Raw genomic sequence first — 109,630 nt, 5'->3', positions numbered from 1 at the left:
GGAGCGCTCGTTCGCCGACGGGAAGGAGCTCCACGGTCTCCGCTTCACGTTCTACCGGGGGAAAGAGGCGGTGGACCGCGCCAACCTGGTGGCAGCGACCGCACAAAATATGAAGAAACTGGCCAACCTGTTGGCCGAAAACGACCGTCTACATAGCATTTATTCAATTTTATGTCGGGCAGAGCGCCTCGAGCTCGTTGAACACAAAAAAAGACGAACCCATTCGCCAAAAGCGAATGGGTTCGTCAACAGCCTGAAGAGAGCTGACCAACGGGTCAGCTCTCTTCTGTTTCGAACGTGAACGGTGCCGCGACTTCATCAAGTGCCGCAATCACCTCGTCCATTTCTTCCCATTTATCGATTGTGGCCCCGGCTGCCATCGGATGACCGCCGCCCCGATAGCGCTTCGCCACATCATTAATGACCGGTCCTTTTGAACGGATCCGCACCCGAATCTCTTCTTTGTTCTCGACGAACATGACCCAGCATTTCAGTCCTTCGAGGCCTGAAAAACTGTTGACGAGCAAAGACGCTGCTTCCGGTGTCGCATGGAACGTACGCAAGACGTCCGCATCGATTTTGACATAGCCGACACCCGCCTCCGTCACGTTAACGTTTTGAAGTACGTAACCTTGGAGCTGCAACGTCGCCAAGTTCGTCTTGTACATTTGACGGTACAACCGATTCGTATCGATACCGTATTTAATCAACGCGGCAGCGATTTCAAACGTGCGCGGTGTCGCATTGCGGAACTGGAATCGTCCCGTGTCACCGACGATTCCGGCAAACAATAGGAAAGCGGACGCTTCGTCAAGAGCAAGGCCCCACATCCCCGCAAGTTCGGCGACCATCTCCGACGTTGAACTGACCGTCGTGTCGACGATTTGATGCGCCGCATATGCGTCTTCATCAGGATGGTGGTCGATCTTGACGACCGTCTTGCCCGACAAAGCATGCGGTCCATCAATCCGCTCATGGTTAGCCGTGTCGAGTACGATGACGAGCGCTTCTTTATACATGTCCGGTTCGACGTGCTCCATCTTACCTAAAAACTCTAAGTCACGGACGATACCGCCGACGACGTAAATCCGTTTCTCCGGATAGGCGACCTCTAACATCCGTTTTAATCCGAGCTGACTGCCTAGCGCATCCGGGTCGGGACGGACGTGTCGGTGAATCATAATCGTGTCCGCCGCTTCAATCAATTTCAATATCGTTGTTGCCTCTGGCCAATGTGCCATAGCCATTCCTCGCTTTCTTGAACACTATTCTATGGTATGATGATAACAGATTACACGTCTGAAAGGGGTTTCTTCACTTGGGTCAACTAATTATGATCGGACTCATTTTGTTTTCGTTGGGCGCCTACTTCGTTTCAAAACGACGCGCCTATTTGACGAAGACACCATACCGGAAAGCGCTCTTTAACACCCAAGCGCTCATCTGGCTGAGTTTGTTCCTCGCACTCTTCGCGATCAACCAAATGATTGGCGGACTCGGGCTCGGCTCGACAATCGGCTGGATTGTCAGTATCGCCATGCTCGTCCTAGGGCTCGGCAACGCTGTCGTCGGATTTATCCGGTACCGTAAAATCTATCCGCTCGCTAACGAAGAGCCAATCAAACAATCATAAGAACAGACAGAAACGAGCTGATGATGGCATCAGCTCGTTTTTTTGTTAGCGGTCAATCAATTGCGCCGTGACGAGCGCTTTGGCAACGAGTTGTGTGCCTTGCGTCATCTCGACGTCGACTTTTCCGAACTTCCGGCCGAGATCGAACACGTTGGCCGAAACGCGGATTTGACTCTCGATTTGAATGGGTTTCATGAAATAGACCGTGATATTTTCGACGACGAGGTCGCCTTTTTTCATATGACGCAGACTCCGTGTCGCCCCTTCGACGAGCAGTGTCGTCAAAACACCTGACGACGCCGTCCCCATATGGCTCGTCATTTGCGGCGCGACCTCGACGGTGAACGCCGTCCCGTTCGAGTTCGGGTCTTCTTTCAATTGATTCGTGATCATATTGTCGAACGTCTCACCGACTTGCGGTTGGCGGTTGGCGAGTTGGAGCGCCTTCAAGACGTCTTGACGGCTGATGATCCCGAGCAGGCGGCCATAGTTGTCGACAACCGGCAACATCTCGATGCCTTCCCAAACCATTTGGTGGGCCGCATTGGTGACGCTTGTCTGAACGCCTACGGTGATTGGACTTTTCGTCATCACTTTCTCGATTTCGGTGTCATGCGGACGATCGATCAAGTCTTTCGCCGTGATGACCCCGACGACTTTCATCTGCTCATCGATGACAGGATAGCGGTTATGTTTCGTCCGTTCGTTCAGTTCATGCCACCGTTTGACCGTATCATCTACTTTCAAATAAAACGTGTCATGAAGCGGGATGACGATGTCCGATACGAGCAAAATTTCTTTTTTGATCAGACGGTCATAGATGGCCCGGTTGATCATCGTCGCGACGGTAAAACTATCGTATGACGTCGAGATGACAGGCATATGATATTTATCCGCCATCCGTTTCACTTCATCGGTCGTGTCAAATCCCCCCGTGATCAACACGGCACCCCCGGACTGGAGCACGAGCTCATGCGCCTTCTCTCGGTTCCCGATGATGACGAGCGAGTCGACGTCGATGTAACGCATCATCGCTTCGAGCTTCATCGCCCCGATAACGAACTTCGAGAGCGTCTTATGGAGACCGTCTCGGCCGCCGAGTACTTGTCCGTCGACGATATTGACGACTTCGGCGAACGTCAATTTTTCGATATTCTCTTTATGCTTGCGTTTGATCCGGATGGTCCCGACCCGTTCGATCGTCGACACAAATCCTAAATTCTCCGCTTCTTTAATAGCCCGATATGCCGTTCCTTCTGATACCGCCAACTCTTTTGCGATTTGGCGGACCGAAATTTTGGACCCGACATCGAGCGACTCGATATGTGCTATGATCTGTTCATGTTTTGTTGTCATGTCACGAGTCCCTTTCCTTAATACATTTTCTGTCATCCTCAGTATACTGTATCAGTCGTACTTCTTCAAACTGTACTACTGAAATGGTGACATTTCCTTTCCGTTTTGGAAAACGTTATAATGAGATAGAACGCCACTGAACGAGAAGGAAGGGAAACGAGTTGAATCAACGAACCAACCATATTGCACAATCTTTGGCCACGAAAGGGTTAGACGCCGCTTTCGTCACATCAAAAGCATCGGTCTTTTACTTTTCAGGAGTGTATGCCGAAGCGCACGAACGGCTCATCGCAATCCTTGTCTTGAAGAACGGAACGACCGCGATCGTTTGTCCGGCACTTGAAAAAGGAATCGTCGAAGCGAGCGAGTGGAATGGCGACATCGTCACGTATATGGATCATGAAAATCCATGGGACAAAGTCGTCAAACTGTTCCTTGACCAACAGATCATCCCCGAGCGCATCGGGGTAGAAGGTGAGCATTTGACGTACAACCGCGTCGAACAGCTCCGCGCCGGGTTCGCCGGATTGTCAATCATCGATTTGACGGAAGAACTACAAGCACTTCGCATGATCAAGTCTCCAGACGAAGTCCGCTTGATGAAGCGCGCCGCCGAACTCGCTGATATGGCGATTGAAGCGGGGATTCGCGCATTGCGTGAAGGCGTGACCGAACTCGAGGTCATCGCAGAGATTGAATATGCGATGAAGAAACAAGGTGTCCGCGAAATGTCGTTCGACACGCTCGTCTTGTTCGGCGAGAATAGCGCCGACCCACACGGTGTCCCTGGGAACAACCGCTTGAAAAAAGGCGACTTCGCTTTGTTCGACCTCGGTGTCATTTGGCAAGGATATGCCTCGGACATCACCCGCACCGTCGTCTACGGTGAGGCGAGTACGAAACAACGGGAGATTTACGAAACCGTCCTCAAAGCCGAGGAAGCTGCGATCGAGATGGCGAACGTCGGGACAACGCTCGGCTCGATCGATATCGCGGCCCGTCAAGTCATCACGACGGCCGGGTACGGGGAATACTTCACGCACCGTGTCGGCCACGGCATCGGCATCGAAGTACACGAGTTCCCGTCGATGGCCGCCAATAACGATATGACAGCCCAAGTCGGGATGACGTTTACCGTCGAACCAGGAATTTATCTTCCTGGCGTCGGTGGTGTCCGCATCGAGGACGATATCGTCATGACCGAGAGCGGTCCGATTCTCTTGACGAGCTTCCCGAAAGACCTGCAAGAAGTCAATTGAACCCTATACAAAAGACCAGCCAAAAACGGCTGGTCTTTTGTCATCTCAATAAAACAGACGTAGCATGACGTCTCGTTGTGGCACGTCACGGCGTTCCATCGTTTCAAGGAACGAGCGTTTGTCGTACGACACGGCTTGTGGTTGAATCGTCATGCCCGCCTCCCCCCACTCGAGGATACCATAGCGGGCCAAATCGTCCCGGGCGACGCCGAGCGCTCCTGGATTAAAATAATGTTTCGTTTCATCCTGGAATATATGCGTTGGATGATGATGTCCGAAACAGATGACGTCCGTCTCATATGTCCCGTATAGCGCCTGCATGTTCGGGAGTGTCGCCTCTAGGATGTCGTGGAACGGTTCCTTGGTAATCGGCACGTTTCGCTTCTCGGTCGGGATATGATAATGGATGCCGTACACATGGGTCCCGTCGACAACACGTTCGATTGTGCGCGGCAACTTGAAGAGCGCCTCCGCATAGGCAGATGTCAACGTGCGCGCCACCCACTCGTGATGCGGTCGGGTATGCGCGTAGCTGTCCGGATGGCCCTTCCCAGCCAGGAGCGACAAAACGGCCTCATCATGATTGCCCGTGATCATGTGCACACCTCGGTCGAGGAGGCGCGCCATCACTTCGTTCGAGTCGGGTCCCATCGCAATCATGTCCCCCAAACTCCATATTTGGTCAATCCGTTGGCGGTCCAGTTCGGCAAGTACAGCGTCGAGTGCTTGGACGTTGCCGTGGATATCGGTCAATATGGCTAACTTCATGCAGCCCACTCCTTATTTCCGGTATTGATGAACGACGTTCACACCGCCGGTCACATCGATGACGGCGCCCGTGACCATATCGGAATCGCGCGCGAGCAAGAACAGAATCATCCGTGCGATATCCTCACCCGTCCCGTGACGGCCGACCGGCGTTTGATCATCCGGCTCGGCCGCTTCGATGCGCATCTCTTTTTGTGCGCCGACGATGTTGCCCGGATTGATCATATTGGCCGTGATCCCATGAGCAGCCTCCTCGAGCGCGACCGACTTCGTCAAACTGACAAGTCCCGTTTTCGCTGCCGCGAACGCCGATCGATGAATCCAGCCTGGGGCCGTCGCACTCTCTGGGAAACCGTACGTGATGATGCGGCCGAACTGTTTCGCCCGCATGTTCGGGATCGCCCGGCGCATCAGCCAAAATGAGGCCGACAAGTTACCCGTGATGACCTCGTCCCATTCTTCGTCGGACAAGTCGACGAGACATTTCCGCTCAAAGATATAGGGGCCCGCGTTCAAAATGAGTGCGTCTGGATCTCCGAACTTGGCCACCGCTTCATCATAGGCACTCAGGACGGCCTTGCGGTCCGTCAACGGCGCCTCGATCATATGTAACCGCTCGTGGTCCCAATCAATCGGCTTTCGTTGCAGCACACTGACGTGCCAGCCTTCTTCTAACAGTCGTTCTGTCACAATGCGGCCGATCCCTTTTGCACCAGCCGTGATGACTACGTGTTTCATCGTCATCCCTCCTCTGTATCATCTTACCCGTTCCGTCTGCTCATTTCCAAACTTCAACCTGTTGAATGAGAAAGTTGTGAAAAATTCACACGTTTCTGAAAGAACCGGGCGTGAATTCAAGCAGAAGTGGTATACTATACATGTAAGCCGCACGTACATTTCAAGCGAAAGGTTGGGATTTACATGGCAATTGTCTACAAACATATTCTATCTGCCGTCGACGGCTCGAAAGAGGCCGAGCGTGCATTTGAAACAGCAATCGACGTCGCCCTTCGAAACGATGGCAAGCTGTATATCGGTCACGTCATCGATACACGGACGTTCGCCACGGTCGAAGCGTATGACCGGACGATTACCGAGCGTGCTGAGACGTATGCGAAGGAGTTGCTCGAGGATTACGTCAACCGAGCGAAAGAACGTGGTGTCAAAGAAGTCGAGACGGTCATCGAGTATGGCTCTCCTAAAGTGACGATCGCTAAAAAAATCGCACCGAATCATGACATTGACCTCATCATCTGTGGAGCGACCGGTTTGAACGCCGTCGAACGCTTCTTCATCGGTAGCGTCTCTGAAAGCATCGTCCGCTATTCGAAGTGTGACGTCCTCATCGTCCGCCAATAACATGATTAACAAAAAGGGCCATCGCATGTGCGATGGCCCTTCTCGTATGCCCGATTATAAGACTTTGACGGTGACCGTCTTGCGGCCGAAGTTAATGGCCGCACTTTGTGAGTACATCAAAATGTCGATTTTGTTGCCTTTGATGGCGCCGCCTGTATCGGCCGCTGTGTATGTGCCCATCAACTTCCCGCCGACGTACACTTGTACTTTCTTACCGAGCGGGATGACGCGCGGATCGACCGCGATAACGTTACGTTTTTGAGCCCGGACGTTCCAGCCTAATGCCGTCACGCCTGAACAGCCTTTACAATATGGTGTGTAAGCCGAAGCGTTCATCTTGTATGTTTTCACACTAGCCTTCGTCACCGATGCTTTCACGGTACGTAAGTATTTAGTAGCGATCCAACCGGACTTGCCTTTGTAGTTGACGCGAGTCCAAGACCCTTTTGAGCCAGTGCGCTGAAGTTTTTGACCTTTGTTGATTTTGCCGATGACTTTTCCGTTCAGTGAAGCTGCCGAGCGGACATTCAATCCGTTGACCTGGCTTTGGGCGTAAACTTTTGAAGACGCCTCTACTTGTTGTTGTGGTAAGAGCATTGCGAGTGTCATGACCGTCAGTAGTAAGACCGTTCCAATTTTTTTGAGCATGTGGTTTGTCCTCTCCTAGTCGGTTTGTGAGTTGTATGTTCATGGTGTCGAATCTGTGGTGCCGTGTTCACTGTCACATATCGCATGTATGACTGAATGTTTCGTCCAGATAACTATATGACGAAACATGACAGTGTGCGTTTACAACTAAAATTCATTTGAGTGTCAGGAAAGTTACGGTTAGATTACAAAACCGCCATCTTTTAAAGGTAGATGACGGTTTTAACAAGAATCTTTCGTTTTTGTCATATTAACTTCCAATTAAAGGGATTCATATATCTAGTTTGTTACGGAAAGCACCTTTTTTTACGCCGAATGTTACAAACGAGATCAATTCATTCAGCCCATTGTCACACGATGATCTTGCTTTATGTGTCAAAAGCACTAAAAAAACATCCGTCCCACAAGAATGCGGGACGGATGTTTTACTAACTTAAACGTGTGACTCAACGAGGTTAGCGATGCGAACAGTATCGCGTGCGATGACCAACTCTTCGTTCGTCGGGATGATGATGACTTTGACCGGTGAGTGCGGGTAGTTGATGAACAACTCTTTGCCGCGCGCTCCGTTGTTGAGTGATGGATCCCAGTAGACACCCATGAACTCAAGGCCACGAAGGATACGCTCACGAATGACGTCCGAGTTTTCCCCGACACCAGCTGTGAAGATGATCGCATCGACACCGTTCATCTCTGCCGCATACTGACCGATATAGCCGTGGATACGGTTCGAGAAGATTTTGAGCGAGACTTCGGCACGGTGGTTGCCTTCAGCAGCAGCTTGCTCGATATCACGCAAGTCACTCGAGATACCCGAGAGACCGTAGACACCTGACTCTTTGTTCATGACGTTCAATACGTCTTCAGCCGACTTGCCTGTCTTCTGCATCAAGAACGGGATGAGGGCTGGGTCAAGTGATCCCGAGCGCGTTCCCATCGTGATTCCTTCAAGCGGTGTAAAGCCCATCGTCGTATCGATCGAACGACCGCCGGCAACCGCTGCGATTGACGCACCGCTACCAAGGTGGCACGAGATCAAGCGAAGGTCTTCAAGCGGACGACCGAGAAGTTCTGCCGCACGTTGTGTGACGTACTTGTGGCTCGTTCCGTGGAAACCGTACTTACGGACGCCATGCTCCGTGTAGTACTCGTACGGAAGGCTGTATAAGAAGTTTTCTTCCGGCATTGACTGGTGGAACGCCGTATCGAAGACAGCAACTTGTTGCACGTTCGGCAAAATCGCCTGGAACGCGCGAATCCCTGTCAAGTTCGGTGGGATGTGGAGTGGTCCGAGCTCAACGAACGATTCGATGTTCTTCATGACTTCATCATCGATGACGACCGAATCCGCATACAATTCTTTCCCGTGAAGAACACGGTGGCCGACTCCTGCGATTTCATCGAACGACTGGATGATATCCAAGTCAATCAATTTCTCGAGCGAGAGCTCGACCGCTTCTTTATGTGAATGAAGCGGTGTGACGATATGGAACTTTTGTCCTTCACCATATTTAATCGTGAAGATCGCATCTTCTTTTCCGACACGCTCGACGAGCCCGACGGCGAGCATTTTCTCAGATGGCATTTCGAGAAGTTGGAACTTTAATGACGAACTACCTGCATTGACTGCCATAATTTTTGTCATGTCATACACCTCTTACCTTTCGATTTAAACACGAGTCTTTATCTGTTCTCTTAAAAACCGATAACTGTATCATAATGAAGATACTTGATATGGCATATGTTTTTCAAGTCTTTTGCCCAATAAAAATTATGTTGTTTTAAACCAATCATCAATCTGTTTCACAATATTGGCAACTGCACGGACGTCCGTGAACGATGGCAACTCGACGAGGAGCGCTTGTTTCGGGCGTTTGACGCCTTCCCCGAGCTTTTGTAACATCAATAGGCTCTTCGCATATCGCTCATCTTTGAACATCGTCGTCGGTAGTTGCAGAACCCCTTTAACGACGGCCTCACGGTCCATCCACTGTTTTAATTTCCCTTCGTCATCCTGTTCAAACAAATTGTTCGGGATGACGAAAATACCATGCGCGCCCGGTTTCAAATGGCGCATCGCTTGTTCGATCAACAAGAAGTGGGAATACGAGTGACCCTCTTCTCGCTTCAAGGCATAGCCAGAAGCCACCTCATCGTTCGGGTAATATCCGATCGGCAAATCGACGAGCGCCAAGTCACTCGGTTCAACGAACAACGGCGCGAGCGCGTCTTGGTGGAAATACGACACCGGTTTTCCGAGCAAGTTGCTGATCGCGTAAGACAGACGAAGCATCGTCTCATCCACTTCGACAGCTTGAGCGGTAGCATCTTTCAATTGCGTCAACACGGCATGGACGAGTGTGCCCGTCCCGCTTCCGAGTTCGAGCACGCTTGCCCCGTCTTTGACGAGCTTCGTCGCCAAGTAGCCGATGAACAGGCTGACAGCGTCCGGTGTCGGTTGGTGGTTCGGCGGGAGCGTCGTCGTCTCCTCGAGGACGAGCAGACTGACCGCTTTACGGACGTCATCCGTCTTCTCTTGTTCCACATCGACCCGTTCAAACACTTCAATCAACGCCTCGAGCGGTAACAAGTCAAGGTCGGTCGTCAGCTTCTTCGCTTCTTTCTTCCAATCACGATACAATTGTTCAAATCGTTCCATCTTCGATCATCCTTTCCATACAAAACCGGCCCTCTGATGGAGAGCCGGTCGGTTCACTTCTATAAGTGTAAGCGATTCGTGGTCATTTCGCCAAGTGAATCAGTTTGCTTTGTCAAACGCTTCGAGCGCCGCATCGAAATCGACCTCATCTGTCATCTCATCCATGTACTCGACGTACTGGACCGTGCCTTCCGAGTCGATGACAAACACCGAGCGCGCGAGGAGACGGAGCTCTTCCATCAATACGCCATACGACTTCGCGAATGACTGGTCGCGGTGGTCCGACAACATGATGACGTTATCGAGTCCCGAGGCCGCACACCAGCGACGTTGGGCGAACGGCAAATCGTTCGACACGGTCAAGACGGTCCCGCCGAGCGTTGCCGCTTTTTCATTGAACGCACGCGTTTGTGCATCACAGACGCCTGTATCGATCGACGGGACGACACTAATCAATTTTTTCCCTGGGTATGACGCGAGCGTCACCTCTTCAAGTGCCGTCGTGAGTGCTGTAAAGTCTGGTGCGGCATCTCCGACTTTGACCGGATTCCCTTGCAGTGTAACGGTATTGCCTTTAAATGTTGGCATCGTTTCATCCCCTTTGGTTTGATTTATACTACTTTATCATATCGATGGTGCCGTCTCGATGACAAGCTTCCTGCCTCAGACGGCCTGATTGTGATTTTCCCTATATCGAGCGTCTAAAACGCTGTATAATGTAAGAGACTCAATTGACAAAGGGGATGACATGGATGAGAAACAACGTTTATTTGTACCATCGTAACGTCAACGACTTTACGAAAGAGGTAAAGAAACTAATCGAGATCGGTGAGAAACACGGCTTCAACGTCGTCAATCGTCCGGAAGACGCCAACATCATCGTCGCCATCGGGGGAGATGGCGCGTTCCTGCAGGCCGTCCGCTACACCGGCTTCCGTCAAGATGCCATCTACGTCGGGTTCGGGCGCGGCTTGAATGAGTTTTATTGCGACTTCGATATACATAAGCTCGACGAAGTCGATCGCTTGTTCTCGGACAACAGTGCTCGCATCGAAGCCGGCCTTGAAGTGCGGAAATATCCGCTTTTATCGGCGTCGATCAATGAATCGACACCGATGCTTTGTTTGAACGAAGCCTCAATCAAGTCGAGTATTATCAAATCACTCGCCATTGAGGTATATATCGATAACCTTCACTTCGAGACGTTCCGCGGTGACGGCATGGTCGTGTCGACGCCGACCGGATCGACGGCTTACAATAAGTCGCTCGACGGCGCAATCGTCGATCCGCTCATTCCGTGCATGCAAGTGAGCGAGATCGCGTCGGTAAACAACAACCGTTACCGGACACTCGGTTCCTCGTTCATCGTCCATGACTCTCGCAAACTGTCGCTTCGTATCGTCGAGGACGGGAACGACTATCCGATCATCGGGATGGATAACGAGGCGCTCAGCTTGAAGTATACGGATCGCATCGATATCGAGCTCTCTGACCAAGTCGTCAAAACGGTCAAGTTGAAAAACAACTCGTTCTGGCACAAAGTACAACGCTCGTTCTTCTAAACGACGAAAGGCTAGCCGTCCACATGGACGGCTAGCCTTTTTATTACGCGTTGACGACGTCGGCCTCGTATACCGGCGTGCCGTCGACGACTGTCATAACGAGTCGGTTATCGAGGATATCGCGTCCGTGAAGTTCGAAGAAATCTTCTTCCCACACCGTGAACGTCGCGTTATAGCTTTGAATCAATAGACCGTCGCGTCCGTGCGTGCCTGTGGCGACACGCGGTGCGTAGGTGAAGCTACGGAGTGCCTCATACATCGACAAGCGTTCCGATGGATTGAGCGCGCCCGCCCCCTCGAACGATTGCCGGGTCACGGCCCCATACAGGCCTTTCCGCACATCGACCGAAGAAATCGGGGCGTCACTGCCTCCGAGGACGAGCGCGCCCGTATCGAGCATCGATTTGAAGCGATAGGCGTTATCGACACGGTCGTTGCCGAGTCGGTCGAATAACAAGTTCATATCGTCCGATAAGAAGATCGGCTGCGCATCAATCAACACCGGCAGCGCCTGGATTCGCTTCAACAAAGCATCGTTCAAGAGCGAGGCATGGATGATTCGGTCCCGCGTCCCGCGCTTGGCTGGATACTTCTCGAGCAACCCAATAAATTGTTCGGCGGCGGCATCCCCAATGACGTGGGCTGCCACGTTCATGCCATACGAGCGCGCCTTTTTGACGAGCGCCTCAAGGTGGTCCGGACGATGGACCTCGATCCCGCGCTGACCCGGTTCATCCGTATACGGTTCCGATAAAAGTGCCGTCCGTCCCCCGAACGACCCATCGACGAACAGCTTCATCGCCCCAAAATCGAAACGCGGTCGTTTCGCGAGCGCGTCGTGACGAATCAATTGATCGACGACTTGTTCATGAACGAGCAGATGGGCATGGAACGGAAGATCTGCCAACACGTCCTCATACGCTTGAATCGTCTCAACCGGGTCACCATGGTAGAACAGGTCTTCCGTATGGGCGCCGACAATCCCGTGGGCGAACAACGAGTCGATGGCCCGGTGGAGCGAGGCGACATTTTTCTCGCGATTCCCGCCGAGTTCTTTATGGAGCAAATCGAGTGCCGCGTCATAGAGTACCCCGTTCAACTTCCCGTCCGCGTCACGTCCGAGCTTCCCGCCTTCGATGACGGTATGATGGATCAGCCCCAGCCGTTCTAACCCTTTCGAGTTAACGACCGCAACGTGGCGACAAACGCGTTTCAAGACGACAGGACGGTCCGGGATGACAGCGTCAATCATCTCACGCGTCGGCATCTCGCCGAGCAGACGATCATTGAACCCCTCCGCGACGAGCCAATCGTCACCTCTATCACTACCGTCCTTTTGCTTCATCGTTTCGAGTAACACATGCAAATCCGTCGTTTCGGTCGCATCGATGCGGTCGAGCGCTTCGCCGTAGCCGATCAAGTGGATGTGTGAGTCGGTGAACGCCGGATAGACGCTCTTCCCTTCAAGATTCACAATTTGCTTGATTCTTCCGGCGTATGTACGACGAAGGTGGCCTTCTTCCCCCAGTTTCAATATCCGGCCGTGCTCGACATACATGGCGCGAGCCTGTTCATGCTCTTTGTTCATCGTATAAATCTTTCCGTTAACCCATAGCGTTCCCATCACAAAATTCCTCCTCGATTCAAAAAAGATTGACGTACACGTTAATTCCCGTTTACGTCAATCTTCATGCATCATTATTTTCGTAATAGCTCTTGTTGCTCCAAACCTTTTTCAACACGTTGGCGAATCTCACGGGCCGCACCTTCATCGAAGCGTCCGAGGACGCGTTCGCCGATTTCGACGGCCGTGCCGTACTCACCGTGCAAGAATTTGTTCTCGGCGAGCGTCAAGGCAATATGGACCTCGTTGTCACGCCGGCGATAGCGATTCGCATATTGCAGGAGTTGCTCCGCATACGTGACCTGGCGCAATAACGCTTTGACACGATCGCGGAAGTTGTCCATCGTCTCTTCGACGTCATGACTGAGTCCGACGATATACGTCATATTGAACGGCGCCTTCTCGAACTGTTCGTCTAACGATTGAACGCCTTTTTGCAGTTGCCGCATATCGTTCGTCAAATCTGTCGGGACGACCGGCATGGCACTCTTCGTGAGCAATCGCCGATGAGCCGATAGTTCCTTCTTCCAAGACTCGAGTTTGTTGCGGACCTCGATTTCTTCTTTGCGAAGGGAGTTCGTATTCTCGATAAATCGTTCATGCATGGCGCTAAACTGATCGAGCGACCGTTTTGCCTCTTGTACTTTCGACTTGATCATACTGAATGGGATCATTTGAGCGACAAGCGCTTGTTCGATATCGAGCACGTTCGCGGTGAGCGTCGCCCGTTCGCGTTCGAGCTGTTCAAATTCTTCTCCGACCCTCGCGTTGATTTCATAGTTGCTGACGAGTCGCGTCATCTCTTGATGAAGACGCGCCATAACTTCGCTCGTCTGACGATCCCGGTCTTTCACGCTCGCAAATTCTTTCTTCACGTATTGGCGCGCGTCGACTTCTGTCCGGAACGCTTCAAACAACTGATCGATGTCCGAGCTGAGTTGCTGCATATCCATCTCAAAATGATCGAAGTCGAGCAGTTCGATGCGGCCCATAAGCGCGGCACGGCGATCTTCCGCTTGCTCAATCTCTTCTATTAAACCGAGCGGCTCAAGCGCGTATCCATCCATCTGCATCTCTTTATGACCCGATCGCAGCTGGTTGAGCTGTTGTTTCAAGTCGACTTGCACTGTGCGCACGAATTGCGGAATGACGCCGACGAGTTCACGAATCTTCGCCACTTTCTCAGATAAGACTTGTCCGGCGATATACGCCTCGGACACTTGGCCTTCTTGCTTCAGCGTGATCATCTCGGTCCGCTTCGCTTCCGCTGCCGCGATTTCGGACTCGACGAGCTCATACGTCGGACCAAACGCACTGTTCTGGGCGACGAGCGTCTTGCGGAATTGATACAGCTCTTTCTCGTCTTTTTTGACGATATCGAGGAGCGAGGAATGGTGTTGATTGAACTCATCCATCTCGTCGAGCATGGCGTGTACCATCGACTCGAGCTCTTCAATCAATTGTTCCGTCGCATTCAAATCCGATTTCACTTTAAGGAAGCGATATTTGTCCAAGTCTTCTTCCGCGTGATAAAGCGCCTCATCGATTTGCCCTGTATGTACGCTGACGAGTTCGTCCCACGACTGATGCCATCGTTCGAACTTTTCTTTCGTCTCGCCTTCCATCGGCCACTGTTTGAACTTCTGCAGTTCGGCCGGCACGCTGGCGCTGAGCACACTTTGTTTACGCATGTCTAAATCATCAATTTTCTGGTAAAAATTCCTTCGCACGAGCATGCTTCCAAGCATCGCCCCTAATGCGATGACAATGATTCCAATTAAAATCCCGTAGATTCCGTAATCCATTTCTGTCACAACCTCCAAGCCGCTTTCGTGGACTTATGTATCTGAATGAATAAATGAAGTATTTTATGAGTATAGATAATACTAATCATATTATAGAACCAATGATTTGCATAGGTTTTCCAACGGTTTAGGGAGAGAATGTTATTTTCCGCACGAATCTTTTAGGAAGACAAAACAAAAAAATGCGTGTACCATAATGCTAATCAATCTTGCTTTCATTCATTAGGAGGGAATCACATGTTCCAAACGACTACTTACACTGGCGACTTGGCCGCCGGTTATGACCTACTGAACAAACAACTCGCCGCACTGCTCGAAGGTGAGACGAACCGCGTCGCCAACCTTTCGAACGCGAGCGCATTGCTCAACCAATTCCTTGACCGCATCAACTGGGTCGGCTTCTATTTAACAGAAGGCGAAGACGCACTCATCCTCGGACCGTTTCAAGGCCTTCCGGCTTGCGTCCATATCGCATTCGGCAAAGGGGTATGCGGGACGGCCGCCTCGACACAAGAGACGCAACTGATCGCAGACGTGCACCAATTCCCAGGTCACATCGCTTGTGACGCGGCTTCAAACTCGGAGATCGTCGTCCCGCTCGTGCGTGACGGAAAGACCATCGGCGTCCTCGATATCGACAGCCCAGAGTTCGACCGTTTCTCAGACGTCGACCGTCAAGGGTTGGAGCAATTTTGCCAAACATTACTTCGCTTCATCTGATTGACAAGCGAATCGTTTCATCGTATACTGATTTTTGTGCATGAAATGACGATAGCAGTCATTGACAGACGTATCCACCTTTCGGGCCTCGACTGAGTCGGAGGAGCATCTCGTAGCTTCGCTATCAAGTGAAGGTGCTTGAACCTATGAAAGGGGCGTCACCCGTCTTTGACACCGTTGTTCTTTTGTGCAAAATACATGAACAACAAGGAGGAGTCCAAACATGGCTCGTTACACAGGTCCAGCTTGGAAACTCTCGCGTCGCTTAGGCATCTCGCTTAGCGAAACGGGTAAAGAATTAGCAAAACGTCCTTACGCACCAGGTCAACACGGAAATGGTCGTCGTAAAATCTCTGAATACGGTCTTCAGCTTCAAGCGAAGCAAGCACTCCGTCACATGTACGGAATCAACGAGAAGCAATTCCGTCGCATCTTCAACGATGCAGGGAAAATGCAAGGAATCCACGGTGAGAACTTCATGTTCTTGCTCGAGTCACGCCTTGACAACCTCGTTTACCGTATGGGTCTCGCTCGCACACGTCGTGGAGCGCGCCAACTCGTCAACCACGGTCACATCCAAGTTGACGGTTCACGTGTAGACATCGCGTCTTACCGTGTAAAACCAGGTCAAGTCATCTCAGTTCGCGAGAAGTCTAAAAACTTCAAAGCGATCGCTGAAGCTCTCGAAGTAGCACCAGCTACGAAAGACTACGTAACATTCGACGCTGAGAAGCTCGAAGGTACATTCGTACGTCTTCCTGAGCGTGCTGAATTGAACGACCAAATCAAAGAGCAACTCATCGTTGAGTACTACTCACGTTAATGCTTTTATCCCCTTCCCTGTCTCGGCAGGAAAGGGGATTTTTTATTTCTTCAAAATTTGTTCGCGGATGCGGCCCATCTGTGTATCGAGCGCATCTGCCATATTCGCCGCCTCGGTCAACTCATGCCGTGACATCTCGGGAACTTGATGCTGGTATTTATATTGAAGCTTATGCTCCGTCGCTGCCCAAAAGTCCATGGCGAGCGTACGGATTTGAATCTCAGCCGGTACCCAGATGACGCGTTCCGCCAAGTAGACTTTCGTCCGGACGATAAGGTGCAGGCTCCGGTAGCCGCTCGGTTTCGGATGTTCGATATAATCTTTGATCTCATCAATCTGTAAATCGTCCCGTTTCTTCAAATGGTCGAGGATGGCGTAGATATCATCACGAAAACTCGTGACGATTCGGACCCCGGCGACGTCATAAATATTGTCCCAGAGCGCTTCCACTTCGAGGGGAAGCCCTTTTTGATTCATTTTTCGTACGATTGACGGCAGCGTCTTCATCCTCGTCTTCACATGTTCAATCGGGGAATAGCCGAGCCGCGTCTGCCAATCGAGGTCGATGATGCCGAGATCACTCTCGAGTTCGGTGATCGCCATCTCATAGTAGCGGAACCGCTCCCGCCATTGGTGGAACTGTTCGCCAAAAAACTCTTCGATATCCATAACAAAGCCTCCTTGTCGTCTATACTTGCCATCGTAGCAGACCAAATCCAGTTTGCGACAATAAAAAAACGTCCATGCTCGCAATTTTTGCGGACATGGACGGATAAATCAGACGTGACGAATCACGAAGTACTTTTTCTTACCACGACGGATGACCGTGAACTCACCGAGCGTATCGGCGCGTGTCACCGTCTTATCGAGCGCCTGTTCCCGCTCACCGTTCAAGTAAATCGCTCCGTTTTGAACATCTTCACGGGCTTGACGTTTCGATGGTGCAATATTCGCTTCGACGAGAAGATCGACGAGGTTACGTTCGCCGTCAAGTTCGAACTGTGGCATGCCTTTGAAAGCAGCATCCATGTCTTCTGGCTTGAGTGTCTTCAAGTCGCCGCTAAAGAAGGCAGTCGTGATGCGTTGCGCTTGATCGAGACCCGCTTCGCCGTGGACGAGTTTCGTCATCTCTTCAGCGAGACGACGTTGAGCGACACGTTTTTCAGGAGCAGATGCCACTTCACTTTCAAGTCCCAAGATGTCGTCATGCGACATGAACGTGAAGTATTTGATGAACTTGATCACGTCAGCGTCGTCGACGTTAATCCAGAACTGGTAGAACTCGTAAGGTGTCGTCTTATCCGCGTCGAGCCAGACCGCGCCGCCGGCTGTCTTTCCAAATTTCTGTCCGTCCGATTTTGTCACGAGTGGCACCGTCAACCCGAACGCCTTCTCCGAGTGACCGAAGCGGCGGATGAGTTCGAGACCGGCCGTGATATTGCCCCATTGATCGCTACCCCCGACCTGAAGTCGGCAGTTTTCATTCTCGTATAACTTCAAGAAGTCGAACGATTGCAAGAGCATGTATGAGAATTCCGTGTACGAGATCCCATTCTCCAAACGCGAGTCGACAGAATCCTTGGCGAGCATGTAACTGATTGGGAAGTGCTTCCCGATGTCGCGCAAGAAGTCGATAATCGACAACTCTTCCGTCCACTCGTAGTTGTTGCGAATTGAAATCGGGTTCTCTCCTTCGAGCGGGAGGAAGCGGCTCAATTGGCCTTTAATCCGATCCGAGAATTCCTTGACCGTGTCGAGCGTATTGAGCGAACGCTCGTCCGAACGACCTGACGGGTCACCGATCATGCCAGTCGCTCCACCGACGAGGGCGATGACGTGGTGTCCCGCCTCTTGGAAACGTTTGAGCGTTAAAATCGGGAGCAAGTGCCCGATGTGGAGCGAGTCCGCCGTCGGGTCGAACCCGGTGTAAAGCGTCGTCGGTTTGTTCAACTGTTCTTTCAATCCTGCTTCGTCCGTCATTTGGTTAACGAGACCTCTAAATTCTAAATCCTTCAATAATTCCATCTGTTCCACTCCTTCGATTGACATAAAAAAACGTCCCTTCTCATATGAGAAGGGACGGAGATTCCGCGGTACCACCCTAATTGCCACAGCTGTGGCCACTTGAAGCGAGAGATAACGGTCTCGACCCGGCCGAACGGCACGCTCCAAAAGTGTAATTCATCGGTTGACATTGGCTAGTTCACAGCACCCACTAGCTTTCTGGACAAGCGGTCAATCGACTACTTCGCTTTCTTCATCGCGTCTTTATTTATGGACTATGCTTTACATTTTATAAGTTCCTTTTCCAAATTGTCAACCAAGAAGATGGAAACTTGCATCAGGTAGTCGATTCGGGGTAAGGTCAGGAAAGACTTGTGCTATAATCGTATATAATACTGTCTAAAATAGTTTTACACCATATTAAGGAGGCTGTCATGCTGCAAAAGATTCGAGACATATGGAACCAACCAAAGTCCTTGAAAGCTCGCCGTTATGCCAATGTATTTTATGATGTGTCGTGGAACGTGCTACTCCTCACCATCATTTCTGTCGTCCTCATTGGATTTTTAGGCGCCGGGATTGGAGCGGGGTATTTCGCTTCCCTCGTCAAGGATATGCCGGCACCCGCATATAAGACGATGACATCACAAATCAACACATACTCATCGACTTCTGACATTTATTTTGGAAGCGGTGAACGGATCGGAAACTATACGACGGATGAAGTACGGGTTCCCGTCGCCGTCGAGAAAGTTTCTCCGTTCGTCGTCGACGCGTTACTCGCCACAGAGGACGTCGAGTTTTACGAGCACGACGGTGTCGTGCCGAAAGCGACGCTCCGTGCCATCTTACAAGAAGCGACCGGATCGGAAGACCGGACCGGCGGCTCGACGCTCACTCAACAGCTGATCAAGAATCAAATGTTGACGAACGAAGTATCGTTCGAACGAAAAGCGAAAGAGATTTTACTCGCCCTTCGTCTCGAGAAAGCGATGAACAAAGATGAAATCTTGAACGCGTACTTGAACGTCGTCTCGTTCGGACGGAACTCGATGGGACGCAACATCTCAGGGATTGAAGCAGCCGCTCGCGGCGTGTTCAACACATCGGCTGAGAAATTGACGTTGCCACAAGCCGCTTTCCTCGCGGGGATCCCGAAAAACCCGTTCCTGTACACACCGTATTACCAAGGGGGTGTCATTAAAGAGGACGTGTCACCGGCAATCAACCGGATGAAGACGGTACTCAATCGGATGTACGTCGCCGGCAAGATCAGTAAAAAAGACTATAATGCCGCCTTTAATTACGACATCACGAAAGACTTCATGAAAACACAATCGAAGCCGCGTGACCGATATCCGTACGTCGTCCAATGGGCAGAAGAAGATGCCCTCATCATCGTCCGTGACCACCTTCTTAAACAAGATGGTGTCGACTTGAACGAATTAAGTACGGAAGATCGAAAAGAAATTACGAACACGTATGGACGTCGTGCCCATAACGCACTCCGTCAAGGTGGATATAAGATTCATTTGTCACTTGATAAACAAGTACACGAATCGATGCAACAACCGGCCCGGAACGTCAATAACTTCGGACCAAATAACTCACCGAACATCGACCCCGAACAAGGTCCGGAGCAAACCGCAGCCATTATGCTCGACAACAAGACAGGTCGCATTCTCGGATTCGTCGGCGGTCGTTATGTGAACGGAAAAACGGATGATTTTAACCGTGCCCGTCTAATGGAACGTCAAATCGGGTCGACGGCAAAACCACTTCTCGTTTATGCGAATGCGATCGAGAAAGGTCTCATTACTACCGATACGGTGATCATTGATGAGAAATATAAATATCAAAATGGATCAAACCCAGACACGATTGAAATCAACAATGAAGATTTAACATTCCGAGGGCCGATGACGGCACGTGAGGCATTGAAACAATCTCGAAACGTCCCTGCTGTGAAAATCTACGAAGAGCTAGCGGACTTTAGAAGTGACACAGAGAAGCTGCTTCAAATGGGGATAAACGTCCCAGAGGAAACACGTGATGCGCCATCAATGGCACTCGGTGTCAGTTCAGTCGAACTAGCGGCACTGGCATCAGGTTACGCGATGCTCGCGAACGGCGGCGAACACGTTGAACCGTATATCATCGATCGCGTCGAATATCAAGGCGAGGTCATTTACGAGAAAAATCCGAAGAAAACACGGATTTACTCTGATCGCACCGCGTATCTCATCGTCGATATGCTCCGAGACGTGTACACATCTGGAACAGCGACATACGCCAAATCACTCTTGAACGTTCCTGGCGACTGGATGGGGAAAACAGGTACGACACAAGACCGCCGTGACTCGTATTTGGTCGGCTCGACTCCTGGCGTTACCCTAGCTGTCTGGACAGGTTACGATCAAGAAAATAGTCTAGTCGATGGTCAAGGATATGGGCGTTACTACCAACGGACGCAAGGCATGTGGTCTAAAATTGCCAACAACGTCTATCTCGATAGCCCGAATGTATTCAACTCGAACGCACGTTTTGTGCAGCCGGCTAGTGTAAGAGCAAGCGACTTCGGTGACTCTGGCTCATTCTCTGAGAAGAAGAAAGTCGAAGAGATTAAGAAGGAAGAAGAAGCGAAGAAGAAAGCCGAAGAAGAGGCGAAGAAGAAAGAAGAAGCGGAAGAGAAGAAACAAGAGGCTGAAGAAGAGAAACAAGAAGCTGAGGCTGCTGCGAAAGACAAGGCGGCCGCTGACGCGAAAGCGAAAGCTGAAGCTGACAAGAAGAAAGCTGAAGAAGAAGCGAAGAAAAAAGCTGAAGAAGAAGCCAAGAAGAAAGCCGAGGCCGAGAAAAAGGCTGAGGAAGATAAGAAGAAAGAAGACGCCGAAGAAGCAGACGGCGCCTAACCCGACAAGAAAGGTCGACACATCGCGTGTCGACCTTTTGTCGTTCAATCTTCCATTGTCGATAAGTCACCTGTCTCGAGATTCAATTCCCAAGCCTTCAAGACACGACGCATGATTTTCCCGCTTCGGGTTTTCGGAAGCTTGTCTTTGAACTCGATCTCACGCGGTGCCGCATGGGCCGCAAGACCTTCTTTGACGAACTTTTGAATCTCCGCCTTCAACTCGTCCGATGGCTCGTATCCTTTACGAAGCGCGATGAACGCCTTGATAATTTCCCCACGGACCGGGTCCGGTTTCCCTATGACACCGGCCTCGGCGACAGCCGGGTGCTCGACGAGACGACTCTCGACTTCGAACGGACCAACCCGCTCTCCTGCTGTCATGATGACGTCATCGACGCGACCTTGGAACCAGAAGTAGCCATCCTCATCCATATAGGCCGAGTCGCCTGAGACGTACCAATCGCCCCAGAAATAGCTCTCATACTTCGTATCGTTTTTCCAAATCTTCCGCATCATCGACGGCCACGGCGTCTTGAGTGCCAGGTTACCCATCCGATGCGGTGGGAGCGGTTGACCACGGTCGTCTAAAATTGCTGCCTCACAACCTGGGATAGCCTTGCCCATCGAACCTGGTTTAATATCCATCGTCGGATAGTTACAGATCATCATCGCACCAGTCTCTGTCATCCACCACGTGTCGTGAATCCGTAGTCCGAACGATTCGTTCCCCCAACGAATGACTTCCGGATTGAGTGGTTCACCGACCGAAAGGATATGACGGAGTGATGATAGATCATATTTCTCGAACGCTTCTTCGCCAGCACCCATGAGCATGCGGAACGCTGTTGGCGCGCTGTACCAGACCGTGACCTCGAACCGTTCGATGACCGAATACCAGAACTCAGGATTGAATCGTCCCCCGACGATCACGTTCGTCGCCCCGTTCAAGAACGGTGCGAAAATCCCGTAACTCGTTCCCGTTACCCAGCCCGGGTCAGCCGTGCACCAATATATATCGTCCGGTTGCAAATCGAGCACCCATTTCCCGGTCATCAAGTGTTGCACCATGGCGTTATGAACGTGCAGGACGCCTTTCGGCTTCCCAGTCGAGCCTGACGTATAATGCAAAATCATACCGTCCTCACGGTCAACCCACGTGATGTCGAGGTCGGTCGAGGCGTCACCCGCCAATTTACGGTAGTCGATGATTTTTCCTGACTCCTCCACCACGTCGCCGACGATTAAAATCGTCTCCAAGTGCGGAAGTTGATCGACCGGGACACGTGGCAAGAGCGCCTCGGTCGTCACGATGACTTTCGCTTCCGAATCGAGCAGACGATCGTGGACGGCTTGCTCCATGAACGCCTCAAACAATGGTCCAACAATCGCACCCAGCTTGAGTGTGCCGAGCAAAATAAAATAAAGTTCTGGACTCCGTGGCATGAAGATGAAGACGCGGTCGCCTTTCTCCACTCCAACCGATTTCAGAACGTTTCCGGACCGATTGCTTTCTCGTTTCATATCTTCATACGTGTAGCGCTCTTCTCGTTCCCCATCGAAATAGAGCAATGCCAATTTTGTGGCAAGTTCGCCTTCAGCATGAAGGTCAATCGCTTCGTACGCCATGTTGACGTTCCCTGTCAAATTCCATGAACATAACGCTTCAGCTTGTGTCCACTCGAATGACTGACAAGCCTCTTCATACGACGCCAATTGATGTTCCCCTGATAACGCTTTCAATTTTTCCATCGCTAAAGATTCGCCTCCCCTGTAATGAATGGTATAACCACTTTCAGTATAGTGTTAATATTGTGACAAATCAACGAATTTCCAAAATCTCCAAAAGAGCGTGAACGAAGTGGAATGAAAGCGCTATAATAGAAGATGGAAAAGGTGGTGACTCCATGGAAAAACAATATCATTCAAAGGTGTGGGAAACCTCACTCGGAGCCGTAATCATCGATGGACCCATCGAAAGCGATAGACTAGCGACGTATCGCCTCGATGAGGGATTGACCGCATTTCGTGAACCTGAGGACCAACACAAGGCGCTCGTTGAAATCGCTGCCCTAAAAGAAGGCCGAATCATCGTGGCCCGCGTCGATGACCTGATCATCGGCTACGTGACATATTTATATCCAGATCCGTATGAACGTTGGAGTGAAGGGAACGACCCGTATATTCTCGAGCTCGGCGCCATCGAAGTGAGCCCGCGTTACCGCGGCCAACGGATTGGAAAACAGCTCCTTGAGGTGTCGATGATGGACCCGCATATGGACGATTTCTTGATTTTGACGACGGAATATTATTGGCACTGGGATCTAAAAGGAAGTGGCCTCTCGATTTGGGATTACCGAAAAGTAATGGAGAAGATGATGAATCATGGCGGGCTCATCTTCTTCCCGACCGACGATCCGGAAATCGCCTCGCACCCGGCCAACTGTCTGATGGCAAGAATCGGTAAGAACGTCCGACAAGAGACGATCGACCATTTCGATTCACTCCGGTTGCGACGCCGGTTCATGTATGACTAAGGAGGGATTTGGATGCTGATTGAACAAATGATGAACCGTCATGTCGTGACGATTCAGCCGACCAATACGATTGCCCATGCGGCCAAGCTCATGCGCGATCATAAAGTACGCCATCTCATCGTCACGAATCCGGCCCGTCAAGTCGTCGGCATCGTCGGTCAGTTCGAGATGAGTGGTGCGACGAGCGTTTTCCACCCCGAAAGTGAAAGCGCAGACTTTAAAAACCCTGTCTCGAGCATCATGCGACAAGATGTGACAACGGCGCATCCGTACGATTTCTTCGAAGATGCGGCCGCCTTGTTTTATGAATATCGTTTAACATGTCTACCCATCATCGAACAAGGAAAGCTCGTCGGCGTATTGACTGAGACGGACTTATTGCGCTACTTCGTCCAATTGACCGGCGCACTCGAGCCGAGTTCGCAAATTGAAATCTTAGTCGAAAACACGACCGGTACGCTTGAGAAAGTGACGCGTCTCCTAGCCAAGACGAACGTCAACATCATTAACGTGTTCGTCCACCCGACGCCCGACCCTTACAAACGGATCATCTCGTTCCGCGTCCAGACGATGAATCCGCTGCGTATCATCGAACGGTTGAAGCGTGAAGGTTTCGATGTGCTCGGTCCGGAGATGTCCCAATGAGACCAGCCTACATATTCGGCGAGAACGAAAACTCGTACCGTTTTCACGAGGATCACCCGTTCAATCCGATTCGCCTGGAGCTGACGACGTCCCTCCTGAACGCCTCAGGTAAGCTCCAAGCCTCCGAGTGTATCGCCCCTCCCCTCGCCTCGGTTGAATCGCTCGCGCTCGTCCACGACATCGATTATATCGAGGCGGTCCAAGCAGCGGCCGCAGGTGAGCTGTCGACGTTAAAAGCGAACAAATTCGGTCTCGGGACAGAAGACACTCCAATTTTCCCGACGATTCATGAAGGGGCCGCTCGACTCGTGGGTGGGACGATACACGCCCTCGACTTGGTCGCGAGCGGTAAATTCGAGCGTGCCTTTCACGTCGGGGGCGGCCTGCATCACGGAATGAGACGAAAAGCATCGGGCTTCTGTGTCTATAACGATGCAGCTGTCGCCATTGCCCACGTCCGTCAGACGTACGGGTCGCGTGTGTTGTATGTCGATACGGATGCCCATCATGGTGACGGCGTCCAATGGCTGTTTTATGATGATGCGGATGTGATGACCTTGTCGATCCATGAGACCGGTCGCTACTTGTTCCCTGGGACAGGAGCGGTCACGGAGCGTGGCAACGGAAATGGCTACGGATACAGCTGGAATGTCCCAGTCGATGCGTTCACCCAGGATGATTCTTTCCTACACTGTTACGAGACCGTGTTCCGGGAAGCGTGTGAGTGGTTCAAACCGGATATCATCCTGACACAGAATGGAGCCGACGCTCATGCGTTCGACCCGTTGACACACCTTGCCTCCACGATTCGGACGTTCGAACAGATTCCTCAAATCGCCTCTCGACTCGCCGATGAGTATACGGAAGGTCGCCTCGTCGCGCTCGGCGGCGGCGGATATGACTGGTATCGGACGGTGCCGCGCGCCTGGGCCCAAGTATGGGCCGGCTTGACGCGCGAGGTGCCGTACAGTGGGGACATCCCGATTGAATGGATTGACCAGTGGCAGGCCAAAGCCGATCAACCTTTGCCCACGCGTTGGGATGATCACACGTACACGTTCCAACATATTCCCCGGCGCCAACAGATCGAAGAGAAGAACTGGGAAGTGTCGAAACGCGCATTTTGGCCGTTCATCTCGAACGATCGCAAATCAATATATGTCTAAAAAAATCCCCTCGTCCGCGGAGTGACTCCGACAGGCGAGGGGATTTTTATTCAGTCTTGGCGTACCGAATCGCGACGTTCGATGCGGTGCGGCAAGACGACGTTTTTCTCTTCGATTTCTTCAGCGTTCAAGATTTTCGTCAAGAGACGCATGGCAACGGCACCGATGTCATACATCGGTTGGACGACCGTCGTCAATTTCGGACGAATCATCGTCGCGAGACGCGTGTTATCATGGCCGACGACTTCAAAATCGTTCGGGACCGAGAAACCGGCGTCTTGAATCGCGTGAATGACACCGAGTGCCATCTCATCCGTACCGGCGAAAATCGCTTTCGGGCAATCGTCACGTTCGAGCATCTTCTGCATCGCCTCAAGGCCTGATGCGTACGTGTAATTCCCGAGGACGACGTCACTCTCACGGAACGGGAGTCCGGCGTCGTCAAGGGCACGGCGGTAACCAGAGAATTTCTTCTCGCCATTGATTTGTTGCTCGAGTGGTCCTGTGATGAAGCCAACTTGTTTGTGGCCGTGGCCAATCAACATTTCAGTCGCATCGTATGCTGCCTGCTCATAATCGATGTTGACCGCCGGAAGATCATATCCTTGGTTGAGCGTCGCCGCAAGGACGATTGGCACCGGCGACTTCTTGAACTCGTTGACGAGGTCTTCGTGCAGACGTCCACCCATGAAAATGATGCCGTCGACTTGCTTCCCGAGCAACGTGTTCAACAAATGAATCTCTTTGTCACGGTTCGAGTCCGAGTTCCCGAGAATGATGTTGTACTTGTACATCGTGGCGACGTCCTCGATTCCACGGGCAAGATCTGCGAAAAAGATGTTCGAGATATCAGGGACGATGACGCCGACCGTCGTCGTCTTCTTGCTGGCAAGTCCACGGGCGACGGCGTTCGGGCGATAGCCGAGACGGTCAATCGCGTCTTGGACTTTCTTGCGGGTCGTCGGTTTGACGTTCGGGTTTCCGTTGACGACGCGTGAAACGGTTGCCATCGACACCCCGGCTTCTCGTGCGACATCATAGATCGTTACATTGTTACTATTCATTAAAACTCCTCCTACAAGCAATGATTTTCAAACGATTTTCAAAAAACGTGTCAAAAAAGGAAGACAGGTATCTGTCATCATTTTACCCTGTCTTCACGCTATATAAAACGTTTCCAATTGGAAAGCTTACTTTTTTACCAAATCAAGTTGAGGGAACTGAGCTGTTAGCCCGTCCACGAATTGATCGAACTGGTCGAAATCGAGTTGTTGCTGGGCATCTGATAAGGCGATGGCCGGGTTCGGGTGTACTTCCACCATAACGCCATCCGCTCCGACCGCAAGCGCCGCTTTCGCTGCCGGAAGTAGCAAGTCGCGTCGTCCTGTCGAGTGCGTGACGTCGACCATGACCGGCAAATGCGTCTCTTGTTTCAAAATCGGGACCGCTGTGATATCGAGCGTGTTGCGCGTCGCCCGTTCGTACGTCCGAATCCCGCGCTCGCACAAGATGACTTGGCTGTTGCCGCTTGCCATAATATACTCGGCCGCATAGATGAACTCTTCAATCGTTGCCGACAAACCGCGCTTTAAGAGCACCGGCTTATCCGTCTTCCCGACTTCTTTCAGCAAGTCGAAGTTTTGCATATTGCGTGCGCCGACTTGGATGATGTCCACATAGGGAAGTGCCGACTCGACGGCACCAGGCGTCATGATTTCAGAGATGACCCGCAAGTCATGACGATCTGCCGCTTGCTTCAACAGTTTCAATCCCTCGAAACCGAGCCCTTGGAAGTCGTATGGGGAGGTGCGTGGCTTGTACGCGCCACCTCGCAAGATTTTCACACCGGACAACGCCAATTTTTCGGCGACGGCATTCACTTGCTCAAATGATTCGACCGCGCATGGACCTGCAATCAATTGCGGGCGTCCATTGCCGATCGTGACATCATCGAGCGTGACGATGGTGTCTTCAGCTTGGCGCTTCCGCGAGACGAGCAACGTCTTATCTCGGTCTTCCCCTTGCAGTTCGGCCGAGGCTTTAAACATCTCTTTGAACAGATGCTGCAAGCGCGCCGTTTCGAACGGCCCCGGATTCTCCGCAGCGACGAAATCGAGCATCTCACGTTCTCGTACCGGATCGTATCGCTCCACACCTTGCAGACGTTTTACTTTTCCAATCTCAACAGCGAGTGTGCCGCGGCGGCTGAGCAAGTCGAGCATTTCACGATTCAACTCATCCATCTCGCGACGTAATCGATTCAACTGATCTTGTGGACTCATAATTACCCTCTCATTTCTAAGCCGTTCTTTCCAGATTCCTAATTATAACGAACTTTAATCGCTTTGTCATAGGGAAATGGGCTGGCGACACAAAATCAACAAAAAAAGCGCCCGGAAGGTCCGGACGCGTCATCACTTATTTGTTGCCGTTTTTTAAATCGTTTTTCAAGTCCTTCAATTCTTGTTTCGACTCATCGTCGAGCAAATCTTTGACAGGGGCTTCAAAATCCGATTCGTAGTTCTCTGATTGGTCACGACTGCTCGATGCTTCTTGTTTGTTCGTCGCCGATTTTTTTGTGTTCGCCTTGTTTTCAGATGCCTTCGATTTTTCAGTAGACGCATCAGATTTGGCGTCTGCTTTCGACGAATCATTCGCATCTTTCGGTTCGCTCGATTGATCTTCTGAAGCGCGATCCAGTTGCTCTTTCACTTCAGCTTCTGCCTCGGCTACGAGTTGATCGGCTTTCTCCATCGCCTCTTCAATTGACAACTCGTCTTCATCGACTTGTTGTTTCAATTCTGCGGCTTCACGCGCTTTATCTTTAACGAGGTTCAAGACCGGCGCTGCTTTATCGCTCGCGACTTTAATCCACTCGCCGACGACTGGCTCCGCTTTTTCGCGTACTTCTTTCGATTTGACCGTCAATCGCTCACGCGACGTCGCCGTCTTCTCATCTAAATACGTACGCACTTCCCGACCGCTCTTCGGTGCTGTGAGGAGCGCCACGGCTGCACCGATTACGCCGCCGAGAACGACACCTGCCAAAAATCCACCGCTCGATTGCTGTTCGTTGTTATATGTTTTGTTCTTGTCGTATGTCATCGTTACTTCCTCCTTTTGCTAGTTATGATTTAATCGTATCGTCTGTCGCAATTAGCCCTGGTGAGACCGTTGTCGGTTCTTGTTCTTGTTTACGGTCCCGACGACCGCGACGACGTGATGGTCGTTCATTGGAAGACGTTTCGGTTTTATTTTTCTTAAATAATTCTACAGCGACAGAACCCCATCGTACCGCCTGGGCAATTTGTTCTTTATTTTCGTCTGCTGCCACGTGAACAGAAGAAGAAACCGTTCGTACCGATTCCGTCACTTCGTTAAGCGACGTGCCGAGCTCATCAAGCGCGTGAGCCACCGGTGCGAGCAATTCTGTTTTCTCTTCGACGTTATCTACGAGACGGTTCGTCTTATGTAAGAGCGCCGTCACTTCCATTGTGATTCCGTCTAATTGACGTTCTAAGTTTTCGGTCGTGTTGGCTACGCTGCCGAGTGTCCGATTGACGTTCGACAAGACACGTGCCAAGAAAAATACGAGTACGACAAATGCGAGTGCCGCGATGAGCCCCGCAATGCCTCCTAATGTGATTTCCATGCATTCATTCCTCCTATTCGATAATGTGGTGTTTTCATTATAGCACCATTATGACTGAAAAGATTTGTCACAACCGTTTTCGCCATCCGGTCTGATTATTCCTTTACCCGTTTTTATGTTTTCGATTACACTAAAATAGAAATAAATTTAAAAAAGTTAAAGGGGTGGACGTATGAGAGATCCAAGAATCACACAACTCGCCGACGGATTAATCAATTATTCAGTCGAATTGAAGCAAGGGGAACGCGTTCTGATTGAAAATTTTGGCGTTGAGGAGTCGCTCGTCGAAGCGCTTGTCGAAAAGGCGTACGAAGCTGGGGGGCATCCGTTCGTCTTGTTGAAAGAGAGTCGTATTTTACGCAAACTCTACACAGGCGCGAGCCGAGAGCAACTCGAGCTCATGGCGGACATCGAACGTAAACAGATGCAGGCAATGGATGCCTACATTGGACTTCGTGCCGGAGACAACATTAACGAGCTATCAGACGTTCCGGCTGAACAACAAAAACTCGTTGGAGCCACGATCGGAAAAATGCATACTGAGGACCGCGTCAAAGGAACGAAATGGGTCGTCCTCCGTTACCCATCACCATCAATGGCACAACTCGCCGGCAAATCGACCGAGGCGTTCGAGGACTTCTACTTTAACGTCTGTACGCTCGACTACGGCAAGATGGACCGGGCCATGGATGCTCTTGTCACGCTGATGAACGAGACAGACCGTGTCTCAATCAAAGGACCGGGGACTGACCTCAGTTTCTCGATTAAAGACATCCCGGCGATCAAGTGCTCGGGTCAAATGAATATCCCGGACGGTGAAGTATTCACAGCGCCGGTCAAAGACTCCATCAACGGCGTCATCACGTACAACACGCCGTCTCCGTATCATGGCTTCACGTTCGAGAACGTCTCATTGACGTTCAAAGATGGAAAAATCGTCGACGCGACGGCGAACGATACGGACCGGATCAACGAAGTGTTCAACACGGATGAAGGCGCCCGCTACGTCGGCGAATTCGCAATCGGTGTCAACCCGTACATCCAGCATCCGATGAAAGATATTTTGTTCGACGAGAAAATCGACGGTAGCTTCCATTTCACACCGGGTCAGGCGTATGACGATGCCTATAACGGGAACGACTCTTCGATTCACTGGGATCTCGTCAATATCCAACGCCCTGATTACGGCGGTGGCGAGATTTGGTTCGATGACGTATTGATTCGCAAGGACGGACGTTTTGTCGTCGACTCGCTCTTGCCACTCAATCCAGAAAATTTGAAGTAACAAAAAACAAGCGTGCCGATTGCGGCACGCTTGTTTTTATTATAGCTTCGTCTTTTTGCCGAGTGCTGCCGACATCATCCAAATCTCTTTCTCGAGACGTTCGATATGAGACACGAACGTATCTTCGATTGCTTCGTCCCCGTCTTCGAAGTTTTCCATCGCGTCTTGCATTTCTTGGCGAATCTGTTTGAAGTCACTGATGACGTCCTTGATCATTTGCTCCGTATCCGCATGACGATCCCCTTCTTGCAACGTCGAATGTTCGAGATATTCTTTCATCGTGGCATATGGTTCGCCATCATTCATCAAGAGACGTTCCGCCACGTCATCGTATAGTTCAGCGACGAGGTTATACAGTTCCTCCAACTTTTCATGGTACGTGAAGAAGTGAGGTCCGCTAATGTACCAGTGGTAGTTATGCAGTTTGACGAATAAAAGGCCATAGTTGGCCACCTCTTTGTTCAATGTACTCAATGCGCCTTGGCTTGCCATTCTTAACATCTCCTTTTCCAAATTCAGTCGCTAATACTATTACCGTCTTGACTTGATGTTAAACACAAAAAAAGCGAACGGCATTAGCCATTCGCTCTAGATTCACGCTTCAAGTTGGACGTGATTCTCATATTCACGTTGATACGTTTGGATGTCTCCGGCTCCCATGAACAGGAGAACCGCGTCTCTGTGTTGACTCAAGACACTGACCCCGTCACGCTTTAAAACGTTCGCCCCTTCGATACGAGACTGCAGGTCTTCGATTGTGACCGTGCCTTCTTGTTCGCGAGCCGAACCGAAGATATCACACAAGTACACGACATCCGCTTCGGCTAATGCCGCAGCGAAATCATCCATAAATGATTTGAGGCGGGTATATGTGTGTGGTTGGAAAATGGCAACAACTTCACGGCCCTCGTATTTTTTACGCGCCGCTTCCACTGTCGCACTGATTTCACGTGGATGATGGGCATAATCATCCACCAACACTTGGTTTCCGAGTGTCGATTCACTGAAACGACGTTTCACGCCATTAAACGTCTCGAGACGGTCTTTGACCAATTCTTTCGATAAGTTCTCATAGTCACACGTCGCGATCACGGCAAGAGCATTCAAGACGCTGTGATTGCCATATCCCGGAATCCGGAACGTCCCATAGAAGTCATCACGCAAATAGACGTCAAACGTTGTCCCGTTGTCCGTCGAGTTCACGTTCTCGGCGCGGAAGTCGTTATGGGCGCCGAAACCGTAATAAACGATTGGCACGTTCGCTTGAATGTGTTGCAAGTTTTCATCATCACCACAAGCGATGATCCCTTTCTTCACTTGCTTCGCCATCTCTTGGAACGCGTCGATGACGTCATCGAGTCCTGAGAAATAATCCGAGTGATCAAAGTCGATGTTCGTCATGATGGCGTAATCTGGACGGTAATATAAGAAGTGACGCTTATACTCACAAGCTTCGAAGACAAAGTTTTTTGAGTCTTCGACTCCTTCTCCTGTCCCATCGCCAATCAAGAACGACGTCGGCTCAATGCCGCGCATGACGTGTGCCAAGAGGCCTGTCGTCGACGTTTTACCGTGCGATCCCGTAATGGCGACACTCGTGTAATGGTCGGCCAATTCGCCGAGAAACTCATAGTATTTGTATATCGTCAATCCGAGCTCTCGTGCTCGAACGACTTCAGGGTGATCGTCAGCGAAGGCGTTGCCCTGTACGACGATTTGCCCTTCGGTAATATTTTCAGGATCAAACGGAAGGATTTCAATTCCTTTGCGATTCAATGCTTCTTCAGTAAAAAATGCTTTGTCAACGTCCGAACCTCGGACCTCATTGTTCATGTCATTTAAAATTTGAGCTAAAGGACTCATGCCCGTTCCTTTAATTCCGACGAAGTGATAACGGTTCATCTGTAAATAGCCCCCCTAATTCATTGCGGTCTGCAGAAAAAAATGCGACAAACCTTTGTCATTATAGCAAAACTCCAGGAGTCATGCTATTACAGATTATTGTTTTTTTTTGCCAAGCGACGACTCTTATACATCGCCATCCGGTCTTGCGGTGTCATCATGACGTTGAGTGGTGGGCCACCCGCTTTATATGAGACGCTCACCGCAGGGGTCAATTCTTCTTCGTCGGACACTTCAATGGGGTCTTCGCCCTGTAATGTTTTCGCAACATCTTCCATGATCGGAGCCACCGTCTCAATCGGCGCCTCGAGCGAAACGTTTTCGTCTGTCACGTCCTGCTTTTCTTCCCGGACTGCAATCTTTGCTGATTTCAACTCTGTCGAATCCATGAACACCGAGGCGAACCCGCTCTCTAAAATCGATACTTCTCCGAGAATTGGTTTGGTATCTTGTGCAGCCGTTTCGTCTTCAGAAACGATTATTTCATCGGTCGTTTCCTTGGAAATAATCATCTCTTCGCTCGGCATGTCCGCTTGCTCAGTGACAATTTCCTCAAGTTTTTCCGCTGACGGCGCTTCTACTGATGGATTTGCTTCTGACGGCTCTTCTACTAATGCCGAATCGAGTTCATCCGTGCTCTCATCAAAAGATTGCGTTGTCGTTTCGTCAGCGGTCAGTATCGGTTCCTCGATCAGTTCCATGTCAAGCTCTTGTTCGACTGGAACAGCTGGTGTCGGGACATCATCTGCTACTGGTTCGATCGATTGCGCGACTCGCTTGGCTTGCCTGACCGATAAATCATCTCTCGTCTCGGGAGAATGCTCGATCGGGAGATCAATTTTCGGTTTAGGTCGAGCATAACCGTAAATCGGTGATGGTACATCTGACGGGATGAACTCATCCTTCGGCTCGGCCTTCGGTGCAGGTCCACCTTTCTTCCCTTCTTGGGAAAGTTCGCGTCGAATTCGGTCTGCTTGCTGTTTTAATGAACGTTCATAGGCATCCATACTTGATTCCTCGCTTTTTCACTCAATCCTATTTAGCAAAAAATCGGTCGAATTTAGCGACCGATTTCAAATGCTTTCCCTACTTCATATTCGTCATCCAATACGAGAATCCCTTTTTCTTGCGGTGCGTCAGCTAAGTTCAATTCTCGCGCTGAACAAATCATACCGTGTGAGCTTTCGCCCCGTAATTTTGATGGACGAATGATCAAACCAGACGGCATGACAGCCCCTGGTTTCGCAACGACGACTTTTTGGCCGGTTGCGACATTCGGTGCGCCACATACAATCTGGACGTCTCCTTGATCGGTCTCGACTTGGCAAATCGACAACTTGTCAGCATCCGGATGTTTCTGCGCTTCCTTCACATAGCCGACAACAAACTTCGGAGTAAAATCGACGCCTGACAACTCGGCTTCGATGTTTTGTTTGCGCAAGATGACACCGAGCGTCTCAATCAATTCCGCCGTCAACTCGACCGGACCGTGCCAGTCGCTGACGTCAAAATAGTTACTCGCATTGAAGATATTATAGCCATTGACTTTACCGGTCGTTGATTTGACAATGGCAACATCATCTTTCCGTTCAACGACTTGATGGTGACGATCGCCTTCTCTTAACAAGACCATGAGGACATCGCCGATTCCTTCACGGTTATAAAAAGCATTGATTTGCATACGTAAAAACGCCCCTTCTTTCAAACTAGACACAAATAGTTTAGCAGATTATGCGTCCGTTGGTGGGTTCTTTTTTCCGACAATGAAAATTGGTTCAAGAACGCCGTCCTCATAATGGAAAGAAAGAGCCGTCACCGGGATTCGCCCATTCGTGAAAAAGTCGAACATGAGCTGTTGCATCGCGTCATAACCTTGGTCGTTTCGGATGTCCGCGATAATCATCACGTCCTGGTGCGGCACCCCGACGAGCATATCGCCTTCGATGCGACGCTCCATGACGCGCAAAAACTCATCGTTTAAAATACGTGACGCTTCATAGCCGTCCCGAGCCGCTAGGAAATAGAACGTATTCCCGGCCACGGTGTCTTCTTTTAAATCGGTCGGTAACTTTTTGACGTTGTCCCGTGCCAACTCATCGAGGCGAGTCAAAGGCATCCCGCCTAAATGACGCTCTTCAATCAACCGATAGCCGTTGCCCAAATCGAGCGCGTAAAAAACGGACGTCTCGGCTGTATGCGGCGTCGTCGCGAGGGCTTCCCCACGCTTCGTCTCCGTCGAGAACGAGGCCGAGCGGATGACAGGGTAAAGGTTCGCTTCATTGCCAGCGAGTGTGACCGCATCGTCCGCAGAGAGCGCTGTCTTGATGTAGTCGACGACCTCGTCGATGGCGATTTCTCCTCGTACTTTCGTCTTCGCTACGAGCGGGGCGAGACGGATGTTGACACCGAAACGGTCCGTTGCCCGTTCGATGCGCAACACCTCGTTCTCACGGTCGTAAGAGGTGCGGTACCCTTCCGTGAACCGGCGTTCGAGATGACGTCGTAACTCATTGCGTTCCATCTCATTCACCCTAACCCATGAAGGAAAGCTTCAACTTGCTCGGGTGTCTTCCGTTCGCGTCCAACATAGCGATCAACTTCTTGTCCGCCGTTGAAGGCGACAAAGCTCGGAATCCCAAAAATGTCGAGCTGTTGCGCGAGTTCCATCCATTCATCACGATCGACATAATAGAACGTCCAATCTTCGAACTTCGCTTCGATTTCTGGCATGAACGGGTCGAGGAAACGACAATCGCCGCACCATGTTGCCGAGAACATTAAGATGCTCTTCCCTTGTTTCGCTTCTGTATACTCGTTCATCGTTGTCAATTGTTTCATGTTCACCACTCCTGTTCTTTTTTCCCCATTCATGATAGCATAAGTCCGTTGTCACATTCCGCTCTCATGTTTGATGATCTCGAGAGCGAAGATTACGTGAAAAAGGTGAAGTCATGACAAAATGGACACGTGAACAGTTGAATCCAGAAATGAAACACCCGCTCGAGCAACTCGTCGGCGTCATCGGCATGCTGGCTATTCTGCGCTACGGCTACTTGTTCATCGATACGGACAAGACACGAAGCGAGATATTAGTATGGCTCGTAGTCGGGTTTGCTATGATTTACATACTAGAACGGGTCTTCAAGCGTCTCGTTCGTGCCTTGCCGATTGTTCGCAAACGATTTTTAATCCCCATCTACGCCGTCTTGCTCTTCTTATTTTTGGCGAGCTTCCGCGTTCCCCGCGAAACTGTCGACATCGTCCGACAGCTTTTCGGTTGGTGAACTGAAGAGAGCGTCCCGCTTATACGCCGGGACGCTCTCTTTCGTATGTTCAATATTCGATTTTCATATCGTTCGGGCGAATCCGGTTCATCCGGACCAACACTTGATAGACGGCATAGCTGAGTACAGCCGGGCCGACGATTAAAAAGCCGAGGACGACGAGGAACATATGCCAACTGAAGCCCATCGTCTCGAGCATGACAATCGGACCAACAAGACCGCTCGTCCCCATCCCGGCACCTGCCGCGACGCTTTCGAGCTCGAACAACAGAATCGCGATCGGGGCGAGCACGGCACCGGCAACGGTCGGCGGCAACAAGATCCACGGATTTTTAACGATATTGCCGACTTGGAGCATCGATGTACCAATCCCTTGGGCGATAGCGCCGCCAATACCGTTGTCCCGATAACTCGTAATGGCGAAACCGATCATTTGGGCGGCACATCCTACTGTCGCCGCACCTGCCGCAATCCCACTCAATCCGAGCATGAGGGCGATGGCCGCACTCGAGATTGGTGCCGTGAGCGCGAGCCCCATGAGCGTCGCGACGACGACACCCATGAACAACGGCTGTTGTTCCGTGCCCCACTCAATCCACGTCCCGAGCTGTGTCATGAACAAGCCGACGTACTTACCGATGTAGGTCGCACTCAAATAACCGACGGCAATGGTCGTGAACGGCGTGACCAAAATATCAAGTTTCGTCGATTTCGAGACCAGTTTGGAGACCTCGACAGCGAGCAACGTCGCCACATAACTGCCGGCTGGTCCGAACTCGTAACCGAACGCCCCAACGACGAGCGCCGAGAACAAGATGAGCGGTGGCGCCTGAAGCGCATAGGCGATTGCAATCCCGATGGCAGGACCGGTCAAGCCGATGGCCACATCACCAATCTCGATCAGCGTCGTTCCAAATCCGGACAGATTCGTCTCGAGCAACTGCCCTCCGGCCGTCTTCATGATTAAGCCGATGATGAGGGTGCTGAATAATCCGAGTGCCATATAACTGAGCGCCGTCACGAAATATAGTGACGGACTGAGTGTGATCCCTTTTTTCTTTAACATGGAAGTCCCTCTTTCCTGTCTTGTCAGTCGTAAAGTTTCTGTCTTCACACTTTTATCAGTATAAGTGTTTCTCGGAAAAATTCAACATGAAAAAACGCCACTACACGAGTGACGTTCTTTCAACCATTAGCGTGAAGCCCGAAGCGTCTCCATCGTCGAGCGATCAAGTCGTTTGACGAGCGCCTTCAGGAGCGCTTTCGCCGCATCATAATCGTCCGTATGCAGAATCGAGGCATGCGTATGGATGTAACGTGCCGCAACGCCAATCACTGCTGTCGGGACCCCTTCCCCGCTCATATGAATTCGGCCTGCATCCGTTCCACCTGGTGAGACGAAATATTGTGTTTTGATGTTTTCATCAGACGCCGTGTCGAGTAAGAAGTCACGCATCTCGGGAGACATGACCATGACCCGGTCAAGGATTCGGATTAGCGCCCCTTCCCCTAGTTGACCAAACTCCGTCTTATTGCCAGACGCATCGTTGGCCGGTGACGCGTCGAGTACGAGCGCGACATCCGGACGAATCATCTCGGCTGCCGTTTGCGCTCCCCGGAGACCGACTTCTTCTTGAACGGTCGCCCCAGAGAACAAGATGTTCGGATGATCGGCTTTTGTCGTCTCTTCGAGCAATTCGACCGCAAGGCCAACCCCGTAGCGGTTATCCCATGCTTTGGCCATAATCTTTTTCGGATGTTTGAGCGGCGTGAACTCGCTCGTTGGCACTGCAGGAAGACCAGGACGCACGCCCCATGATTCGGCCTCTTCTTTCGTGTCGGCGCCGATGTCGATAAACATCTGTTTCATATCCATCGGTTTACTCATCGCGTCCGGTCCGAGCAAGTGCGGCGGTGTCGATGCGACGACGCCTGGAATCAACCCATCATTCGTCACGATATCAAATCGCTGTGCCATGAGCACTTGGCTCCACCATCCGCCGAGCGGCTGTATGTAAAGCATTCCGTTTTCTGTGATTCGCGTGACCATAAACGCGACTTCATCCATATGTCCGGCGACCATGATACGTGGTCCCGCCTCGTCTCCGACCCGTTTCCCAAAGATCGAGCCGATGCCGTCCGTCATGACCTCATCGACGTGCGGTGTGATTCGGTCGCGAACAAACTGACGGACCTGTGATTCAAATCCAGGTGCGCCCGGAAGCTCTGTCAACGTCTTAAATAAATCTCTCGTTTTTTGTTCCATTTTCATCCATCCCTTCAACCGTTCTTGTTTCATTATATACAGAACTTTTCGGCAGATGCGAATGGTTTTCTTTCCAATGGGGTACAGGTTTTGGTACGATGTACATGATAGCCATAGTTCAAGGGGAGGTAGTCATATGAAGAAAAGGTATTGGTTAGTTGGGATCGGGGTTGCCATCGCAGCCGCACTTATGACGAAAAAAGTGTTAGATGAACGAAGCTTATCGGCCGAGGACGCACTCGAGTACACGAAACGGGCATTCTCAGCCAAAGGTCACGTTCAAGGCGCATGGATTTCGGCATCACCCGAGATTTATACGTATGACGGACGTGAGTATGACGTCTTTAAAGGCGGCATTTCGGTTCTCGAGAACGATGAAGAGAAGACGTACCAATTCACGGTCGATTCAGAGACTGGCGCTTTACTTGAATATGCATGAGATGGAGTCGGCGATGACATTCGCCGACTTTTTTGTTTAATTTGGGCAAAAGAGTGGAAAATTGAATATGGTACTTTTTAAACTCAAAAAGGAGTGATCCCACGTGAAGAAACTGATCGGTGAAGCAAACGAACTCGTGTCACAAATGGTCGAAGGAATGGTCCATGCCCATCCTGAACTGTACGGTCGTGTGGAAGGATTCAACGTCATCTGTCGTGCTGACGGGGCTAAGTCTGGAAAAGTCGGACTTGTCTCGGGTGGAGGCAGTGGTCACGAACCAGCCCACGCCGGTTATGTAGGTGACGGGATGCTTGATGCTGCCGTGTGCGGTGAAGTGTTCACGTCCCCGACCCCGGACATGGTGCTCGAAGGCATCAAAGCTGCCGACGGAGGAAACGGGGTGTTACTCGTCGTCAAAAACTATGCGGGTGACGTCATGAACTTTGAACTCGCCGCCGAACTTGCGGACGCTGAAGGAATCAAAGTCGACCATGTCGTCGTCGCCGATGATGTCGCTATTGCGAATAAGGAAGATCGTCGCGGTGTCGCCGGAACCGTGTTCGTGCACAAGATTGCGGGTGCGGCCGCAGCGAGCGGGAAATCACTTCCCGAAGTGAAAGCGCTTGCGGAAAAAGTCGCCGCCAATGTACGCTCGATGGGAATGGCCGTCGAACCGTGTTATATGCCAGTGAGTGGGAAACCAGGTTTCGACTTGAATGAGGAAGAGATGGAAATCGGGATTGGAATCCACGGTGAGCGTGGCGTCGAACGGAAACCGACGACGAACGTCGATGCGATCGTAGATGATTTGCTCGACCACTTGAAAAAAGAAGTGAGTCCTGGCGAAGTCGCTGTCATGGTCAACGGCATGGGCGGTACGCCGTTATCCGAACTGTACGTGACGTACCACTTCGTCGCGAAAAAATTGGAAGCTGCCGGCTACAAATTGAAACGGAAATACGTCGGTAACTATATGACGGCACTCGAGATGCACGGCTTCTCGATCACCCTGCTGCCGCTTGATGAAGAGATGACGGGCTATCTCGATGCACCGTCGTCAGCACTCGGTTTCAAACTCTAATCCATCAAATGAGGTGTTTATGCAATGTTGACAATTGAAGGATTCAAGCAAGCATTACGACATGCCCAATCAGAGATTGAGGCGAACAAAGATACACTGACTGACCTCGACCGCGCCATCGGCGACGGGGACCATGGAATCAACATGTCGCGAGGTTTTGAAGCAGTTCTGACCGTGCTCGATGACGACTATGCCACACTTGGCGACTTGAGCAAAAAAGTCGGAATGACGCTCATGTCAAAAGTGGGTGGCGCAGCGGGACCGCTGTACGGATCGGCATTTGTCAAGGCAGCGCCTAAATTCGGTGACGCGACCGAAGCTGATTTCACGCTCGTCAAAGAAGCGCTTCTCGAGGCGTCGTCAGCGATCAAAGCTCGAGGAAAATCTGAAGTCGGCCAAAAGACAATGGTCGATGTGTGGGAACCGTTCTTGAGCGATTTGAGCGAGTCGGACGACTTTGATACGAAACTCGATCAACTCGTCAGTGCGACCGAGGATATGGTCGCCACGAAAGGACGGGCATCTTATTTCGGTGAGAACTCACGTGGCACGGTCGACCCGGGCGCACTCTCAAGTTCCATCGTGTTGAAAGCGATCATGAAGGAGGTTGAGTGACATCGTAGAGCTCATCATCGTCTCCCATAGCGCCAAGATTGCTGAAGGAATCCAAGATTTGATGAAAGAAATGGCACCGACCGTCCCGATTCATTTAGCGAGCGGGCTCGAGGACGGGAGCATCGGGACCGACGTGACCCGCATCCTCGAGGCAATCGAGGTCGTCGACAAAGAAGCGCTTATCTTGTCCGATATCGGTTCAGCCACGATGAACGCTGAACTCGCCGTCGATATGTATGAAGGCGATAAAACGATTCAGTTCTATGACGGACCGATCGTCGAGAGCGCCTTCGTCGCTTCCGTTTCATCCGGTAATGGAATGGACGTCGCTCAAATCGTCGAGCAATTGAAGATGGCATAAAAAAAGAGCCTCGCGGCTCTTTTTTTAACGTGGGTTATCGTTTTTCTCGTAAATCGGGTTCATGTACTCGGTCGTCGAGTAGAAACGTGGCACGACAACAAACAAGATCACGGCCGGCACTGCGATCAACAAAAGCAAGATCAAGACAGGCAACCAGTAGACAACTTTTTGTCCGAGCATGTCGATGTTTGCGTCTGAGAATTCAGTCGCACCTTCCACTTCAGCAAGATCAGCTGTCGCGAGGATTTTGTTGTCCGTCGCGTCGTAGTAATGGAACTCAGTCTTACGCGTAATGAAGATCCCGTCACGAATCGTATCCAATTCGACAACCGCTGCGATGACTTCGTTGCCATTCGAGTGACGGAGCGTCTCCTCTTTTACGATTTCAGCCGTTCCTTCTTTGTAATCATAGTGCGTGGCTTTCAAGTCCTCTTCAAGGGCGTCCAAGAACGCCTCGTTCGCCGAGGTATTAAGTGGTGCGATTGTTAGAATGAAGATTAGTGCAAGCAGGCTTGCCCATGCTTTTTTCAACATCCCCATGTTCCCCCTTCTCTAATTCCAGTTTAGCGTCATTCCTATTGTACCAAGAAGAAAGAAAAAAGTGTGAAGAAAATGCTATTAAAATAAGAAAAAAGCGTGTCAAATTTTCGGGCGGAACGCGGCCTCCATCCGATAAATCGGTTGTCCCATGGCGCTGAAGCGCTCTTCATACTCGGTCCGGACATTATCCGCAGGTTCATTTACATGAAGATCAAGTGAAATATCTGTGAAGTACATGCCGTATTGGCTCATACTTTCGAGCGAATATTCAAATAGCCCCCGGTTATCCGTCTTAAAGTGAATTTCACCTCCGCGCGGCAAGACAGCCTCGTATGTAGCGAGGAACGTTTTATACGTCAATCGACGTTTCGCATGTCGTGTCTTCGGCCATGGGTCTGAGAAGTTCAAATAGACGCGATCGACCTCGCCAGCCTCAAAATAGTCGACGAGTTGCTTCGCGTCAACGGTCAAGACGCGAACGTTTGGCATCGGCGTCTCGACGAGCTTTTGCACGATCGATACGGCGACACTCTCAAATAACTCGATGGCGATAAAATTGACGTCCGGAAATTGTTTGGCCATACCTAAGATGAATTGCCCTTTTCCCGACCCGACTTCGATAAAGAGCGGATGGTCGTTCCCGAATTCTGCTTTCCAGTTCCCTTTCAACGTTTCGGGATGAGTGATAAAGACGTGTTCTTGAGCCTGCATATAATCTTTGGCCCACGGTTTGTGACGTAAACGCATGTTTTTCCTACCTTTCGTTCAAGAAATGTTCAAGTTTCTGCTGACTAGCCGCTTCACGCGAGCAGTCCCCTTGCGATTATACACGAAATCATTGTTTAATGAATGTGAATCATCCCTCACAAGGAGGTTATATCGATGAGCACGTTGGATCAATTTTTAATCTTTTACGCGGCCCCACTCACTTTCTTCGGCGCCGTCATCGCCACGTTCGTTTGGGCGTACTTCATGAAACCTGATGATGTCTAATGCATATGGAAAGGGATGGCTCACACTCGTGACCCATCCCTTTTTTCATTGTGTCCGCTCATCTGCCTCATCAAGCAGTTCACGGAGCACGGTCAATCCTTCTGCCCGGGCGATGCCGTTCTGTTCTCCATACAAAGTAAGAACCGTCTGGGCGATCGCATACCAATGCATCCGGTAATGGAGCTCGGATGTGTAACGGATGCCGTAATGGCTGAACCACATCTCCCAGTCCGCCTCATCGACATAACTGTAGACGACCATCGCCAAATCAAAGGCGCGATCAGCAATGATCGCATCATCCCAATCGGTCAAATATAACAGGCCCGTCTCGTCCTCAATCCAATTATTATGGTTCAAGTCCGAGTGGCAGACGACCAGTTCACGTTCGTCATCGATTGGTTGATGGGTGGTCAGCCAACGGATTGCCTCATCGATTGTCACGTCCGCCTCGTCTTGCTCATAGGCGGCACATTGCCGAAGCAATAACGTCGACGTGACCGGTGTATGATTCAACTGCTGCAGCATGAATAATAGCTCTTTCGAATGATGAATCTTCCCAAGCTGTGCCGCCACATCAGACCGTTTCATATCAGTTGGTGATAGCTCACGACCTTCGATGAACTGTTGGGCACTGAGGACGTCACCGTTGAACATCCGTTTCGTCCACAGCAATTTAGGGACGATGCCTTCGGCGGAAAGAATGGCTAGAAACGGAGACGAGTTCCGTTTGACAAAAATTTTCTGTTGGCGCGTCGTCGCTACGTACGCTTCGCCTGTAATTCCACCTGCGGAAGCCACCGTCCACTCTTCACCGAGCGCACCGATTATATCTGAATACATATTCATCACGCTCAAATCTCATTAAGAATTACAAAGATACAATCACCATATTAACACGCGATAATCGTCATTGACAACGACTCGACTTGAATCTCGCTCGGATTTCGTGCAATCGGGACAAGGCTCGCCGTTTCCCCTTGCACGAAGACGTTCCAGTCCCCATCGGCGTGAAACGTCACGTCACCGAACGTTCCGTTCAAATAGACACGGACACGTTGCCACGCGTCATAGGAATGACTCGCCGTCAACTCATAAGCGATCACCCCAGGCGGCGACGGAAGAAACTTGAACTGCTCCACGACTTTCTGTCTTGTATCATAGCGGAAACACGTATGACGGCGCCGCAATTTTAACAACGTCTTCACGAATTCGACTTCATGCTGTCGCTCGTCCCGCAAATCCCAATCAAAGTGATTAATTCGGTCTGGTGCGTTGTAACTGTTCTCAACGCCTTGTTTCGTTCGCCCGAACTCTTGACCGGCATGGAGAAACGGAACGCCTTGTGACGTGATGACAATCGCTGTGGCGAACCGCTGCATCCGTAACCTGACCGCCTCGTCCATTTCCTCACACGATAAGAGTAATTTATCGTACGTCGTATAATTGTCATGCGCTTCGACGTAGTTGATTGTGTACTGCGGACTCGGGAAACGACCGACCGTGACGTTCGGGATTTGAACCGCTCCCGTGATGCACTCGCGAAGTTCCCATTCCCGCCATTCGTTACCGGAGACGAACCCGCGCTCGCGGTCATTAAACGTCGACCCCTTTAGCGCATCCCGCATCATGTCATTGAAGTGACCGATTCGGGGCATAAAGGCGGCGTTATGCGACGAGGCTTTTAACGACGGGCTGAGCGGTGTCGCCAAATCCCATCCTTCCCCATAAATCAAAATCGAACGGTCGATTTTATCGAGTGAAGCCCGGACTTGATTCATCGTCTCGACATCATGGATGCCCATCAAATCGAAACGAAAGCCGTCAACGTGATACGTTTCGGCAAAGAACGTCACACAATCGACGATCATCCGCCGCATCATGTACCGTTCCGAGGCCGTGTCATTCCCAACCCCAGTGCCGTTCGCAACCGTGCCGTCATGTTCATAACGGAAATAATAGTATGGGACGAGCGCCTCGAGCGACGATTGTTCACGGATGAAGATATGGTTCATGACGACATCGACGACGACACGCATGCCGTGATGATGCAGTTCATCAACCATATGCGCGTATTCCAAAATCCTTGATAACGGTTCGGCTGGATCCGAGGCATAGCTCCCCTCGAGACCGAACCAATGAATCGGGTCGTACCCCCAATTATACGGCATCCGGGTCGCTTCATCGACGCTACCGAAAATATGGACCGGCAACAGTTGTACATGGGTGACCCCGAGCTCTTTCAAATAATCGAAGCCGGCACTGTTCTCGCCTCTCGTCTTCACCCCGGTCTCGACGATGCTACCATACAAGCCACGCATTCGACTCAGCGAAGACGGATGGCTCGTGAAGTCCCGAATGTTCAGTTCATAGATGACCGCATCCGTCGCTTTCCGAAGCGGCGGGCGTTCCGTCGGATGGACGTGCACAGCGACGTGTGCCTCGACATCGATCAATACGCCAAATTCGCCATTCAAGCTGACGGCTTTCGCGTAAGGATCGACGACCTCATTCGTTTCGACCGGCGTCTTGACGTACAGTCGATAGTAATGACCTTCGTAAAACCGTGGCACATCGGCATGCCATACACCGCGCCCCTCCCGCGACATACGGAAACGCTCGATTTCACGATGTGTGCTCGAGTCGTGAATGACGAGCCAAATCGAGAATGCCACTGGTGACCAAACGTACGCCTCAATCGAGTGCTCGGAAAAAGCGAGGCCGAGTGGTCCATCGTAGGCATAACGACGTTCGAACTCGTCCGTATGCACGATTTCGCGAGGCACGACGACAATCGTTTTATAGCCAGGGTGAAATACAGTGTAAACCGCTTCTAGCGTGACTGGTCGCGCCAACTGGATATCTCGCTCAATCGTACCGGTCTCTGTCGTCCATTCATTGAGCACCACGTAGTCGACCGGTCGACCGTTCTGTTCAATGTGTACGGGAACGGACGCAAATTCAGCGATGACTTCCAGTCGAATCGTCTCGAACGAGAGTAAAGAAGCCCGTTCAATCGTCACATGTGACGTCGTTTGCTGCTCTGGTGTGTGATGCATACGCGTTCCATCCTCTCCTACCTACTGGTCCAAAAATTGTCGAAACGGCATCTGGGCTGTCGCATCTAGTAGTTTCGCCACATCTCGAATTTGTTGGGCTTTCACGATCGGAGCCCTCGTATTTACTTGCTTCATCCACTTCTCGTAATCAGAACGGGAAATGAACTGCGTTGAGCTTGTCTCAGGCACATGATCGAAATAGCCTTCTGGGGCCACCGTCACTTTTTGAATGACACCGGCAAAAGACGGAAGAAACTGTCGAACGATTTCTTCGGTGCGCGTCAAGGCAATGAGCGGATTGACTACACGTTTATTTTCCCCTTTGAGCGGTTGATGAATCCAAGTCTTCTGTTTTGAGACGTGATAGATGCTCCGATCCCCGTCGAGCCATTCGACCAAATACAGATGTGTCGGTCCGATGATGAGATGACTCAGTTCGACTGTCGCCCCGTTCCATTCCACGACCGGACGATACATGAAGAAATGCTGGTCGTTCCATTCGACCATCATCTTACGATAACCATACTCACGCAGAAACGGCAAGAACGGCATATCCGCCTCGGTCGCCCCTTCACATGCGAACTGTAACTTCTGAATGTGACGCCGGTTCGTAAGCAGCATCTGGAACTGAGACTCCGAGAGCGGGGTCGGTTCGAGCTCGATGCGTTCCGTGCGTCGCCAAAATTTCCACCACGGGTTTTCAAACTCCATGACCTCGGGTGGGTTCAATCGATTGGACTCATGCAGGCGGCGCATACGGGCAACATCAGATTCGACATATTCTTGGAATCGATTGAACTGATCGAGCATGTTTCGTTCATATTTAGATGTCACGTCAAAAATTTTAATCGGGATCGCCATGTGTCCTCCTCTGACCGCTGTAACGGAAATACTTCAACTGCCTCATAGGCAGGGGTGTGGTTCGGATGAATTCGATAAAGGATGACGGCTTCAATCGCTTCTTCGATGTTGAACGCCGGGGGAATGTACGGAATTCTCGTTCCGGTGTCCCACTTTTTCGCAAGCGTGACGTGCGGGACGAACGGTTTCCGATCGAGTGATGCAATCTCCTCCGACAACTTGCGTCGAAGCGTCCCGGTGAGTGTCGTCAAGTCTACGGACGGATTCGGAACAATCGTCAGCACACGAGGACGATCCGGTCTCCCGAAGTGATCAATTTGTTCGAACGTCAGTGAAAATGGAGCTGTCACTTCCGTCACGTCACGAGTGATCTCTTTAACCGCCTCGACTTCATCATCGTCCAACGCACCGAGAAACTGAAGCGTCATATGAAATTCTCCAGGCCGATAAGTCCGGTGGTACGAATAAAACGGCAAGATGTCCCGTTGAATGCGCTCGACCTGTGCGTCCTCGATCGGGAGTGCCAAAAAATAGTGCGTCGACATCTACATCATCCTTTCACGCGAAACCGTCTCAGTCCAAAAAAGAGGACCGATCCTATGACACTGACCAATGTGTACATCCAAAATACACCGATGATGCTGTTATATTCAATAATAAATCCACTGAGCAAGTTGAAACCAGCCGTTGCCAGTCCCGAAGTGATGGCCATATAGACACCAATTGCCGTCGAGACAACGTTCCGACTGACGAGACTGCGGACGAACTGAAGCGCGACCGGAATCAATAATCCGACGACGAGCCCTTGGACGATGGCAAGGATCCAGACGACCCAAATCGGTGGCTCGAGCGCCAACCAACCGTTGCGCAGCGCCGAGATCAAAGCTGCACCCGCCAGGACGTTGACCGTTCCGAGACGTGAGACGATTTGATACGCCACTTTCATGAACGGGATCTCGCACAATACAGCGACGAGGAACAACGTCCCGACGAGCGTCGTCGAGCCTCCGATACTTGTCACATAAATCCCGAAGTAATAGTTGTTTGCATAAATCGGGCCGAAGACGAGCATGCCCCCAATCAAAAAGGCGATGAACGGACCGTTCCATACGGCCGACCATTGGAAGGGCGCTGATGCGACCGTCTGCTTCGGCTCTTGTTCAGAGACTCTCCGCACGAATAACGTACCGATCGTCAAGATGATGGCACTGAGCAAAAATGTGCTCGCCAACCCCCACGTCGTATCCGAAATCCGACCCATCACGAACACGGCGATGGCAAAACCAGCCGACCCGAACAGACGAATCGCCCCGTAGTCGATTTTGGCCCGGGCTGTATACTCGAGCGTCATCATGTCGACGAGCGGGATGTGGGCGCATTGGAAAATCGACCAGGCGATCATCAATACAATAATCCATACGTACGACGTCGCGAACAAGAACGTCAGCGATAAGACGGCCGCCCCGAGCATTGCGAGAATCAGCCAAGCCCGGACACGTCCGGTCCGGTCCGCAAGCATGCCCCACAGCGGTTGCACCCCGATTGAAAGGATTGGCATGATGGCGACAATCGTCCCGACCTGACCCGGGGACAAATCAAAGCGTGCCTGTGAGAAGAAGAGCGCCATGTAAGGAATAAGAGCTCCTTGAGCGAAGAAAATCGCGACGTAAATCGATTGAAACGATACTTTTTGTTGGTTCACAATATACTTCCTTCCTAACAGACAGAGAGCCGACCAAATCAGTCAGCTCTCACAGGTTATTATTTAGCGAGCTCATAAATCGCTTCGGCATAAATCGCTGCAGCGCGAAGCAAATCTTCAATTTCCATATATTCGTCGACTTGGTGCGCAACATCTTTTGCCCCCGGGAACAATGCCCCGAACGCGACGCCGGCTTCGAGCGAACGGGCATACGTCCCACCACCGATGGCCATCAAGTCTGCCGATTCTCCGGTCTGGCGCTCATAGACATCCGCCAACGTTTTGACGAGTGGATGATCTTCAGCCACGTGGTGCGGCGGCATATGGTGACGTGTCGACAGTTCGAATCCGAACGACAAGGCAATCTCTTTCAAGCTTTGCAATCGCTCTTCAAACTTCGCAGTATACGGGTAACGAATATTGACCGTCGCTGTCCGTTCATCGCCTTCATAGCGGAACACGCCTCCGTTGATCGTCAAGTCCCCGGTTTCATCGGTCGCTTCAATCCCGAGCGAGATCCCTCGTGAATCAGCGAAGACGTGGCGGATGAACTCGATGTAGCGCTCCCCTTGAATGTCGAGCGGAAGCGCGAGTAAGAAACCGGCTAACACGTAGGCGGCGTTCACTCCGTTGTCCGGCTCCATCGCGTGCGCGGCGACCCCTTTCATCGTGAACGTATACGTCCCCGCGTCCCATGTGCAGGTCCCATCCGCTTCATACTTTTCAAGATACGCCTCAAACTTTTCTTCAAGTACGTCGTCTGTCTTGAGCACTGCCGTAGCGAAATCCGGGACCATGTTCGGACGTTCTCCGCTTACGAACGAAACCAAATGATATTTCGCCCCTGGTACACGTTGAATCGGGAGTTGTTTCAAGACACCATCGTATAAGCCCTTTTCCGCATTGATAATCGGGAAATCGGCGTCCGGTGCGAAGCCATAGGTCGGCATCGCTTCTTGTTTAAAGTATTCACGGACACAACGCCACTCGCTCTCCTCGTCGCAACCGGCGATCAGACGGACCCGTTTCGACAACGGCAATCCGAGTTCTTTCACAATACGCAATCCGTAATAAGCGGCCATCGTCGGACCCTTATCATCATTACTGCCACGGGCGAACAGTTTTCCGTCCGCGATTGTCGGATTGAACGCCCCATACGTCCAACCATCTCCAGCCGGCACCACATCTAGATGACAGAGAATCCCGACAATTTCTTCGCCTGAACCGTACTCTAAATGTCCGGCATAGCCTCTGACGTCTTTCGTCACGAACCCGTCACGCTCTCCTAGTGCGAACATGTAATCGAGGGCACGACGGACTTCAGGACCAAACGGCTCGTTCGGTCCTGCCTTGGCTTCATCAAGGACGCTCGGAATTTGTAACAACCCTTTTAAATCTTCTAAAAACGCATCTGTTCGCGCGTCGACTTCTTGTCTCCAATTCATCTCAATCTCCCCTTTGCGAATGTTCTCTCCCTTATTAGTATATCCAAATGTTAGAAAGACGAACATTCATTTCGAAAATATTTTTTCGTTCGTCTTTTGCTCGTTTCTACCCTTGTTTACATGATATTCATTCGATATTTACGTTCGTAACATGTTCTTTACATTTTGATTGTTCGTTCTTTTCACTTGCAATTCTATTTGAGAGCGGTATACTAAAGGTGTAATTTTAGAAAATAACAATTTCATATTTTATTTGTCGTCCGTAGGTTTTGTCTTTCATCATTCTACGCATTGGGAGGTCATCCAATGAAAGGTTCAACAGATCGTATGCTAACCCGCATCAAGTCCATTTATTTGTTCATTAACGAAAGGGAATGCGTCACCACTTCAGAACTAGTAGAGGAGTTCGGGATCACGTCACGCACCGTACAGCGTGATTTGAACGTTCTTGAATACAACAATCTGGTTGAAAGTCCGAGTCGGGGCACGTGGACGTCATCGAAACGTTCGCTCAAGACGGCAAATTGAATAACAAGTTACAAAGGGATTCCGTACATGGGTCCCTTTTTTTGCACCCAAAAAGGCACGTGTCGGCTGACACGTGCCTTTGTTTCATGTGAAGAACAAGTCGATTTCCTCTTCGCTCAACTCACGGTATGCACCCGGTTCAAGCATCGGGTCAAGCTCAAGCGCGCCGATTTGAACACGTTCAAGACGTTCGACGTGTTTTCCGACCGCGGCGACCATCCGTTTCACTTGATGGTACTTTCCTTCTGAGAGCGTCAAGCGAATGCTCGAACGACGACTCGATTTGCTGAGCAATTCAAGTCGTGCCGGTTTCGTCGTGTAGCCGTCCTCGAGTTCGACACCTTCGGCGAAATGACGGATATCATCCGCTGTCATCTCACCATCGACTTCGGCGATATATACTTTGTCGACATGTTTACGAGGTGACATGAGCGCATGATTGAAAGCCCCATCGTTCGTGAGCAGCAACAGTCCGGTCGTATCCTTGTCGAGACGACCGACCGGGAACAAGTCATAATGGGCATACGACGGATCGATCAAGTCGATGACCGTCGATTCGACTTTGTCCTCGGTCGCACTGACGACACCTGCCGGCTTGTTCATCATCAAGTAGACGAACGGTTTGTATTCGACGACCTCACCTTGCACGGTCACCCGTTCGGTTTCCAAATTGATTTGTCGTTTCGCATCTTTGACGGGCTGATCATCGATACGGACGACCCCTTGTTTTAGTAAAATCTTGACGTCTTTACGCGAACCGTATCCCATGTTCGCCAATAATTTATCAATTCGCATTATGCTTTCCTCCGATAGTGGAATCGTTTCCCTAGTAGTTTTCCGGCCAAATGACTTCTCCAACCGAGATAGCCGTACACGACGAGGCCGATTCCGAAACCGACGATCGTAGCCAATATATCGTTCCCCCAGCTCGGTTCATCTTGGAGCGTGATGAACAATGATCCGTATACCGCGATAAACATCGCTCCACCCATGGCAAACATGAGTATCGTCCGACGCAACAATTGCTTATACGGGAACTGGAGCGTCCGTTGAATTTTCCATACCATGAGAATGATGGCGACTATATAACCGACAATCGTCGCATATCCGGCACCGATGCCGCCGAGAGCATACACGAACGGCACGTTGAGCACCGCTTTCGTGATGAGCCCCATCGCCGTCGCAAAGATCGTGAAATATTGACGGTTGATTCCTTGAAGGATGGCCGCTGCCACCGAATAATAGGCGAGGAAGAACGCACTCGGCGCATAGTGGAGCAAGTAGACCCACCCTTCCCGGTCACCCGGGAACAACGTCCCGAACAATGGTTCAGAGAGCGCGACCAAGCCGATGACCGCCGGAATCGTGACAAAGAACGACACTTGGAAAATGTGGTTCACTTGATTCCGGACCTTATTCATATCGCCGTGTGTGAACGACTTCGTCACGAGTGGGATCGTCGCCATCGACACACTTGCCGCGATCGACACCGGAATTAGGACGATCTTATGGGCGTTCCCGGTCAAGAAACCGAACGCGGACGTCGCTTCGGCGACCGACTTGCCAGAATTGAGCAACGTGTTGACCATCGTCAACTGGTCGACGAACTGATAGAGCGGTGTCGACAAGCCGACCATGACGATTGGAATCGAGTAGCTGAGCAACTCGAGCAACAGTGACTTCATCGAACGGACCGGTGTTCCGGCTGGATTGTCCGTTTGACGATGGATATCTTTCCGTTTCCGCCAATACATGGCGAGCACGACGATACTTCCGATCGCACCGATAAAGGCGCTGAATGTCGCAATCGTCACGGCGAGCACTTTCAAACCGTTCAACTCGGTCGTCGCCACGGCAGCAGTCCCACCTAGCGAGTCAGCGAGCGGACGAATGAGTGCAGAGTCGGAGAAGACGAACAAGACGAGCATCGTCCCGCTGAGCAGGAACATGATGCGGACGATCTGTTCGATGACTTGAGAGATGGCCGTCGGAGCCATGTCTTGATGTCCTTGGAAATAGCCGCGCACCATACTCATCGCCGGGATGAGCAGGAGCGCAAAACTGACGCTACGCGTGACGAGCGTCAGCGAGTCGATGTACTGCTGATTGTTCTCCGAGTTGCGGACCATCAGTTCCGATAACCACGGTGCTGAGAAGAAAAGTAATAAAAAAGCGACGACTCCGGTCACGAGCATCAGCTTCATCCCTTGGCGGAACAAGCGCTGACTCGTGCCATATTCGCCGAGCGCGTTATACTTGGCGATGAATTTCGAGACGGCCACGGGAATCCCCGCCGTCGAAATGGCGATCATGAGCGCATAATAGGTGTACGCCGCCTGATAGAGCGTGACACCGGCAATCCCGACCATCGCTTGGAACGGGAACGTATAGAGCAGTCCGAGCGCACGTGAAATCAAATTCCCGGCTGACAGGAGCAGCGTGCCTTTGACGAAGGACTCTCGTCCTGAATCTTGTTTGACGCTTGATGACATGAGATACCTCCATCTATTGTTTCACAACTAATGTACCTAATTTTACAAAACGACCGTTTCTCATTATACTCTTACTGTTGCAGATAATAAAGTTACGAATTTGATTTGACAGAGAAACGAGGGATACCATGATAAAAGATGTAATCGTCATCGGAGGAGGTCCAAGTGGCCTGATGGCGACCTACGCCGCCGCCAAAGCCGGAGCAAACACGCTCCTGATTGATAAAGGTTCGAAGCTCGGGCGCAAGCTCGCCATCTCTGGCGGCGGGCGCTGTAACGTGACGAACCGTAAACCCGTCGACGAGTTGATTCAATTCATTCCGGGGAACGGACGCTTTTTATATAGCGCCCTCGCCCAGTTCGACAACCAGTCGATTATCGACTTGTTCACCGGGTTCGGCATCCCGTTAAAAGAGGAAGACAACGGCCGAATGTTCCCCGTGACGGATAAAGCGCAAGACGTCGTTAACACAATCCTCGGCGCCATCGACCAACTCGGTGTCGAGATTCGCAAAAACGCGAAAGTAAAGACGCTCCATTTTAATGAAGCAAATGAGTTCGAAGCGGTCGAACTCGAGGATGGGGAGCGAATCGAGGCAGGCGCCTGCGTCATCGCAGTCGGCGGCCAATCCGTCCCGCACACCGGCTCGACCGGGGACGGGTATCCGTGGGCCGAGAAAGCCGGACACACGATCACCGAGCTGTTCCCGACCGAGGTGCCGATCTTATTGAACGATGCGTTCATCGGTACGAAACAGCTACAAGGGCTATCGCTCCGTGACGTGGCACTCACCGTTCACGGCAAAAAAGGCAAGCCGATCAAAACACACCGCGGCGACATGATTTTCACGCACTTCGGCATCTCAGGTCCGATCGCTCTCCGGTGTAGCCAGTATACGATTAAAGAGCGCAAACGCAGCAAAGAGCGTGTCGTCGCCCTCTCACTCGACTTGTTCCCGGACATGGCCCGTGACGAGCTGTATCAAGAGCTCTGGAACCAAGTGCAAGACCAACCGAAGCGGGCCGTCAAGAACGTCTGGAAAGGGTTCATCCCGGAACGGATGCTCGATCTCTTGTTGGCCGACCTCGCTTTCGGTGAGGAAGACGCGAGCCAGTTGAAGAAGCAATCGGTCATCGATTTTGCGACGCGACTGAAGACGTTTGATTTGCACGCGACTGGGACACTCGACTTCGATAAGGCATTCGTCACGGGCGGTGGCGTCTCCGTCAAAGAGATCGCCCCGCAGACGATGATGTCGAAGAAAGCGGACGGCTTGTTCTTCGCCGGCGAAGTACTCGACATCCACGGCTATACAGGCGGCTATAACATCACGGCGGCTTTCACGACCGGACATTGTGCCGGGTCACACGCCGCAGCATTTGCTGTACGTACGACCGTTTAAAAAAAGAGAGCCCATCGCGCGTGCGATGGGCTCTCTTTTTCGAGTTACTGTTTGGCTTCTAGTTGACGTCTCACTTCTGCCTCAAGTTCAGGCTCCGGAGGCAACCACCCTTCCGGCTTCATGACTTTATTGTCCGACGCCCGGAGAATCGGCTTGCCGTCCGGACCGAGCTTCGCCATATTGGCGCGCTGTACAATCTCGAACAACGGCACCGGGTCGAGCCCGAGCTCGACGAAACTGCCCATCACGAAATAGAGGGCGTCCGTGAGCGCATCACCTTGTCCGACGAGACGCTCGACGTCATTTGTCGGCGGTGCGTCTTGGAGTGATTTTTGAACAGCCTGTTCGAATCCTTGTTGGAACGTCGCGACGGCTTGCAGGAACTCTTCCTCATTCCGGGCCGATTGGTGTAAAAATTCGACGACGGCTTCTTCTGCCGTCCAAACCGAACGTTTGACGGCACGGTCTAATTCGAGCGGCTGTGGTACACTCGCTTCCGGATGTCCGAACGTCTCATGGAACTGGCGAACTTGTTCATAAAAATAGCGTTTACTCATCTAATCCTCTCCTATCAGTCAACCGAGACGAAATCGTCAAGGTCGAACACATCTGGTCGCACGATGGCGAAAATCTCATTGTCTTGCAAAAACATACCGGTCGACCCATACACACGTGGTGTGACCATTTGCCCGTTCATCGTCCCTTCGTCCGGGTTGATCGTGTAGAGGACGAGCTCTTCTGAATCAAGTACGTAAATGCGTCCTTGACGCTCGACGAGGCCGACCCCACGGAATTTCTCGAACTTCTGTTGAATCGAGGCACTCATCCCTTCGGTTGTCAGTGCTTTTCTCGACTCGATGGCCCATTCCGTCTCTGGTTCCGGCGCTTCTTCGGCGTCTGCCTCATCGCCCGTGGACGTCGTATCGGCGTCTGGATCCACTTTTGTCGTCGAATCCGTCTCGGGCGCTTCATCTATCTCAGACTTCGCATCAGCGTCGTTGGCCGTCTCATCCTCGAGCGTTCGCTCTTGAACATACAACAGCTCTACGTCAGGCGTGTCCGCAATCCGGTTCATGATGATGAGCCGTTTCGTTTCATCGTCATAACCGAGGCCGAACAAGCGGTCTGACGAGGCAAGTCCTATAATCGATTTACGCGGCCGTTCCGTCCAGCGACCATCTTCCCGCTCGATTGTCACTAAAATCCCGTTCGCCGTGACGGCATAAATCTTGTCCTCCGCAATCATGCGCATACCAATAAACTCACCAAGCCGATATGGTTGTTCGTCATTCTCTAACTTGAGCATCGCGTTCACCCGATTGGCGTTCCCGCTCACTTCGAAGAACTCTCGATTCTTCGTTAAGACGAGATAGGCACCAATCGTGTCACTGTAATACACTTCATCAAGTTGTTGAATCTGTTCGAGGGCATCGGTCGTATCGATGTCCTCTTCGTCCTGCGAGGCCTCGACTGGAGGCACAGAAGTCGCTTGGTGACTCGTTTGAATCTCTATCTTTTCAAACGTCGAGGCGATTTGGTTTTGAATGTCCTCGTCTGAAAAGACGAACACATAGCACAAAATCACACCGACGACGACGGCAAACAGCGTCGTATATAACACGTAAGAACGTTTCATGGACGTTTCGTCCCCTTTATATGCAGTATCGCCCTTTAGTGTAACAAACCCGCCCCGAAAAGAAAACGACATCACACAAAAGAAAGGAACGTGTGACAATGTCACACATTCCTTTACTTATCCAACGACGATATTGACGAGTTTACCTGGGACGACAATCACTTTACGGACCGTTTTCCCTTCCGTGAACTCTTGGACGCGTTCGTTCGCGAGTGCGTCGGCCTCGAGCACTTCTTTCGAAGCGTCACGAGCCACCTGCATCTTCGCACGAAGCTTTCCGTTCACTTGGATGACGACTTCAATCGTGTCGCTGACGAGTTTCGACTCGTCGAACGTCGGCCATGCAGCGTACGTCAAGTCTTCCGTCATGCCGAGACGCTCCCACAACTCTTCAGCCAAGTGTGGTGCGACCGGAGCAAGCATCTTGATGAAGTTGACCATCTCTTGTTTCGGAAGCGTATCTTGTTTGTATGCCTCGTTGATGAAGACCATGAGTTGCGAGATTGCCGTGTTGAAACGGAGCGCCTCGTAGTCTTCTGTCACTTTCTTCACCGTCTGATGGTACGTCCGTTCGAAGTCAGCTGTCGCGGCGACGTCCTGAAGCTCGGTCTGGTCAAACAAGCGCCAGACGCGATCGAGGAAGCGACGAGCGCCGTCAAGACCGTTCGTCGACCAGGCGATGGCCGCATCGAGTGGTCCCATGAACATCTCGTAAAGACGAAGTGTATCGGCTCCGTGCGATTTGATAATGTCGTCCGGGTTGACGACGTTACCTTTCGATTTCGACATTTTCTCGTTATTCTCACCGAGGATCATCCCTTGGTTGTAAAGCTTTTGGAACGGCTCTTTCGTCGGGACGATGCCGATATCGTAGAGCACTTTATGCCAGAAGCGAGCGTAGAGAAGGTGAAGGACCGCGTGCTCCGTACCGCCGATATACAAGTCGACCGGAAGCCAGCGCTTCAATTTCTCAGGGTCCGCAATCATGTCTTCATTGTGCGGATCGATAAAGCGAATGTAGTACCAGCAGCTGCCGGCCCATTGTGGCATCGTGTTCGTCTCACGACGACCCTTCTCACCGGTCACCGGGTCCGTGTACGTCAACCACTCGTCTGCGTTCGCAAGCGGTGATTCTCCCGTACCCGACGGTTTGATCTCATCGATGATCGGAAGTTCGAGCGGAAGGTCTTCGACCGATACGGTCTTGAGCGTGCCATCTTCCATATGAATGATTGGAATCGGTTCGCCCCAATAGCGTTGACGGCTGAACAACCAATCGCGGAGACGATATGTCGTCTTCGCGCGACCAGTGCCGGCGAGTTCGAGTTCTTCGATGATTTTGACGATCGCGTCGGCTTTGTTGAGGCCGTCAAGCGAACCTGAGTTGACGTGGATGCCATCCTCGACGTACGCCGCCTCATCCAAGTTGCCGCCCGTGACGACTTCACGGATCGGAAGATCGAACGTCTTCGCGAACTCATAATCGCGCTCATCATGTCCAGGTACGGCCATGACCGCCCCAGTCCCGTATGTCGACAATACATAATCAGCGATCCAGATCGGAAGCTTCTCCCCGTTGACCGGGTTGATCGCGTAAGCGCCTGTGAAGACACCCGTCTTCTCTTTGGCGAGATCGGTCCGCTCGAGATCTGTCTTTTTCGAGACTTCTTCGACGTACGCTTCGATGGCGACGACTTGTTCCGGTGTCGCGATCGCTTTCACGAACGGGTGCTCAGGTGCGAGCGTGACGTACGTCGCGCCGTAAAGTGTGTCCGGACGTGTCGTGAACACCGTCACGACTTTATCGTGACCATCGACTTTGAAATCGACTTCGGCCCCGACCGACTTGCCGATCCAGTTGCGCTGCATCTCTTTGACGCTGTCTGGCCAGTCAAGCCCTTCTAAATCATCGAGCAACCGTTCAGCGTATTCCGTGATGCGAAGCACCCACTGTTTCATCGGCACACGGTAGACCGGATGGTTCCCCCGCTCCGACAAGCCGTCGATGACTTCCTCGTTGGCGAGTACCGTCCCGAGGGCCGGGCACCAGTTGACGGCGACTTCGTCGACGTAGGCGAGGCCGCGGTCATGGAGCTGTGTGAAGATCCATTGCGTCCACTTATAGTATTTCGGATCGGTCGTGCTGATTTCGCGGTCCCAATCGTATGAGAAACCGAGCTCTTTCAACTGGCGGCGGAATGTGCCGATGTTGCGCTCCGTGAACTCGCGCGGGTCATTCCCTGTGTCGAGGGCATATTGCTCGGCCGGAAGACCGAACGCGTCCCAACCCATTGGATGGAGGACGTTGAAGCCTTGCATCCGTTTCATGCGGGCGATGATGTCCGTCGCCGTGTAACCTTCCGGGTGACCGACGTGAAGGCCGGCTCCTGATGGATAAGGGAACATGTCAAGGACGTAGAAACACTCCTTGTCCGGGTCTTCTGTCGTCCGGAACGCATCTTTCTCGTCCCAGCGCTTTTGCCATTTCGGCTCGATGTCTTGATGTTTAAAATAGTCCAACATTCATCCTCCTCTGCATAAATAAAAAGCCTTCCGCCCCGGTAATGGGACGAAAGGCTTGAAAGCTTTCCGCGGTACCACCCATGTTGCATTTCTGCCACTTGAGACGCCGGTAACGAGGCGTAACTCCGGTTCACCCTACTATTCGTTCAGGCGAACTGCTCCAAGGCGAGTTCTCGGGGTCCATATACCGGTTTTCACCAACCACCGGCTCTCTACACATAAGGACGTCACGATACTATTCCTTTTCAACGCAATTTTTATCTCACTTCTATATTCTAGCGCAAGATAAAAATCTACGTCAATGTGAACTTGCTATCACGTCTTAATTTGTTTCAACGTCGAGATCGTTTTGACCGCGAAGAAGGCAATCAACCCGAAGCCGACCTTGTTAATCAAATCAGCGACGTTATAAATCAATTCTCGCACCAACTGCACCTCAACACCAGTCGCAAACAGCGTGACCGCATAACCGATCGGATAAATCGCCCAACCGATTAAAATGAACAAACGCATGTTCAGCAGTGCTTTTCGAATCGGGGCCGGAGATGATTCGGCCGCTTTCGTGACGTTGGTGAACAACAGATAAATAATATAGATCCAGGCCAAACAACCGACGAGATATCCCCAAAGGCCAAGTTGTGTGAAGCCGCCATTCAAGTTAATCGAAGACTCTCCAAGATACCCCGCGACGATCATGATGATGTCCGCGACGATCAACTTCGTCAAGAGGCCTGTCTTCATCTTCCCTTTCAGACTGAGCAACAGCGGAAACTTCACGAGCAGGAGCGGTGTCGTCACGAGCCAATCGATATACCGTATCTCTGTCGGGAATCCAGTGATTTCCGACAACAGCCCCGAATCACCGACCGCGTCTTTCATAAAGTAATAATGGATCGCTGCAACGAACGTGACCAAAGCCGCGACGGTGGCGACAGACCGGTATTCTGGATCAAGACTATTCCGTTCGACCAAAAAATAGAGCGTGGCGGCTGCCATTCCGACAAATCCGACCCAGAACATATATTGGGTCGCAAGCACGAGCAAGTTGACCTCTTCGTTCATGGTGTACATCCCCTTCATGTTGAAACAGGAAACGACGGAACGATTATGTGAAAGGATCCTTTGTCTTCATTTTAGAATGAAAGTCACCGACACGCTCGTTCCGGACGTGCAACCAATGTGCGCACCCGGTCAATTTTGAACATTCAGTGTCCGAATTCTCATGAAGAAGACGAGTGCCGTCAAAATGAGAACGAGTAACAAACCAAATACTGCATTCATACCCAGCAAATCAAACGCAAGACCGGAGAGCGTTGGGCCGATCATCCGTCCGACCGAGGCCGCGATATTGACGAGTCCTTGGAACTGTCCGGCTTTCCCAGGAGGGGCGAGCTTCGCGGCAATCGTCGGCACGGCCGGCCAGATGAACATCTCCCCGATCGTCATGACGACCATCGCGACCATAAACATCGTGAAGCCACCCGCGAACGGAACGATGACGAAGGCCGCGAGGAAAATGACAGCTCCGACGACAAGCTGTTTCTTCAAATCATCTTCAAAGTAACGAAGCGCTCGGTTGAGGAGCGGTTGGGCGAACACGATCAACGCCCCGTTCACCGTCCAAAGCAAGGAATATTGGCTAATCGTCACGCCAAGGTCTTGCGAATGGACGGCAATCGTCCCTTGCCATTGCACGTAGACGAACCAAAGGGCTGCATAGCCGATGGCGACGAACCACATCGATTTCATCGTCGCGGCAGAGAGCGTCGTCGCCGCAGCCTCAAGCTGTGACTGGACGACTGGACGCGCCGGGTCTTTCAAATAACGGAGCCCGAACAAGAGGACAAGGACGAATAACACTGATAAGAAGAAGTTCGCGTAAAAGATCCATTCGATGTCGATGCGCGCGATTTGACCGCTCATCGCCGTACCGAGGGCGACCCCGACGTTTTGGGCGACATAAATCGCGTTGAACGAACGGCGACCGCCTTCGGGCCAAATCAAGCCGGCAAACGCGTACACCGTCGGGAAGACAAGACCGCCGGAGAAGCCGATCAAGCCGAGCCAACCCAAGTACCCGAGGAACGTGGCATGGAACAACAAGAACCCGAGCGAGCTCGCGAGCAATAGGCCGACCGAGAGGATGAGTGTGCGTTTCCCACCGATGCGGTCAAACAGCGTGCCCCCGATATAGTTCCCGACGATGGCGAGCGCCGAGTTGACGAGCAGGGCAATCCCTGCGAGCGTCATCGATTCACCTAAATATCCATTAATATAGAGTGTGTTAAATGGCCATAAAAAAGACGCCGCCGTCGTATTGAGCGCCATCGCGATGACCAAAATCCAGACCGAAATCGGCATTTTGTTGTTCATACCCGTTACTCCTTTCCTTCCCAATAAACGATAAAAATTCGGCGCGACGGCCGAATCAAAAATAAGTCCTTCTCCAAGCTAACGGAACGCTCCATAAGTGTCAAGAAAAATTACTTATTATGAAGTAAACACGAGGGAAGCTTGTGATAGCATGAGCAAAGAAGGAGAGGATATGTATGCAAAACCCGTTTGACAAAGCCAGATATCACAAATTAAATGAAGCGTATCGCCGCGAGTTCGGTGGGAAAGTGTTCAAAGTGCCGCTCGATGGCGGTTTTACTTGTCCGAACCGGGACGGGCTCGTCTCGAAAGGCGGCTGTACGTTCTGTTCGGACGACGGCAGTGGTGATTTTGCCGGTAATGCCTGCGATCCGATCTCGGTCCAATTCGCCGAAGTGAAAGCTCGACTGCACCGGAAGTGGAAACAGGCCCATTACATCGCTTACTTCCAAGCGTTCAGCAACACGTACGCCCCAGTCGAGCGGCTGCGAGAGCTATTTGAGCCCGCCCTCGCGGAAGAAGGAGTCGTCGGTCTGTCGATTGCGACCCGGCCCGACTGTCTACCGGACGACGTCGTCGACTATCTCGCCGAGTTGAATGAGCGGACGTCACTCACGGTCGAACTCGGCCTACAGACGATTCACGACACGACGGCGAAAAAGATCAACCGGGGCCATGATTATCAAACGTTTCTCGACGGTCTGGCTAAGCTCCGCCGGCGCAATATCCGCGTCGTCGTCCATATCATCAACGGTCTCCCCGGCGAGACGACGGATATGATGCTCGACACGGCGCGAGAAGTTGCTAAAATGAATATACAAGGAATCAAGATCCATCTGCTCCACGTCTTGAAACAGACACCGCTCGCCCGACAGTATGAAAAAGGATTGCTCGAACTTATGGACGAGACGACTTACGTCTCGCTCGTCTGCGACCAGTTGGAGTTGTTACCACCTGAGATCGTCATCCATCGATTGACCGGTGACGGGCCACCGGATCTGTTGATCGGTCCGACGTGGAGCCGGCACAAGATGGCCGTCTTGAACGCCATCGATGCCGAACTGGTGCGTCGTGATTCCTTCCAAGGAAAAAAGAAGGATGAGAGCCATGGGATTAATGAGAGTGTTACCGTTCGCGAAGTACTTACTCCGTGAACACATCACGCCTGGTGCCGTCGCCATCGATATGACGGCCGGCAACGGGCACGATACATTATTTTTAGCCGAGCTCGTCGAGGCGACGGGACATGTCTATGCGTTCGACGTCCAAGCCGCGGCGGTCGAAGCGTCACGCACTCGCATCGAGGGAGCCGGACTCGCCGATCGTGTCACCGTGATACACGACAGCCATGACACGGTCCGAGCGGTCGTCGGGAACGAGACACGCCCCATCACCGCAGCCGTGTTCAACCTCGGCTATTTGCCAGGGAGTGACAAGTCGGTCACGACGACGGGCAATACGACCATTGACGCCCTCGAGCAACTGCTCGACGTGATGGCCGTCGGCGGCGTCATCGTCGTCGTCATCTATCACGGTCATGAGAGCGGTAAGGTCGAGCGCGACGAAGTGCTCGCATATGTCGAGTCACTTGATCAAAAACACGCCGGTGTCCTCCGCTACGGCTTTATCAACCAAATCAATCATCCCCCGTTCATCGTGGCGATTGAAAAACGCACATGAAAAAGGCGACTCGCTCGAGTCGCCTTTTTCATTCTCGGATCAATTCATAAAACGTGATAAGCGTCTCCGCGAACTTCGTGTTCAATCGTTCATAGCCGAAATGTGGGAATCCTTCGAGTCGGCGGATGTACACTTGATCGCCCCCGATTTTCCGGCAAACGTTGAGCGTCAGCTTCACATCGGCGAAGCGGTCGTCCGGTGCATAGAAGCAAGCGAGTGGAAGGCGCGGCAAATGTTTCTTCTCTTCTTGATGCTCGACGATTTCCTCCTCGATTTCGCGGTACTGGCCATACGTGATTTCACCGAAGCGAGATGATTCTTCCCCGGCACCCATGAACGTCATCATGCCGAGCGGTAAGTCCGGACGGAAACGGTCGACTGCACTCGCGACGACTTGTTTCAAGCCACCGATTTGGCGGGATGGATGCCAATCGAACAAAGGCGAGATGTACGTCAAACTGCCGAGTGGCACATCGTATTCCTGGAGCAAACGGTTCGTCAACAGCGCTCCGAGACTGAAAGCGATGATGTGAATCGGAAGCTTGTACTGGCTCGCCTCGCGCAACGTACTCTTGATTAACAGTTTATGGTCTTCCGCGGTCAAGCCGACCGCCTGTCCCGTCACGACGAGAACTTCATATTCATCGCGTAACCGCCCTAGAAACGCCTCACTCAAGCGTGACGTAAACTGGAGCGGGTAGACGATCACGATGACCCCTTTTCGTGATTCTTCTTCATATGTCATACTGTCACCTCATTGTATTATGTCCATATATCCATACTAACAAAAAACATCAGCCGAGACTGATGTTTGTCCGAAAAATCCGTCTAGGGTCTTAGCTCGGGTCATAGCGTAAGTGAATCAGTTCCATTGGTTGGTCATACACTTCTTCTTGAATCCGATTTAACTCGATGAACGCCTCATGATTTAAAAAAGCGATTGCCTGCTCGTTCGAGCTTTCGACGTACAGTTCGATCGGTTGAACTTTGCGCTCGCGCAAATGAGTCAACAGGACCGTTCCGAGACCTTGTCGGTGATGGGCCGGATGAAGATAGAGTCGCAGTACTTCCCACGTGTCCCCGCGGTCGATCGCATGATAAAACCCGATGACGTCGCCTTCGGCTTCACCGACAATGAACAACTGCTCTTTCGCTTCTTCGCTTGAACTGATGGCGCGGACGATCTCCTCCTGCTGATAAGCCCGTTCCATCACTTTTGACCGAACCTCGTCTTGTTCACTGACCGTCGCGAGCGCAATGTCGCGGATGGTGGCGGCATCTTCTGGAACGGCTTCTCGAATCTTCATAACGGCATCCCCCTTTTGGCCAATCTAGTAGTATCATTCCCCATCAGCAAAAAAATATCCTGCCCGCTTATTACTTTTTGATGTCGAAATGAAGGAAGACGTTATTTTCCATTTTGACTCGGGTATAAGAGTATCAATGCCAACTTACAAAAAGGAGTGTTACTATGGAACCGAAACTACAACACGATCCACAAGTAGAACAAGCCAACAATCCAAATCGTCAGTTTGACCAATCAAATACAGGTGGTCCTAAAATCACCGTCGTGACCGGGATGCTCCTCGGCGCCCTCGTCGGTGGATTGCTCGCCCTACTTAGTACGTCGAACCGCGAGAACACGAAACAATCGTTCTCGAGCGCGAAATCGTCGGTCGGCGGTCTCGTCGATACGGTCAAACAAGACCCGGCCGGAAAAGCCTCACAAGTCATCGACCAAGTGAAATCGGCTTCTGGAATCATCCAAGAAGTTGCCACTGACGTCCAAAACGTCTATGAAAAAGTCGCTGGTGAAGTTGATACCGTCAAAGAAGACGTGAACAAAGTCGTCGGAACGGCGCAAGAAGCGAAGGCCGATTTACAAGACATCGGTGAGAAAGTCGTCGAAGCGAAAGATACGGCGCTCGGTCAAGAAACCTCGTCAAATAATAGCGAATCATCAAATGACAATAAACCACGAGCATAAAAAAACGACCTTTCGCTGAGAAAGGTCGTTTCTACTGTCTTATGCGAAGCGTTTCGCGCCTTCTTCAAGCACTGCCGCTTTGTCCGTTTGCTCCCATGGGAGTTCAACGTCCGTACGACCGAAGTGGCCGTAAGCTGCTGTTTGCTTGTAGATTGGGCGACGAAGGTCGAGCATCTTGATGATGCCGGCCGGACGAAGGTCGAAGTTCTCGCGAACGAGTTCGACGAGCTCAGTCTCGCTCAATTTACCTGTGCCGAACGTGTCGACCGCAATCGATACCGGGTGGGCAACGCCGATCGCGTAAGCGAGTTGTACTTCTGCTTTATCAGCAAGTCCCGCTGCAACGAGGTTTTTGGCTACGTAACGAGCTGCATATGCCGCTGAACGGTCAACTTTGGTTGGATCTTTACCAGAGAACGCACCGCCGCCATGGCGAGCGTAACCACCGTACGTATCGACGATGATTTTACGTCCTGTAAGGCCTGCATCCCCTTGTGGTCCACCGATAACGAAGCGGCCAGTCGGGTTGATGAAGTATTTCGTGTCTGCGTCGATGAGTTCAGCCGGGATGACCGCATCGATGACGTGCTCTTTCAAATCAGCTTGGATTTGCTCGAGCGTGATGTCTTCGGCGTGTTGTGTCGAGATGACGATCGTGTCGATGCGAACCGGGTTGTTCGCTTCGTCGTATTCGACTGTTACTTGTGTCTTCCCATCAGGGCGAAGGTAAGCGAGCGTTCCGTTTTTACGAACTTCTGCCAAACGGCGCGACAATTTGTGAGCGAGTGAAATCGGGAGCGGCATGAGTTCAGGTGTCTCTTTTGTTGCGTAACCGAACATGAGACCTTGGTCACCAGCACCGATCGCATCGATTTCTTCTTCAGTCATGTGTCCTTCACGAGCTTCGAGCGCTTGGTCGACACCTTGGGCGATGTCTACTGATTGCTCGTCAATCGATGTGAGGACCGCACAAGTCTCTGCATCGAAACCATATTTCGCACGTGTGTAGCCGATCTCACGAACTGTTTCACGAACAACTTTCGGGATATCCACGTAAGTTGATGTTGTGATCTCACCCGCTACGAGCACGAGACCTGTTGTGACAGATGTCTCAGCCGCAACGCGGGCGTTTGGATCTTCAGCTAAAATTGCATCCAAAATCGCATCTGAGATTTGGTCACAAATTTTATCCGGATGTCCTTCCGTGACGGACTCCGAAGTGAAAAGTCGACGGTTCAAGTTTGCCATTTCGAAAAACCTCCTATAATAAGGGTGATGTGTGGACGGTACTCGTTCCCCTTACGCGTTGCTTTGGGACGGTAATGAAAAAAACCTTTCGCCATGTTCAATGGGAAAGGTTGAATCGTTCTTCCTTACCCTCTTATCGTTCGAAGCTTGCGCTTCGCTTCAGGATAGCACCTTTTCCGAATAACAATGACAAATCGGACGGTTGCTGGGCTTCGTAGGGCCTTGTTCCCTCCACCGCTCAGAATAAGAGTATCCGTTACGAAGACCATCATATAAATGACACCCCGTTCTGTCAAGCGTATCGACCGAATTCGTCAAACTTTTCATGTACGTCCATTAGTTATGTTTGTGAAATATCAAACATTTTTTTGACGGTTTTTGTTTTTGTACTATGACCTGGTACAGAATATGTTAGAATGACAATGTAAGAAAGCGCTTACTTTAAGGGGTAAAAAATGCTTGTTTTTGATTAGTATGTCACATATAATAAAAAACGTCATACTAATTAAACGCGGAAGTATGCGGATTTCATCCACATCTATTTAGGGGAAAGGTGGGATTCAGGATGGCGACAACGCTCCTGAAAATCGAAGAATTAATTAAAGGTGCCGACATGAAGCGGAACTTAACGGTTCCAGAACTGGTGGAAGAAGCCATTCGCAACGGGGAAGGCGTACTGACGAAAGACGGGGCTTTATCGGTCAGTACAGGTAAATTCACAGGACGGTCACCGAAAGACAAATTCGTCGTGCAAGATGAAGTCAGCAATCATTTAGTGGACTGGGGTCCGGTCAACCAACCGATCGCGGAAGAGAAGTTCACCGCACTACTCGATAAAGTGCTCACACATCTCGAGACGAAAGAAAAACTTTATTATCTCGAGGCGTCTGCCGGGGCAGACGAGCATTACACGCTTCCGGTCCGGGCCATCACGGAATACGCATGGCACAACTTGTTCGCGAAACAATTGTTCTTGCGCGAATGGCCGACACAAGGTGCCTTCGAGCCGTTCACGGTCATCTATGCACCGAGCTATAAGGCCGACCCGGTCGTCGACGGGACGAACTCAGAAACGTTCATTCTCGTCTCATTCGCCAAGCGGACCATTCTGATCGGGGGAACAGAATACGGCGGCGAAATTAAGAAGTCGATTTTCTCGGTCATGAACTTCCTGTTACCAGAGCAGCATGTCTTATCGATGCACTGCTCGGCGAACGTATCGGACGCCGGTGAGACGGCTCTCTTCTTCGGACTATCTGGTACCGGAAAGACGACGTTATCGGCCGATACAGAGCGACATTTGATCGGCGACGACGAACACGGCTGGTCTCCAGACGGCGTCTTCAATATCGAAGGCGGTTGCTACGCGAAGACAATCAACTTGTCGCGTGAGAACGAGCCACAAATCTATGATGCCATCCGATTCGGCTCGTTGATTGAGAACGTCGTTTTAGACGAGTCTCGCGCGCCGGACTACAAGAACATCTCGCTCACCGAAAACACACGGGCCGCCTATCCGATTCAATTCATCGATAATGCGATGCTTCCTTCACGGGCCGGGCATCCGAACACGATCGTCTTCTTGACGGCTGACGCATACGGGGTGTTGCCTCCAATCAGCAAATTGACGAAGGAGCAGGCGATGTATCACTTCTTATCGGGTTATACATCGAAGCTCGCCGGTACGGAGCGCGGTGTCACTGAACCACAAGCGACGTTCTCGACATGCTTCGGTTCACCGTTCTTGCCACTCGCGCCGGAACGATATGCCGATATGCTCGGTACGTTGATCGAGAAACATGACGTCGACGTCTATCTCGTCAATACGGGTTGGACTGGCGGAGCATACGGGGAAGGCTCACGGATGAAACTCGCCTATACACGGGCGATGGTGAACGCTGCCGTCAACGGAAAACTACGTGACGTCGAGACGACGCGCCACGACATCTTCAACGTCGAGATTCCACGCCACATCGACGGAGTGCCAGCGGACGTGCTTGATCCGCGTGGTACATGGAAAGACGGGGCCCGTTATGACGCCGAGGCGGCAGCGCTCGCCCGTAAGTTCCAAGACAACTTTAAGCGATTCACCAAAACGAGTGAGGCGGTCGTTGCGGCCGGTCCAATCATCGTCTAATAAAAAATGACTAGCGCCCGAGCAGGCACTAGTCATTTTTTTGTGCGATGGCTAACATCCAATCCATTGCCTCTTCGGTCGTCTTCCACTTTTCCCAAAACGGGAGTTGATGGGCGAACGGAACGACCCAAAGCTCGGCCCGCTCCCCCATTCGTTCGGCCACGGCTGTCGCATGACGAAGTCGCACTTGCTCGTCGTCTGTCCCGTGAATCAATAATGTCGGGGCCTCCCAGTCTTTGTAGAGAGGCGAACGCTCCACATAAGCCGCACGCGCCGCTTCCGGGTCCCCCCCGGTCATGCGACGGAGCATTTTCCGCATCGAGCGCTGTTCTTCATACGTCCACTCGAGATTGGTGACACCCGCCCATGATGTGACGGACGTGAGCGGCCGTTCCGCAGCGAGCGATAACGCCATCATGCCCCCGCGCGAGAAACCAAGGGCATGAATAAACGTATCCGTTCGACGGACGCGGTCATAGAGGGACAAGACGTCCTCTAAGTCCGCCCCGCCGAAGTCCTCTTTCCCGCTTCCGCCATGGTTACCCCGATAGACGGGAGCCACGACGTGGAAGCCTCTGGCCGCAAACTGCATCAACCGGGGCAAACGCACGTCCCCGATTCGTCCGGTCCCACCACGCAAATAAAACAAGACGTGCCCGTTTGGCCGTTTCGGCGTGATTGTATAGGCAACGACGTCCTCACCGTCGCGCGTCGCATACCAGCCTCGGTGAATCGGATAGCCGGCATACGGCGGCAGGACCTCGACCTTGTCAAACCAAGCGTTTTTCATGGAGCACCTTCATCGTTTCCGGGAGCACCCGGTCCTTCATCATGAAGCTGTACCGGTTGTTCCGGAGCAAATTCGTTGGCAACTCCGCCATCAAGACGGCTCCGTCGGTCTCATCGACTGCCGGATGATCGTCAAAGCGCTCAATCTCAGCAAAATAAATATTTTTAATGACCGTGTCCCCGCGTCCGAGCACGCGGTATTGTCCGAGATAATGCAGCGTCTTCACGACACCGCCCGTCTCTTCATACACTTCCCGAATCGCGGCATCGTCCTCATGCTCGCCAGGCTCAACTTTTCCGCCCGGGAACTCGAGTCCGCGTTGTTTATGCTTCGTCAGCACCCATTGATTCTCGTAGCGGGCGACGACCCAGACGTGGAGCGGCGTATCCGAAAATGGATAGTGCGCAAAGCTCAACTCGACTTTATTGTGATAGTAGTCTGTGAATGTCAACATAGTCCATCCCTTTCCTTCCCCTGTCTACTCTCACTTTACCTTGTCTTCCTCCAGTTTCAAACAAAAAAATAGGCCCGCCGGAGCGGACCTACTCGAAATTACTGGTTCAAACGCTTTTCAAGCTCAGCTTTTTGCTCTTCGTAACCTGGTTTTCCAAGCAACGCGAACATGTTCGCTTTGTACGCTTCCACACCTGGTTGATTGAACGGGTTCACCCCGAGAATGTATCCGCTCATCGCGCATGCCTTCTCGAAGAAGTAGAACAAGTAACCGAGGTGGTACGGCGTCATATCCGGCAATTCGACGACGAGGTTCGGGACTTCTCCGTCCGTGTGGGCGAGGAGTGTTCCTTCGGCTGCCTTGTCGTTCACGAATTGAATCGTTTCGCCGGCAAGGAAGTTCAAGCCATCGAGGTCTTGTGCGTCTTCTGGCACGTTCATCGTATGACGGACGTTCGTGACACGGATGACCGTCTCGAACAAGTCACGACGACCTTCCTGGATGTATTGCCCCATCGAGTGGAGGTCGGTCGAGAAGTCGACTGCCGCCGGGAAAATCCCTTTGTTGTCTTTTCCTTCCGACTCGCCGTAAAGCTGTTTCCACCACTCTGACACGTAGTGAAGGGCCGGCTCGTAGTTGACGAGCAACTCGATCGACTTGCCTTTTGCATACAAGGCGTTACGGACGACCGCATATTGGTACGCCTCGTTCTCAGAGAGCTCTGGTGACGAATACGCGTCTTGTGCGTCGCGTGCACCTTCCATGAGAGCGTCAATATCGATGCCTGCCGCCGCAATCGGAAGGAGTCCGACCGGTGTGAGGACCGAGAAACGGCCTCCGACGTCATCCGGGATGACGAACGTTTCGTAACCTTCTGCATCCGCGAGCGTCTTCAAGGCGCCACGAGCACGGTCTGTCGTCGCATAAATGCGCTCACGAGCACCGTCTTGACCATATTTGTCTTCCATGAACTGTTTCAAGACACGGAACGCGATCGCCGGCTCTGTCGTCGTTCCCGATTTCGAGATGACGTTGACCGAGACGTCTTTGCCTTCGAGCACGTGGAGCAACTCTGTCAAATAAGTAGACGAGATGTTGTGACCAGCGAAGAAGACTTGTGGCGCGTTGCGCTCTTCTTTTGACAATACGTTGAAGAATGAATGTTGAAGCATCTCGATTGCCGCGCGTGCGCCGAGGTATGATCCACCGATTCCGACGACGACGAGGACGTCCGAGTTCTCGCGGATTCGTTCCGCGGCCGCTTTGATGCGGGCAAACTCATCCGTATCATAGTTTGTTGGAAGGTCGACCCACCCAAGGAAATCGCTACCTGCCCCGCTACGGTCATGGATGACCGAATGCATTGCTTTCACGGTTTCTTGCAATTGATCGACTTCATGTTCCCCGACGAAAGACAGGGCGTTTGAATAATCGAAACGTACTGTTGACATGTCATTTCCTCCTTTAAATCGCTCCTTGAAGAGCCATACATGACCCATCATAAACGGAAACGTCGGATTCGTTCAATCATTATTGCAAAATAGGCATCAAATCGCCTTATTTGCTCAACTCAAGAATGGCCGCCACGTCTTCACGTTCGAGCGTACGGAAGCGACCGAACGCACCACGTTTCATAGCAGAATCAAGGATGGCGTCGAATGTCGACTCGTCGATGTCATAGTCACGGAGCGAGCTTGGTGCACCAAGCTCATCGAAGAAGGCGCGCACGGCTGCGATTGTACGCTTCGCCGTCTCCAAATCCGTGTCGGCCGGTTCAACATTGAACACTTCTGTTCCGAGGCGGGCGAAACGTGCCGCATTGTCTTCATCGAGCACATGCTCCATCCAGCGTGGGAACAGAATGGCGAGCCCTCCTGCGTGCGGAATGTCATGGACAGCCGATACCGCATGCTCAATGTTATGTGACGCCCAGTCACCTGAAGCACCCATTTGCAGCACACCGTTCAAGGCGATCGTACCTGAGAACAAGATGATGGCACGCAAGTCGACGTTCTCTAAATCATTGACGAGCTTCGGTGCCGATTCGACGACCGCTTTCAAGACGCCTTCGGTCATGCGCTCTTGGACCGGTGCATGGTTCGGGTGGAAGTATTGTTCGAAACAGTGACTCATCATGTCGACGATACCGTAGATTGTTTGATCTTTTGGTACCGATACCGTGTAACGCGGATCAAGGATTGAGAACGTCGGATAGACGAGCGGATGGCCCCAACCGTACTTCTCTTGTGTCTCCCAGTTTGTGATGACCGATCCTGAGTTCATCTCTGAACCTGTCGCCGCGAGCGTGAGCACTGTACCAAACGGGATCGCTTCTGTCGGAATATGGTCGCGGAGAACGATGTCCCATGCATCCCCTTCGTACGGGATGGCCGCCGAGATGAGTTTCGTACAATCGATGACCGAACCGCCACCGACCGCGAGCAACGCATCGATGTTTTCTTCGCGTGCTTGCTTGACCGCGCGACGTACTGTCTCGATGCGTGGGTTCGGTTCAACACCTGAGAAGTCGACGAAGTCGATTGAGGCGTTATTCAGTTCCGTCACGACTTCATCGTACGTGCCGTTCTTCTTGATGCTCCCGCCTCCATAGACGAGCATCACTTTCTTGGCGTCGAGCGCCTTCAACTCGCCTGCGAGTTTTTCAATCTGATGCGTCCCGAAAATGAGTTTCGTCGGGTTCTTGTATTCAAAGTTGTGCATGATTCATCCTCCTTCGAAAATATGTAACACCTACACTATATACCCTGTTTTTTATGATTGAAAAGCAATCAGCCCTGAGTGTAAATACGGTCGATGATCGTATGGAGCGTCACCGCCTGTTCTGCTTGCCGGTACGACGGCTCCTGACGGCACGCCTCGAGGAACGTTCGAATCTGTCTCGTATACGGGTCTTCGAGCGCGAGATGGGCCGGTGATTTATCGAACAACGCACCGTGCTCTTCCGTATGGATGACGAGTGGGAACAGCGACGCCCCGCCCTCCGTTCCTCGCAGTTCGACCCGCATCGTGTCCGCCGCCTCGACGTTGGCCATGAAACTCGCGTCTAAGAACAAGGATGCCCCGTTGTCGAACGTGACCATCGCCCGGGCCGTGTCTTCGACCGAGAACGCGTCCGCGTCCCAGTCGCCCATCAGCCCGACACCGGATCGCGTTCCAAGATATTGACCGACGTGACCGACCACGTCGACCGGTTTCGGATAGTCCATCAAATAGAGCGCCAGGTCGAGCATATGTACCCCGATATCGAGCAGTGCACCGCCTCCTTGCAGCTCCTTATCGGTGAATACGCCCCACCCTGGGATGCCGCGACGGCGGAGGGCGAGCGCGGTGGCCGCATAGACGTGCCCGAGTTCACCGCCATCGATCATACGTTTTAATAATTGTGTGTCCGACCGGTGCCGGTAATGAAACCCGTAATGAAGGGTTCGTTCTGCCTTCCGGGCCGCTATGAGCATCTCGTTCGCTTCACGGGCCGAGATGGCCGGTGGCTTCTCACAGAGGACGTGACAGCCTGCCTCGAGCGCGGCGATGACTTGTTCTTTATGGAGCGCGTTCGGCGTACACACACTGACCGCATCGAGTTGTTCTGTGACGAGCATCTCTTCGACCGTCTCGTACACCCGTTCGATTCCAAACTGTTCAGCCACCGCTTCCCCGCGCTCCCGGGTCCGATTCATGACGGCGACGACGTCAGCCCCTGCCGCGATGTATTGCGGGATATGGGCGGTCTTGGCAATCCCGCCTGTACCGATGATTCCGATTCTCATGGTCCTCACTCCTTTTCTGTACAGTTCGAGAACGATGAGGACATCTCCTGTACAAAAAAAAGACGACCTGCACAAGGCAGATCGTCTCAATCACTTACTTCTTGAAGTTCGTGTTTTTGATCCAGTCTTCGAGTTTGTCCTTGAGGACAGTGAATCCTGGAGCTTCTTCTTGCTTGAAGTTTGAAGCTTCGTTGCGGCGTGGTGCGCCACGACGAGCTGGCTTAGCCGACTTCTCGCGTTTTGGAGCTTCTTGTGTCGCTTTCATTGAAAGCTTGATTTTCTTAGATGCTTCATCAACATCAAGAATTTTCACTTCAACTTCTTGACCGACTTGAACGTACTCGTTCACGTCTTTCACGTAGTCGTGTGAGATTTCAGAGATGTGGACAAGACCTTGAGTCTCGTCGTCGAGTGCGACGAACGCACCGAAAGGTTGGATTCCTGTTACTTTACCTTTTAAAACTTGATCTTTTTCGTATTTTGCCATTACAAACACTCCTATGCTAAATTCATCAACTTACTATAACATACTTTTTTCGATAAAGTGTACAAATTAGTAAAAAAGATTATTTGGGATTATTTTCGTGTTTCAAAGTCGACCGGTCGGGTAAATACAAATCAAGCAAGACTTCAAGTATTCCCCCCTGATTCCGCTAGGCTTAGGCCTAGCCCTTTTTTTGTTCAAAAACTCGTGAACGGTTGTTGCGCGGCGACATCAAACATCGTTTCTCCCACCATTTCATTCAACATGATCGCGTTCCGATATACCGCCATCCCCAAATTCGTTGCCGCCGGACCGTGCGAATGTTCTAAGTTCGTGTGGGTGAACAGACTACCGGCCAATGCGGTCTGCGTCGCGATTTGATAGCGATCGTTGACGCGCCACTGATTTTCCGCCTCCCACTCGATCTCAACCCGGTCGACCCATGCCGGGATGCGCGGATGATATCCGGTCGCCGCCACGACGGATCATACTCGTTCATAAACGATTCTCCGGTATGCTGGTGAGTCCCTTCGACAAGATAATTCGAAGAATGGGAGACGCGTTCGATTTCAATTTGCGTGTACAAGTTCGTCGCTTGGTCCGATCCGTCCGCCGTCCGATGATATAGCGACCCGTAAATCGCACGGAGCGTCTCCGGGTTGACGCCGTTGCGAAACCGCTCAAAAGCCTTCCCTAGGTGCTCACGTTCCATATATGGCAGTCGATTGAAATAGTCGACATACGACACACTGAAAATCTCTTCCCCGAGTTTGCCGCTCTCGAGCGATTCAAACACGTCTGCAAGCGGCCGTTCTGTTTCAAGTAGTTCACATAACTGTGACGGCTTGTCGGGTCAGCGAGCGTCACAAGGTCATATAAATAATGCGTCTGCATCGTGGCTGCTTCGAGCAACATCCCTTCATGCCAATTGAAGTCGGCCCGCTCCTCAAAGCAAACTCCCGTCAATCTCGTCGATTCGCCGAGCGCCATCAACCCGAGATTGTAGGGCCCACATCCGATTGCTATAAAATCTACTCGTTCCAACGGCCTCACCTCGCTCGTCTTTTCCCATCTATTATACCACTAAAACGTAAAACAGACCCTCATCGCTGAGAGTCTGTCATTGTGGTCGTCACTTCGAACTGTTTCATGAACCGATCGATGCGACGAATCGCTTCTTGTAATTGCTCGACCGACGTCGCGTAGCTGGCTCGGACAAACCCTTCACCGCTCGCGCCGAACGCGTTGCCTGGTACGACCGCGACCCGCTCCTCGAGCAAGAGACGCTCGGCGAACTCTTCGCTCGTCAATCCGGTATGGCGAATCGATGGAAAGGCGTAGAACGCCCCACCCGGTACGTGCGTCGGTAACCCGGCGTCATTGAGGGCCTGGATGAAGTAGTTACGGCGCTGCCGATAGCTCTTCACCATCTTCGGTACATGCTGGTCACGGCTCTTCAGTGCCTCGAGACCACCGAACTGAACGAGCGTCGGGGCACACATCATGCCGTACTGATGAACTTTGAGCATCTCTCGCGTCACGACTTCCGGCGCACATGTGAAACCGAGCCGCCAGCCTGTCATCGCGAACGCCTTCGAGAACCCGTTGACGACGATCGTCCGCTCGCGCATATCGTGGAGCGTCGCGAAACTCGTGAACGGCTCATCATACGACAACTCGGCATAAATCTCATCGCTGACGACCCAAAGATCATGTTTCGTCGCGAGTTCCGCGATCTCGGTGAGTTCTTCACCCGTCATCGTCGCTCCGGTCGGGTTTGACGGGAAGCAGAGGAGCATCGCTTTCGTGCGCTCCGTGATTGCCGCCTCGACGTCGTCCCGGTTCAAACGGAACCCGTTCTCCGGACGACAGGCGACCGGGACGACCGTCCCGCCGGCGAGTTCGATCAGCGGACCGTACGAGACGAACGCCGGTTCGACAACGATGACTTCGTCACCTGGGTTGAGCAGTGCTCGGAACGCGATATCGAGCGCCTGCGACGCTCCCGTCGTGACAATCAGTTCTGTCGCGGGGTCATACGTTGCCCCAAAACGGTCCGTCATATAACTCGCGATTTCTTGTCGCAACTCGAGGAGTCCTGCGTTGGCGCTATAGGCCGTATAGCCTTGCTCGAGCGCCGCATAGCTCGCTTCGCGTACATTCCACGGCGTGATGAAATCCGGCTCTCCCACCCCGAGAGAGACGACGTTTTCCATCGTTTGCGCCAAATCAAAGAAGCGGCGGATGCCGGACGGTTTCATTGAGACGACTTGTTGGGACAGTGACTTCATGGCGTAATATTCAACCGTTTGTCTTCGACTTGTGGGGTGAATAAAATACCATCATGCTTATACGTCTTCAACTTGAAGTGCGTCGTCGTCGAGACGACCGAGTCGAGCGGTGACAACTTATCCGAGACGAACGATGCGACGTCTTGGAGTGAGTGCGCCCGGATAACGACTTGCAGGTCGTAAGCCCCAGACATCAAATAGAGCGCCGTCACTTCCGGGAAGCGATATATCCGCTCCGCGACCTCATCGAAACCGCGCCCCCGTTTCGGAGTGACTTTGACGTCGATGAACGCCGTGACGTCATGCCGGTTGATTTTTTGCCAGTTGACCATCGCTCGGAAACCGAGCAAAATCCCGTCGGCTTTGAACTTCTCGAGCATCGCCTCGACGGTTGCCTCGTCGGTCGCGAGCAAGTTCGCCAACAGTTTCGTCTCGAGGTAACCTTTCTCTTCGAGCAGCTCGAGCAGTTCTAGTTCTTTTGATGTGTACATAGTTATTCTCCTTCCGTTCTACCGGGGAACGCCCCTGTGAACGTTCTTTCTGTCTGTCTCACATAGTCCCGCCGCTCGGCTTGGACGATATGGAAGTTTTTCATCTCCATATCGACGAGGCCGTGCTTGTGACAGAACCGATCAAAGTAGCGACGACGCGTCTCGTCTTGTTTGGCCGACAGGTTGTCCGTACCGTTGAATGCATAGAGCACCGTCGCACGGGCCGGATGACGAATCGTCCCGACTTCGCTGACGCGTAAAATGAAGTCCCAATCCCAATAATTATAGACGGCTTCATCGAACGGACCGATGTCGTCGTGAAGCCGTTTTCGATACAGCGTACCGGACGGGATGAACGTCGAGTCTTGGCGAAGTCGATTCAAATCGAGGTCGTAGGCGAACGCCTCCCAGTCAGTGACGCGCCGGCGTCCATCTTCCCACGTGAAGCGGAACAGTTCCGCATCCGTGAAGACGAGGTCGGCCGAACGGATGTCCTCGAGCGCTTGTTCGATATGGGTCGGCATGAGCAAATCATCATCGTCGAGCAACAGGATATAGTCGCCTTTCGCTTCCTCTACGCCGCGGTTGCGGGCTTTGACGTGATGATTCTCGCCGAGCTCGATATAGCGAATCGATAATCGATTCAAAAAAGGCGCCAAAAGGTGCTGTTTTGGCGGCCCGTCATTATTGATCACAAGTACTTCGAACGACCCGAACGTCTGGACGACCAGACTTTCGAGCAGTTCCGTCAATTCCGTCTCCCGTGAGTAGACCGGAATGACGATCGTAACGAGCGGGTTCATCCGCGGTAAGCTGTTTCGACGTGCGGCAAGATCGCTTCCCAGCTGACGCCGTTCTCTTTTGATACCGTGACGAAATCGCCATAAGCGAACACGCTCTCCACGCCTTCGATGGCGACGAGTTTCGCGAGGAGCGGTTGGTCCGTCTCTTCTCCGGCTTTCACGCTTTGGCTTTTCGCGCCAAAGACGTTCTCAGGAAGTGTGATTTTCATTGCATTTGGATTCGGTGTTGGATCGATACGTAACATCGTGGTTCCCCCTTATAATTGACAAGCTTCTGAAGACGCGAGTAGTCGTTCCGCCATGGCCCGTGTTTCCGATTCACTTGGACAGTCGCCGAACGCGTCTGTCAAAATCCGGCGAACCGCTTCATCCAACTCATCGATTGTGTCGATGTGAATGAGCGCCAAGGCGATATCATCAAACTCTGGTCCATACGACCCAAGCCCGTAACCGAGTGGGTCCCATGCTAATAATAAGTCTTCTGCTCTCATTTGTTAAACCCTTCTTTTTACCTTGATTTCAGATCGTACTCCCTCAATCTACATCACTTTTCAGTTCGATGCTAGTGAGCGCTCAAATTTCCTTCCTTTTTAAAAAATAGTCGTCCCTATATATAGTGGTCGACCAGATGATTAATTTCCTGACAGATGCGTCAAAATGTAATGATATTCTCGTTTATTTTAACATCTGGTTCATGATTGACCGCTTACATAAACTTGCATGCCTTTTCATATGAACGTCAATTTAATTTTTTTCTATCTCATATCTCATCTCAAATCGGGTGATAGCGCCGTTTTTGAGTAAAAGTAATCTAGGCGTCGACAGTTTGCCGAATGTCAAGATTGCAAAACTAAATATAGGTGATTTATGATTAAAAAGACAAGAAAACGTCAATATATAGTTAACGGATATTTATCACGTTCATCCATCATTGACGTCGAATCGGACAAGTTCCGCTATACCTTTATAATATCTACATCCGAAGAAGGAGTGATCGTTTTGACATCCCCTATCCATCACGAGACGATGTTGGCTGCTACGCCGACGCTTACTGACGTCTCGACATTGATCCAATCATTAAAACAACGCTACCCACAGCTTAGTGTCGAACGATACGAAGAACGAGCCGTTCGGGCGCTCGAAGGAAAGACACTGACACAAGATGTAGTATATGAGCTCTTGACGATGCACGCCCTTGACATGTTGAAGGCCGAAGAGCCGGACTGGACGTTCGTCGCCACAGAAATGTACTTAAACCGCCTCTATTTAGAAGCGGCCCGTAACCGTGGCTATGACGCCTCGATGCGTTATGGCGCGCTCTATCCAATGATTGAGATGCTCACGACAAAAGGCATTTTCACATCAGCATTACTCGATACGTACTCGAAAGAAGACATCGCCTACTTGGAGACGTTGATTGACCCGTCACGTGACCGTATGTTCACCTATATCGGTCTGCGGACGTTATCGGACCGTTACCTCGGTCGCGACCACGTCAAAAACTTGTACGAGTTGCCGCAAGAGCGGTTTATGGTCATCGCCATGACGCTCATGCAAAACGAGAAAGCCGATCAACGTGTAAAACTCGTCGAAGAGGCGTACTGGGCACTATCGAACCTCTATATGACAGTGGCAACACCGACACTCTCGAACGCCGGGAAATCTTATGGCCAGCTCAGCTCATGTTTCATCGATACGGTCGACGATTCGCTCCGCGGCATCTACGACTCGAACACAGACGTGGCCACGCTCTCGAAAGGCGGCGGCGGAATCGGCGTCTATCTCGGCAAAATTCGTTCACGCGGCAGCGACATCAAAGGCTTTAAAGGCGTCTCGAGCGGTGCGCTTCCTTGGATGAAGCAATTGAACAACACGGCCGTCTCGGTCGACCAGCTCGGTATGCGCCAAGGTTCGATTGCCGTCTACCTCGACATTTGGCATAAGGATATCTTCGAATTCCTCGATGCGAAATTGAACAACGGGGATGAGCGCCTCCGGACCCATGACTTGTTCACGGGCGTCTGTTTGCCTGATTTGTTCATGCGTACGGTCGAAGCCCGCGGCGATTGGCATTTGTTCGACCCGCACGAGATTCGTACGGTCATGGGCTTCAGCCTAGAAGACTTCTATGATGAGACGGAAAACGGCGGTTCGTTCACCGAGAAATACATGGCGTGCGTCAATACACCTGAACTCTCGCGCGTAACGGTACCAGCCATCGACCTCGTCAAACGATACATGCGCTCACAGCTCGAGACAGGAACACCATACATGTTCTTCCGTGACGCCGTGAACCGCGCCAACCCAAACAAGCACGCCGGCATGATTTACAGCTCGAACCTCTGTTCAGAGATCGCGCAAAACATGTCACCGACAACCATCGATGAAGAGTACACAGCGGACGGAAAAATCGTGATCACGAAAACGCCTGGCGACTTCGTCGTCTGTAACTTGAGCTCAATCGCCCTCGCCCGGGCCGTGAAGTCAGATGTGCTCGAACGACTCATCCCGATTCAAATGCGGATGCTCGACAACGTCATCGACTTGAACACGATTGAAGTACCGCAAGCGATGATCACGAACCAAAAATACCGTGCCGTCGGACTCGGAACGTTCGGTTGGCATCACTTGCTCGCCCTAGAAGGGATCCGTTGGGAATCGGTCGATGCCGTCCAGTATGCGGAGAAGCTGTATGAGAAGATCGCTTACCTCACGATTCAAGCGTCAATGGAACTGGCCAAAGAAAAAGGCGCGTTCGGCGTGTTCGAAGGATCGGAGTGGCATACCGGTGAGTACTTCAAACGCCGTAACTATCGCTCACACGACGATCTCGATTGGGATGGACTGGCTGCCAAAGTGAATCAGAACGGTGTCCGTAACGCCTACATGATGGCGGTCGCACCGAACTCGTCGACGGCCATTATCGCCGGCAGCACCGCCTCGATTGATCCAATCTATAAGAAGGTCTATTCGGAAGAGAAGAAAAACTATAAGATCCCGGTCACGGTCCCAGACCTCAATCCGGAGACGAATTGGTTCTATAAATCAGCATTCGAAGTCGACCAGCTCTGGAGCATCCGTCAAAACGCGGCCCGTCAGCGTCACATCGACCAAGCAATCAGCTTCAACCTATACGTCAAAAACGACGTGAAGGCGACCGAAATGTTGGCGATGCACCTTGAGGCGTGGTCACTCGGAATGAAATCCATTTACTACACACGTTCAACGACCGTTGAAGTCGACGAATGTGAATCATGTGCCTCATAACGTCACGTAATAGAAAGGTGGGAACGACCATGAACGTCGCAATCGTCTATAGTTCGATGAGCGGGAATACAGAAGAGGTCGCCGAGTTGATTCAAGCGACCCACGTCAAGCGGAGCGACCGCGTCGTCTTGTATGAAGCGGACCGCATCGGCCATCGCGAAGCCCAATCACTCGCCTCATATGATCTCGTCTATTTCGGGTCATACACGTGGGCAGACGGCGTCTTGCCGGACGAGATGAAAGACACGTTCCGCCTCGTCTTAAAAGAGCTCAATGTGCCGCTTCGCCAAGCCGCCGTGTTCGGGACGGGCGACAAGATGTTCGTCCACTTCTGTCGTGCGGTCGATGAGATGGCCTACCACCTTTCAAAATACGGGATTCCCCTCGCCGGTGAGACGTTGAAAATCGAACAGTCGCCGCGCAATCAACCGTACAACGTCCGACATTGGGCCGAGCGGTTGGCAAGAAACACCGAAGAAGGAGTATATGTCCATGACCATTCAAAAGATCAAACTACTGTCGCCCAAACATCCTAACCGGGCGACCGCTATTATCGGGGGCGAGACGAGTTCTATCGTCAATTGGAACGACATCGCCTACCCACAGTTTTATACCATCTATAAACAGTTGCTCTCGAACTTTTGGATTCCGGATGAGATTTCGATGTCCAAAGACATGCAGCAATGGCCGCAATTGAGCGAGCGGGAACAAGACGCCTTTAAACGGATCATCGGGTTGTTGTCGATTCTCGACTCGGTGCAGACGCGCTATATCCTTGAGTCATCGATGTTCTCATCGGACTCATCGGTGCATGCCGTGCTTGCTGTCATCGCTCAGCAAGAGGTCGTCCATAACCAATCTTATAGTTACGTCCTTTCAAGTCTTGTGCCGCTGAGCGAACAAAATCGCATCTTCGATATCGCCAAAGACGACGAGATGGTCATGAAACGGAACCAATTCATTTTAGACTTATATGAGGACTTCCGCGCCGACCAGACGGCCGAGACGTTCGCCAAGTCGCTCGTCGCCTCGATTATCCTCGAAGGGATCAACTTCTATTCCGGATTCGCCTACTTCTACAACTTGGCGCGTCACCAGAAGATGGTCGGAACGTCGACGATGATCAGCTATATTCAGCGCGACGAGATGCAACACTCCTATTTCGTCAGCCAGTTGCTCCGGGCCGTGTTGACGGAAAACCCGGAGATTGACGCCGACGGTCGCTTCAGTCAGTTCGTCTATGACACGATGGCGGAAGCCGTCGACCTCGAAGTCGAATGGTGCGAATACGTCCTTCGTGACCTCGACGGGCTCGACGTCAGCGAGATGCGGGACTACGTCAAGTACCTCGCTAACAAACGTCTCCGCGTCATCGGCTTGAATGATCTGTATGAAGGGTTCAATGAAGACGTCATGCCGTGGATCCGTGCCTATTCAGACGATTCATTGAATGCCACAAAATCCGACTTCTTCGAACAAAAATCGCGTTCGTACGCAAAAGTCACCGACGCCAACGGCTTCGACGATCTATAAACGCAAAATGCCCCGACTCTCTTCCCGAGTCGGGGCATTTTCATATCAGATGAGCATTAATGATAGGCACGTACGTATGTTGCGATTCCTTCGGCAACGCCTTCCGCCATCCGTTGACGTGAGGCATTGCTCCGTAAATGCGTAAGGTCTTGAGGCGAGGAAATAAAACCGAGTTCGACGAGAGCCGATGGCATCGTATTATAACGAATGACATAATAGTTTGCCGTCTTGACACCACGGTTCGTCATCCCTGACATCTTACCCATCAAATTGGACTGAATGTTCGTCGCGAGAACACGGCTCTTCGCGCTATGAGCAGATGATGACGAGTAGAACGTCTCAACACCCTTGGCGTACGGCGTCGTCGCAGCGTTCGTATGCAAACTGACGAACAAGTTGCCGCGAAGTGTTTTCGCAGTTTGAACGCGTTGGTCAAGCGTCAAGTAGACGTCCGTCGAGCGCGTCAACCGGACTTGGTAGTCATACTTCGAACGGAGGTACGCCTCGACTCGTTTCGTCACGTCGAGGACGATTGTCTTCTCATAGAGCGATCCATTCACCGCTCCCGGGTCACCGCCTCCATGGCCCGCATCGAGGACGATGATGGCGTTGCTCGTCGCGCTAGGCTTGACCGTCATCGCGTAAGCCGTCGAGATATAGCCATCGCGTCCATTGTACTTGATTTTATAGAAGCCGTTCGTAGAACCGTAATGGTCGACTTGGGTGCCATGGGCGAGTCTGCCGAGAACTGTAGAGCTCGCAGAGGCGCTCGCCCGGACGTTCAACACGTCACCCGGCGTGTTCGTATACACTTTTCCTTTTGGCGTGGCCGCAGGGGCGGCCGGAGCCTTCCCGGCCGTTAGCCATGAAGTCGGGGTATAGAACGTGTCCGATCCGATATAGACGACTGACCAACTCGAGTTATATTTGCTATACGTCACAGCCGTATACTTCGGTAACACACGGGCGACCGGTGATGATTGAATCGTCTTTTTATAGAGGTTGGCATTCCGGTTCGCATATCCTTGAACTTTTTGGATGACTGGCGGCTTCGTCGCCGGTGGCGGCGTTACCGCCGGAGCGCCTGGACTGATAAAGGCCGTTGGTGCATAATACGTCTTGCTCCCGATATAAACGACCGACCAGCTCGAGTTATATTTGCTCGAGACGACCGCCGATTTCGCGGGTAATACTTTGAGGGCAGTCGATTGTTGACTGCGATAACCATATAATTTTAATTCGCGGTTCGCATGACCGTCCTCTTTCACCACGGTCGGTTTGAACGCACCGGCCGTGATAAAGGCCGTTGGTGCATAATATGTCTTGCTCCCGATATAAACGACCGACCAGCTCGAGTTATATTTACTCGAGACGACCGCCGATTTCGCGGGTAATACTTTGAGGGCAGTCGATCGTTGACTGCGATAACCATATAATTTTAATTCGCGGTTCGCATGACCGTCCTCTTTCACCACGGTCGGTTTAATCGCACCGGCCGTGATAAAGGCCGTTGGTGCATAATATGTCTTGCTTCCGATATAAACGACCGACCAGCTCGAGTTATATTTGCTCGAGACGACCGCCGATTTCGCAGGTAATACTTTAAGGGCAGTCGATCGTTGATTGCGATATCCGTACAACTTTAATTCTCGATTGGCATAACCGTTCTCTTTCACTACACTCGGTGCTGACGTTGTGACTTTCGGGGCAATATACGTTTTAGCGGCGTAGTATGTCTTACCATCCACGTATACTTTCGCCCAAGACGAGTTATGGACGGCGTATTGAACCGTCGTACCTTTTTTTAGCGTCCGATAAATCTTCGCCTTGCTATAGGCCGACATTCGGATATTCAAATTGACCGTTGTCACACCTGTCGACGTCGTCGCTTGCTTCGTCACCGAAGAGGAACTAGCAGATGTCGGTTTGATATACTGGGCCGCGGCATAGTAAGTTCGATTATCTAAATATATTTTACTCCACGTTTTGTTATAAATTTCATATTTTACTTTAGTTCCTTTTTTTAACGTTTTTATTAATTTTCCGCTCGTACTCGGTGCGGATCTCACGTTCAGGTTTACCGTCGTTTCGCCTTCTCTCGTAGCTGCTACTGCAACGTTTATTTGAATAGATGACACCAATATGATCATGATGAGGACAAGTTTAAAAAGCTTCATATTCATCCAAAATATCCCTTTCTTTACACAGACATTGCGACTGACAACACCTTCATAGTAGCATATTGTTTTTATTAAAAAAGTAAATATTTTAAAAAATGATGAATGCTTTTTACAAAAAAGGGGAATGATTTTACCTTTGTTTTCGCACAACCCAAAACGTATCGACACCATGCTGCTCAATCTCGACAGTAAAATGGGCCGGAAGTTGCAAGTCCGTCTCGGCTGAGCGTCCAATGTGGAAGGCCGGCTTAGGTTGTCGAATGACAAACCCATCGAGTCCCTCGACTTCGGCGATTTTTAAAAAACGAGTCAAGTGCCCTTCCCGTTCTCTATATCGGCTCACTGCTTCGAAAGGTTTAGCCTCGATTCCACCCCAGTACCGCCCGTCCATGTACATAAGGTACGTGCGAACCGATTCTTCCGTAATCGGGTCCGGGGTATGGTCAAAGCGTCCAAAGTCTCGGGACGACTTGTCTTCAATCAGCGAGAAGATTTCCGCGAACAGGTCAAATCCGTTCATGTCGGCAAGCTCTATTGTTGCGCGTTGGACGGCTTCGATATGTCGTTGCAACGAGCCGGGCGTCGCGGACGCCTTCAACTTTTTATCTCCTTCGTAGGCGTTTAAGATGCGCCCGACTTCCCCCGCTTCGCGCACGAGCCGATAGTAAACCCGGTCCTCTCTCGCCTCGCTTTGGGCTGCCGTTTGATTCGTGAGGGTAATGGCATATTGGTTTGCCAGACATGTCGATATGACGAAGACGTCCATCAGTTCTTCTCGCAGGGCCACTCGATCGTTCGCATAGAGCGCCCCTCCGACTTCGCCCACTTCTTCCAACAGCCGGGCCAACCCCGACAGTGGCCGCCAATAACCGCCTAAATGAATGATCATCCGATCGATTCGCCGTTGTAATTCCTTCATGTTCCATCACCTATCCATCCTCTATATTTACCAGTCACGTGGTATACTATGCTCAATCCAATCGTTAGGAAAGGGGCTATGTGTTGTGTCGCCAGCCAGACTGTGGCAGTTACTTCGTTTCCTGCTCGTCATTATCGGGCTCGTCTTCGTTATTTGGGGACTGAGCGTCCTCTTTACGTATACGTATCCTTTCGTGTTCGCTTTCTTGTTATCCTTGTTGACGGTCCCGCTCGTCAATTGGTTCGAGCGTCAGACCAAATTACCCCGGGCTCTCGGGACGTTAGCATCCTTATTGATCGTCATGAGTGTCGTCAGCGGTGTGATTGCTATCGTCGTGACTCAACTCATTCGTTACTTGACGATTGCCGCCGAGAAACTCCCCGCCCAAATCGAGACGTTCACCGAATACATACAGCGCATGTTCAACGAGAAAATCGCTCCGTTCGTCAACGATGCGTATGACAGTGTCCAGCGGCTCAATCCGGGTCAGACGAACTCGCTCGAAGGTGGAATTACCGAGATTGGCGTCCAACTTGGGGCTGCGATCGGCGTTTTGTCGCGAGGAATCGCCGGGTTGTTGCAAGACATTCTCAGTGCCTTACCGCTCGTCTTACTCTTATTCATCGTCATCGTACTCGCCTGGTTCTTCATCACGAAAGATTGGAACGTCTACATGCGTTCCATTGCGCGTTTGAACGAACGAAAAGGTTTCAAGGAATTCGAACTCGTCATGACCAATTTGCGCTCGGCGCTGTTCGGCTACGTCCGGGCCCAGTTGACGCTCATCTCCATCACGTTCGGGATCGTTCTGATCGGGATGCTGATTCTACGGGTCGACAACCCGTTCTCATTCGCTCTGCTAGCGGCCATCTTCGACTTGTTGCCGTACCTCGGCGTCGGAACGTTGCTATTGCCATGGGCCGCTTATGCTGCCGTGAACGGTGACTGGTTTCTCGCCATCGGGCTCATCATCTTATATGTCGTCGTCATCGTCCAACGTAACTTGGCCGAGCCGAAAATCGTTGGGTCCCATATCGGGCTCGATCCGCTCGCCGCCCTCATCTCGATTTTTGTAGGGTTACAACTGTTCGGGGTGCTCGGCTTCATCTTAGGACCAGTCTTGGCCGTGTTGCTCAAGGCACTCTATAACGCCCAAGTGTTTCATTATATGTGGAGATTCGTCCTCGGGCCGACGACACCAAAAGAGCGATGACGCGTCATCGCTCTTTTGTCTTCGGTACCGCCACGAACGGCACACCTTCAGTTTGGTCCGGATGCGTCTCCATCCCTGTCGTTCCTGCCTCATAAGCAGCAACGGCCAACATACACGCGTCGATAATATCATCGACTTGTACGTTCGACATCTTCCACTTCCAAGGCGAGCTTTTCGAATAGCGACGCAACAACTCGATCCGTTCGAGCTCTCCCGCTTCGGTCTTCTTGCTGAAACGCGCCTCGTTCCCCGTCATGACAGCGAAGCACACTTCCGGATGCGACTCATAGACGTCCGCCTCCGTGACCGTTTGAAACTCACGAATCCGTGGCACGAGATTCCACGCTTGTTTACTGATCCCTTTTCCGACCAGTTCACGACTCTTCGCGTTCGCCTCGGCATAAGACGCTTCCATGAGCACGTCTTGAATCGGCGGTGTGAAAACGGACGACTTCCGCTCTTTTAGTCTTGACCGCATCCACGCGTCACATGTCCGATCCGGCTTGTCGATCGACCCTAAGTCTTTCGGCATATCGACAAAATGCACAGCACCTTCAATAAATAAATCTTCCAACTTCTCTGAGATGGTCAAACAGAGCGAGATGCTATCGTACGTGATTCGTACCCAGCCCCCGCGCGCGCCATCAATTCCTACTCCGACCACGGCGTCCCTCCTGCATCAAAAACAATACTCCGAGTACCGCGCAAAAGACGGTCACCCCTAACAACCAACGGCTTGGCCAAGCCGTGTATCCGAGACCGGAGACGACGGCCAAACCCATCAATACAAATCCAATTTTCAACGTTTCCATCCTTCAAGCATCGAGGCGAGTGTGCGCACCATGACGCCAGTCGGTCCTTTTGGTCCGAGGTCATTCGCCGCCGAGCGTTCGCTCGTGCCTGCAATGTCAAGATGGAGCCAAGGCGTGTCCCCGACGAACTCACCGACGAACGCACCGCCGAAAATCATATGGCCGTAACGGCCCGGTGAGTTGTTTAAGTCGGCGACTTCCGACTTACGTACTTGGTTGATGAAGACATCGAAGTATGGCATCTGCCAGACGAGTTCGTTCGTGTCACGGCTCGCAGCTTCTAAGGCGCCGTAGAGCGACGCATCGTTCGTCAGGCAACCCGTCACCTCCGTACCGAGTGCGACGAGTACACCACCCGTGAGCGTGGCCACATCGATAATCGCTTGTGGTTCATACGTCTTGGCAAAGGTGACGGCGTCAGCGAGGACGAGACGACCTTCTGCGTCGGTATTGAGCACTTCAATCGTCTTCCCGTTCATCGCCGTGATGACATCGTCCGGCTTGAATGCGTCCCCCGAGATCATGTTGTCCGTCGATGGGATGACACCGAGAACGTTCACGTTCGGTTTCGTCGTCGCAAGCGTCTCGAATAGACCGAGCACGGTCGCTGCACCACCCATATCCCCTTTCATACCAACGATGCCGTCTTTCGGTTTGATCGAGTAACCGCCCGTATCAAACGTGATGCCTTTCCCGACGACGGCGACGGGCGCTGCATCACCTGCACCGTGGTATTCGAGGACAATCAATTTTGGCGGGATGGTCGACCCTTGATTGACGGCGAGCAGTGCCCCCATCCCGAGCGCCTCCATCTCTTCCTTCTCCAAGATGCGATGGCTGAATCCATGACGTTCAGCCAATTCGACGGCATAGTCCGCAAGTGTTTCCGAAGTCAAAATATTGGCCGGCATCATCGTGAGCGACCGTGCGACATTGACACCGCGTCCGTAAGCGGCACCGGCTAGCGCCTCGTCTTTTGCATCAGCCCCGAGCAACGTAATCGTCACGTCCGGTTTCGCCGGTTTCGGCTCAGATTTGTATGTAGGATGCTCATACGTCGCCATCTCATATGCTTCAGCAAACAGTTTCGCCGTGTTCGGTCCGAACGTGTCGAGCGCGACCGCGACGTCCGTGAAAGCGCGAGCCTTGATTTGCTTAGCGACTTTGCCGAACCAATTCCGCACGTTTTCAACTGTGTTCTCATTCCGTTGCCCGAGACCAACGAATAGGATCCGTTTGACCGTTCCTTCAAACGTCGGGACGATGGAGACTTCACCCGTTTTCGTCGAAATATCCGCCGATTGAATCAATGCTTTGACACGTCCATTGAATAATGAATCGAGACCTTCCTCAATCGTGTCGGCAGCGCCGATTCCAACGACGATCGTGTCGTATGAACCGTTCCAATCTAAGTCTTTCACTTGATACATGTTTGCCACTTCCCTTCTTTATATATGGTTAGCATAACGAACTTCAGCGAAATAATGAAACAGTATGCGTAAGAGTCATGAATTCTTCGAATTCAGGCGTTAACTCCTCGTTGTGACGATGATTTATTTTATGATAGGATAAGAAAGTACGCAATCAGGCATCCCTCCCTGTTGAGGCGAGGCCATTTTGTTCGGTCGAGGCTTCCCCTAGTAGTAGACCGTTGCTACTTTAATCTTCCATGTTTTCGTTAGTTCCTTTTTCATTTCGGGTAAGAACTAACGAGATAACGTTGGAAACCACTATTTCTTTGAAGAGAGGGACTACGCTTATGTCACACATTAAAGGTATTGGCGCATCTGCAGGAATCGCAGTTGCGAAAGCATTCGTCATGGAGACACCTTCATTTGACATCCCGACAAACAAAATCGAGGACGTAGCAGCTGAGAAGGCCCGTTTCCAAGCGGCAATCGCTCAGTCGAAAACAGAACTCGAAGAAATCCGTCAGATCACGCTTCGTGAACTCGGTGAAGACAAGGCAGAAATTTTCTCGGCCCACTTGCTCATCGTCGAGGATCCTGAGATTGTCTCACAAGTGAACGACAAAATTGAAAGCGAACACATGAACGCTGCGAAGGCGCTCGATGAAGTCGCTCAAACAATGGTCATGATCTTTGAATCGATGGATAACGAGTACATGCGTGAACGCGCTGCCGACGTTCGTGACGTCACGAAACGCGTCATGGCGCATATCCTCGGTGTCACATTCATGACACCAGCTTCGATTTCTGAAGAAGTCATCATCATCGCTGAAGATTTGACACCGTCTGACACGGCACAACTCAACCGTAAATACGTCAAAGGATTCGCGACAAACATCGGTGGACGTACGTCTCACTCAGCCATCATGTCGCGCTCGCTTGAAATCCCGGCTGTCGTCGGAACAAAAGTAGCGCTCGAAGAAATCAAGAACGGCGACCTCGTCGTCATCGACGGTACAGAAGGTGACGTCTTCGTCAACCCATCTGAAGAACTCGTCAATGAATACATCGAAAAACGCGCTGCATTCGAAGCGTATAAAGAAGAGTTGAAACAACTCGTCAACGAAGAGTCGATCACAGCTGACGGCCATAAAGTCAAACTTGCGGCCAACATCGGCACACCGAACGACCTCGAAGGCGTGTTGAAAAACGGCGCTGACGCCATCGGACTTTACCGGACCGAGTTCCTCTACATGGACTCAGAAACGTTCCCGACGGAAGAAGAGCAATATACAGCCTATAAAGCAGTCATCGAAGGTATGGACGGCAAACAAGTCGTCATCCGTACGCTCGATATCGGTGGAGATAAAGAATTGTCTTACCTCGACCTTCCGAAAGAAATGAACCCGTTTCTCGGCTATCGCGCAATTCGCCTTTGCCTAGAAGAGACGGACTTGTTCCGCACACAGCTTCGCGCTCTTCTCCGTGCCTCAGCGCACGGTGACCTTGCCATCATGTTCCCAATGATCGCGACACTTGAAGAGTTCCGCGCGGCAAAAGCGCTCCTTCTCGAAGAAGAAGCGAAGTTGAAAGCAGAAGGCATCGCTGTCGGTAACTACGAGACAGGGATGATGGTCGAAATCCCTTCGACTGCCGTCATGGCGAAACAATTCGCGAAAGAAGTCGACTTCTTCTCGGTCGGCACGAACGACTTGATTCAATACACGATGGCAGCGGACCGCATGAACGAAAAAGTCTCGTACTTGTACCAACCGTTCAACCCGGCTATCTTGAACCTTCTCCACAACGTCATCACAGAAGCACACAAAGCTGGCAAATGGGTCGGTATGTGTGGCGAGATGGCTGGAGAAGAGCTCGCCATCCCGATCCTGCTCGGACTTGGTCTTGACGAGTTCTCGATGTCAGCTTCAAGCGTCCTGCGCGCACGTAGCCTCGTGAAGCGTTTGACGAAGTCAGAAACAGAAGCAATCGTCAATGACGTCCTCAACATGGACACAGCTGAAGAAGTCGTGAACTTCCTCAGTGAAAAATTCGATATTAAGAAGTAACAAAAAAGAAGTTCTCGCAGTTGCGAGAGCTTCTTTTTTCGTTTATTCGGCTCCTTTGTCATCCGTTCTAAAATCGAGCGCTTCACCAGCGACGACCGTCTCTCCGAATGGGACAACGACGATCTTGCCGTCTCCGTTCGTCCAAATGATCGGTGTGATGAGCGATGGAACTTTGTCACGAATCAAGTTGAGGTCGACATCGAGTAAGACGTCACCGGCTTCAACGCGGTCGCCTTCTTTCACTTTGGCGACGAAGCCTTCCCCTTTCAGATTGACCGTGTCGAGACCAACGTGGATCAGGATTTCACGCCCGTCGTCCGCGAGTAGACCGATTGCGTGTTTCGTCGGGAAGAACGTGGTGATGTGTCCTGTGACCGGCGATACGACTTGCCCCGCACTCGGTTCGATGGCGAATCCTTCACCCATCATGCGGCCCGAGAACACTTGATCCGGGACGTCATCGAGTGACAAGATGACACCTGACATCGGGGCAAGGAAACGATGATCGGCGTGTTCGGCCGATTCCGGCGTGATGACGGCTTTTTCTTTCGGTTTATATTCGCCACCTTCAATGATGGAAGCGATTTGAGATTTGAGCGTATCGGATTTCGGCCCGAAGATGGCTTGAATGTTATCTCCGACTTCAAGCACTCCGGCCGCCCCGAGATCTTTGAGCAAGTCTTTATCGACTTGCTTCACATCGTTCACGGTGACGCGAAGACGCGTGATACAAGCATCGAGGTGTTTGATGTTATCCGGTCCGCCGAGACCGACGAGAACTTCATACGGCAGATCGTCCCCGACGACAGCCCGTGCGCCTTTACCTTCGGCGACGACATCACGTCCCGGAACTTTCAAGTCGAACTTCGTAATGGCGAAGCGGAACCCGAAGTAATAGACGACCGCGAAGACGAGACCGACTGGGATGACGAGCCACCAGGCTGTCCGGTTCGGTAACACCCCGAACAACAGATAGTCGATGAGTCCACCAGAGAACGTCATCCCGATTTTAACGTTGAGCAAGTGCATGGTCATAAAGGATAATCCAGCGAACACGGCATGAATACCAAAGAGAAGAGGTGCGACGAAGACGAATGAGAACTCAACTGGTTCAGTGATCCCAGTCAAGAATGAAGTGAGAGCTGCGGAGAAGTATAGTCCTTCGACGTCTTTGCGACGTTCTTTCGGGACCGTGTGGAACATGGCGAGACAGGCGGCAGGCAATCCGAACATCATGAACGGGAATTTCCCGGTCATATATGTCCCAGCCGTAAACTCGACGCCATCACGCAATTGGGCGAAGAAAATCCGTTGGTCCCCTTGGACGAGATCTCCCGCCTGGTTCGTATATTCCCCGAACTGGAACCAAAACGGAGAGTACCAGATGTGGTGCAGACCAAACGGAATCAAAGAACGTTCGACCAAACCGAAGACGAATGCAGAGACGGCGACGTTCGCTTCAATGATCGTGCTCGAGAACGTGTTGATGGCCGTTCCGATCGGCGGCCAAATGTAGGCGAGCGCAATCCCGATCACCAAGCTGAATGCGGCGGTCGCGATTGGCACGAACCGCTTCCCAGCAAAGAACCCTAAGAAATCCGGCAACTTGATGTTGAAGTACTTGTTGTACGCGAAAGCGGCAATGAGACCTGCGATAATACCCCCGAATACTCCCATTTGGAGCGTCGGGATTCCGAGTACCGATGCATAGGCTGGGTCTCCCTGGGCGATTTCCGCGGTAATACCGTTCCACGTGCTGATGACTTTGTTCATAATCAAATAACCAACGATAGCTGCTAACCCGGCAACACCATCCCCGTTGGCTAGCCCGATGGCGACACCGACGGCGAACAACAGACCTAGATTGGCGAACACGATATCCCCGGCATCTGTCATAACTTGCCAAATGAGGACAAGTGAATCGTTTGCCAAGAAAGGAAAAATCGAAACGAGATCAGGGTTTTGGAACGCAGTACCAAACGCGAGTAATAGACCGGCTGCCGGTAAAATCGCAACCGGAAGCATGAGTGCCTTCCCAATTCGTTGCAACACACCAAACACTTTCTTCCACATCATGGTTCCCTCCTTCTGTCAGAATACTTACTTTTCCCCATCTGATACCACACTGAAACCGTTTCCCCCATACAAAAAAAGCCAACCCGTAATGGATTGGCTTATAGCTTCATTCAGTTAGCTTTCTTTTCGTTACCTGAAGCGATGACCGCTTGCATTTCTGATTTCAATGCATCCGAACGCGGTCCGAAGATGGCTTGAATGTTGTTACCAACTTCAAGGACACCAGCTGCCCCGAGACGTTTCAACTCTTCTTTGTTAACTTGGTTCTTATCTTTTACTTCGACGCGGAGACGTGTGATACATGCGTCAAGGTGTTTGATGTTTTGTGAACCACCGAAACCAACGAGGATATCTTGTGCAAGTTCCGAACCTGTAGCAGTTGATTGCTCAACGACTTCATCTTCACGGCCCGGTGTTTTCAAGTTGAACTTACGGATAACGAAGCGGAATCCGAAGTAGTAAACGACTGCGAACACGAGACCGACTGGAATGACGAGCCACCAGTCTGTACGGTTAGGAAGTACACCGAAGAGAAGGTAGTCGATCAAACCGCCCGAGAACGTCATCCCGATTTTGACGTTCAAGATGTGCATGACCATGAATGAAAGGCCAGCGAAGACTGCGTGTACTGCGAACAAGAGTGGAGCAACGAACAAGAATGAGAACTCGATCGGCTCAGTAATACCAGTCAAGAACGATGTAAGTGCTGCCGAAGCCAAGAGACCACCGACGACTGCTTTACGTTCAGGACGTGCTTCGTGGTACATTGCGAGTGCTGCTGCTGGAAGACCGAACATCATGAACGGGTACTTACCAGTCATGAACGTACCGGCTGTCAACTCAGCGCCATCACGAATTTGTGCGAAGAAGATGGCTTGGTCACCACGAACGATGTTACCCGCTGCATCCGTGTACGAGCCGAACTCGAACCAGAATGGTGAGTAGAAGATGTGGTGAAGACCGAATGGAATCAATGAACGTTCGATCAAACCGAAGATGAATGCCGCGAACGTGCGGTTTTCAGTCAACATGAAGTTTGAGAACGTGTTCAATCCGTGCTGAACTGGTGGCCAGATGAGAAGCATGACGAAACCAGCAACGACAGCTGCAACTGCCGTGACGATTGGAACGAAACGCTTACCAGCAAAGAAGCCAAGGAATTGCGGCAACTCGATGTTGAAGTACTTATTATAGGCCCAGGCGGCAATCAGACCCATAATGATACCCCCGAATACCCCAGTTTGGAGTGTTGGAATCCCGAGTACTGATGCGTAAGCCGGGTCACCTTGTGCGATGACTTCAGGTGTGAGTTCGAGCCAAACACCCATTACTTTGTTCATGATGAGGAATCCGACGATAGCTGCAAGTCCGGCAACGCCGTCCCCTGCTAAACCGATCGCGACACCGACTGCGAATAAGAGTGCTAAGTTCGAGAAGATAATGCCACCCGCTTGCTCCATGAGCTGAGCGAATTTCACAACGCCTTCGTTCGTTAACCAACCAGCGCGTGATGTAAGGGCCGGGTTTTGCATTGCGTTACCGAATGCAAGAAGAAGACCGGCTGCCGGCAAGATCGCAACAGGAAGCATAAGTGCTTTACCGACTTTTTGAAGAACACCAAAGATCTGCTTAAACATGATAAATCCTCCTTTTTGTGATTGTTTCGTGCGGAAAGACGACTGTAGATGTCAGACAACCGACGTATCTAAACGTTTTCATAATAAACGTTTATAAAAACAGAAACAGGCATGAATAAGGTATAGAACGTAGACCTCTCCTAATGGAGACATCGTTGCGTTCCACTCCTTACTCATGCCTGATCGAATCAGTAACACGTAAGATACGTGGTATCAGTTATCTACTTGTTAGGCGCTGGAGATGCATCGTCAAATATGTCGCTTCACCTCGCGGGACCGGACGCTTTAATTCGCGTTCCATGATGCCCATCAGCTCCCAAGCAGTACTATAGCATAGCGGATATTCTTCGCGCAATACCTTTTCAATTTTTTGTGGGGCCTCCACCATCTCACCCGTCGCAACCCGCTCAACGGCGTACCTTAAGTGCCGAAGTAAGCGCTTATAATCGAGTGAACTTCGGTCCATTTTGACGTTCAAACGACTCTCAATTGCTTGTACGATTTGGCCAATGATTTGGTTGTGCCGATTGACCTCGAGTACGTTTTTGAACGTCGTCGCCGAATGGATATGGAGCGCGATGAAACCAATCTCCGCGTCCGGCAACAGGACGTCGAGTCGCTCGTGAATCATATCGACAATCCGTTCAGCCAAAGCGTACTCGTTCGGATAGAGCGATTCAGTTTCAAGTAAGAACGGATTCGTCACTTCCATCCCTTGTTCGATCCGCTTCATTGTGAAAAACAAGTGATCGGTCAAACCAATGTGGATATGTTGATCGACTTTTTTGCCCGTGTTGTTCTCGATAAAGCCGACAATCTCTTGCATGAAGGCAATGAAGTCCTCATCGACATGTTTGACGAGTTCACGATATTGCGATTGTTCTTCCTTATCCGTCAGTTGATACACTTTCTCCGGGACACTGGCTGGGTCGACGAGATCGCCCGCTTTCTTGCCGAAGCCAATCCCCTTCCCGAGTAGAATGACTTCCGGTTCCGGATCATGTTGGCAAATGACAACGCTATTATTCAACACTTTCTTGATCGTATACATCGGTAATGTCATTCTCATCGCATCCCTTACTAATTAAATCGTTATCTTATCTAGTATATCGGTTCGCCCTCTAAAAAAGTAGGCGGAAAACAAAAAAAGACGAACATTTCTGTCGTCTTTAAAACATTGAGTAACCGCTCTTTCGCAAATAGCGAATCGTGACGCCGGCCAATATCGCACCGAGCAACCCGAAACCGAGCATGAACACATCCAAAAACTGAAGTCCGAGCACCCGTTCGTAGACGTTGGCGAGCGCGGTCGATGTTTCTGTGATGTAACTCGAGAGCTTGACGTTATCAATCATCATAATGACGAAAATCGGATAGATGAACACAAGTGTCCATGTTTTTTTAAGTAGCATGTTCAAAATGAAGCCGATGCTGAAGAAGATGACCAAATAAAGAATCGCCCCAATGACAGCCTGGATGATATGCATGCGATTGCCCCCCTTTTCCCGTTGTCTATTATACCGAATCGTCCTCTCTTAGGTCAAAGGTGAACCATAAGGCGTCATCAAAAAAAGTAGCCCGTTCGGATGAGCGGGCTACTTGGTCATATTGCTTAGAATTTACCTTTTTTGAGGACGAGACCGTACTTCTTCAATTCGATGAAGTGTTTGTTGTCGATCACTTTCTTCATGAATGAAGCGTTGCGACCGAAGATCTTTTTGCCCATGACGATGCCGATACCGTCGTTGTGGCCAAGTGATGCGACTGTACCTTTGCTCTCATACGCGAATTTCGAAGTCGATTTCCCGTTGATGAGCGCCGCGATGTTTTTCGCCACATTGTGCGCTTGTTGTGTCGCGATTTGGGCAGTCGGCGGGTACGGACGGTTTGAGACCGGGTCCATGACAGCCGAGCAGTCACCGATGATGAAGACGTTGTCGTGACCAGGGGCACGGTTGTCCGCCTCGACCATGACACGGTTACGGACCGCTTCGAAGCCAGACTTCTCGATGATTGGGCTACCGCTCACGCCACCTGTCCAAAGGATTGTGTTCGCTGCGATCGTTTCCGTCGTGTCGCCTTGAAGCGGACCGAACGTGACGACACCTGGTTCCACGCCTTTGATGCCGTTACCGAGTTTCATCTCGACGCCGTTACGCTCGAGCCACTTCTGTGCGTACGTCGTGAGTTCTGGATCGAAACCAGGAAGAACGGTCGGAGCCGCTTCGATGTTCACGATACGAACCGCTTCGCGTGGTACGTCATACTGTTTGCAAAGTTCAGGCACACGGTTGACGAGTTCGCCGAGGAATTCAATTCCTGTGAAACCTGCGCCACCGACGACGATTGTCACGTACGAGCGGTCAGCTGAACCGTTCGTTTTATATTGAGCGAACGAGTATTCGATATGTTCTTTAATTTTACGGACGCTGTTCAATGAACTGATTGTCATCGCGTTCTCTTTAAGGCCAGGGATACCGAATGTTTCTGGTACGCCACCGAGTGCGAATACGACATAATCATATTCAACTGCTGAACCGTCTACGAGCAAGACTTGTTTTGCCGTAGTATCGACGCGATCGACGATCCCTTTGACAAATTTCACACGTGATGGGTTCACGACGTCGTTGATATAGATACGAGCTTGCTCCGGTTTCATCGTTCCGGCCGCTGGTTCATGGAGCCACGTCGTCTGGTAATGGTAATCATGCTTGTTGATGAGCGTGATGTTCGCGTCGCCAGCTGAGAGCGTCTTCTGGAGGTTCACCGCTGTGATGAGTCCGCCGAAACCTGCGCCAAGAATAACAATGTTAGGTCGTTTCATGTTCATTTCCACCTTGTTTTGATAGTTTTGTTTTCTTGAACACGTATGTTGTGTGTTTTTTCACATGCGTGTTCACAATAAAGCCTAAACCTTGTTCAACCAATGTTCACAATTGCTTCTCGTCCATTGTACGCTCTTTATTTTGTTTTCTCAATGGAAAAGCATATCTTCTTGAATTTTTTTTGAAAGTATAGGATGTTTGTACAGAATGGATTTAATTCATAATTGTCACTATAATGGATGTATACGTTTTGAGGAGGAATTCGATGAAATCGACGAAAGATGTGATCATCATCGGTGGCGGCCCGGTCGGACTGTTCACCGCATTTTATGCAGGTATGCGCCAACTCGATACGGCGTTGATTGAGAGTTTGCCACAACTTGGCGGACAATTGTCGACACTGTATCCAGAAAAATATATTTACGACATCGCCGGCTTCCCGAAAGTGAAAGCCCAAGATTTGATTGACCAATTGAAAGCCCAAGCCGATCAGTTCGAACAAGACTATCGCCTCGGGGAAACAGTTGAAACGGTCGAGCGTCTCGAAGACGGCACGTTCCAGATTACAACGAATAAAGATGAGTACCATACGAAAGCGATCATCATCACGGCTGGGAACGGGGCATTCGCCGCACGACCACTCGGTCTCGATGGTTGTGAAGACTATGCGAATCTTCATTACTTCGTCGATAACATGGAGAAATTCCGTGATCGTCGCGTCATGATCGCCGGCGGCGGTGACTCGGCTGTTGACTGGGCACTCATGCTCGAAGGAATTGCGAAGGAAGTCCATATCGTTCACCGCCGTGACCGCTTCCGTGCACACGAGCATACGGTCGAACAGATGAAGGCATCGACAATCAACGTCTGGACGCCATATAACATCGAATCCCTTTCAGGTGAGACACACATCGAGTCGGTCGAGTTGACGGACAAGGATGGCGAATCGAAATTCGTCGAAATCGATGACCTCATCTGTAACTACGGTTTCGTTTCGTCGCTTGGCCCAATCAAGAACTGGGGCATGGAGTTCGAGAAGAACACGATCCGTGTCGACTCGCGCATGGAGACGACGGTCGCCGGCATCTTCGCCTGCGGTGACATCGCCACGTACGAAGGAAAAGTAAAATTGATTGCGACAGGCTTCGGTGAAGCACCAATCGCCATCAACCAAGTGAAGCAGCTCGTCGACCCGACAGCACGCCACCCGCAACATTCAACTTCGGTATTTGCCGGGAAATAAAAGATGTGGCCCTCATCACGATGAGGGCCATTTTCATTTGCGGATTGTCTGAACGATGACCCGGTCGAGCCAATCATCGAGTTGGGTAAAGACGAAGCCGGCCTTTTTCGCCTCGGCAATCGACATATAATAGTCGACGTCCGTATCGTACGGTGATGACTCGCCGTCCTTGATGATTTGGACCGGTTTATTCAAATGATGGCCGATCCGTTCCATGAGCGCACCGAGTGAGATGACTCCTTCACTCGCCGCATTGAACGGTCCGGTCACGTTCGCCCGACCGACCCATTCCAAAAAGGCCGCTGCTTCAAAACTTGAGATAAAACCCATCTTCGCTTCCGGATGATGGAGGACGACCGGCTCTTCCCGACGGACGGCGTCGATATAAAACTTGAGACGATCTGTATAGTCGTCCGGACCGACTACAATCGGCAAGCGAACCGTTGCGACCGGGAACGACGCTCGATGGAAGAAGTAGGACTCGGCCTCTCGCTTCCCTTGTCCATAGTCATGTTCGGATTCGAGATGATAGTCGTGGTGGAGCGGATTAAAATCACTTTCTTTCAAATCGGCACCTGGTGCATAGACGGACATCGTCGACGTGAGTACATATTTACCGACTTGATCCATGAAAGCGTCCGAGGCGATTTTCGCTTGATACGGGTTAAAGCAAATATTGTCATAGACGAGGTCATAATGGTCGCGCGACAAGTCTTTCATCGTCGCCACCGACTGCCGGTCCCCTTTGATTGAACGGATCCCTTCCGCCTCGGGCACTTGCAGTTGTCCGCGCGTCACAATCGTCACCTCGTCGCCAGCCTCCGCCAACCGAAGTGCCAACCGCTTTCCAAAGTAGCGTGAGCCACCGAAAATCAATACTTTTCTCATCGTCCCTACCCCTCCCACATAAAAATGACATCTCTTTTCATTTTCCCTTGCGTCCTCTCGACTAATCTTCCACATCCTTGAATATTTTTGTTATTCTTATATATATAGAAAAGAAAGAGGCGAAGCCCATGCATCAACTTATGTTAGAAAAAGGATGGACGTGTGAGTTACCGAAGCAATACGCCATCTATCAAAGTTTATCGGACTTCAGCCGTTACTCGGTCCTTGACCAAGAGGAAGAGAGCGTCTGTTCGTTCCAAATCACGACCGACACATGCAAAATCACGGCGTTCCGCCCTTGGCAACATCACATCGAATTGGATGCGACGTCAAAAGTGATTCGCTTGATTTTGATGGAAGAAACTGATTGAATCAAAAAAAAGGCCAATCGTCCATACGATCGGCCTTTCGTTTAGCAATCTCCCGGTGTCCCGGCGTTCGACGCCGTTCGGAAACTCGAACCGCAACCGCACGTGGCGATGGCGTTCGGGTTCTTAATCGTGAAGCCCCCTCCGAGCATCGACTGCTTATAGTCAATCTCGAGACCGTCGACGACCCCATGATCGGCTTCGGCGACGATAACCCGGACACCGTAGTGGTCAAACTGAACGTCCTTGTCTGTTTTATCTTCATCAAACCCCATCCCGTACGATAGACCGGTACATCCCCCACCTTGGACCTTGATGCGCAAGTACTGATTGTCGGGGTGTTCGGTTTGTTTCATCATATCGATGACTTGTAATGCAGCTGACTCTGTCAAATGAATCATCTGAACTCCTCCTTCATTATCTTAACTTCAAGTCAACTGACTTGAGATTTTGTGAAATATCTTGTATAACTAAACTGTAACAAAAAAAATTAAATCGTTCCATCTTCGGGGCAGGGTGAAATTCCCGACCGGCGGTATTGAAGACATGATCTTCTCAGCCCGTGAGCGAGCAAGGCGTTGCTTGCTGATTTCGTGAGATTCGAAAGCCGACAGTAAAGTCTGGATGGGAGAAGATGGCGGCATCCGACCGATATCCGGATGTTTTCTTTGGTATGGTTTAAACACCGATGAGAACATCTATTTCGTATGCGCGTAAACTCTCCCGATTGTTTCATACAATCGGGTTTTTCTATGCGACGGGTGCCATTCATCAAGGAGCGACAAAAGGAGAGATTTTGATGAAAACAACGCGCAACAAACGATTGACAACACTGGTGACGCTATCGATGCTCGGGGCCATTTCTTTTGTCCTCATGCTCTTTAACTTCCCACTGCCATTCCTACCACCATTCCTAAAAGTGGACTTTAGTGACATTCCCGCGCTCGTCGCCGGGATCGTGTTCTCCCCACTCGCAGGCGTTGTGGTCGTCGCTCTAAAAAACGTCCTCTACTATGTCTTTAACGGTGGCGGCGTTCCGGTCGGTGAAGTCGCAAACTTCTTTGCAGGCGTCGCCTTCATGTATCCGGTCGCATGGTTCTACCATAAACGTAAAACGAATAAAGCGCTCGCTTCAGGCCTCGTGGCCGGTACGATCACGATGGCGCTCAGCTTGGCGATTTTGAACTATTTGCTCATCTTACCAGCCTACGCGTTCTTCTTCGGCATGACCGAGATGGCGCAACCGGCAGTCAAAACGGACCTTGTCCTCTACGGTATCTTGCCGTTCAACTTCATTAAGGCTTTGTTGATCAGCGCCTTGTTCGTCCCACTCTTCCTCAAACTGAAGCCGTGGATCGAACGTCAGCGCATGCAACTTCAAGCGTAAACGAAAAGCACCTGGACACCAGTCTAGGTGCTTTTTTCGGATAAAGATACCGAATGAACAACACGCACGTCACTCGGCGTTACAAGTTCGATTAACGCCACCTCTACAACTTTTCCAGACAACGGTTTTACAGTGTCCGTACAATATTCAAAAGCATCTTTCATCTCTTTTTTAGACAACCTGTTTGCCAGCGTGCAATGCGGAATCCATGACTCCGGCAAATATAGGGACTCAACGTTATCGTTAAACGACCCAAATACACGGTGATGCTCTGAATGGAGGCCCCTCAATCCGGATGAAATTGTAGGTGAAAGAAACAACGCCCCCGATTGAATAAACGTGCCTACCGTGCTAAACGTTAGATGGACAACCTCTTTCGATTGATAGTGGGTGTCCAGAAGTCCGATATACGCCTCGACATCTAAACGGTTATAACTCGCTAACGTGATGTGCGGTTGTCGATCCGAAACTTCAAATGCATAAGAAGTAATCCCTTCTCGTTTTAAGCCTTCCCATACCTCTCTAATTCGTTTCTCTGTTTGTTCATCAAAAAGCGCGATCATTCCATACATTTTAGTCCTCCCACAAAAAAAGAGTGACCACCGAAGTGATCACTCTGAGTATAACGCGTTTGATTAGAGAAGAAGACCAGCAAGTGTCGCTGACATCAAGTTGGCAAGCGTACCTGCGAGAATCGCAAGGACACCCATACGTGCGATGTCGTTACGACGGTTCGGCGCCATACCACCAAGACCACCGAGAAGGATAGCGAGTGATGAGATGTTGGCGAATCCACAGAGCGCGAACGCGATCATTGCTTCTGTACGAGCAGACAATTCACCAGAACCGATGATTGGTGCAAACTCAGAGAAGGCAACAAATTCGTTCAAGACGAGTTTTTGACCGAGGAAGCTACCGAACTGAACAGCATCAGCCCACGGTACACCGATAACGAACGCGAGTGGTGCGAACACGTAACCGAGAATCAATTGGAGTGAAAGGCCGTCGAAACCGAACAAGCCGCCAATCCCACCAAGAATCAAGTTAACGAGTGCAATCAATGATACGAAAGCAAGAAGCATTGCACCGACGTTCAATGCAAGGAAGAGACCGTCAGATGCACCGCGAGCGGCCGCATCAACAAAGTTCGCTGCTTTGTTCTCTTCATCTTCAGCGATTTCGATATCGTCATCCGGCACATCTGTTTCCGGGACGATGATTTTCGCGAACATCAAACCAGCAGGTGCAGCCATGAAGCTCGCTGCGAGCAAGTACTCGAGTGGTACACCAAGAGCAGCGTATCCAGCAAGTACTGAACCGGCAACCGACGCGAGACCACCGACCATAACGGCGAAGAGCTCCGATTGTGTCATCGTCGGAAGGTAAGGCTTGATGACAAGCGGCGCTTCCGTCTGACCGACGAAAATGTTTGCTGTCGCTGAAAGTGACTCTTTACGTGATGTGCCGAGTGCTTTCGCTAGCGCCGTACCGAGGATCCGGATGACCCATTGCATGACACCGATGTAGTAAAGGAAAGCGATTAAAGAAGACATAAAGATGATAATCGGTAACACTTGGAACGCGAAGACGAAGTTGTCTCCGCCGACGGCTGTACCGAAGACGAATCCGATTCCGGCGTTCGCCGTGTTCAAGACGTTTTGGACGCCTCCTGAGATAAATTCCAACGCGCTACGTCCTGCTGATGTGAAGAGGACGAGGAATGCGAACGTAAACTGTACCGCGAAAGCGGCAAGAACGGTACGCCATTTGATGGCTTTACGGTTGGTCGAGAAGATGTAAGCGATTCCAATTAGTGCCAAAATACCAACCACGCTCATGATATTCATTGGTGTTGTGCTCCTTTCATATTGGGGAAACCTGATATTGTGATATACCCGAATCGAGATGTGTCCTACCGTTTGAAACGCTTTCTTTTTATGTTGTTAAACGTCAGACAACCTACATTCGAACCTCTTTGAATATAACAGACCCTTTTTAAAAATGCAACGGGTCAAAACAGGCAAAATAAAAAAAGTTTGAAGTTGCTTCAAACTTTTTCACCAAGCCATTTCTTCAATTTTTTCATATACATTCGTCACGAGTTGCTCTGGCGTATCTCCCGTCACGACTTCGCCGTCGACGAGGCAAAACAAGTCGAGTGAACAGACTCCACAGTAGCCCGTACAGCCATATTCAACGACATCGAGGTCTGGATCGGACTCTAACTTTGCCCGGGCGATTTGCGAGCCCATCGCTAAATTCGAGGCACAGAACTCAATGATTGGATTCATCATATCATTCACCCTTTCCCTTTCCTTCAAAGCAGGAAAATGGTTCTTCTACGGCGTATTATAACATGATACAGTTGAAGTGTAACAAAGGGGGATTTTTATGCGCAAATTAGTCGTCTTGGGAGGCGGTTACGGGGGTATGCGTGTAATCGAACGCGTCCTCGGCCATCAGCTGAAGGACGTATCGATCACACTCATCGACCGTCTACCTTACCATGGGTTAAAAACAGAGTATTATGCACTTGCGGCGGGAACCGTGTCGGATCGTGACATCCGCATCGATTTTCCAGAAGAGGTCGATTACATATACGGCCAAGTCACCGATATCGATGCGGGAGACAAAATGGTCCTGCTCGCGAGCGGGGAAAAAGTACCGTATGACGACCTCGTCATCGGTCTCGGTTGCGAGGACAAGTATCACAATGTGCCCGGTGCCGCTGAGTTCACGTACAGCATTCAAACGTTAGAAGAATCACGAAAGACCCAGCAAGCGATCAACGGCCTGTCTCCTGGATCGGTCGTCTCCATCGTTGGTGCCGGCCTGTCAGGCGTCGAGCTCGCCAGCGAACTGCGTGAGAGTCGTCCCGACTTGACAGTCCGTTTATTCGACCGCGGCCCGTCCGTTTTATCATTCCTTTCCAATCGTGTCTCGATGTATGTCCAGTCGTGGTTTGAGGAACATGGCGTCGAGGTCATCAACAACTCGAACATCGTTCGGGTCGACGCCGATGGGTTGTGGAACCATGAGCAGCACTTCGCTTCCGACTTGACGGTATGGACGGCCGGGATTCAACCGGTCGCTGTCGTCCGCAACCAAGGTTGGGAGCTCGACGGAGGTGGACGTGTCAAATTGACGCCGCACCATTACGTCCCGGAACAACCCGATATTTTCGTGGTCGGTGACAACGCCAGCCTGCCGTATGCACCTTCCGGGCAACTCGCGGAAGCGCAGGCCGAACAGATTGTCCAAGTGTTGCTCTGTAAATGGAAAGGCGTCAGTTATCCGGATTTACCGGACATCAAACTACGTGGCACGCTCGGCTCGCTCGGGAAGAAAGCCGGTTTCGGCGTCTTCATGGGGAAACAGTCACTTACCGGCAAAGTCGCTCGACTGCTCAAATCCGGAATTCTTTGGAAACATAAAGTCATCAAATAATCAGTGAATGAAAAAACGGAGCTAAAGGTGCTCCGTTTTTTCATTATCTTTAAAATCGTTGTGCGGTATCCATTAATTGTGTGGATGACGTTGCGATTTGGGCTGTAGCCCGTTTCAAATCAACAACTGCTTCGACAATATCATGAATGTCTTGCACCAATTGTTCCATTTGACCGGTTGCGAGTTCGGAGGAGTCCGATATCTCAATAAAAGCACTAGTGATTTGATTCATCCTTGTCATGGTATTTTGCATTTCACGTTCGGTCCATACAACGCGTTTCGATGTCTCTTCCATTTGTTTCGTCAAACGATTGACCAAATCGCCGACCTGCTCTGCCGATTCTTTAGATTGGTTCGCCAATTGCCGTACTTCGGTCGCTACGACATGAAACCCTTTCCCTTGCTCCCCAGCACGTGCTGCCTCAATCGCAGCGTTCAAACTTAGCATGTTCGTTTGATTCGCAACGCGTTTAACAGAATCCGCAATCATCGTAATCTCTTGCGTCAACGTTTCTAGCTCTTTTATTTTTATGGCAGAAACAGATAAGTCACTCGCAATTGTTTCTAACGAATCTGTTTCACTTAAAAGCGAATCCTTTCCTACTACAGCTGAGTCTCTCATCCCTTTTAATTTAGTCTGAGTGAGCCCGCTCGCCAATTTCATTTCATCCGCCCGTTCATTCATCGCTTGATAGCTTGCCATCACTTGTTCTGTCATGGCTGCTAAATCCTCACTCGCTTGCAGTACCGTCTGACTGACCTCTGACTTGATTACTTCTATATCAGCACGAACTTGCTCTGCTTCCCGATCAAACATGTCTAATACAATTTGCTGTTCAAAATTAAATATTTTCGAGACGGCCATCACTAACTTCAGCTTTGCGTCACCTTCTAAGTTTTCTTGTTGGATCGCCCAAACAATATTATCAAAGATTTTTTGAAACGCAGCGATGTACCACTTCCCTTGCAACCCAATTAAATGGTGACGCTTTGCAATCGTCAATCGCTTTTGAATATACACTTCATCGAGCTGACCTTCGAACATTTCAGCAATGTGATTGGACAATGTCAATTTCAACCGATCCGAAGACGAGTGTTGCTGAATCATTGTACGCATTTCATCAATCTTTTCAAGTTCTTCATAAAAAATATGAACAAGCTTCGGGGTCAGCGCCTGAAGCTCATTGCGGTATGTACGTAAAAGTGCTAAATCCTTTTTTTCAAGTTGAATTAATGTCCGCTGTTGCTCCATATCTCCTGTAAGTCGAATCTGAACATTCGACAGTTCAGATTCCGGGTTCAATGAAGCGGCCAATGATTTCTGCTTTTTAAACATAAAATCCCCCCCTTTATATACATATCGTACCAACTAATGGAATGTTAAGTATGAAACGTCTATAAATTTAGTAGACACAAATACTTTGTCAAAGGTGAAATTATTGTAGAAAATCCGGCCTGTAGTCACATGGTTGAGTATATAGTCTTGTATCGATATCCCCGATTACTTATCACAATTTTCAGATTATTAATTCAATGGACATATTTTACTTATTTTAAAATTTTGTTACTCTATGGGCACGGCCGAACGACCTCGTGTCACCTCGCCTACATAACCCGAAGGAGGAAACAAGTTGAAGAAAATCTGTAGCACTGTCCTCGCCTCATTGCTCGTCTTGTCAACCGTCCCGGAAGCCGCGGAAGCTGCTCCAAACAAATCGAAAGAACGAGTCATCGTCGTCTTCAAAGAATCGGCGAAGAACATCCCGCTCTCGATCGAAGGGATGGAAGTTCGCCAACAGTACAAAAACATTCCGGCTGCAGCGCTTGAAGTACCGAAGGCTGCCTTGAATGGCTTGAAGAACAATCCAAACGTCGCCCACGTAGAAGTCGACCAAACGGTACAAATCGAGAACCAGACTCAAGACTGGGGCATCCCGAAGTTGAAAGCCCCATCGGCTTGGCAGAGTGGCTACACCGGGAAAGGCGTGAAAGTATCGGTCGTCGATACCGGAATCTCGCCGCACCCTGATTTGACGATTTCCGGTGGCGCTTCGTTCAGTACGGTCACGAGCTCTTACGCGGATGACAACGGTCACGGTACGCACGTCGCCGGGATCATCGGTGCCCGCAACAACAGCATCGGAACGGTCGGGATTGCCCATGAGGCGAGCATCTATGCCGTTAAAGCACTCGAAGCCAACGGTAGTGGTAGCCTCTCGAGTATCATCGCCGGGATTGACTGGTCGATCACGAACGATATGGACGTCATCAACTTGAGTCTCGGGACGACAAGCCCATCGACAACGCTCCAACAAGTCGTCGATCGCGCCAATAACGCGGGAATCCTCGTCGTCGCGGCAGCCGGTAACAACGGACGCGCTGACGGTACAGGCGACCTCGTCAACTACCCGGCCCGTTACAGCTCGGCCATCGCCGTCGCGGCGACGGACATCAACAACAACCGCGCCTCATTCTCGGCGACAGGTAGCACGGTCGAAGTCGCAGCACCAGGGGTTGGTATCAACTCGACACTTGCAAATGGCGGCTACGGACAAATGAGTGGGACATCGATGGCGACTCCTTACGTCGCAGGTAACCTCGCCCTCATGAAACAAGCATTCCCGACGTTGTCGAGCGCGCAACTCCGCACGAAACTGTCACAAGACTCAATCGATCTCGGGACGGCTGGCCGTGATACATTGTTCGGGAACGGACTCGTCCAAGCACCGACGTCTGGCAGCACATCGCAGCCGGTCCAAGCGCTCACGACGACGGTATCGACATCGAAATCGACTTACTACGCTGGCGAAGTCGTCTCGATCTCTTCAACAGTCCGGAATTCGAACGGCCAAGCGGTCGCGAACGCCGACGTCCGCGTGACGGTGACACAACCTAACGGCACGACCCTTACAGGGACTGGCAAGACAAGTTCGACTGGTGCGATCACGTTCACGCTCTCGACAAGTTCTTCGTCACAGCGCGGCACGTATCAAGTGAAATCTGATGCGACGCTCTCTGGCTACACGGCAGGTTCGGCAACGTCGTCGTTCCAGCTTCTATAACGCAAAAGAGTCGAACGACAATCGTCGCTCGACTCTTTTCATGCTGTCACCTGTTCAATCGCGGAGTAGACTTTTCGTAACTGGACGACCCCTTCATCCACGACTTCCCCATTCAAGAGGACAAGCGGATAGAACCACTCATCTTGCTTGATCGCTTCGGCGATGTCGTCGTCCGTCGTCTCGAAATCGATGTACTCGAATTCGAACGTCTGGTCCGGATATTTCCGGGCGAGCGCACTTTGCAACCATTCATACGTCTCAATCGAGCTCGGTGCCCCAACGCAGCTCGCACATTGTACCTCGGCCCCGTATACCGTGATTTTCATGTCCATTCCCCCTGTTCTTTCCTATTATACAAAAATCAAGAAGCCGTATCGTCATAAAACGCTCAGCGTTAATGATTGAGAAACAATCTCAAACTTGCTAGAATGAAAGAGAACCAGAAAGGGGTAGATACCATGGAAATGTTTGATCAAGTCCAAGAAGTACTCGATAAATTACGCCCGTTCTTGCTTCGCGACGGCGGTGACGTCGAACTCGTAGATGTAGAAGAAGGCATCGTCAAACTTCGTTTGATGGGTGCATGCGGCAGTTGCCCATCTTCAACCATCACATTGAAAGCCGGGATTGAGCGCGCGCTCATCGAAGAAGTACCTGGCATCGTTGAAGTCGAACAAGTATTCTAATACGAAAAGGGAGACAATCATGTCATCCCTTTTTTTCATGCATGCGTCCATTCGTCCAAGCTCTCGACCATATAGGTCGGGAGTTTTTCTTGTTCCTGAATGAAAGCCGGGCCGTGCACGCCCGAATTGACGTGAAGCGTCCGAATCCCACCGTTGATCCCGAACAAGATATCCGTATGGTAGTTATCCCCGACCATAACGACCTCTTCTTTCGTAAGGCCAATCATCTCGAGCGCGATGTCGACCATGACCGGTTCTGGTTTACCGATAAAGAACGGATCTTTTTCCGTCGTCACCGTCAAGACGGACGTGAGTGCCCCATTCCCCGGTAAAAAGCCACGTTCGGTCGGGATGGCGATATCGCCATTCGTTGAGATGAAACGGGCACCGGCACGGATCGCGAGTGCACCTTTCGCTAATTTTTCGTACGTGATGTGACGGTCGAGCCCCACGACGACGTAGTCCGCCTTCGCCTCTTCCGTCACGTGGAAGCCGCGTTCTTCAAGTGCTAAACGCAAGCCATCTTCGCCGATCATGTAAATCGTCGCGCCCGGCGTCATCTTCTCGATGTACCGGGCTGTCGCCATCGCACTCGTCAAGACGTGTTCAGGCGTTACATGGACCCCCATCGAGACGAGTTTATCCGCTACTTGCTCCGGCGTCATCGACGCATTATTCGTGACGAACAAGTACGGGAAGCCCGTCGCCTCAAGTCGATTTACGAAATCGACAGCGGCTTGAATCGGGGCCGTCCCCGCATACATCGTGCCGTCTAAGTCAAATAAGTATCCTTTAATCGGATTCATCCAATCACTCGCTTTCTGGTAAAAATGCTGATACAGGACCGAGCTCTACTTCTACATAGCGTCGGACCTGCTTTGGGAATGCCTCAAACGTCGCTTGATGACGCTCGACCCACGCGTCAAACCGAGTCGAGTCCGCCGTGACAAACTCGCGCACGTAATGGGCACGCAATCCGACGAGCGCTTTCGCGGCTACCGCTGTCTCGGCGTCGAGCACACGCTCATCGAGCAAAATATCGACGATGTCCTCATAGCTACCCGGGTCGCGCATGATGAAGCCATCAATCATCGAGTTGCCGACGTCAATCACGCCTTCCATCAAGTGGACGGCCAAACGTTGTTTCGCCAGTTCGACCGTGAAGGCGTCCCCTTCTAATTGATCGAATCGATCGAGCATCGTCTCCATATGGGCCAACGTCTCATTAATCTTTTCTCTGTTCACAAAATACATCGGAATCCCCCCCTGCCTCCTATAGTAATCCTTTTTCTCACTCGAGAAAAGAATCTCACCTATTTACATCATTTATCCGATTGTGATACACTAATCCACGGATTAACACTCTAAATAGTATGACACATTAAATAGACATCACGTGGAGGGTACAACACTATGGAACGAGAATTAGCGCTAGAGATTGTACGAGCAACCGAGGCCGCAGCACTCGCCTCATCGAAATGGATCGGTCGTGGTCAAAAGAACGAGGCAGATGACGCAGCGACGTCAGCGATGCGTGAAGTGCTCGGGACAGTCAATATGGACGCCACCGTCGTGATTGGTGAAGGCGAACTCGACGAAGCACCGATGCTCTATATCGGCGAGCGGCTTGGCACGACGTTCGGGCCGGAAGTCGACATCGCGGTCGATCCGCTCGAAGGGACGTCAATCGTCGCCAAAGGGCTCGGAGACGCCATGGTCGTCATCGCCGTTGCCGATAAAGGCGCTCTCCTCCACGCACCAGATATGTATATGGACAAACTCGTCGTCGGACCCAATTTGAAAGGGAAAGTCTCACTCGACGAACCGCTCGAATCGATCATCGAGAAAGCAGCCCTCTATAACGGCAAGCGCATCGAAGAAGTGACCGTCATCATGCAAGACCGTGATCGTCACGAGCACTTGCGTCAAGCAGCGATGAACATGGGTGCTCGCGTCAAGCTGTTCGAAGACGGCGACGTCTCGGCTGGCATCGCGGCAGCCGTCAAATCAAATCCGATTGATATCTTCATCAGCACGGGTGGTGCCCCGGAAGGCGTCATCACGGCGGCGGCCGTCAAGGCGCTCGGAGGCGATATGCAGGCACGCCTTCACCCAATGAACGAAGAAGAGACGGCTCGCGTCATCTCGATGGGCATCGAAGACCCGCTCCAATTGCTCACTCTTGACGACCTCGTCAAGAGTGACGATTGCATCTTTGCAGCGACCGGTGTCACGTCAGGTGAATTGCTCGACGGCGTCAAATTCTTGACGGACGATATCGTCGAAACGACATCGCTCGTCATGCGCTCCAAAACGAAGACGATTCGGAAAGTCGTCGCCGAACACACGTTGTCACTCAAGCCATACCTCCAAAAACAAGAAGTCAACGCATCATAAAAACCTCCGCTCTCGATGAGAGGGCACTGAAAAACCTCCGCTCTATCCGAGCGTGGACAGAAAAAAGAGCGATTGGACCGACTCAAGTCGGGACGATCGCTCTTTTTCCTTGCCCTCATCCTGTATTTTCTTTTCGAAGGACGATG

The 109,630-nt window shown here is 51.3% G+C and carries 108 protein-coding genes, 4 pseudogenes, 2 riboswitches and 2 other annotated features; of the genes and pseudogenes, 36 read left to right on the top strand and 76 right to left on the bottom strand.

Features of this window, described 5'->3' with window-relative positions:
* Positions 1 to 130 (top strand): annotated as a pseudogene (locus tag EVJ33_RS15645) (transposase); the annotation flags it as partial.
* Positions 131 to 275: 145 nt separating this feature from the next.
* On the opposite strand, the gene EVJ33_RS11210 reads toward EVJ33_RS15645, so the two are convergent.
* Positions 276 to 1,241, bottom strand: a complete 966-nt coding sequence (locus EVJ33_RS11210; protein WP_131437158.1) for a DHH family phosphoesterase — start codon at positions 1,239 to 1,241, stop codon at positions 276 to 278.
* A 77-nt stretch (positions 1,242 to 1,318) separates the two neighbouring features.
* Between EVJ33_RS11210 and EVJ33_RS11205 the strand changes: the two genes are divergently transcribed.
* Positions 1,319 to 1,633 (top strand): YtpI family protein, encoded by a 315-nt coding sequence (locus EVJ33_RS11205; RefSeq protein WP_236634605.1) that lies wholly within the window; start codon positions 1,319 to 1,321, stop codon positions 1,631 to 1,633.
* 45 nt (positions 1,634 to 1,678) lie between these two features.
* On the opposite strand, the gene EVJ33_RS11200 is transcribed toward EVJ33_RS11205, so the two are convergent.
* Positions 1,679 to 2,989 (bottom strand): DRTGG domain-containing protein, encoded by a 1,311-nt coding sequence (locus tag EVJ33_RS11200; protein WP_034778238.1) that lies wholly within the window; start codon positions 2,987 to 2,989, stop codon positions 1,679 to 1,681.
* 161 nt (positions 2,990 to 3,150) lie between these two features.
* On the opposite strand from EVJ33_RS11200, the gene EVJ33_RS11195 reads away from it, so the two are divergent.
* On the top strand, positions 3,151 to 4,248 hold the full coding sequence (locus EVJ33_RS11195; protein ID WP_131437156.1) for a M24 family metallopeptidase: 1,098 nt from the start codon (positions 3,151 to 3,153) through the stop codon (positions 4,246 to 4,248).
* A gap of 45 nt (positions 4,249 to 4,293) precedes the next feature.
* Here EVJ33_RS11195 and EVJ33_RS11190 read toward each other — a convergent pair whose 3' ends face one another.
* Positions 4,294 to 5,016, bottom strand: coding sequence for a metallophosphoesterase family protein (locus EVJ33_RS11190; RefSeq protein ID WP_131437154.1), 723 nt, complete (start codon positions 5,014 to 5,016; stop codon positions 4,294 to 4,296).
* Positions 5,017 to 5,028: 12 nt separating this feature from the next.
* Positions 5,029 to 5,754 (bottom strand): SDR family oxidoreductase, encoded by a 726-nt coding sequence (locus tag EVJ33_RS11185; protein ID WP_131437152.1) that lies wholly within the window; start codon positions 5,752 to 5,754, stop codon positions 5,029 to 5,031.
* A gap of 183 nt (positions 5,755 to 5,937) precedes the next feature.
* Here EVJ33_RS11185 and EVJ33_RS11180 point away from each other — a divergent pair, with 183 nt between their 5' ends.
* Positions 5,938 to 6,375 (top strand): universal stress protein, encoded by a 438-nt coding sequence (locus tag EVJ33_RS11180; RefSeq protein WP_021065608.1) that lies wholly within the window; start codon positions 5,938 to 5,940, stop codon positions 6,373 to 6,375.
* 54 nt (positions 6,376 to 6,429) lie between these two features.
* On the opposite strand, the gene EVJ33_RS11175 is transcribed toward EVJ33_RS11180, so the two are convergent.
* The 4 genes from EVJ33_RS11175 to tpx form a co-directional block, all read right to left on the bottom strand.
* On the bottom strand, positions 6,430 to 7,023 hold the full coding sequence (locus EVJ33_RS11175; RefSeq protein WP_131437150.1) for a 3D domain-containing protein: 594 nt from the start codon (positions 7,021 to 7,023) through the stop codon (positions 6,430 to 6,432).
* Between the two features lie 433 nt (positions 7,024 to 7,456).
* The gene (locus tag EVJ33_RS11170) at positions 7,457 to 8,668 is read right to left on the bottom strand and encodes an acetate kinase (protein WP_131437148.1); all 1,212 of its coding nucleotides are present in this window, start codon (positions 8,666 to 8,668) and stop codon (positions 7,457 to 7,459) included.
* A gap of 126 nt (positions 8,669 to 8,794) precedes the next feature.
* Positions 8,795 to 9,682 (bottom strand): class I SAM-dependent methyltransferase, encoded by an 888-nt coding sequence (locus tag EVJ33_RS11165; protein WP_034778248.1) that lies wholly within the window; start codon positions 9,680 to 9,682, stop codon positions 8,795 to 8,797.
* Between the two features lie 99 nt (positions 9,683 to 9,781).
* Positions 9,782 to 10,270, bottom strand: coding sequence for a thiol peroxidase (gene tpx, locus EVJ33_RS11160; protein ID WP_131437146.1), 489 nt, complete (start codon positions 10,268 to 10,270; stop codon positions 9,782 to 9,784).
* Between the two features lie 155 nt (positions 10,271 to 10,425).
* On the opposite strand from tpx, the gene EVJ33_RS11155 reads away from it, so the two are divergent.
* Positions 10,426 to 11,244 (top strand): NAD kinase, encoded by an 819-nt coding sequence (locus EVJ33_RS11155; protein WP_201739703.1) that lies wholly within the window; start codon positions 10,426 to 10,428, stop codon positions 11,242 to 11,244.
* Between the two features lie 43 nt (positions 11,245 to 11,287).
* On the opposite strand, the gene EVJ33_RS11150 is transcribed toward EVJ33_RS11155, so the two are convergent.
* Both EVJ33_RS11150 and ezrA read right to left on the bottom strand, forming a co-directional pair.
* Entirely contained in the window at positions 11,288 to 12,868 is a 1,581-nt protein-coding gene (locus EVJ33_RS11150) for an amidohydrolase (protein ID WP_131437142.1), read from the bottom strand.
* A 74-nt stretch (positions 12,869 to 12,942) separates the two neighbouring features.
* The gene (gene ezrA, locus EVJ33_RS11145) at positions 12,943 to 14,673 is read right to left on the bottom strand and encodes a septation ring formation regulator EzrA (RefSeq protein ID WP_131437140.1); all 1,731 of its coding nucleotides are present in this window, start codon (positions 14,671 to 14,673) and stop codon (positions 12,943 to 12,945) included.
* Between the two features lie 237 nt (positions 14,674 to 14,910).
* Between ezrA and EVJ33_RS11140 the strand changes: the two genes are divergently transcribed.
* Positions 14,911 to 15,393 (top strand): GAF domain-containing protein, encoded by a 483-nt coding sequence (locus EVJ33_RS11140; protein ID WP_131437138.1) that lies wholly within the window; start codon positions 14,911 to 14,913, stop codon positions 15,391 to 15,393.
* 223 nt (positions 15,394 to 15,616) lie between these two features.
* Positions 15,617 to 16,216, top strand: a complete 600-nt coding sequence (gene rpsD, locus EVJ33_RS11135) for a 30S ribosomal protein S4 (protein ID WP_029595169.1) — start codon at positions 15,617 to 15,619, stop codon at positions 16,214 to 16,216.
* Between the two features lie 42 nt (positions 16,217 to 16,258).
* Here rpsD and EVJ33_RS11130 read toward each other — a convergent pair whose 3' ends face one another.
* Together EVJ33_RS11130 and tyrS are read right to left on the bottom strand one after the other, a co-directional pair.
* Positions 16,259 to 16,885, bottom strand: a complete 627-nt coding sequence (locus tag EVJ33_RS11130; protein WP_131437136.1) for a GTP pyrophosphokinase — start codon at positions 16,883 to 16,885, stop codon at positions 16,259 to 16,261.
* Between the two features lie 108 nt (positions 16,886 to 16,993).
* A complete protein-coding gene (tyrS, locus tag EVJ33_RS11125; protein ID WP_131437134.1) occupies positions 16,994 to 18,241 on the bottom strand; it encodes a tyrosine--tRNA ligase in 1,248 nt (415 codons plus the stop codon).
* Positions 18,242 to 18,288: 47 nt separating this feature from the next.
* Positions 18,289 to 18,486: a binding site (T-box leader), on the bottom strand.
* 168 nt (positions 18,487 to 18,654) lie between these two features.
* On the opposite strand from tyrS, the gene EVJ33_RS11120 reads away from it, so the two are divergent.
* Positions 18,655 to 21,129, top strand: a complete 2,475-nt coding sequence (locus EVJ33_RS11120; RefSeq protein ID WP_131437132.1) for a transglycosylase domain-containing protein — start codon at positions 18,655 to 18,657, stop codon at positions 21,127 to 21,129.
* 44 nt (positions 21,130 to 21,173) lie between these two features.
* On the opposite strand, the gene acsA is transcribed toward EVJ33_RS11120, so the two are convergent.
* Positions 21,174 to 22,880 carry an acetate--CoA ligase gene (gene acsA / locus EVJ33_RS11115; protein ID WP_131437130.1) on the bottom strand — a complete coding sequence of 569 codons (1,707 nt, stop codon included), beginning with the start codon at positions 22,878 to 22,880 and terminating at the stop codon, positions 21,174 to 21,176.
* Positions 22,881 to 23,035: 155 nt separating this feature from the next.
* Here acsA and EVJ33_RS11110 point away from each other — a divergent pair, with 155 nt between their 5' ends.
* From EVJ33_RS11110 to EVJ33_RS11100, 3 genes are read left to right on the top strand one after another with little or no spacing between them, the layout of a single operon-like run.
* Positions 23,036 to 23,665 carry a GNAT family N-acetyltransferase gene (locus EVJ33_RS11110; RefSeq protein ID WP_131437128.1) on the top strand — a complete coding sequence of 210 codons (630 nt, stop codon included), beginning with the start codon at positions 23,036 to 23,038 and terminating at the stop codon, positions 23,663 to 23,665.
* Between the two features lie 12 nt (positions 23,666 to 23,677).
* A complete protein-coding gene (locus tag EVJ33_RS11105) occupies positions 23,678 to 24,310 on the top strand; it encodes an acetoin utilization AcuB family protein (RefSeq protein WP_131437126.1) in 633 nt (210 codons plus the stop codon).
* Complete coding sequence (locus EVJ33_RS11100; protein ID WP_131437124.1) at positions 24,307 to 25,476, top strand: acetoin utilization protein AcuC; 1,170 nt, start codon at positions 24,307 to 24,309, stop codon at positions 25,474 to 25,476. The genes EVJ33_RS11105 and EVJ33_RS11100 overlap by 4 nt, the downstream gene beginning before the upstream one ends.
* A gap of 50 nt (positions 25,477 to 25,526) precedes the next feature.
* Here EVJ33_RS11100 and ccpA read toward each other — a convergent pair whose 3' ends face one another.
* From ccpA to EVJ33_RS11080, 4 genes are all read right to left on the bottom strand, one after another.
* Entirely contained in the window at positions 25,527 to 26,540 is a 1,014-nt protein-coding gene (gene ccpA / locus EVJ33_RS11095; protein WP_034778263.1) for a catabolite control protein A, read from the bottom strand.
* A 126-nt stretch (positions 26,541 to 26,666) separates the two neighbouring features.
* Positions 26,667 to 27,758 carry a bifunctional 3-deoxy-7-phosphoheptulonate synthase/chorismate mutase gene (locus tag EVJ33_RS11090; RefSeq protein WP_131437122.1) on the bottom strand — a complete coding sequence of 364 codons (1,092 nt, stop codon included), beginning with the start codon at positions 27,756 to 27,758 and terminating at the stop codon, positions 26,667 to 26,669.
* A gap of 136 nt (positions 27,759 to 27,894) precedes the next feature.
* A complete protein-coding gene (locus EVJ33_RS11085; RefSeq protein ID WP_131437121.1) occupies positions 27,895 to 28,581 on the bottom strand; it encodes a YtxH domain-containing protein in 687 nt (228 codons plus the stop codon).
* A 22-nt stretch (positions 28,582 to 28,603) separates the two neighbouring features.
* Positions 28,604 to 29,128, bottom strand: coding sequence for a DUF948 domain-containing protein (locus EVJ33_RS11080; RefSeq protein WP_131437119.1), 525 nt, complete (start codon positions 29,126 to 29,128; stop codon positions 28,604 to 28,606).
* A gap of 172 nt (positions 29,129 to 29,300) precedes the next feature.
* Here EVJ33_RS11080 and EVJ33_RS11075 point away from each other — a divergent pair, with 172 nt between their 5' ends.
* Complete coding sequence (locus EVJ33_RS11075; protein WP_131437117.1) at positions 29,301 to 30,413, top strand: aminopeptidase; 1,113 nt, start codon at positions 29,301 to 29,303, stop codon at positions 30,411 to 30,413.
* Positions 30,414 to 30,452: 39 nt separating this feature from the next.
* Here EVJ33_RS11075 and EVJ33_RS11070 read toward each other — a convergent pair whose 3' ends face one another.
* The 6 genes from EVJ33_RS11070 to EVJ33_RS11045 all read right to left on the bottom strand — a co-directional run bounded on the left by EVJ33_RS11070 (position 30,453) and on the right by EVJ33_RS11045 (position 35,153).
* Complete coding sequence (locus EVJ33_RS11070) at positions 30,453 to 30,905, bottom strand: Dps family protein (RefSeq protein ID WP_131437115.1); 453 nt, start codon at positions 30,903 to 30,905, stop codon at positions 30,453 to 30,455.
* A 102-nt stretch (positions 30,906 to 31,007) separates the two neighbouring features.
* Complete coding sequence (gene murC, locus EVJ33_RS11065) at positions 31,008 to 32,315, bottom strand: UDP-N-acetylmuramate--L-alanine ligase (RefSeq protein WP_131437113.1); 1,308 nt, start codon at positions 32,313 to 32,315, stop codon at positions 31,008 to 31,010.
* Positions 32,316 to 32,404: 89 nt separating this feature from the next.
* The gene (locus tag EVJ33_RS11060) at positions 32,405 to 33,322 is read right to left on the bottom strand and encodes a hypothetical protein (protein ID WP_131437111.1); all 918 of its coding nucleotides are present in this window, start codon (positions 33,320 to 33,322) and stop codon (positions 32,405 to 32,407) included.
* Between the two features lie 53 nt (positions 33,323 to 33,375).
* Entirely contained in the window at positions 33,376 to 33,996 is a 621-nt protein-coding gene (gene ytpR / locus EVJ33_RS11055; protein ID WP_201739702.1) for a YtpR family tRNA-binding protein, read from the bottom strand.
* A gap of 48 nt (positions 33,997 to 34,044) precedes the next feature.
* Complete coding sequence (locus tag EVJ33_RS11050; protein WP_131437109.1) at positions 34,045 to 34,836, bottom strand: DUF1444 family protein; 792 nt, start codon at positions 34,834 to 34,836, stop codon at positions 34,045 to 34,047.
* Positions 34,837 to 34,841: 5 nt separating this feature from the next.
* Complete coding sequence (locus tag EVJ33_RS11045; protein ID WP_131437107.1) at positions 34,842 to 35,153, bottom strand: thioredoxin family protein; 312 nt, start codon at positions 35,151 to 35,153, stop codon at positions 34,842 to 34,844.
* A 113-nt stretch (positions 35,154 to 35,266) separates the two neighbouring features.
* Here EVJ33_RS11045 and EVJ33_RS11040 point away from each other — a divergent pair, with 113 nt between their 5' ends.
* Positions 35,267 to 35,599, top strand: coding sequence for a hypothetical protein (locus EVJ33_RS11040; protein ID WP_131437105.1), 333 nt, complete (start codon positions 35,267 to 35,269; stop codon positions 35,597 to 35,599).
* 49 nt (positions 35,600 to 35,648) lie between these two features.
* Here the strand turns inward: EVJ33_RS11040 and EVJ33_RS11035 are convergent, their stop codons facing one another.
* Both EVJ33_RS11035 and EVJ33_RS11030 read right to left on the bottom strand, forming a co-directional pair.
* Positions 35,649 to 36,665 (bottom strand): PTS sugar transporter subunit IIC, encoded by a 1,017-nt coding sequence (locus EVJ33_RS11035; RefSeq protein ID WP_131437103.1) that lies wholly within the window; start codon positions 36,663 to 36,665, stop codon positions 35,649 to 35,651.
* 126 nt (positions 36,666 to 36,791) lie between these two features.
* Positions 36,792 to 37,865 (bottom strand): M42 family metallopeptidase, encoded by a 1,074-nt coding sequence (locus EVJ33_RS11030; protein WP_131437101.1) that lies wholly within the window; start codon positions 37,863 to 37,865, stop codon positions 36,792 to 36,794.
* Between the two features lie 136 nt (positions 37,866 to 38,001).
* Between EVJ33_RS11030 and EVJ33_RS11025 the strand changes: the two genes are divergently transcribed.
* The 4 genes from EVJ33_RS11025 to dhaM all read left to right on the top strand — a co-directional run bounded on the left by EVJ33_RS11025 (position 38,002) and on the right by dhaM (position 40,361).
* On the top strand, positions 38,002 to 38,304 hold the full coding sequence (locus EVJ33_RS11025) for a PepSY domain-containing protein (protein WP_021065576.1): 303 nt from the start codon (positions 38,002 to 38,004) through the stop codon (positions 38,302 to 38,304).
* A gap of 103 nt (positions 38,305 to 38,407) precedes the next feature.
* Positions 38,408 to 39,385 (top strand): dihydroxyacetone kinase subunit DhaK, encoded by a 978-nt coding sequence (dhaK, locus tag EVJ33_RS11020; RefSeq protein WP_131437100.1) that lies wholly within the window; start codon positions 38,408 to 38,410, stop codon positions 39,383 to 39,385.
* Positions 39,386 to 39,409: 24 nt separating this feature from the next.
* On the top strand, positions 39,410 to 40,000 hold the full coding sequence (gene dhaL, locus EVJ33_RS11015; protein ID WP_131437098.1) for a dihydroxyacetone kinase subunit DhaL: 591 nt from the start codon (positions 39,410 to 39,412) through the stop codon (positions 39,998 to 40,000).
* Positions 39,993 to 40,361 (top strand): dihydroxyacetone kinase phosphoryl donor subunit DhaM, encoded by a 369-nt coding sequence (gene dhaM, locus EVJ33_RS11010; protein WP_330857570.1) that lies wholly within the window; start codon positions 39,993 to 39,995, stop codon positions 40,359 to 40,361. Before dhaL ends, dhaM begins: the two co-directional genes overlap by 8 nt.
* Before the next feature lie 24 nt (positions 40,362 to 40,385).
* Here the strand turns inward: dhaM and EVJ33_RS11005 are convergent, their stop codons facing one another.
* Together EVJ33_RS11005 and trmB are read right to left on the bottom strand one after the other, a co-directional pair.
* The gene (locus EVJ33_RS11005) at positions 40,386 to 40,895 is read right to left on the bottom strand and encodes a hypothetical protein (protein ID WP_236634604.1); all 510 of its coding nucleotides are present in this window, start codon (positions 40,893 to 40,895) and stop codon (positions 40,386 to 40,388) included.
* Between the two features lie 105 nt (positions 40,896 to 41,000).
* Entirely contained in the window at positions 41,001 to 41,648 is a 648-nt protein-coding gene (trmB, locus tag EVJ33_RS11000) for a tRNA (guanosine(46)-N7)-methyltransferase TrmB (RefSeq protein ID WP_131437094.1), read from the bottom strand.
* A gap of 135 nt (positions 41,649 to 41,783) precedes the next feature.
* Between trmB and cydS the strand changes: the two genes are divergently transcribed.
* Positions 41,784 to 41,894: a cytochrome bd oxidase small subunit CydS family protein gene (gene cydS / locus EVJ33_RS15870; RefSeq protein WP_021065570.1), complete on the top strand. Its 111-nt coding sequence runs from the start codon at positions 41,784 to 41,786 to the stop codon at positions 41,892 to 41,894.
* Between the two features lie 45 nt (positions 41,895 to 41,939).
* Here cydS and EVJ33_RS10995 read toward each other — a convergent pair whose 3' ends face one another.
* Genes EVJ33_RS10995 through pepV form a run of 6 tightly spaced genes read right to left on the bottom strand, consistent with a single transcriptional unit; the run spans position 41,940 to position 48,958 of the window.
* Positions 41,940 to 42,740: a phosphotransferase family protein gene (locus EVJ33_RS10995; protein WP_131437092.1), complete on the bottom strand. Its 801-nt coding sequence runs from the start codon at positions 42,738 to 42,740 to the stop codon at positions 41,940 to 41,942.
* Between the two features lie 44 nt (positions 42,741 to 42,784).
* Entirely contained in the window at positions 42,785 to 44,950 is a 2,166-nt protein-coding gene (gene pulA, locus EVJ33_RS10990) for a type I pullulanase (protein ID WP_201739701.1), read from the bottom strand.
* Between the two features lie 21 nt (positions 44,951 to 44,971).
* Positions 44,972 to 45,811: an NERD domain-containing protein gene (locus EVJ33_RS10985; protein WP_131437090.1), complete on the bottom strand. Its 840-nt coding sequence runs from the start codon at positions 45,809 to 45,811 to the stop codon at positions 44,972 to 44,974.
* A complete protein-coding gene (thpR, locus tag EVJ33_RS10980; protein WP_131437088.1) occupies positions 45,781 to 46,356 on the bottom strand; it encodes an RNA 2',3'-cyclic phosphodiesterase in 576 nt (191 codons plus the stop codon). The genes EVJ33_RS10985 and thpR overlap by 31 nt, the downstream gene beginning before the upstream one ends.
* A gap of 5 nt (positions 46,357 to 46,361) precedes the next feature.
* Positions 46,362 to 47,513, bottom strand: a complete 1,152-nt coding sequence (locus EVJ33_RS10975) for an MFS transporter (protein ID WP_201739700.1) — start codon at positions 47,511 to 47,513, stop codon at positions 46,362 to 46,364.
* A 59-nt stretch (positions 47,514 to 47,572) separates the two neighbouring features.
* Positions 47,573 to 48,958: a dipeptidase PepV gene (gene pepV / locus EVJ33_RS10970; protein WP_131437084.1), complete on the bottom strand. Its 1,386-nt coding sequence runs from the start codon at positions 48,956 to 48,958 to the stop codon at positions 47,573 to 47,575.
* A gap of 306 nt (positions 48,959 to 49,264) precedes the next feature.
* Between pepV and EVJ33_RS10965 the strand changes: the two genes are divergently transcribed.
* Positions 49,265 to 49,486 carry a DeoR family transcriptional regulator gene (locus EVJ33_RS10965; RefSeq protein ID WP_081637897.1) on the top strand — a complete coding sequence of 74 codons (222 nt, stop codon included), beginning with the start codon at positions 49,265 to 49,267 and terminating at the stop codon, positions 49,484 to 49,486.
* Between the two features lie 84 nt (positions 49,487 to 49,570).
* On the opposite strand, the gene EVJ33_RS10960 is transcribed toward EVJ33_RS10965, so the two are convergent.
* Entirely contained in the window at positions 49,571 to 50,281 is a 711-nt protein-coding gene (locus EVJ33_RS10960; RefSeq protein WP_131437082.1) for a pseudouridine synthase, read from the bottom strand.
* Positions 50,281 to 51,978 carry a putative polysaccharide biosynthesis protein gene (locus EVJ33_RS10955; protein ID WP_131437080.1) on the bottom strand — a complete coding sequence of 566 codons (1,698 nt, stop codon included), beginning with the start codon at positions 51,976 to 51,978 and terminating at the stop codon, positions 50,281 to 50,283. The genes EVJ33_RS10960 and EVJ33_RS10955 overlap by 1 nt, the downstream gene beginning before the upstream one ends.
* 128 nt (positions 51,979 to 52,106) lie before the next feature.
* Between EVJ33_RS10955 and EVJ33_RS10950 the strand changes: the two genes are divergently transcribed.
* Positions 52,107 to 53,381, top strand: coding sequence for a BaiN/RdsA family NAD(P)/FAD-dependent oxidoreductase (locus EVJ33_RS10950; protein ID WP_131437078.1), 1,275 nt, complete (start codon positions 52,107 to 52,109; stop codon positions 53,379 to 53,381).
* Between the two features lie 44 nt (positions 53,382 to 53,425).
* Here the strand turns inward: EVJ33_RS10950 and EVJ33_RS10945 are convergent, their stop codons facing one another.
* The 5 genes from EVJ33_RS10945 to EVJ33_RS10925 form a co-directional block, all read right to left on the bottom strand.
* The gene (locus EVJ33_RS10945) at positions 53,426 to 53,938 is read right to left on the bottom strand and encodes a pyrophosphohydrolase domain-containing protein (protein WP_131437076.1); all 513 of its coding nucleotides are present in this window, start codon (positions 53,936 to 53,938) and stop codon (positions 53,426 to 53,428) included.
* A gap of 14 nt (positions 53,939 to 53,952) precedes the next feature.
* Positions 53,953 to 55,017, bottom strand: coding sequence for a hypothetical protein (locus EVJ33_RS10940; protein ID WP_131437074.1), 1,065 nt, complete (start codon positions 55,015 to 55,017; stop codon positions 53,953 to 53,955).
* 117 nt (positions 55,018 to 55,134) lie between these two features.
* Positions 55,135 to 57,540, bottom strand: a complete 2,406-nt coding sequence (gene leuS / locus EVJ33_RS10935) for a leucine--tRNA ligase (RefSeq protein ID WP_131437072.1) — start codon at positions 57,538 to 57,540, stop codon at positions 55,135 to 55,137.
* A 39-nt stretch (positions 57,541 to 57,579) separates the two neighbouring features.
* Positions 57,580 to 57,798: a binding site (T-box leader), on the bottom strand.
* A gap of 57 nt (positions 57,799 to 57,855) precedes the next feature.
* On the bottom strand, positions 57,856 to 58,602 hold the full coding sequence (locus EVJ33_RS10930) for a bacteriorhodopsin (protein WP_131437070.1): 747 nt from the start codon (positions 58,600 to 58,602) through the stop codon (positions 57,856 to 57,858).
* Positions 58,603 to 58,731: 129 nt separating this feature from the next.
* The gene (locus EVJ33_RS10925; RefSeq protein ID WP_131437068.1) at positions 58,732 to 59,913 is read right to left on the bottom strand and encodes an MDR family MFS transporter; all 1,182 of its coding nucleotides are present in this window, start codon (positions 59,911 to 59,913) and stop codon (positions 58,732 to 58,734) included.
* A 176-nt stretch (positions 59,914 to 60,089) separates the two neighbouring features.
* Here EVJ33_RS10925 and mnmL point away from each other — a divergent pair, with 176 nt between their 5' ends.
* Positions 60,090 to 61,067: a tRNA modification radical SAM protein MnmL/YtqA gene (mnmL, locus tag EVJ33_RS10920; protein ID WP_131437066.1), complete on the top strand. Its 978-nt coding sequence runs from the start codon at positions 60,090 to 60,092 to the stop codon at positions 61,065 to 61,067.
* Positions 61,021 to 61,593 (top strand): tRNA 5-(aminomethyl)-2-thiouridylate-methyltransferase MnmM, encoded by a 573-nt coding sequence (mnmM, locus tag EVJ33_RS10915; protein ID WP_131437064.1) that lies wholly within the window; start codon positions 61,021 to 61,023, stop codon positions 61,591 to 61,593. The genes mnmL and mnmM overlap by 47 nt, the downstream gene beginning before the upstream one ends.
* 28 nt (positions 61,594 to 61,621) lie before the next feature.
* Here the strand turns inward: mnmM and EVJ33_RS10910 are convergent, their stop codons facing one another.
* Together EVJ33_RS10910 and EVJ33_RS10905 are read right to left on the bottom strand one after the other, a co-directional pair.
* Positions 61,622 to 62,338, bottom strand: coding sequence for an alpha/beta fold hydrolase (locus EVJ33_RS10910; RefSeq protein ID WP_131437062.1), 717 nt, complete (start codon positions 62,336 to 62,338; stop codon positions 61,622 to 61,624).
* A gap of 91 nt (positions 62,339 to 62,429) precedes the next feature.
* Positions 62,430 to 62,900, bottom strand: a complete 471-nt coding sequence (locus EVJ33_RS10905; protein ID WP_114167468.1) for a GNAT family N-acetyltransferase — start codon at positions 62,898 to 62,900, stop codon at positions 62,430 to 62,432.
* A 164-nt stretch (positions 62,901 to 63,064) separates the two neighbouring features.
* On the opposite strand from EVJ33_RS10905, the gene EVJ33_RS10900 reads away from it, so the two are divergent.
* Positions 63,065 to 63,580, top strand: a complete 516-nt coding sequence (locus EVJ33_RS10900; RefSeq protein ID WP_131437060.1) for a hypothetical protein — start codon at positions 63,065 to 63,067, stop codon at positions 63,578 to 63,580.
* Positions 63,581 to 63,619: 39 nt separating this feature from the next.
* On the opposite strand, the gene metK is transcribed toward EVJ33_RS10900, so the two are convergent.
* A complete protein-coding gene (gene metK, locus EVJ33_RS10895) occupies positions 63,620 to 64,828 on the bottom strand; it encodes a methionine adenosyltransferase (RefSeq protein ID WP_131437058.1) in 1,209 nt (402 codons plus the stop codon).
* A gap of 130 nt (positions 64,829 to 64,958) precedes the next feature.
* Positions 64,959 to 65,078, bottom strand: a riboswitch (SAM riboswitch).
* A 315-nt stretch (positions 65,079 to 65,393) separates the two neighbouring features.
* Between metK and pckA the strand changes: the two genes are divergently transcribed.
* Positions 65,394 to 66,965 (top strand): phosphoenolpyruvate carboxykinase (ATP), encoded by a 1,572-nt coding sequence (gene pckA / locus EVJ33_RS10890; RefSeq protein WP_131437056.1) that lies wholly within the window; start codon positions 65,394 to 65,396, stop codon positions 66,963 to 66,965.
* A gap of 28 nt (positions 66,966 to 66,993) precedes the next feature.
* On the opposite strand, the gene EVJ33_RS10885 is transcribed toward pckA, so the two are convergent.
* The 14 genes and pseudogenes from EVJ33_RS10885 to EVJ33_RS10825 form a co-directional block, all read right to left on the bottom strand.
* Positions 66,994 to 67,755: an alpha/beta hydrolase family protein gene (locus EVJ33_RS10885; protein WP_131437054.1), complete on the bottom strand. Its 762-nt coding sequence runs from the start codon at positions 67,753 to 67,755 to the stop codon at positions 66,994 to 66,996.
* A complete protein-coding gene (gene ytkD, locus EVJ33_RS10880; RefSeq protein WP_131437052.1) occupies positions 67,736 to 68,209 on the bottom strand; it encodes an RNA deprotection pyrophosphohydrolase in 474 nt (157 codons plus the stop codon). The genes EVJ33_RS10885 and ytkD overlap by 20 nt, the downstream gene beginning before the upstream one ends.
* 98 nt (positions 68,210 to 68,307) lie before the next feature.
* Positions 68,308 to 69,660, bottom strand: coding sequence for a glucose-6-phosphate isomerase (locus tag EVJ33_RS10875; RefSeq protein WP_131437050.1), 1,353 nt, complete (start codon positions 69,658 to 69,660; stop codon positions 68,308 to 68,310).
* Between the two features lie 106 nt (positions 69,661 to 69,766).
* A complete protein-coding gene (locus EVJ33_RS10870; protein WP_131437048.1) occupies positions 69,767 to 70,930 on the bottom strand; it encodes an iron-containing alcohol dehydrogenase in 1,164 nt (387 codons plus the stop codon).
* A 68-nt stretch (positions 70,931 to 70,998) separates the two neighbouring features.
* Positions 70,999 to 71,997: a Gfo/Idh/MocA family protein gene (locus EVJ33_RS10865; protein ID WP_131437046.1), complete on the bottom strand. Its 999-nt coding sequence runs from the start codon at positions 71,995 to 71,997 to the stop codon at positions 70,999 to 71,001.
* A gap of 94 nt (positions 71,998 to 72,091) precedes the next feature.
* Positions 72,092 to 72,484, bottom strand: coding sequence for a S1 domain-containing post-transcriptional regulator GSP13 (gene yugI / locus EVJ33_RS10860; protein ID WP_016509788.1), 393 nt, complete (start codon positions 72,482 to 72,484; stop codon positions 72,092 to 72,094).
* A 194-nt stretch (positions 72,485 to 72,678) separates the two neighbouring features.
* A complete protein-coding gene (locus tag EVJ33_RS15640) occupies positions 72,679 to 72,960 on the bottom strand; it encodes a hypothetical protein (protein WP_236634603.1) in 282 nt (93 codons plus the stop codon).
* Between the two features lie 65 nt (positions 72,961 to 73,025).
* Positions 73,026 to 73,229, bottom strand: a pseudogene (locus EVJ33_RS15750) (SidA/IucD/PvdA family monooxygenase); the annotation flags it as partial.
* Positions 73,175 to 73,525 carry a SidA/IucD/PvdA family monooxygenase gene (locus EVJ33_RS10850; RefSeq protein WP_161566934.1) on the bottom strand — a complete coding sequence of 117 codons (351 nt, stop codon included), beginning with the start codon at positions 73,523 to 73,525 and terminating at the stop codon, positions 73,175 to 73,177. The gene EVJ33_RS10850 and the pseudogene EVJ33_RS15750, both read right to left, overlap by 55 nt.
* A 59-nt stretch (positions 73,526 to 73,584) precedes the next feature.
* Positions 73,585 to 74,772 (bottom strand): aminotransferase, encoded by a 1,188-nt coding sequence (locus tag EVJ33_RS10845; protein WP_131437040.1) that lies wholly within the window; start codon positions 74,770 to 74,772, stop codon positions 73,585 to 73,587.
* The gene (locus EVJ33_RS10840; protein WP_131437038.1) at positions 74,769 to 75,263 is read right to left on the bottom strand and encodes an Lrp/AsnC family transcriptional regulator; all 495 of its coding nucleotides are present in this window, start codon (positions 75,261 to 75,263) and stop codon (positions 74,769 to 74,771) included. The genes EVJ33_RS10845 and EVJ33_RS10840 overlap by 4 nt, the downstream gene beginning before the upstream one ends.
* Before the next feature lie 2 nt (positions 75,264 to 75,265).
* Positions 75,266 to 76,066, bottom strand: a complete 801-nt coding sequence (locus EVJ33_RS10835; RefSeq protein WP_131437036.1) for a glycosyltransferase family 2 protein — start codon at positions 76,064 to 76,066, stop codon at positions 75,266 to 75,268.
* Positions 76,063 to 76,311, bottom strand: a complete 249-nt coding sequence (locus EVJ33_RS10830; RefSeq protein WP_034778343.1) for a NifU N-terminal domain-containing protein — start codon at positions 76,309 to 76,311, stop codon at positions 76,063 to 76,065. Before EVJ33_RS10830 ends, EVJ33_RS10835 begins: the two co-directional genes overlap by 4 nt.
* Before the next feature lie 12 nt (positions 76,312 to 76,323).
* Positions 76,324 to 76,557 carry a DUF1871 family protein gene (locus EVJ33_RS10825; protein ID WP_131437034.1) on the bottom strand — a complete coding sequence of 78 codons (234 nt, stop codon included), beginning with the start codon at positions 76,555 to 76,557 and terminating at the stop codon, positions 76,324 to 76,326.
* Positions 76,558 to 77,065: 508 nt separating this feature from the next.
* Between EVJ33_RS10825 and EVJ33_RS10820 the strand changes: the two genes are divergently transcribed.
* Genes EVJ33_RS10820 through EVJ33_RS10810 form a run of 3 tightly spaced genes read left to right on the top strand, consistent with a single transcriptional unit; the run spans position 77,066 to position 80,866 of the window.
* Complete coding sequence (locus EVJ33_RS10820) at positions 77,066 to 79,333, top strand: ribonucleoside-diphosphate reductase subunit alpha (protein WP_269088567.1); 2,268 nt, start codon at positions 77,066 to 77,068, stop codon at positions 79,331 to 79,333.
* Positions 79,334 to 79,362: 29 nt separating this feature from the next.
* Positions 79,363 to 79,869 (top strand): flavodoxin domain-containing protein, encoded by a 507-nt coding sequence (locus tag EVJ33_RS10815; protein ID WP_131437030.1) that lies wholly within the window; start codon positions 79,363 to 79,365, stop codon positions 79,867 to 79,869.
* On the top strand, positions 79,826 to 80,866 hold the full coding sequence (locus EVJ33_RS10810; RefSeq protein WP_131437028.1) for a ribonucleotide-diphosphate reductase subunit beta: 1,041 nt from the start codon (positions 79,826 to 79,828) through the stop codon (positions 80,864 to 80,866). Before EVJ33_RS10815 ends, EVJ33_RS10810 begins: the two co-directional genes overlap by 44 nt.
* Before the next feature lie 56 nt (positions 80,867 to 80,922).
* Here the strand turns inward: EVJ33_RS10810 and EVJ33_RS10805 are convergent, their stop codons facing one another.
* Together EVJ33_RS10805 and EVJ33_RS10800 are read right to left on the bottom strand one after the other, a co-directional pair.
* On the bottom strand, positions 80,923 to 83,016 hold the full coding sequence (locus EVJ33_RS10805) for an N-acetylmuramoyl-L-alanine amidase (protein ID WP_483297312.1): 2,094 nt from the start codon (positions 83,014 to 83,016) through the stop codon (positions 80,923 to 80,925).
* A gap of 160 nt (positions 83,017 to 83,176) precedes the next feature.
* Entirely contained in the window at positions 83,177 to 83,965 is a 789-nt protein-coding gene (locus tag EVJ33_RS10800; RefSeq protein WP_131437024.1) for a MazG nucleotide pyrophosphohydrolase domain-containing protein, read from the bottom strand.
* Positions 83,966 to 84,050: 85 nt separating this feature from the next.
* Here EVJ33_RS10800 and ytvI point away from each other — a divergent pair, with 85 nt between their 5' ends.
* Positions 84,051 to 85,178, top strand: a complete 1,128-nt coding sequence (gene ytvI, locus EVJ33_RS10795; protein WP_131437022.1) for a sporulation integral membrane protein YtvI — start codon at positions 84,051 to 84,053, stop codon at positions 85,176 to 85,178.
* A 4-nt stretch (positions 85,179 to 85,182) separates the two neighbouring features.
* On the opposite strand, the gene EVJ33_RS10790 is transcribed toward ytvI, so the two are convergent.
* Genes EVJ33_RS10790 through EVJ33_RS10785 form a run of 3 tightly spaced genes read right to left on the bottom strand, consistent with a single transcriptional unit; the run spans position 85,183 to position 87,420 of the window.
* Positions 85,183 to 85,842, bottom strand: coding sequence for a DUF429 domain-containing protein (locus EVJ33_RS10790; RefSeq protein ID WP_131437020.1), 660 nt, complete (start codon positions 85,840 to 85,842; stop codon positions 85,183 to 85,185).
* On the bottom strand, positions 85,823 to 85,981 hold the full coding sequence (locus EVJ33_RS15445) for a hypothetical protein (RefSeq protein WP_161566932.1): 159 nt from the start codon (positions 85,979 to 85,981) through the stop codon (positions 85,823 to 85,825). The genes EVJ33_RS10790 and EVJ33_RS15445 overlap by 20 nt, the downstream gene beginning before the upstream one ends.
* Positions 85,978 to 87,420 carry a leucyl aminopeptidase gene (locus EVJ33_RS10785; protein ID WP_131437018.1) on the bottom strand — a complete coding sequence of 481 codons (1,443 nt, stop codon included), beginning with the start codon at positions 87,418 to 87,420 and terminating at the stop codon, positions 85,978 to 85,980. Before EVJ33_RS10785 ends, EVJ33_RS15445 begins: the two co-directional genes overlap by 4 nt.
* Positions 87,421 to 87,749: 329 nt before the next feature.
* Here EVJ33_RS10785 and ptsP point away from each other — a divergent pair, with 329 nt between their 5' ends.
* Positions 87,750 to 89,468 carry a phosphoenolpyruvate--protein phosphotransferase gene (gene ptsP / locus EVJ33_RS10780; RefSeq protein ID WP_131437016.1) on the top strand — a complete coding sequence of 573 codons (1,719 nt, stop codon included), beginning with the start codon at positions 87,750 to 87,752 and terminating at the stop codon, positions 89,466 to 89,468.
* Between the two features lie 135 nt (positions 89,469 to 89,603).
* Here ptsP and ptsG (EVJ33_RS10775) read toward each other — a convergent pair.
* The 5 genes and pseudogenes from ptsG (EVJ33_RS10775) to EVJ33_RS10755 all read right to left on the bottom strand — a co-directional run.
* A pseudogene (ptsG, locus tag EVJ33_RS10775) lies at positions 89,604 to 91,541 on the bottom strand (glucose-specific PTS transporter subunit IIBC); the annotation flags it as partial.
* A 140-nt stretch (positions 91,542 to 91,681) separates the two neighbouring features.
* Positions 91,682 to 93,181 (bottom strand): annotated as a pseudogene (gene ptsG / locus EVJ33_RS10770) (glucose-specific PTS transporter subunit IIBC); the annotation flags it as partial.
* A gap of 217 nt (positions 93,182 to 93,398) precedes the next feature.
* A complete protein-coding gene (gene glcT / locus EVJ33_RS10765) occupies positions 93,399 to 94,244 on the bottom strand; it encodes a glucose PTS transporter transcription antiterminator GlcT (protein ID WP_131437010.1) in 846 nt (281 codons plus the stop codon).
* 106 nt (positions 94,245 to 94,350) lie between these two features.
* Entirely contained in the window at positions 94,351 to 94,668 is a 318-nt protein-coding gene (locus EVJ33_RS10760; protein ID WP_021065526.1) for a YuiB family protein, read from the bottom strand.
* A gap of 125 nt (positions 94,669 to 94,793) precedes the next feature.
* Positions 94,794 to 96,005: an NAD(P)/FAD-dependent oxidoreductase gene (locus EVJ33_RS10755; protein ID WP_131437008.1), complete on the bottom strand. Its 1,212-nt coding sequence runs from the start codon at positions 96,003 to 96,005 to the stop codon at positions 94,794 to 94,796.
* Between the two features lie 266 nt (positions 96,006 to 96,271).
* Between EVJ33_RS10755 and EVJ33_RS10750 the strand changes: the two genes are divergently transcribed.
* Positions 96,272 to 97,249, top strand: a complete 978-nt coding sequence (locus EVJ33_RS10750; RefSeq protein ID WP_034778371.1) for an NAD(P)/FAD-dependent oxidoreductase — start codon at positions 96,272 to 96,274, stop codon at positions 97,247 to 97,249.
* Between the two features lie 33 nt (positions 97,250 to 97,282).
* Here EVJ33_RS10750 and EVJ33_RS10745 read toward each other — a convergent pair whose 3' ends face one another.
* Entirely contained in the window at positions 97,283 to 98,137 is an 855-nt protein-coding gene (locus EVJ33_RS10745) for an NAD-dependent epimerase/dehydratase family protein (protein ID WP_131437006.1), read from the bottom strand.
* Between the two features lie 128 nt (positions 98,138 to 98,265).
* Between EVJ33_RS10745 and EVJ33_RS10740 the strand changes: the two genes are divergently transcribed.
* On the top strand, positions 98,266 to 98,508 hold the full coding sequence (locus tag EVJ33_RS10740; RefSeq protein ID WP_131437004.1) for a hypothetical protein: 243 nt from the start codon (positions 98,266 to 98,268) through the stop codon (positions 98,506 to 98,508).
* A 41-nt stretch (positions 98,509 to 98,549) separates the two neighbouring features.
* On the opposite strand, the gene EVJ33_RS10735 is transcribed toward EVJ33_RS10740, so the two are convergent.
* Positions 98,550 to 98,906 (bottom strand): HesB/IscA family protein, encoded by a 357-nt coding sequence (locus tag EVJ33_RS10735; RefSeq protein ID WP_131437003.1) that lies wholly within the window; start codon positions 98,904 to 98,906, stop codon positions 98,550 to 98,552.
* A 97-nt stretch (positions 98,907 to 99,003) separates the two neighbouring features.
* Positions 99,004 to 99,145, top strand: a riboswitch (FMN riboswitch).
* A gap of 159 nt (positions 99,146 to 99,304) precedes the next feature.
* Between EVJ33_RS10735 and EVJ33_RS10730 the strand changes: the two genes are divergently transcribed.
* Entirely contained in the window at positions 99,305 to 99,892 is a 588-nt protein-coding gene (locus EVJ33_RS10730) for an ECF transporter S component (protein WP_029595118.1), read from the top strand.
* Between the two features lie 23 nt (positions 99,893 to 99,915).
* On the opposite strand, the gene EVJ33_RS10725 is transcribed toward EVJ33_RS10730, so the two are convergent.
* The 3 genes from EVJ33_RS10725 to EVJ33_RS10715 form a co-directional block, all read right to left on the bottom strand.
* Positions 99,916 to 100,464 (bottom strand): 2'-5' RNA ligase family protein, encoded by a 549-nt coding sequence (locus EVJ33_RS10725; protein WP_131437001.1) that lies wholly within the window; start codon positions 100,462 to 100,464, stop codon positions 99,916 to 99,918.
* 63 nt (positions 100,465 to 100,527) lie between these two features.
* Positions 100,528 to 101,739, bottom strand: a complete 1,212-nt coding sequence (locus tag EVJ33_RS10720) for a NupC/NupG family nucleoside CNT transporter (protein ID WP_131436999.1) — start codon at positions 101,737 to 101,739, stop codon at positions 100,528 to 100,530.
* Between the two features lie 210 nt (positions 101,740 to 101,949).
* Complete coding sequence (locus EVJ33_RS10715; RefSeq protein WP_021065517.1) at positions 101,950 to 102,186, bottom strand: YuzB family protein; 237 nt, start codon at positions 102,184 to 102,186, stop codon at positions 101,950 to 101,952.
* Between the two features lie 97 nt (positions 102,187 to 102,283).
* Between EVJ33_RS10715 and EVJ33_RS10710 the strand changes: the two genes are divergently transcribed.
* Complete coding sequence (locus EVJ33_RS10710; RefSeq protein WP_131436998.1) at positions 102,284 to 103,339, top strand: NAD(P)/FAD-dependent oxidoreductase; 1,056 nt, start codon at positions 102,284 to 102,286, stop codon at positions 103,337 to 103,339.
* A 49-nt stretch (positions 103,340 to 103,388) separates the two neighbouring features.
* On the opposite strand, the gene EVJ33_RS10705 is transcribed toward EVJ33_RS10710, so the two are convergent.
* Positions 103,389 to 104,675, bottom strand: coding sequence for a globin-coupled sensor protein (locus EVJ33_RS10705; protein ID WP_131436997.1), 1,287 nt, complete (start codon positions 104,673 to 104,675; stop codon positions 103,389 to 103,391).
* A gap of 295 nt (positions 104,676 to 104,970) precedes the next feature.
* Between EVJ33_RS10705 and EVJ33_RS10700 the strand changes: the two genes are divergently transcribed.
* Entirely contained in the window at positions 104,971 to 106,401 is a 1,431-nt protein-coding gene (locus tag EVJ33_RS10700; protein WP_131436995.1) for a S8 family peptidase, read from the top strand.
* Between the two features lie 38 nt (positions 106,402 to 106,439).
* Here the strand turns inward: EVJ33_RS10700 and EVJ33_RS10695 are convergent, their stop codons facing one another.
* Complete coding sequence (locus tag EVJ33_RS10695; protein WP_131436993.1) at positions 106,440 to 106,733, bottom strand: DUF1462 family protein; 294 nt, start codon at positions 106,731 to 106,733, stop codon at positions 106,440 to 106,442.
* A 96-nt stretch (positions 106,734 to 106,829) separates the two neighbouring features.
* On the opposite strand from EVJ33_RS10695, the gene EVJ33_RS10690 reads away from it, so the two are divergent.
* The gene (locus EVJ33_RS10690; RefSeq protein ID WP_228617585.1) at positions 106,830 to 107,087 is read left to right on the top strand and encodes a NifU family protein; all 258 of its coding nucleotides are present in this window, start codon (positions 106,830 to 106,832) and stop codon (positions 107,085 to 107,087) included.
* A 35-nt stretch (positions 107,088 to 107,122) separates the two neighbouring features.
* Here the strand turns inward: EVJ33_RS10690 and EVJ33_RS10685 are convergent, their stop codons facing one another.
* Both EVJ33_RS10685 and EVJ33_RS10680 read right to left on the bottom strand, forming a co-directional pair.
* A complete protein-coding gene (locus tag EVJ33_RS10685; RefSeq protein ID WP_131436991.1) occupies positions 107,123 to 107,893 on the bottom strand; it encodes a TIGR01457 family HAD-type hydrolase in 771 nt (256 codons plus the stop codon).
* Between the two features lie 4 nt (positions 107,894 to 107,897).
* Entirely contained in the window at positions 107,898 to 108,341 is a 444-nt protein-coding gene (locus EVJ33_RS10680) for a DUF86 domain-containing protein (RefSeq protein WP_131436989.1), read from the bottom strand.
* Between the two features lie 159 nt (positions 108,342 to 108,500).
* Between EVJ33_RS10680 and glpX the strand changes: the two genes are divergently transcribed.
* On the top strand, positions 108,501 to 109,484 hold the full coding sequence (gene glpX, locus EVJ33_RS10675; protein ID WP_131436987.1) for a class II fructose-bisphosphatase: 984 nt from the start codon (positions 108,501 to 108,503) through the stop codon (positions 109,482 to 109,484).
* Positions 109,485 to 109,630: the final 146 nt, after the last annotated feature.

Origin of the sequence: Exiguobacterium sp. SL-10 (genome assembly GCF_004337025.1) — a bacterium.
Taxonomy (GTDB): Bacteria; Bacillota; Bacilli; order Exiguobacteriales; family Exiguobacteriaceae; genus Exiguobacterium.
Note: the sequence above shows the minus strand (reverse complement) of the source record. Positions and strands in the feature narration are given on the sequence as shown.

Coding starts and splice junctions, on each gene's coding strand:
- EVJ33_RS11210 (WP_131437158.1), bottom strand. CDS start 1,241: ATGGCACATTGGCCAGAGGCAACAACGATATTGAAATTGATTGAAGCG.
- EVJ33_RS11200 (WP_034778238.1), bottom strand. CDS start 2,989: ATGACAACAAAACATGAACAGATCATAGCACATATCGAGTCGCTCGAT.
- EVJ33_RS11190 (WP_131437154.1), bottom strand. CDS start 5,016: ATGAAGTTAGCCATATTGACCGATATCCACGGCAACGTCCAAGCACTC.
- EVJ33_RS11185 (WP_131437152.1), bottom strand. CDS start 5,754: ATGAAACACGTAGTCATCACGGCTGGTGCAAAAGGGATCGGCCGCATT.
- EVJ33_RS11180 (WP_021065608.1), top strand. CDS start 5,938: ATGGCAATTGTCTACAAACATATTCTATCTGCCGTCGACGGCTCGAAA.
- EVJ33_RS11175 (WP_131437150.1), bottom strand. CDS start 7,023: ATGCTCAAAAAAATTGGAACGGTCTTACTACTGACGGTCATGACACTC.
- EVJ33_RS11170 (WP_131437148.1), bottom strand. CDS start 8,668: ATGACAAAAATTATGGCAGTCAATGCAGGTAGTTCGTCATTAAAGTTC.
- EVJ33_RS11165 (WP_034778248.1), bottom strand. CDS start 9,682: ATGGAACGATTTGAACAATTGTATCGTGATTGGAAGAAAGAAGCGAAG.
- tpx (WP_131437146.1), bottom strand. CDS start 10,270: ATGCCAACATTTAAAGGCAATACCGTTACACTGCAAGGGAATCCGGTC.
- EVJ33_RS11155 (WP_201739703.1), top strand. CDS start 10,426: ATGACATGGATGAGAAACAACGTTTATTTGTACCATCGTAACGTCAAC.
- EVJ33_RS11150 (WP_131437142.1), bottom strand. CDS start 12,868: ATGGGAACGCTATGGGTTAACGGAAAGATTTATACGATGAACAAAGAG.
- ezrA (WP_131437140.1), bottom strand. CDS start 14,673: ATGGATTACGGAATCTACGGGATTTTAATTGGAATCATTGTCATCGCA.
- EVJ33_RS11140 (WP_131437138.1), top strand. CDS start 14,911: ATGTTCCAAACGACTACTTACACTGGCGACTTGGCCGCCGGTTATGAC.
- rpsD (WP_029595169.1), top strand. CDS start 15,617: ATGGCTCGTTACACAGGTCCAGCTTGGAAACTCTCGCGTCGCTTAGGC.
- EVJ33_RS11130 (WP_131437136.1), bottom strand. CDS start 16,885: ATGGATATCGAAGAGTTTTTTGGCGAACAGTTCCACCAATGGCGGGAG.
- tyrS (WP_131437134.1), bottom strand. CDS start 18,241: ATGGAATTATTGAAGGATTTAGAATTTAGAGGTCTCGTTAACCAAATG.
- EVJ33_RS11120 (WP_131437132.1), top strand. CDS start 18,655: ATGCTGCAAAAGATTCGAGACATATGGAACCAACCAAAGTCCTTGAAA.
- acsA (WP_131437130.1), bottom strand. CDS start 22,880: ATGGAAAAATTGAAAGCGTTATCAGGGGAACATCAATTGGCGTCGTAT.
- EVJ33_RS11110 (WP_131437128.1), top strand. CDS start 23,036: ATGGAAAAACAATATCATTCAAAGGTGTGGGAAACCTCACTCGGAGCC.
- EVJ33_RS11105 (WP_131437126.1), top strand. CDS start 23,678: ATGCTGATTGAACAAATGATGAACCGTCATGTCGTGACGATTCAGCCG.
- EVJ33_RS11100 (WP_131437124.1), top strand. CDS start 24,307: ATGAGACCAGCCTACATATTCGGCGAGAACGAAAACTCGTACCGTTTT.
- ccpA (WP_034778263.1), bottom strand. CDS start 26,540: ATGAATAGTAACAATGTAACGATCTATGATGTCGCACGAGAAGCCGGG.
- EVJ33_RS11090 (WP_131437122.1), bottom strand. CDS start 27,758: ATGAGTCCACAAGATCAGTTGAATCGATTACGTCGCGAGATGGATGAG.
- EVJ33_RS11085 (WP_131437121.1), bottom strand. CDS start 28,581: ATGACATACGACAAGAACAAAACATATAACAACGAACAGCAATCGAGC.
- EVJ33_RS11080 (WP_131437119.1), bottom strand. CDS start 29,128: ATGGAAATCACATTAGGAGGCATTGCGGGGCTCATCGCGGCACTCGCA.
- EVJ33_RS11075 (WP_131437117.1), top strand. CDS start 29,301: ATGAGAGATCCAAGAATCACACAACTCGCCGACGGATTAATCAATTAT.
- EVJ33_RS11070 (WP_131437115.1), bottom strand. CDS start 30,905: ATGGCAAGCCAAGGCGCATTGAGTACATTGAACAAAGAGGTGGCCAAC.
- murC (WP_131437113.1), bottom strand. CDS start 32,315: ATGAACCGTTATCACTTCGTCGGAATTAAAGGAACGGGCATGAGTCCT.
- EVJ33_RS11060 (WP_131437111.1), bottom strand. CDS start 33,322: ATGGATGCCTATGAACGTTCATTAAAACAGCAAGCAGACCGAATTCGA.
- ytpR (WP_201739702.1), bottom strand. CDS start 33,996: ATGCAAATCAATGCTTTTTATAACCGTGAAGGAATCGGCGATGTCCTC.
- EVJ33_RS11050 (WP_131437109.1), bottom strand. CDS start 34,836: ATGGAACGCAATGAGTTACGACGTCATCTCGAACGCCGGTTCACGGAA.
- EVJ33_RS11045 (WP_131437107.1), bottom strand. CDS start 35,153: ATGAAACAATTGACAACGATGAACGAGTATACAGAAGCGAAACAAGGG.
- EVJ33_RS11040 (WP_131437105.1), top strand. CDS start 35,267: ATGACAAAATGGACACGTGAACAGTTGAATCCAGAAATGAAACACCCG.
- EVJ33_RS11035 (WP_131437103.1), bottom strand. CDS start 36,665: ATGTTAAAGAAAAAAGGGATCACACTCAGTCCGTCACTATATTTCGTG.
- EVJ33_RS11030 (WP_131437101.1), bottom strand. CDS start 37,865: ATGGAACAAAAAACGAGAGATTTATTTAAGACGTTGACAGAGCTTCCG.
- EVJ33_RS11025 (WP_021065576.1), top strand. CDS start 38,002: ATGAAGAAAAGGTATTGGTTAGTTGGGATCGGGGTTGCCATCGCAGCC.
- dhaL (WP_131437098.1), top strand. CDS start 39,410: ATGTTGACAATTGAAGGATTCAAGCAAGCATTACGACATGCCCAATCA.
- EVJ33_RS11005 (WP_236634604.1), bottom strand. CDS start 40,895: ATGTTGAAAAAAGCATGGGCAAGCCTGCTTGCACTAATCTTCATTCTA.
- trmB (WP_131437094.1), bottom strand. CDS start 41,648: ATGCGTTTACGTCACAAACCGTGGGCCAAAGATTATATGCAGGCTCAA.
- cydS (WP_021065570.1), top strand. CDS start 41,784: ATGAGCACGTTGGATCAATTTTTAATCTTTTACGCGGCCCCACTCACT.
- EVJ33_RS10995 (WP_131437092.1), bottom strand. CDS start 42,740: ATGAATATGTATTCAGATATAATCGGTGCGCTCGGTGAAGAGTGGACG.
- pulA (WP_201739701.1), bottom strand. CDS start 44,950: ATGCATCACACACCAGAGCAGCAAACGACGTCACATGTGACGATTGAA.
- EVJ33_RS10985 (WP_131437090.1), bottom strand. CDS start 45,811: ATGGCGATCCCGATTAAAATTTTTGACGTGACATCTAAATATGAACGA.
- thpR (WP_131437088.1), bottom strand. CDS start 46,356: ATGTCGACGCACTATTTTTTGGCACTCCCGATCGAGGACGCACAGGTC.
- pepV (WP_131437084.1), bottom strand. CDS start 48,958: ATGAATTGGAGACAAGAAGTCGACGCGCGAACAGATGCGTTTTTAGAA.
- EVJ33_RS10965 (WP_081637897.1), top strand. CDS start 49,265: ATGAAAGGTTCAACAGATCGTATGCTAACCCGCATCAAGTCCATTTAT.
- EVJ33_RS10960 (WP_131437082.1), bottom strand. CDS start 50,281: ATGCGAATTGATAAATTATTGGCGAACATGGGATACGGTTCGCGTAAA.
- EVJ33_RS10955 (WP_131437080.1), bottom strand. CDS start 51,978: ATGTCATCAAGCGTCAAACAAGATTCAGGACGAGAGTCCTTCGTCAAA.
- EVJ33_RS10950 (WP_131437078.1), top strand. CDS start 52,107: ATGATAAAAGATGTAATCGTCATCGGAGGAGGTCCAAGTGGCCTGATG.
- EVJ33_RS10945 (WP_131437076.1), bottom strand. CDS start 53,938: ATGAGTAAACGCTATTTTTATGAACAAGTTCGCCAGTTCCATGAGACG.
- EVJ33_RS10940 (WP_131437074.1), bottom strand. CDS start 55,017: ATGAAACGTTCTTACGTGTTATATACGACGCTGTTTGCCGTCGTCGTC.
- leuS (WP_131437072.1), bottom strand. CDS start 57,540: ATGTTGGACTATTTTAAACATCAAGACATCGAGCCGAAATGGCAAAAG.
- EVJ33_RS10930 (WP_131437070.1), bottom strand. CDS start 58,602: ATGAACGAAGAGGTCAACTTGCTCGTGCTTGCGACCCAATATATGTTC.
- EVJ33_RS10925 (WP_131437068.1), bottom strand. CDS start 59,913: ATGAACAACAAAATGCCGATTTCGGTCTGGATTTTGGTCATCGCGATG.
- mnmL (WP_131437066.1), top strand. CDS start 60,090: ATGCAAAACCCGTTTGACAAAGCCAGATATCACAAATTAAATGAAGCG.
- mnmM (WP_131437064.1), top strand. CDS start 61,021: ATGGGATTAATGAGAGTGTTACCGTTCGCGAAGTACTTACTCCGTGAA.
- EVJ33_RS10910 (WP_131437062.1), bottom strand. CDS start 62,338: ATGACATATGAAGAAGAATCACGAAAAGGGGTCATCGTGATCGTCTAC.
- EVJ33_RS10905 (WP_114167468.1), bottom strand. CDS start 62,900: ATGAAGATTCGAGAAGCCGTTCCAGAAGATGCCGCCACCATCCGCGAC.
- EVJ33_RS10900 (WP_131437060.1), top strand. CDS start 63,065: ATGGAACCGAAACTACAACACGATCCACAAGTAGAACAAGCCAACAAT.
- metK (WP_131437058.1), bottom strand. CDS start 64,828: ATGGCAAACTTGAACCGTCGACTTTTCACTTCGGAGTCCGTCACGGAA.
- pckA (WP_131437056.1), top strand. CDS start 65,394: ATGGCGACAACGCTCCTGAAAATCGAAGAATTAATTAAAGGTGCCGAC.
- EVJ33_RS10885 (WP_131437054.1), bottom strand. CDS start 67,755: ATGAAAAACGCTTGGTTTGACAAGGTCGAGGTCCTGCCGCCGTATGCC.
- ytkD (WP_131437052.1), bottom strand. CDS start 68,209: ATGTTGACATTCACAGACTACTATCACAATAAAGTCGAGTTGAGCTTT.
- EVJ33_RS10875 (WP_131437050.1), bottom strand. CDS start 69,660: ATGTCAACAGTACGTTTCGATTATTCAAACGCCCTGTCTTTCGTCGGG.
- EVJ33_RS10870 (WP_131437048.1), bottom strand. CDS start 70,930: ATGCACAACTTTGAATACAAGAACCCGACGAAACTCATTTTCGGGACG.
- EVJ33_RS10865 (WP_131437046.1), bottom strand. CDS start 71,997: ATGAGAATCGGAATCATCGGTACAGGCGGGATTGCCAAGACCGCCCAT.
- yugI (WP_016509788.1), bottom strand. CDS start 72,484: ATGGCAAAATACGAAAAAGATCAAGTTTTAAAAGGTAAAGTAACAGGA.
- EVJ33_RS10845 (WP_131437040.1), bottom strand. CDS start 74,772: ATGAAGTCACTGTCCCAACAAGTCGTCTCAATGAAACCGTCCGGCATC.
- EVJ33_RS10840 (WP_131437038.1), bottom strand. CDS start 75,263: ATGTACACATCAAAAGAACTAGAACTGCTCGAGCTGCTCGAAGAGAAA.
- EVJ33_RS10835 (WP_131437036.1), bottom strand. CDS start 76,066: ATGAACCCGCTCGTTACGATCGTCATTCCGGTCTACTCACGGGAGACG.
- EVJ33_RS10830 (WP_034778343.1), bottom strand. CDS start 76,311: ATGTTACGTATCGATCCAACACCGAATCCAAATGCAATGAAAATCACA.
- EVJ33_RS10825 (WP_131437034.1), bottom strand. CDS start 76,557: ATGAGAGCAGAAGACTTATTATTAGCATGGGACCCACTCGGTTACGGG.
- EVJ33_RS10815 (WP_131437030.1), top strand. CDS start 79,363: ATGAACGTCGCAATCGTCTATAGTTCGATGAGCGGGAATACAGAAGAG.
- EVJ33_RS10810 (WP_131437028.1), top strand. CDS start 79,826: ATGACCATTCAAAAGATCAAACTACTGTCGCCCAAACATCCTAACCGG.
- EVJ33_RS10805 (WP_483297312.1), bottom strand. CDS start 83,016: ATGATCATATTGGTGTCATCTATTCAAATAAACGTTGCAGTAGCAGCT.
- EVJ33_RS10800 (WP_131437024.1), bottom strand. CDS start 83,965: ATGAAGGAATTACAACGGCGAATCGATCGGATGATCATTCATTTAGGC.
- EVJ33_RS10785 (WP_131437018.1), bottom strand. CDS start 87,420: ATGTATCAAGTGAAAGACTTAGATTGGAACGGTTCATACGACACGATC.
- ptsP (WP_131437016.1), top strand. CDS start 87,750: ATGTCACACATTAAAGGTATTGGCGCATCTGCAGGAATCGCAGTTGCG.
- glcT (WP_131437010.1), bottom strand. CDS start 94,244: ATGACATTACCGATGTATACGATCAAGAAAGTGTTGAATAATAGCGTT.
- EVJ33_RS10760 (WP_021065526.1), bottom strand. CDS start 94,668: ATGCATATCATCCAGGCTGTCATTGGGGCGATTCTTTATTTGGTCATC.
- EVJ33_RS10755 (WP_131437008.1), bottom strand. CDS start 96,005: ATGAAACGACCTAACATTGTTATTCTTGGCGCAGGTTTCGGCGGACTC.
- EVJ33_RS10750 (WP_034778371.1), top strand. CDS start 96,272: ATGAAATCGACGAAAGATGTGATCATCATCGGTGGCGGCCCGGTCGGA.
- EVJ33_RS10745 (WP_131437006.1), bottom strand. CDS start 98,137: ATGAGAAAAGTATTGATTTTCGGTGGCTCACGCTACTTTGGAAAGCGG.
- EVJ33_RS10740 (WP_131437004.1), top strand. CDS start 98,266: ATGCATCAACTTATGTTAGAAAAAGGATGGACGTGTGAGTTACCGAAG.
- EVJ33_RS10735 (WP_131437003.1), bottom strand. CDS start 98,906: ATGATTCATTTGACAGAGTCAGCTGCATTACAAGTCATCGATATGATG.
- EVJ33_RS10730 (WP_029595118.1), top strand. CDS start 99,305: ATGAAAACAACGCGCAACAAACGATTGACAACACTGGTGACGCTATCG.
- EVJ33_RS10725 (WP_131437001.1), bottom strand. CDS start 100,464: ATGTATGGAATGATCGCGCTTTTTGATGAACAAACAGAGAAACGAATT.
- EVJ33_RS10720 (WP_131436999.1), bottom strand. CDS start 101,739: ATGAATATCATGAGCGTGGTTGGTATTTTGGCACTAATTGGAATCGCT.
- EVJ33_RS10715 (WP_021065517.1), bottom strand. CDS start 102,186: ATGATGAATCCAATCATTGAGTTCTGTGCCTCGAATTTAGCGATGGGC.
- EVJ33_RS10710 (WP_131436998.1), top strand. CDS start 102,284: ATGCGCAAATTAGTCGTCTTGGGAGGCGGTTACGGGGGTATGCGTGTA.
- EVJ33_RS10705 (WP_131436997.1), bottom strand. CDS start 104,675: ATGTTTAAAAAGCAGAAATCATTGGCCGCTTCATTGAACCCGGAATCT.
- EVJ33_RS10695 (WP_131436993.1), bottom strand. CDS start 106,733: ATGGACATGAAAATCACGGTATACGGGGCCGAGGTACAATGTGCGAGC.
- EVJ33_RS10690 (WP_228617585.1), top strand. CDS start 106,830: ATGAAAGAGAACCAGAAAGGGGTAGATACCATGGAAATGTTTGATCAA.
- EVJ33_RS10685 (WP_131436991.1), bottom strand. CDS start 107,893: ATGAATCCGATTAAAGGATACTTATTTGACTTAGACGGCACGATGTAT.
- EVJ33_RS10680 (WP_131436989.1), bottom strand. CDS start 108,341: ATGTATTTTGTGAACAGAGAAAAGATTAATGAGACGTTGGCCCATATG.
- glpX (WP_131436987.1), top strand. CDS start 108,501: ATGGAACGAGAATTAGCGCTAGAGATTGTACGAGCAACCGAGGCCGCA.